This window comes from Brevibacillus agri, assembly GCF_004117055.1.
GTDB lineage: Bacteria > Bacillota > Bacilli > Brevibacillales > Brevibacillaceae > Brevibacillus > Brevibacillus agri.
The window spans coordinates 1,842,844-1,958,186 of sequence record NZ_CP026363.1 but is presented as its reverse complement, the minus strand read 5'-3'; the positions used below and the strand labels follow the sequence as shown (position 1 = coordinate 1,958,186).

Genomic DNA, 115,343 nt, shown 5'->3' with positions numbered 1-115,343 from the left:
TCATCGCTCCAGGCTGTCTGCATTCGTTCATCGTGGCTGGCTCTACAAACGCCAGACAACGATGTCAGACGGGCATGTTTTTTGATTCAGCACGCTTTTCACATCCGCGATCACGCCGCACCTTCCGTGCAGCAAAGACGACAGTTCCTCCCAGCCAAGATGCGCGTACTTCGCGTGCGGAACGGCCAGAACCAGTGCGTCGGCGGGCTGCAAATCGTCCCAATCCCGAAGCCTGATGCCGTACTCCGCCCACGTCTTCGCCGAGTCCGCCAGATCGTCCGTCACCTGCACCTCGACCCCGAACTCCCGCAGCTCGTGGACGATATCAATGACCCGGCTGTTGCGAATATCCGGGACATTTTCCTTGAAGGTCATCCCCAAAATCGTCACCCGCGAGCCTTGAATCGGGATATGGCGCCAGATCATCTGCTTGACCAGGGAAGTGGCGACGAATTTTCCCATGCCATCGTTAATGCGGCGTCCCGCCAGGATGACCTGCGGATGATAGCCGACGCTCTCGGCCTTATAGGTCAAATAGTACGGATCGACTCCGATGCAATGGCCGCCGACCAGCCCTGGCGTAAACCGAAGGAAGTTCCACTTCGTTCCGGCCGCTTCCAGCACGTCCGCTGTCGCGATGCCCAATCGGTCAAAAATGATTGCCAGCTCGTTAATCAGGGCGATATTCAGATCGCGTTGCGTGTTTTCGATGACTTTGGCAGCTTCTGCGACCTGGATGGAGGACGCTTTATGAATGCCTGCCTCTACTACCAGCGCGTACATGTCGGCAATCTCGTCGCAAGTCGCCCTGTCCTGGCCGGAGACGACCTTGACGATCCGGGCGAGCCTGCGCTCCCTGTCCCCGGGATTGATCCGCTCGGGAGAATAGCCGACAAAAAAGTCTTCGCCTGCGCGCTTCCCGGACGAGCGCTCCAGCGCTGGCACGCACACTTCCTCTGTCGCGCCAGGGTAAACCGTCGATTCATAGACGACAATCGTCCCAGGCTGCATATGCTTCCCGACCGTTTCCGAGGCGAAGAGCAGCGCGCGCAAATCGGGACGTTTGGCCTCATCGACTGGCGTAGGCACGGTGACGATAATAAAGTCGCACTCCGCAAGCCTGGCGGGATCATCGGTGTAAGTGACGCTCGTGCGCGCCAGCTCCTCCGCCGTATGTTCCCCCGTCTCGTCCCGGCCCGTCTGCAACGCAGCGATTCGTCTCGCGTCCACATCGTACCCGATCACAGGCAGCTTTTCCCCAAATGCGACCGCAACAGGCAATCCGACGTACCCGAGTCCTACGACTCCTACTTTTTTACGCATGGGCGTCACCGTAATAGTGGAGGTACCAATCGACAAAGCGGGAAATTCCTACCTCGATTGGCGTCTGGGGGCGGAAGCCTGTTTCCGCATAAAGGGCATCAACGGAGGCAAATGTAGCCGGAACGTCGCCCGGCTGGATGGGCATATAGTGGCGGTTTGCGGGTTTGTTCAGCTTTTGCTCCAAAATCGCCAGGAACTGTAGCAGTTCTACAGGCTGATGGTTCCCGATATTCAAAACCTGGTGCGGCGGCTTGCCGTGCGGCGGCTTGCCGTCCTGCGGCTCTGGCTGCCGTCCCATGAGCCGGTGGATTCCCTCCACTACATCGTCAATGTACGTAAAATCTCTTATCATTTTTCCGTGGTTGAACACGCGGACAGGCTCTCCCGCCAGGATGGCCCTGGTGAATGTGTACAGCGCCATATCGGGGCGTCCCCACGGTCCGTACACGGTGAAAAAACGCAGTCCTGTCGCAGGAATGCCGTACAGGTGGCTGTACGTGTACGCCATCAGCTCGTTCGCTTTTTTCGTCGCGGCGTACAGGCTGTTCGGCTCATCGACCGGGTCTGTCTCGCAGAAAGGCAGCTTTTTGTTGCCTCCGTACACAGAGCTTGACGAGGCGTAGAGCAAATGCTTGACTCCCGTCTGTCGGCAGCCTTCCAATATGTGCAGGAAGCCCGCGATGTTGGAGGTTGTGTAGGCATGCGGATTTTCCAGGCTGTAGCGGACGCCAGCCTGCGCCGCCAGATGGATGACCCGTTCCGGTCGTATTTTGCGAAACAACCCGTCCATTGTCGTCTGATCGGCAATATCTGCTTTATAGAAGTGGAACTGTTCGAACGCGTGGAGCATTTCCAGCCTTTTCGCCTTCAAGCGGGGATCGTAGTAGTCGTTGCAATTATCCACCCCCCATACGACTTCCCCTCCTTCCAAAAGTCTTTTCGCTACGTGAAATCCAATGAAGCCAGCAGTGCCTGTCACTAAAATCGACATACTTTCCACCTCTTTGCTTATTCATACGGAGGTTCTAGGACAAATATGCCAGCAGGATGAAAGAGGTCGCAGGACGACTTGCACACGCCCTGGGCAAACGGTCACCTTTTTTGCAAAATGGTTGTCAACATTTTTTCGTTTTTGAATGAAATGAAAGAAAGACAATCTTGTGTTGTCGATTTGACGAGATGGAGGGAATGGGTGCATGATGCTTGATGTGAAGACGTATGGCGCAAGGGGAGACGGGGTGAGCGATGATACGCAAGCGCTTTCGGCCGCTCTGGCAGCCGCGGTCCAGCAGCAACTTCCGTTGTATTTACCGCCCGGGACCTACGTCATTGAACCTACGAAACTGGCCGTCACGCTAGGAAAAGGCAAAAGCCTGGTGATGCAGGGCGCCGGTCCTTTTTCCGTTTTGAAGCGAAAGGCCAATTCTACTGCGGCAGACTGGCGGTGGCTGTTTTCGATCACCTCTGCGGGCGGGGACGCTGATTCGTTCGTCGTGTCCAATCTGAAAATCGACTCCAATGCGCGCGAAAATCCTGTGCCGCAAGACCCGTACGCCTACGAGCACTCCGCCGACTTTTACATTCGCGGCGACGGGCCTGGCAGCTATCTCAACTACGTGCTGCTGCAAAACATCTGGTGCACGGACGGGGTCGCCGACCATTTTTACTTCGCCGGGGAGGCGAACTGCTACGTCCGCTCGGTTTCCATCAGCGATTTTTACAGCGACAGCCGGACGCGCACCCGCTCGGACATTACCGTAACGGGCGGCCTGGAACGGCTGAACGCCGCCAATGTACTATGCGACCGCTTTGAAGTCGAACTGAACGAAGCCTACGACGGCAGCCGTCCGATGCTGGTGAACCTGAGCAATGTCCACTGTCGGCAGCAGCTTGATCTGGAGGGACATACGTCCGCGCCGATTGTCGTGCAGGCGAGCCAGCTCGTTTCCATGGCGAGCTTCAGCCTGAGCTGTTTGACGGGCACGATCAGCGCCTCCACCTTTTACACCGCTGCCGATCAAAAAAACCGCGTCAATTTCATGCGGAACATGACGTTCGCCCACTGCAAATGGGTCCTGCACACGACCGCGCAAGAAGCGGCCAGGACGGTTGGCAGCGGCCTTTCCGTCGACTACGACAACGTCGGCCTCGTGTTCGACGGTTGCAGCTTTGAGGCAGCCGATACCGCCGCTGTCATTGACGGCTACGCGCTCAGCGTCGATCCGTGGGATGTCCCGTCCGAGAGAGTTATTACCGTCCGCAACTGTTCGTTCGATACGCGGCTCAGGCAAAACCTGTTTTTGAACCGCTGCGGGCATGTTTATTTGGAAAACAACCGCTACTCCGGCTCCAATCATGTCATCTCCCTGTATGGCTCCGGCTCCTATCCGCTTTTTCTCACCGTAGACGGCGGAGACTTCAGCCAGGTCAGCGGAAAGATGTTCTACCACAAAACCGCAGACAAAATTACGCTCTCTATGAAAAACGTGCCTGTCCCCATCAGTCTGACGAGCGGCTACAGCTCTGACAACTCTTCCTATCTCCCCAGCGTGGCGATGAACGAGCGAATCGTCTACGCCAGCACGCCTCCCAGCTCATCGGTGAAATACGGCGGGATCAAAGGCGACACACTCCGGCTGATAACGCCTGTCAACGGGCAGCCGTGCGAGTGGATCGCGACCACGACAAACAAGACCGCCTGCACGTGGCTGGCGACCAAGACCGCGAAAAGCTAACCCCGACTTTCTGACTTTCCCTTGCAAAACGTGCCGGCGCCAAGCCATTTGGCGGAGCCTTCGTTGTACGCCTACTGGTTAAGAAGCTGTTGCATGCTTATCTGCACAAAAAAACATCCCTCCTCCCTGCTTGCGCACAGGGCAGAAGAGATGTTTTTTACTAGGCGATCCGCTCCAAATCCGGATTGTACCGCTTCACGTATTCGTAGATTTCGTCGTTTTGCAGACGTACCTGACCGAGTGCTCCCACCCGTCCCGCCAGATGCTGGGCAAGCTGCTCCGCGCCTTGCCCGATGCGCCTTTTCGCCGCTTCGGGCAACGTCAACACGTGCGGCACGAGCAATTGCAGGTACCAAACTCCTTTATCTTCCTCGGACACGTCGATTTCCAGCTCCATATCGCTGCTGTCGAAATCGTAGAGGTGGTTGAACAACGCTTCCCTCGTTTCTTGTGTCAGGGAGGAAATGTCGAGTTTCTCCACGCTCAAGTAATACTCCTCGTTGAACAACACGATCTGGTCATCGATTTGCTGATACTTTTTTGCAAGCGGATTCATTGTCTTGGTCCCCTTCCAGCTATCGCCACAATCTATCCTATAGCATATATGCTGCCGAATATTTCGGCAACGAATTTGACAGAAAATGTTGAATATTCCTCCTGCTCCCCCGCACGATATCCGCGTGACAGCGGGATGGCACGCGTGCCCCTTCATGTCACGGACTGCTTTGAACTGTCCAAAGCGACGCGCTCCCTCCTATGTTTTGGGATGAAGCTGATCCACAATAGAGACACCGTATTTTCATGAACACGGCAGCCGTTGGTTATGATGAACTGCCATCGTTCCCGGACGGAGGCAATTTTCTACGTTCGAATTGCTGGAAAGTGTTGTTTTTTTGATAGTTTTAGTAAACAATAAAGCTCTTCACCATTAAACGTGCTTGATCTTCCTCTAGCGTAGTTTTTCACTTTTTTATATGGCTGGTTTACACTCCAGCCGAATTCGAATCTTGAACCGCTCGATGTTGCGATACCCATAGGCTCGTCGCTTGATGACTTTCACTTTGTTGTGTGTCCCTTCAATCGGAGCATTTGTAACTCGAAACGAAAAATAATTCTGAACCGACTGTCGCCATTGAACGATTGTTTTTGCAATCGAACGGACGGCAGAGGTGGGAGATGTGAGGTGCTCGGTTATCCATTGTTGGAGTGCTTCTTTTCCCGACTCTTCTGTCTGAGCTGCATATACCGTTCTCATGTGCTGAAGAGCGTTGTAAAGGCGTTCCAAATGGGGATCTTGAGCGAACCAGGCTTTCAATTCCTCCTGTTCCTCAGGTTTCAGTTTATCAGGAGGTGTGTGGAGCAGACGTTGTTCATGTCTACCCCGGCGATGAGTTCCCCGCGAACGGGTACGTTTACGAGCAGCTTCTAACGATTTGGAGAAGAGCTGAATGACGTGGAACTTGTCCGCTACTACCGTGGCATCCTTCCAAACACCGCGAACCGTCTCAGCCATTCCAGGAGCCAAGTCTGTCACAACAACCTGTGGAGGCGTAGCAAAGGGCCAGTTCATGAGAGCCTGACGAACCTGCTCACGTGAACGCCCTTCTGTAACCTGCCAGATATGCCCGCTTTGTGCATCCATGAGGTTGACACCGTACTTGTGTCCTTTTTGGAGAGCAAACTCGTCCAGACAGACCATAGTAGGCGTAAGATGATCTTGGGGCTTAGCGAGAAGCTGAGGAGCCAGTTGGTAATACCACCGTTCCAATGTCGTATAGCAGATTCCGAGTTGTTTGGAAACGCTAAGCAAATCCCTCTTCTGACACAACTCAACGGCCATTTGACGAAACGCAAAAGTAGCCGTTCCTCGATAGGGAATTCCATCCCATTCGAGAGTCCAGGTGATCTGGCAATCGTGGCAACGTTGTCGATATACAGGAACACGTACCCAGACAGTACCCCATGAAGGAATAAAGCGGTGACGAAGAAGACGGTACCCTGGGCGAGCATGATTGGTGCTCTCTTTCAGGCAGAGAGGACACAGATGAGAGGCTGGATTGGGAGTGAGAGTCACTACCCAATCGGTTTCAGTCGTTTTGTCCCAATGGGAAAGTTGAAACGATGGAAGGCCGATTAAGTCTGTGGTAAACTGGTTAGACAACGTAGATTTCCTCCTATCTTGTGATGGTCAGGACAACTTTCACGATAGAGGAACATCTACGTTTTTTCAATGTCTAGCACGGGTTATGGTGATGAATCAACAATAAACATAATTGTAAATATTTTCTTAATAGAATCCGATAACTATACCACACGATTGAAAACGTTTTTTGAAAATAACGAAAATAAAATCAATAGGTGTCGGGATACAAACGGACAATGCTGAAGGGATTCGATATGGATGGGTCCAAATAACGTCTTCCACCTTTTCAGAAACGCAAACTATTTGAAACTTTTTCTCGCAGAATTTACTTCGCAACTGGGAAATGTCATCGGGATTATGGCGATCACATTTTATTTGCTTGATAAATTTAGCCAACAACCGTACTACACTACCATGAAAGACATGATGCATGCCGCACCCGCATTGGTCGTTTTTCTGTTTATCGGCGTTTTTGCGGATCGCTTTGACCGTCAGAAAATAGCGGTCCATTGCGATCTGATTCGCGCATTTCTCACTGTATGTCTAATGATTTGCATTTGGTACGATTCGCTTGCCTTGATTTTTTTAGCCATTTTTCTCCGAAGTGCTGTAGGGAAATTTTTTCCTCCCGCCCAAAGTGCAATCATTCAAGGCGTACTATCAAAAGAAGAATATCCCCTTGCCGCTGGATTAAACTCTATGCTCGGAAGTGTATTTTTGCTTTTCGGGAGTGGGATCGGCGCGGTAGTCTATTGGAATTTGGGAGTCCAAGGTGCATTTTTGCTGGACTTCATCTGCTTGTTGATTTCAGCCATGCTCATTTATTCGTGCAAAATCGAGCTATCTGTTCGGAAACCGAACGGGAGCACCGATTGGAAAGGACTACATACAATTAAAGCACTGTTCACGGATTTTATTGAGGGGGTAAAATACATTGTTTACGATCGGGTGTTGCTGCTGCTAACGCTTGGTTCTGCCATACTGGGAGTAGTCAATGGAGGAATAGGAATCATTCCTATTTTTATCATGAAATACAAACTGTCTCCCCATTTCTACGAGGAAATGTCCGTAATCGAAACGATCGTTTTCGGAATCGGCATCTTGCTGGGAAGTGCGCTAAGCCCCAAAGTTACGAAGAGAATCAAACTGTACATGGTATTGACTTTCAGCCTGATTTTCTCGGGAATCTTCGTCATCCTCGCAGGCTTGTCCCCTACGATTGTTCTATTCTTGATTTTTCACTTTTTCTTTTCCGTTGCTGTGGCGTTTATTAACATTTCTTTTTATGGATGGATACCGCAAATGGTGAATCCGAACATGATGGGAAGATTTCGGGGGATTCTTGACCCCGTATCGAGTTTGTTTCAGTCACTGTCTCTGGCCTTTATTGCTTGGACTTTCCCGTCTATGCTTCGCATTGAAATGCTCTTTGGCGTCGTTGGCGGAGCAATGCTGCTTTTAGGGATGCTATATCTTTTTACAATCCCTTCATTCGTACAAACGAAAGAAGAAAAGTACGAAGTTCCATCCTAACGGTAAAATACGATCCGGCTATTGGAAAACTTGGCTGCCCCAAGCCGTGGGTCCAGCCAAGTTGGCCTTATACTGGATGAGTTGGATCAGAATCTTATCCATTCTTAAACTTATGGACAAAAAAGCTTGCCGCCCTGGGCAAGCTTTTTTGCTTCCTTGACCTTTCTTCTTTACAGCAAAGTCGAGCCGTCCACCACTGCTTGCGCGTCCTCGCGCGTGATGAGCACCGCCCGCGCCTTGCCTCCGCTCTGTCCGGCGACGTAGCCGTCTGCCTCCATCATTTCGATCAGGCGCGCTGCGCGGTTGTAGCCGACCCGGAAGCGGCGCTGCAGTCCCGATGCCGAAGCCTGGCCTTGTTCCGCCACAAACAGGAGCGCCTCCATGTACAGCGGATCGTCGCCCACATCGTAGGATTGCACCTGCTGCTCCAGGTCTTCCTTGCTGAAAAGGTACGCCGGCTTTCGCTGCTTCTTGATCGTCTGCGTAATTCTTTCGATCTCGTCGTCGGAAACAAAGTTGCCCTGCAAGCGCACAGGCGTCGTGCCGCTCTCCAGAAACAGCATGTCCCCTCTGCCCAGCAATCGTTCTGCCCCGGACTGGTCGAGAATCGTGCGCGAGTCGACCTGGGAGAATACGGCAAACGCCAGGCGCGTCGGCACGTTTGCCTTGATATTGCCCGTGATGACGTCCACGGACGGGCGCTGGGTCGCGAGCAACAAGTGAATGCCGCAGGCGCGTGCCTTTTGCGCGATCCGGATGATGCAGTCCTCCACGTCTTGCGGAGAAACCATCATCAGGTCTGCCAGCTCGTCGATGATGATGACGATATACGGCAACTGGTCGTCTGTCGTCTGGTTGTAGCGGTCAATATCCCGCACACCTGCGTCGACGAACAAAGCGTAGCGCTTTTCCATTTCCTCGACGGCCCATTTCAGCGCCGCTGTCGCCTGCTTGGCCTCCGTCACCACAGGCGTCACGAGATGCGGCAAATGGTTGTACGGTGCCAGCTCGACCATTTTCGGGTCGATCAACAGCAGTCTGACTTGCTCCGGCGTCGCCTTGTACAGCAGGCTGACAATGATCGAGTTGATGCAGACGCTTTTCCCCGATCCGGTCGAGCCTGCGATCAGGCCGTGCGGCATTTTTTTGATATCGGCAATAATCGGCTCGCCGCCGATGTCCATGCCAAGCGCCACGGCCAATGGCGATGGATGCTGCTGAAATTTTTCCGAGCCGATGATTTTCTCGATCAGCACGGGCCGGCTCGCCAAGTTCGGCACCTCGATCCCGATGGCGTTGCGGCCTGGAATCGGCGCCTCGATGCGAATGTCCTTGGCTGCCAGATTCAGCTTGATGTCGTCGATCAGACTGGTAATTTTGTTCACCTTCACCCCTGGGGCCGGCTGCAACTCGAAGCGCGTGACAGACGGGCCTTTGACGATGCCGACGACGCTCGCGCTGACGTTGAAGTTGGATAAAGTCTCTTCCAAAAGCAGCTTTTGCAGTTGCGTATGCTCATCGTCGTCATCGCTTATCGGCGGGCTCGGATTGAGCAGCGCAAGCGTCGGCAGGCAATACGGCGGCTCCTGGCTATCCGCTGCGGCTGGTGGCTGCGGCTGAGAGTGAGGGCCGGGGGATGGTGTGGTTGCCGCACCTGGGGCGCTTGGAGTACTTGCTGTACCTGGCGCACTTGGCGTCACCAATCCAGGCGCTGGCTGCGCTGTGCCCTCATCTTTTTGCCCGGCGCTTGGCAGTTCGGTCACTGGCGGTAACGGCCTTGCGATCTGTGCCTGCAAAGCGTCTGGGGCAGCAGCCTCGGAAACCGAACTCGCCGCCTGCGCCGCAGCAGAAGCTTCCACCTCGGCATCCGGCATGGCCCGCGCCAGCAGGCGATTGACGTCGTATGTGTAGGCTGGCGCCTGCTTTTCTTCTTCAGCGGAAACGGGCACATTGTCGCTGTTGATTGGCCGGACCGTGTCGCTGCCGCCGGACGGAACAGCAGGTTGGGCGGCTTCGCCTTCCTGAATGCGCTCGTAGGCAGCCGTTATGCCTTGCTCGATCCCAGTGCGCACAACGTCGCCAAGCGCTGCGACCAGCATTTGCTGTGTTGCGGTTTGGCTCGGTTGCTCCGGATAGGTTGGTCGCTCCGAATCGTTTGGTTGCTCTGCTTGCTGCTCTGGCCGCGATGGGAGTGCCGCTTCTCGGCGTGCCCCCAGCGGGGACTCGGGTGCTATGAGAGGGGAAGTCTCCCCACTTGCTTCCGCTTCGTGCAGCTCAGGGACCATTTCCACAGTCGCTTCGGGTTCTTTCGCTGTTTCTGCCGCTGCTTCAACTGCTTCCGTTATTTCGGATGCTCCAACCGTTTCGGTCGATCTGGCTATTTGCGCTGCCCCGGTTGTTTCCGGTTCGCCAACGTCGTCCGCTGCGCCAACTGTTTCTGTTGCACCAGCAGTTCCCGTTGCGCCAACTGTTCCGGCAGCTCCAGCAGTCTCCGCAGCTCCAGCAGTTTCCACTGCTCCCACTGCCTCCATCGCTCCACCAGTTGCCGCGGCTCCCGTCACACCTCTCACTCCGGCCGCTGCCATTGCTTCTCCTTCCAGCAACTCGGCCCCATTTTCCAAACCACCCACTACTTCGCCACACTGCTCACTCGCGCTGCCAAAATCGGCCGCGGCCCTCGCTCCACTTGTTGCGCCTGCCACACTGCCACCTTGAAGCGCTGGTTCCTCACCCTTGGCTGACACGGCTTCACCCGTTTTCACTTCTTCTACCTCTACGCGCTCTGCGCGCCCATACAGCTTTTCCGTAACAGCCCTATCCTGCACAAAGACACGACTTTCTCCTTCCACAACTCCTGTCTCCCCAACCGCAAGCGACTCCGCTTCTTGCCGCAGGCGGACACGCTCCTGCTCTGCGCCCCCCAACTCCCGGAACTGCACCGCAGGCTTGTCCAACGCATCTTGCTCTGATTCCACAACTGCCGCAGCGGCCGCTTGCGCTTCGGCTTCCGCCACCACGTCCGCTTGCCGCTCAAACGACCGGGCGGTACGATCCGCCTGCCCGTTGCCGCTCTCCGCTTTTCCATCCATCTCAATGACGGATTTGCCGCCGCTGGCATTTCCGTCAGTCTCCCTATCCTGCGCCACCGTTTTCTGCTCAGGAAAATACCGCTCGCTAATTTCCTGTTCCCACTGCTTGATCTGCTGCAGATGCTCTTCCTGCTCCAGTCGCGGATACACCACTCCCCCTGTTGTGTGGATGCGGTGCTCCGCCTCGCGTGTAGACGGGGTGATCTTGCCGTAAACAGGCGAGACGATCTCCGACGGGCGGTACGCCTTCTTTTCCTGCGGCGTCAGCGAAGTGCGCTGCGCGCTTTCCGTCTGTCTGGCTGGCTGCCAACGATGGCTGTCGCGCTTGTGCTCGGCAGAGACAGCCGGCTTTCTGTCTGCGAATGTCTCCGCCTGCTTTTCCGGCACCTGTTCATCGCGCGGACGAAGCGTGTCCCGCGCACTCGCTCCCCGCTCGCGCGCAGCCGACTGGGCGCGCACGGCGTCGTCTGCTGCCTGCTGGTTCCTTCTTTCTTTTCGCCTGTTCTCCAAATAGTCGTCCGGCACGACAGGAAAGCGAAACTGGCGCTCCCTGCGCGGACGCACATCGTCTATATTGCGATTATTCACCCGTTCTTTCGGGTAAATGCTTTTTGTCTTCGCCTGGGGCTGACGGGGTGCGGGGCTTGCAGGGGGACTTGCCGCTGGACGCCCTTCCACTGTCTCTTCATGCTCTTCTTCGCCCTGAAAAAATTTCATCAGCTTTTGAAGCCACAACCACATGCTGCAACGTCCTTTCTTTGCTAACCATCTATTCCCTCTCATCTTACCATGAAACAAGCGGCGATTTAGGCCGATTGTGATTTTTTTCCGTATTTGCGAAACCTTTTCTTTCTTTGGACGTAATAGATAGAGGGAACAAAAACAAATACATAGGGGAGGAACACACATGTGGAAAAAGGGGAGCGCCCTGCTGCTCGCGGGGATGCTGGTACTGACAGGATGTGCTGGTGAAGCTTCACTGGTGCGCGATTCTATCGTGGCATCCATTGATAAACCAAACTACGATTTCCAAGGAACCTTGAAGCTGACAGGCGACGTAGACAAATTGCCGGAAGCTTTCGGGGAAGCGACACCGGACAAACAGGGACAAGCGATCTTGTCTGCCATGAAAGCGGGCGTGACTGTAAAAGGATCCCAGCTCGATCTGAAAAATGCGAAGGTTCAGTTTGAAGTGAACGACGACAAGGTACTGCGCGACAACAAGCTCTGGACTGGCGACAAAAAAGCGTCCGTCGAGCTGGTAGTCAGCGATGACAAAGTATTCGTAAAATCTCCGCTCGACAGCAAATACTTGCTGATCGACGCGAACGCTTCCGGCGCTCTCACTGGCGTGAACGGAAACGACAAGGTGAACCCTGCCAAGCTGAAAGAATACCAGGACAAAATGAACCAGTTGACGCTGGACTTCATCAAAAAATACGTGGGCAAGTACGGCTACAAGCTGGCTGACGCGAAAAACCTCGGCATCGAAACCGTCACGCTGCCTAACGGCGAAAAAGTAGAAGCGACTCACGTAACGGTGAAGATCGACGCCAAAGAACTGGTGAAAATGTTCTTCTTCACAGCCAACGACGCGGTAGCGAGCCAGGACGTAAAAGCGTTCGCAATCGACATGATGGTTCTGACCAACTCCCTGACCGAAGAAATGTATCCGGAAATGGGCAAAACGACCGAGGCAGAAAAACGCGCCAACGCCGAAGCAACCATCACCGAAGGCTTGAAAGAAGCAAAAGCATGGCTGGACGAAACAGGCAAAGTGTACACGCCTGAAAAAATCGTAGAAGAAATGAAAAAAGAAGGCTTCCACAACCTCGCTTGGAACCTCGACTTCTACGTAGACAAAAACAAAATGCCTGTGCACCAAAAGAGCGACCTGAGCGTAACCTTCCAGGCGCCTGAAATGAAACAACCGCTGACAATCGGTCTGTTCGCCGATCAATACGCATACAACTTCGGAAAAGCGACCAAGTACGACGTTCCGGCAAAAGACGCTGGCCTGACAGCAGAAGACTTGTACAAAGACGAAAAAGCGATCAACAACTTCAGCGACAAAGGCTTCATGCGCCTCTTCGCGCAAAGCATGCTGGACGATCTCAAATGGCAAAAAGAACTGGAAGCCGAGTGGGCGGAAGAATTGGAAACAACCACCCCTTAATTCCATCCACAGCCAAAACAAAAAGCACGGCGCATTTACGCGTCGTGCTTTTTCTCATAGGTGAGGATTCCCGCCTGTTCCAGATAGGCCAGAACGGCAGCAACCGACTCTTCAATCGTCTGTTCACTGCTCTCCACCACAATCTCCGGCTGCAGCGGCTCCTCATACGGAGCGGAGATTCCCGTAAACTGCCCGATCTCCCCGCGCCGCGCCTTTTCGTACAGTCCCTTCACGTCCCGGCGCTCGCACTCTTCCAGCGGGCATTTGACGTACACCTCGATAAACTCTCCCGCCTCTACCAGACTGCGCGCCAGCTCGCGATCCGAACGATAGGGCGAAATGAATGCCGTCAACACAATCACGCCTGCATCCACGAACAGTTTGGCTACCTCGCCGATGCGGCGAATGTTCTCTTTGCGGTCTTCTTCTCCGAAGCCAAGCCCTTTGTTCAAGCCGTGGCGGATGTTGTCGCCGTCGAGCACGTAGCTGGCCAGGCCCCGCTGATGCAGCTCCTGCTCAACCGCATTGGCCAACGTCGATTTTCCGGCGCCAGACAGCCCCGTAAACCACAGGACGCAGCTTTTGTGCCCTGCCCGCCTCTGCCGATCTGCTTTCGTCACCGTCGTCGGATGCCAAACGATGTGGGCAACTCCTTCCTTTGCCATGAGCGTCCCCCTTTCTCTTTTCCTGAAAAAAACTCCATCCTTCTCGGTTACACCGAGATCGGCCGCAGTCCTTCGATCAGCACGCGCGCTACTTCCGGACGGCTGAACTCAGGAGGCGGCGCTTCGCCGCGCGCCAGCATTTCCCGCACCTTCGTACCCGACAGCGCCACATGATGTTCTGAACCGTGCGGGCACGTTTTCGCTGATGCCATATTGCCGCAGGTCGAGCAGTAAAAGCTGTTCTCAAAAAACAGCGGCGTGATCCCCAGTTCTTCGGGCTGGAACTGGCGGAAAATGTGCTGCGCGTCGTATGTACCGTAATAGTTGCCGACGCCCGCGTGATCTCTGCCGACGATAAAGTGGGTGCAGCCGTAGTTTTTGCGCACCAAGGCGTGGAAAATCGCTTCGCGCGGCCCGGCGTAGCGCATGGCGGCAGGGAAGACGGCCAGCTTGACCCGATCAGCCGGGTAGTATTTTTCCAGAAGCACCTGATAGCTGTTCATCCGCACATCGGCCGGGATGTCATCTGCCTTCGTCTCACCGACGAGCGGATTCAAAAACAGGCCGTCGACGATCTCCAGCGCCGATTTCTGGATGTATTCATGGGCGCGATGCACAGGATTGCGCGTCTGGAAGCCGACGATCGTCTTCCAGCCTTTTTCGGCGAATGCGGCTCTCGTCTCGGCAGGGTCGAAGTGGTAGTCGGCAAACGGCCCTTTGTCAGCCCGTTTGACCAAAGTAATCGGCCCGCCGAGGTAAATATCGGGGCGGCTCAGCAGCTTTTTCACCCCAGGGTGATTTTCGTCATCCGTGCCATACACGAGCCGGGCTTCCTGCCGTTTGTCCGGCGAGTAAATGTCGGAAATCTCCAGCAAGCCGTACACCTCTTTCTGATAGACCAGACGCACGGTATCTCCTGGCTGAAGCGCGCCTGCCACGGTCGCCGGAACAGGGAGCGTAATCGGAATGCTCCAGACGGTGCCGTCCGCGAGTCTCATCCGCTCGACGACGGATGTGTAGTCATGGCGATCCAAAAAGCCGCGAATCGGGCTGTACCCTCCAATGGCGATCAGCTCCAGGTCTGACAGCGCAAAAGCGTCCAGCTCGACATCGCCCGTCGCGCGCGACAGGTCGGCAGTCGGATCAAAACGGTTTACCAGTACGTTTCCATGCGGGATGCTACCACTCACATTCAAGCCCTCCTCATCCATATCCGTTGTTCTCTTTTCCCACGCTTACTTGGCGAGATGCAGCCCGCACTCGGTCTTGCCCAAATGCGCCCAGCGGCCCGCTCGCTCGTCCTCGCCCGCTTTGACCGGACGCGTGCACGGCGCGCAGCCGATGCTCGGATAGCTTTGATCGTGCAAGGCATTATACGGCAATTCAAACACGCGGATGTACTGCCACACCTCATCAGCCTTCCAGTGGATCAGCGGACAAATTTTCAGCGACTGAAACTTCTCGTCGCGATTGACAAACTGGACGTCCGCCCTCGTCGCGGACTGCTCCCTGCGCAGCCCTGACATCCAGGCTACCGTCCCTTTCAGCACGCTTTCCATCGGCTGTACTTTGCGCAGATGGCAACACAGATCGGGCTGGGTTGTCCACAGCTCGTCGCCGTATTCCGCTGCCTGCTCGGCGAGCGAAAGCTGTGGCTCCTTGATCGTCAATTGCAAGTCGGGGTAGCGCGCACGCACTTTCTCGATCAATTCGTACGTCTCGGGAAAATGCAGATGGGTGTCCAGAAAAGTGACGCGAGCGTCTTTTTTTACATCGCTTATCATGTCGATGAGCACCATCGCTTCTGCCCCAAAGCTGCACGAATAGACCAAATCGTCGGCAAACGTCTCGTAGGCCCACTTGATGACATCCACGGTATCTCCCTTGGCGAGACTTTTGTTGATCGCAGCGAGCTGCTCGGCTGTCGCCGTGTCGTAGTGTAGACGGCTCATATGCCCCCTCCTTGATCGTTGATGGAACTGCTTTCCCTGCGAATCAGCCGGATCAGCCCCACGAAGCCGAGCGTCGCCACGAAAACACTGGCGAGCACGACCAGCGTGTACAAATCCGAACGCAGGAACAGATGGACAAAGGCGAACGAAACGACCAGCGAAGAAACTGGCGAGACGATCCAGACCATGATGATCTGCTTGATAATTCCTTTTTGCCACAAGACGAAGCCTCGCTCCGACGTGCCTACGCCTAAAATGGCGCAAGTCGTGGCTTGAGTCAGCGGCACGGGAATCCCGAACAGCGAAGCGATGATGACGAGCGTACCGCCTGTAGCCGATACCGCGCTTCCTTGCAAAAGCGACAGGGTGGTAATTTTCTTGCCGTTCGTTTCCAGCACTCTTCCTCCCAAGAGCAGACAGCCGACAGCGACGGCCAGTCCGCCGAGCCACACGCCGTTTTCGGTCGACATCAGTCCGGCTCCCACGAGCGGGCCGACAGCGTTGGCTACGTTGTTCATCCCCGCTGAAAAAGCTTCATACACACCGCAGGCGACGAGCAAAAAGGTCAGCCAGCGCTCTCCTTTGGAGCCTGGCTTTTGCAAGGACGGCCAGCGCCGCTCCACGCGGCGAATCAGCTTGCCTGCCCCGTAGGCCCCGATAAAGGCCGCCACCGGGACCACGACCCAAAAAAACAGGATGACGAGGATGTGCCCGACAAACAAAGACTGATAGGCTAGGCCCACGCCCACGATCGCCCCCACTGTCACCTCGCTGGTCGAGAGCGGAATCCCGAGCAGATTCGCCCCAAAAAGCGTCAGCGTGGCCGAAGCGAGAACGATCACAACGGCTTCGATCGTCAGCAGATTCGCAGGGATAATCCCCCCGCTGATCGTCTTGACGACCTCGCCGCCGCCCAGCACTGCCCCGAGCAAGGCCGCTACGGCTACGAGCAGCATGGCGAGCAGCTTGTTTTTGACTGCCCCGCTGCCGTACGCGGCCCCCATCGAGGCTGCGGTCCCGCTGGCTCCAATATTCATGGCGAAAAACAAGGCGATGGCGATGGCGACGTAACTCCAATCCACGAAGAGCACTACCTCCTTTCATGCCAATCTGTTGTTACGTAAGAAAAGAAGGGGTGCCGTACAGCTTGCATGCTGCGCTGGCGACCTGCTCTCGCGAATGGATTCCTCGGGCCAAGCTCTCCACGTCTTCGTCGATGACGACGCGCCACCCCATTTGTCTCGCCACCTCCTGCGTCTTCGCATCGGCGCAAAAAAGCGGCACACTCTCCCAACCCGCTCCTGCAAAATCCGCCAGGGCAGGCAAAACTTCCCCGTCAGCGGCAGCAAACCAGTCAAACGCCAGCTTTTTCATCCAAGGAACGACCGGGTGTGTCTCCTCCCACTCCAGGACGCCTCCCGCTGGCAGATGGAGGAACTCTGCTGCTGACTGGGCAGGAGTACTCCCGCATTTGGCGCGCACATGCAAAATCCGCTCCCCGCCGTTTCGCGCAAGCTCCCTGCTCATAGCCGCAGGAGTGGCCGCGTGATCGAAAACGCGCTCCGGGTACAGTCCTCTGCTCTCCAGAAACAAAGCCGCCTGCTTCCCGCGCACAGCGAGCTTGCTCGTCAGCCGCCGCAGGTCAAACCGCCGTCTGCCCAGCTCTGCCAAAAAAGCCTCCGCCTGCTGCGCATCGTCGAGCACGATCCAGCCATATGCCGTGAGGTCCTCGGGAAATTCAGCAGCATCCACAGCGAGCAAAGGGCGCTTCACGAGCGGAATCGCGATGACTTCTGCACCGAGCTGCTCCAGCCTGCCCGCCAGTGCGTCGCTGCCGCCTGCTCCGGGAATGGCCGCAAGCGCCACCCGTTGTCCGAACAGCGGCCGCGATTCGTACCAGTTCAGTTGCTCGCGCAGCCGGACGACCTCGCCCACGACGATGATGGCCGGCGCGGAAAAGCCCGCTTTGGCGACATCGCGGTCAATCGTCGCAAGCGACCCGACCAATGTCTGCTGCTCTCCTACCGTGCCCCATCTGACGAGCGCGACAGGGGTATCCCCGCTTTTTCCGCAGGCCAAAAGCTGCGCCTGGATGTGCGGCAAGTTTTTCACGCCCATGTAAATGACGAGCGTCTCCATCCGCGCCAGTGCTGCCCAGTCCGGCTCCTTGCCGGCATTTTTGTCGCACAGATGCCCGGTGACAAAGGCAACGGAGGAATTGTAGTCGCGGTGGGTTAAAGGAATCCCTGCATACAGCGGGGCCGCCATGCCGGAGGTGATCCCCGGCACGATCTCGTACGGCACGCCATGCTGTACGCACATTTGCGCTTCCTCGCCTACCCGCCCGAACATGCTCGGGTCCCCGCCTTTTAAGCGAACCACGGTTTTTCCTCGCTTGGCTTCCCGAATCAACAGGAGGTTGATCTCTTCCTGTGGCAGTGTGTGGCGGTCCCTTTCCTTGCCGCAGTAAACAAGCCGGGCGTCCCTTTTGACGTGGGAGAGAAGCAGCGGGCTAGCCAGTCGGTCGTACACGACGACGTCGGCTTTTTGCAGCGCCTCCATCCCGCGAATGGTGAGCAGTTTCGGATCGCCAGGGCCAGCCCCTACAAATAAGACTCTGCCAGCGTTCATTTTCGATCAGTCCTCCTTGCTGCCTTCCCTAACGCGAAAAGCTGTTTCGTCTTACTGGCTGAAGCGGGAGGTTTCGACGACGTAGCCGACTCCCTGCCGACCGAGCGGTTTCTTTTCCACCAGGCTCAGCTCCTTGATTTTCGGCGGAGCGATGGTGTGCCGCAGTAGATTGTTTTCCGCGGACGAAAAAGCGCGCTCGTCCGTTTTGGCAATCACGACCACGGTCAAGAGTCGGCCTTCTTCGAGCACGGCCTCCAGTTTGTACAAGTAGCTCTCGGTTTGTTCCTCTGCCATGGTAGTCCCTCATTTCCTTGGATCGGGTGTGATCGGTTATTGTCCGGCTTTGGCTTCTTTACGCCGTTTGCAAAATGCTGTCGACCTGCTCCTGGATGCGTGCCAGTCCGACCCGCTCGACGTAGCGCCAGTACTCTTCGCCCTCCAACCGCTCTTCCTTGTAGAACGTAATCAACTGCGCCAGGAAGGCTCCCAGCCTGTCGACGGACACTCGCGCGTTCAGCTTGCGGTTGAATTGCGGTTCTTCGAGCGTGCCGCCAACGTGGATGTCAAACGCTTCGACCATCCCGGCCGGCGTCTTGACTTTTGCCCCTTGCAGGCCGATATCGGCAATCTGCCGCTGTCCGCACGAGTTCGGGCAGCCGATCATGTGAATGCGCAGCGGCGTATCCAGTTCAACGGTGTCGTCCAAATATTGGGCGAGCGAGCGCATCCGTTCTTTCGTCTCCACGATCGCCAGGTTGCAATACTCAGTCCCTGTGCAGGAGACGGCATAGCCGACAAACGTATTCGGTTTTAGCTTGAAGCGGTTCACAATCAGCGGCTCTTCGCGGAATGCCGCCACCTTTTCCTTGGCGATGTTGCGAATGAGGACGTTTTGCGTGTTGCAGGCTCCGATCGTGCCGTCCCCGTATTCATCGGCCAGGCGCGCCAGCTCGATCAGCTCGGCAGCGTTCATCCGGCCGACGGGAACGGACAGTCCCGCATAGTAGTAGCCGGGCTGGCGCTGCTCGTGCAAGCCGTAAAAATAGCCGCCGTTCCAGCCTTTCGTCAAATCCTCTCCGCTCGTTTCCAGCTCGCCGATCAGCTTGACCAGTTCTTCCTTGAACTTTTCCGGTCCCCAGTCCGCCACCAAAAATTTCAGGCGGGCATGCGTCCGCTTCTGCCGATAGCCGAAGTCGCGGAACAAGGTCGTGACGCCTGCTGCCACCTTGACGACCTCTTCCGGCCGGACGAACACGTCAAGCTGCTTCGCCAAGTACGGCTTCGCCGACAGGCCGCCGCCTACCCAGACGTGGAACCCGATTACATCCTCGCCCGCGATGCGCTTTTTGGCGGGCGTAAAGGCGAGGTCGTTGATTTGCGCGTGGGCTGCGTTGTAGACGTTGGCGGAGATGGACATCTTGTATTTGCGCGGCAGGTTGGAAAAGTCGCGGTTGAGCAGGAAAAACTTTTCCAGCTCGGCCACAATCGGACGTGTATCCAGCACTTCATGCGGATCGATTCCGGCCAGCGGATTGCCCATGATCTGCCGCGGACAGTCGCCGCACGCTTCGAACGAAGAAAGCCCGGCCGCAGCGAGCCGATCAAAAATATCGGCCAGCGTCTCCACCGTCAGCCAGTGAAACTGGACAGCCTGGCGCGTCGTCACGTCCACGAGATCGCGGCCGTAGTCCTGGGCGATTTTCGCCAGCACTCTCGCCTGCTCGCTGGTCATGATTCCGCCGGGGATGCGCACCCGCATCATGAAGTGGCCGTCTTTCGGACGCTGCTGGTAGACTCCCGCCCACTTGAAGCGGTCCATATCAGAAGATTCAATCGATTCAAAGCCCTCTTTGGAGTAGGTATTGATGATTGTTTCGATGACGTCCAGGCCGTCTTTTTCCAGCTTGGTCAGCTCCATTTTGTTCAGGGACGGATCATCTGCCCATTTCCACTGTTTTCTCTCTGCCATGCTCATACACGCTCCTTTTTGTGAAGAGGTCTGTTACAAGTGCCGTGCGAATGGATTGGCCAATCCAGTCTGCAATCAGCGGGTGAGGCAAGTACGCGCTGCCGTTGTAGCGGTACGGCAGCTCCGCCAGCCGTGCCGGAATCGCCTTGCGGGTGAAGTACCCCTGGCTGACGAACAGAGGCAGCACGAGGACATCTCCTTTTTCTGCAAGCAGCAGGGCTTGTTCCCGCAACGTGTCCGGCCGCAGTGTCGCATATCCGGCTGCGGGGAAGGCGTAGCGGTTTTGCAGGCGAAACGTCATCCGGCGCAACAGCTTTTCCCACCGCTCCTGGCCTCCCGGCAAATCGCTGCCGTGGCCGACGAGCAACAGCGCTTCCTTGCGCGGATCGCTCGACAGCTCCTGAATGCGCTGGCTTACGATTTGCTCCACCAGCGGATGATCTTCCAGCGGCGGACACCAGAGCAGCCGCGCGCGAACCGGAATGCGCACCTGCTCCGTCTCCCAGGCGGGCCACGGCTCCAGTCCGAGCATCGCGCGTATTTCTGTCACGTGGTTGCTCCCCGCCGAAGCAAACAGGGGAACTACGACGATCCGCTTCGCGCCGGACGCCTCCAGACGCTTCCATTCGTCACTGATGCTTCGCCCCTCTACTCCCCCCAGATACGCTACCCGGGTCGGCAGCTCGCTCTGGCACTGCCTGACGGCTGACTCTACGAGACTCAGCCAGTCGGGATCGGGTGAACCGTGAGCGATTACCAAAGCCGCTGTTTTTGCCATCGGATAAACCCCTTATCCAAACCTAATTTGTAAATCATATATGTTTACTCGGAATTATAAAGGGGATGTTTTTCGCCGTCAATAATCAATTCCTATTTCTTGAAAAAAATCTTGATGAAAATATATTTGCACATCTTTTCGTTTTGCTGGATAAGAAAACCTCTATCGAATCCTGCTCAATGATGAGCGACCACGTCTTAGCGAAAGGTTGTTCTTGCCGAATCGGTTGTTTGCTCTTGCAAGTTTACGCTATCCGATTCAGTCAAACAAGCTGCCGGCAGCACCGACAGCTTGTTTCTTCGTTATTCCCATTTTTTCCTAGTAGCTGATGAGCGCAGCCATCAGCAAGCCTGCCGCAATGCTCAATCTGGAGGCGAAAATGCCTACAGACACGTTGCCGTTCGGGATTTCAGACACGACCTTGAACGGCGTCACCCACTCGAACAAATAAAAAATGATGACTTGAAACACCATGCCGACCAGGCCCCATACAACCAAATCCCACAGGTTGACCGAATGGTAGACAGCAGATGCGAGCACGATTGCCAGCCCGATAATTTTTCCGCCCAGGTCGTGTGCTGCCGCCTTGGCCGCCGCCATTTTTTTCGGGTCGTCTGTCTGCGCCCCGTCCTTGATGAGAGCGAACTCCTTATACGGAGTCGTAAACGTAAACACGAAAATACCTACTGCCAATATCGGAATTGTCACGGCCATATAGGCCAAAAAATTGAGTATGTAGCTCCATTGCGTAATCATGCCGCGCCCCTCTCCTTTTCGCTATCCTTTCATGCCGACTGGCAAGTAATACGACAGGTTGTTTGTAATCGGACCTCCGACCCGGGCCACGATTGCGGATGCTTCCCCGCCAATCCAGAAGGAGCCCCACAACAGCCGTCCGGCGTAGGGACCCGCCACGGTCTGCACCGTGATTTCGGGCAGCTCCACCCGCTTTTGGTAGATCATCGGCTGCTCCCAGTAAAATTCCTCCTGGTCTTTCTCCACCAAAGTGCCGTCTGCCGCAAACAGGGCCACTCCGCCCCCTTCTCTGCCGAAAATGGGCTTGGTTACATAGTCTTCTGTCCCTGCAAAACGGTTTTCAAAATAGGTCGGAAGCATGTAGGCGTCGATGGTCGCATGCTCTTCTGCGGTAAAAAACTCGCCCGCCTCGTGCAAGTTCCAGATGAGCGCCTGCAGCGCCTTTGTCTGGATCAAAAACGCGGACGGCGGATTGATGATCGCAAGCTTTCTGTCCGCAATCAGCGCCAGGACGTGCTCGCCTGTCGGGTAGCCGTCTTCGTCCCGCTCGTCTGCGAGCTTTTCCAGCGCATGCAAACGGTACAGCACATCGACGGGAAGCAGGCTGTCGCCGTCCTGCACGTACAGTCCGTCCTCCCAGACGCGCAGCTTTTCCAGCGGCGCAAACCGGGCAGCGATCTCCGTCTTTTCCATTAAATAAAGCGTGGTGCCCTTGTCTTCCTCGTGCCAGTCCAGCGAGCTGAACCAGACGTGCTCTACCGGATAGCCCATGTCCCTGTACGCTTGCAGTAGCTTGGCAAAAGCGTGGCGCAACTGGACGTCCATGCCGGCATTCGGATTGTTCACCCCGAAAAAGCGGCAGGCGTGCTCGTTGACGTAAAAAGCTTCGACGATCCCGGTCGGCGTGTCGCTGTTGCACTCCAGCATTTTCAGCCCCGCTTGCGTCTCGGCAAAATCAAAGCGCCCGATCGCCGTAGGCAGCTTGGGCAAAACGGCGGTTCTGACCGTTTGCAGCGCTTGCTGCGGGACTCCCAGTTCGAGCAGGAGCGCGTCGTCTGCCTGCTGCAGCACAGGCGTCACTTTGGTGAAAATCCGGCCCAGCGCAGCCGTTGCCGTCGCAAGCTCGTCTCGAAACGATGCCGGGATGAGGTGCAGATCGGCCAGCGCGTACTCTTCGCCGTACATCCAATCCCATGTAAAAATGCCTTCTTCACGCAAAGGGGCGTACAGCGCTTCTCTACGGTTCCGCACGTCCACTGGCCTCACCCCGAGCTGGACACGCCGGAGCTGCCGATACCGCCCTTGGAGCTGCTCGGGCTAATGCCGCTTGATACGCCTTGCGACTTGCTTTTCGACGAGCCGCCTCCGTAGTAGGTGGACGACCCGCCGCGCGAGCTGCTTCCTCCGTCGTCGCAATAGCCGTCATTGTCTCTGTCGTAGCAATCGTCATCATAGTCTGACGAACAGCCGCTGATGGCCATCGTAGCAGCCACGAACAGGCCGACGACCTTGGCCGATTTTGTCAGTGCCATCCTCTTCCCTCCTACCCTGCCGGCCGCGCGTAGAAAATGTACACCTGGCGATCTTCGTCCACTTCCGCCGATGTTTTTTCCCACTCGCGTCCATTCAGGTACAAATAGTCGCTTTGCAAGTGCAAGAGAGCATCGTCGTCGTCCTTGAACGAAAACGTGTGCACGAGCGGGTAAAGCCGTGTGTTCTCGCGGTACTCCCGCATCTCGATCTGGATGCTCCCCCAGCGCACGGACGGCCTCTCCGCGTAGTCCACAGCCGTCTCCTCCGTCGAATGCCGGACGTAGATCACGTACGTCCCCTGCTCAATCGCGCAGGAAGTCTTCTCGTAGACGACATGCCCTTTCACCAGGTAGTCGCAGGCAAAGCGCAAGGACACTTCGTCCTTGTCGATCCGGTCGTAGTAAAACAAGACCGGGTAACCGTTCGCCTCATCCAGCAGCCGATATTCCAATCTGGCCATTTTTTCACCCCGTTTGTACGAAAATGCTGCTTCTTTCACGACACGCAACATTTTATACGCGCTACGAAACATTTGGTTGCCAAAAAATTAAAAAAATCGGATGAACAGGAAAAAGCTGGTGCGAGAGTCCCGACCCAAGCCCCAGCCGCGATGTTTCCTGTGAAAAAGGTCGCGCTACCGGCAGTCCGGCAAAGCCTTAGCGCAGACAATCCGCCATGCTCTGCTCCAGCAGCAGGCCGCGAATCGGCTCGTGCAAATGCCCGTTCGTCGCCAAAAGCGAGCGCACCTGATCTTGGGCAAACGGCTCGTGCCGGTACGGTTTCCCTTGCCAGTCGGTGATGGTCGCTCCCGCCTCGCTCGCGATGACGATCCCCGCAGCGACGTCCATGATGCCCGAGCGCTGCATGACGATATAGTCCAGCCAGCCGTTGGCGAGCAGACACCAGTCGAGCGCCGGAGCGACGTTGCGCAAAATCCGCTTCGTGTTCAGCACAAACGGCTCCGTAAAGGCCAGCTCCTCCTGCTTGGTCACCGTATTGCGCCCGCGGATGTAGGTCCCGACTGCGCGCGTCAAGTCTGTCCGGTTGTTGATCGACATGCGCCTGCCGTTCAAAAACGCGCCCTTCCCTTTTTCCGCCCAGAACATTTGCCCTGCCACCGGGTTGTAGACGACGCCGAGGACGAGATCGCCCTTGTGCTGCAAGGCAATCGAAATACTGAAGTACGGATGGCCGATAAAGTAGTTGTTCGTGCCGTCCAGCGGATCGACAATCCACAAATATTCTTCGTCGCGGCTGACCATTCCGACTTCCTCGGAAAAAATCGTATGCGTCGGGAAATGGCGGTGCAGTACCTCGATAATGCGCTGCTCGCTGCCTTTGTCCTCCGGCAGCTTCACGTCGTTATGCAGTTCCTCATCCGGCGTAAGCTGTTCGAGAAAACGCTCCTTTAAAAATGCTCCTGCTGCACTTGCTGCTTCTTTGGCTATTTCCAGCATCGGCTTTTCGCCCCTTCCTATGGTCTGTCATTGTTTTCCCTTGCATTCCGGCTCCTGACTTCACTATGATAGAGTGACACCCATCTCGCGAAAGACAGATACGCAGCGCGGTCCCGAGCCACAAGCCAGCCTTTTCCCATCGGTGCCCGACGCTTTTAGGAGGGGAAAACATGAACAGCGATTTCATTCGCCTGAAAAATATGGAGGGTGAGCTTAAATTCACCCAAATGAACAATAGCTACGGCTTCTCGGTCACGACGAAGGAGCTTGTCTTTTTCAAGCCGCACCTGACCTACCACCTGTTTTTGCACGACATCGTCAGCATGGTGCCGCATAAGCTCGACAACGCGCCCGTGTCCTTTCGCCTGAACCGCGAAACCGTCCACACCACGTTTGGCTCCCAATACTACAAGATCGGCGTCAAGTGGGCCAGAATCGTCTCCCGCTCCGGCATCGTGGAGAAGGAAAACATGGAGTTTATCGTCCCTCTCTCCGCCAAAATGCTCACTTACATTACACAATACAGCGGGCTTGTTGTGATCCGGTAAAGCCTGGGTAAAAAAACAGCTCTGGGGTGTGCGTATTTCGCACGCCTTTTTGCTATTTTCTGTTCAGGACGATAAACGTCCCGGTGCCGTGGGCGACCCGCTTGTTGCGCTCGTCGTACACAGTGCCCTCCATGACGACCAACGTGTGCCCCCGGTGCAAAAACGTCGCTTCGGCGCGAAGCCGCTTCCCTACTCCGGGCCGCAAGTAGTTGATTTTCAATTCGGTCGTGACCGCGTACTGCTCCGGCGGCAGCGAGCGGTTGATTAGCGAACCCATGGCCGAGTCGATCAAGGTGGCGAGAATCCCCCCGTGCACCGCTCCCCCGGAGTTGTGCATGAACACGGTGAGAGGCAGCTCGAAGCGATACGACTGCTTCGTTTCGTCGATAAACTCTCCCTTCAGGCCAAGAAAGCCGGATAAATAGGCGCTTTTGCGCTCGCGCTTCTGGCGGATTGCCTGCAAAGCCAGCTCCAGTATTTTCCGTTCCTCGTCATTTCCTTCCGCCCAGACATTTTTTAGCTCTTCTATCATTTTGTTCACTCCAACAAAAATAGACTCAATCCTTTTATTGTAGCCCATAAAGCTGGTTTCCGCCATGTCTCCAAAAGCCGGTCACAGCCGCTCACAGGCAGCAGACTGAGCAAATGTTCAGACTTTTACAGTTGTTTCTATTAATAAAAATTGATAAGATAGTGCAAAACATAAGACAGGTAACTTTCACGTGTAGGAAGGGAGAGTTTCACATTGGCTAGACAACGAAGTGACATGATTAAAAAAGGTTTTGACCGCGCTCCGCACCGCAGCTTGCTTCGTGCGGCAGGAGTAAAGGACGAGGATTTCGACAAACCGTTTATCGCCATTTGCAACTCTTACATCGACATTATCCCGGGCCACGTGCACTTGCAGGAATTTGGCAAGCTGGTCAAGGAAGCTGTTCGTGCCGCTGGCATGGTTCCTTTTGAGTTCAATACGATCGGGGTTGACGACGGCATCGCCATGGGCCACATCGGCATGCGCTACTCGCTCCCGAGCCGCGAGATCATCGCAGACAGCCTGGAAACGGTCGTAGCCGCGCACTGGTTCGACGGCATGATCTGCATTCCGAACTGTGACAAGATCACCCCGGGCATGATTATGGGCGCCCTGCGCGTCAACATCCCGACTGTATTCGTGACAGGCGGCCCGATGAAAGCAGGCAAAACGAGTGACGGCCGTTCCATCTCGCTTTCTTCTGTATTCGAAGGCGTCGGGGCTTACCAGGCTGGCCTGATCGACAACAAGCAACTGGAAGAACTGGAACAATACGGATGCCCAACCTGCGGTTCCTGTTCCGGTATGTTTACCGCCAACTCGATGAACTGTCTGCTCGAAGCGATCGGTCTGGCGCTGCCAGGCAACGGCACTGTTCTCGCCGTCTCTCCGGAGCGCCGCGAGCTGGTAAAATCCTCCGCAGAAAAGCTCAAGCACCTGATCGAGCAAGACATCAAGCCGCGCGACATCGTTACGCTGGAAGCGATCGACGACGCCTTCGCGCTCGACATGGCGATGGGCGGCTCTACGAATACCGTTTTGCACACGCTGGCAATCGCCCAGGAAGCGGGAATCGAATACCCGATCGAGCGCATCAACGAAGTGGCGAAGCGCATCCCGCACATTTGCAAGCTGGCGCCATCCTCTGACTACCACATCGAGGACTGCCACGAAGCGGGCGGCGTGTCCGCTGTGCTCAAGGAGATCGCGCGCAAAGAAGGCGCGATTCATCCGAACCGGATTACCGTGACAGGCAAGACGCTGGCAGAAAACATCGCCAACGCCGAAATCAAAAACGACCAGGTGATTCGTCGTCTGGAAAATCCGTACAGTGCCTCCGGCGGTCTGGCCGTCCTGTTCGGCAACCTGGCCGAGCAAGGCTCGATCATCAAAACCGGCGGTGTCGATCCTTCTATTAAAAGACACGAAGGTCCGGCGATCTGCTTTGACTCGCAGGAGGAAGCACTGGCGGGCATCGCCGCTGGCAAGATCAAATCCGGGCACGTCGTCATCATTCGCTACGAAGGACCAAAAGGCGGCCCCGGCATGCCGGAAATGCTCGCTCCTACCTCGCAAATCGTCGGGATGGGACTCGGCAAGGAAGTCGCGCTCGTCACAGACGGACGCTTCTCCGGCGCTTCCCGCGGAATCAGTATCGGCCACGTCTCGCCGGAAGCGGCGGAAGGCGGCCCGATCGCTTTCGTCCAGGACGGAGACATCATCTCCATCGACCTCGAAGAGCGCTCGATCCACCTGCACGTGGACGAGGCTGAGCTGGCCCGCCGCCGCGAAGGCTGGCAGGAATTCCAGCCGAAAGTCAAAACAGGCTACCTGGCCCGCTACTCCAAGCTGGTGACGAATGCGAGCATGGGCGGCGTTATGAAAATCTAGTCGCGTTTCTTTATAAAAGACAACCCCCTGCCTTTGGACAAGCTGTCCGCTCAGGCAGGGGGTTTTTCCTATGCAAAAGCAAAAGCCGCTTGTTACTGATCCATGAAGCGCACGCTTTTGTCAGCTCCAGCGCCTGCTGCTCCGTGAGCGCGGTCACCTCGCCTGTCTCCGCCCAATCAAACCCGCCAGCCGGAATACGCATTCCTGAACAGGTTTGTCTCCTTGCCCGGCTCGCCAGCGGCCGGCGCAACCACGCTCACATCCGTAAAAACGGCATCGTATATGTCGTCTTTTTGGTTTTGCTCGCTATACCGCGATTCCAGGGCGATACCGCCGCTGTCTTGCGCCGTCTCCTGGCTGTCGATCACGACCTGCTTGTCCACAGACACCGTCAGTCGCTTCCCGCTGAGCGCGATCTCCCGCAGCCGCATATGCGAAATATTGACCGGATAGCCCGGGTCTTCTTTTGCCGCCCCTGCCTCTGTCTGGGCTTTGCTGTACACTGTCGCCTTGTCGTAGGCGAGGTCTTCCGGCTTCCAGTGGATCTCGCTCAATGTTGCCTTGGACAGCTCGACCAGCGGACGGCCTGCCTGCTTCTCTTCCAGCTTGAGCTCATTGTTTTCCAAAAGCAAGCGGACAAACGACTCTTTTTGGCGATCGTAGCGCAAGTAAATGGTTTGTCTGCCGACGACATTGCCCTCCAGCTTGGCTGACACGCGCACATCCCGGTACTTCTCGCTGTCGCGCAAATACAGCATGCCGCTTTCACCGGGCGGCGAAGTCAGCACGATGCTGTTGTCCCCAAATTCCTCCGCACCGCCCATTCGCTCCCACTTTGCCGCCTGCTGTTCGTCGCCCTGCACGAATTTGACCTTTTGCTGCGTATCCTTCTGAATTTTCATCAGCAAATGGTTCGTGTACCAGTAAAGAGCAGCCTGGACGCGCGTCAGGTTGTACAGGCTGTCCTCGGCGGTATTGCAGGCGTTGCCCTCCCTGTTGAAATGCATCACAAACAGTTGCCGGATGTTGGCGTCATTCACATCGGACACGAGCCGGTTCATCCCCTGGTAGAGCGCGTTGGCGTGCATTATCATGTCCGCGCGCGACGATTTCTTTTGCCAGCTCCGGCTCTTCTGCGCCCCGCATGCCAGGCAAAAAGAAAGTAGCCTTCAGATGATGCTTGTCCAGTTCATCCAAAAGCTTCTTCATCGTGTCGCTGTCTGTCATTCCATTGAAGGTGAGCGATAGCTCCCGCCTGGTGGTGTACACAAACGGAATCGCCTTGCTCTTTTCTCCTGTGGAGCGAATGATGGTTGGGGCGACTTTGGATTTTGGTGTACCGTCGTCGGCTTTTCGTTCTTCCCCGAAAAAAGCGGCGCATCCGGTCAACAAAATCAGCACCATCATCAACGCGATCATGGCAAACGAGAAGTTTTTGCTTTTTTTGCCTCCACCTGTCTGCATCGGATTGCTCCTTTTTTCCGTTCTCCATCAAGGTTTTCTCCTAGCTTATCCGTCATCCATACTACTCCTTGTACACGCAAACTGCTATTGATAAATCAAGGCAATTGCCCATGCTTCTGCTGTTGCGCGAAGCGAATCGGGCATGCTAAAAAAGAGGCGTTCCCCCGGCGCTTGGACAGCAAAAAGGACGATCCGACTGGACCGCCCTCCTGTTTGCCTGCTTCGCTTTTTCCAAGATTTTCTTGCTCCTATCTCGCAACGAACGGCGCTGTGAGACGTATGAATAAGTAGAGAGATTCGAAATAACGCTACAGGACGCGGCGCGCCGAGACAAAGCGCTTCTCCCAGGATGTGCCTTTAAAACCTGTAAAAGTCACACCGGGTTGCCCGTAGGTATGTAGTAGCTTGTTGTTGCCAGCGTAAATCGCTACGTGGGTAATCCGCTTGGACTTCGTCGTTGTGCTCGCCTTGAAGAAGACCAGATCCCCTTTTTTCAGGTTGGCTTTGGACACACTGATTCCTTTTTTCGCCTGGTCGCGCGACGTTCGCGGCAAGCTCTTGCCTACTGCCACACGAAAAACGCGTTGCGTGAAAGAAGAGCAGTCAAAGACGGCTGTCGTATTTTTGCTTGCCCCGAATTTATAAGGTGTACCCAAATATTTTTTCCCAGTGGCAATAACCTTGTCCGCTTTTGCTTGCGACCAAGCAGCATGAGCTACATTTTCTCCAGGCATCGGCATGGCAATCGCCGTTACGCCAAGTGTCAAGCCCATTACAATTCCGATGAGGGTTTTTCGCAGTTTCATGTTGTTCATCCTCCCTTTTGACAGAACACGCTTCTACGAAATCGTTTCGGTAGAAGCTTACTTTATGCAAAGTTTGGCTGACCTCTCACTTGTTCTCTACTTTACCAAAGCTGTTGCCCAGTGAAATTACCAAAAACTTGGCAAAAACCGCTTGGGCAAATGGATACGATTACCGCTTGACGCGCTCAAGCCCGATATCATGGGCATTCCTCAAATTTTCAGTTTATTTTCTTGCCAAAATGTTCCTCGCAATTTGACCAATTATATCCAGTGCCAAGCGTCTACTTCCCGCATAACATGCGACTTATGGCCTAGTTCCTCTTGCAAAAAGTTCCTGTTCTCGCGATTTTCGCTGGGGAAGAAACTGGATTCTCTCTACTCTTCCTTCTCTATGCTTGCAACCTGCAGGGAGTCAGCGTAAAGTAGAAAAGAGTTCGTTTTAAGGAGGCACATCATGCGACTGCGTAACATTCCAGGTGCCGAAGCGGCCCTGCGAGAATATCCGACGTTTGTGGACAATCCCCTTTCCTATAAAGGAAGCTGGAAAGAACGCTTCGGAAATGACAATCCGATCCACGTGGAGATCGGCTGTGGAAAAGGACGCTTCATTAATACATTGGCACAGCGTCACCCTGATATTAATTTCATTGCTGTCGAGCTGAAAGCGGAGGTCGTGTTGCGCGCCTTGCAGCGGACAGAGTACAAGCCGATTCCGAATCTGGCCTTTGTCCAGTTTGACGCTTCCAAGCTGACCGAGCTGTTTGCCGATCACGAGATTGTCCGCATCTATCTGAACTTCAGCGATCCGTGGCCCAAGACACGCCACGCCAAACGCCGTCTCACCCATCCTCGCTTCCTGAACAACTATCGTCAGGTGCTTGCCGAGGACGGAGAGATTCATCTGAAGACAGACAATGAAAAGCTCTTTGAGTTTTCGCTCAATCAGTTCGCTGCCGAGCGCTTCCAGATGCGCAACATCACTTTTGACCTGCACCAGTCGAAGCTCGCAGAGGAGAACGTCATGACGGAGTACGAAGAGCGCTTTTCGTCCCGCGGACAGCGTATTTATCGGGTAGAGGCAAGCTGCATCATTAAATAGAAGAAACGCGCCTTTTGGACAAGGCACATGCCTCCACGTGAACACGCTATCGGAATCGTTCGTGCTTACGTGGAGTTTTTTCGACCTTCCAGCAAAGGATTGAGATCAACAGATGAATAGCATGATGAAGCCTTTCATGAATGGAACACCAACTTGTTATTCACCCGGTTGCGCATGACCTCGCTGTTTCTGCTCATGTGCTATCCTTTTTTTCTGTATGCCGATCTAGTCTTGCTCAAAGACGTCGGCGATCCTCTCTTTTGCTATACGTTGACGGGCATACACACCACCAGCTTTCTTCTATCAATCGTCTTCCTGTTGATTTACAAAAGGGTTCGGCAGCAGGAAACGTTTATGCGCTCCTTTTGGCCGACTTTCTTGTCCTTGTGTACGTCGCTTGTTATATCGGCGGGGGTGCCCTGTCTTCCCTGAACAGCCATGATGCAGTCGCACACGGGAAACTCTTCCTTCATCACCGACAAAAAATCAAGCCCGTCCATGTCCGGAAAATAAATGTCCAAAAGCACCAGGTCCGGCTGCAATAGCTCCAACTGGTCCCGCGCCTCCTGTCCATTGGTGGCAATGCCTACAACCTCGTAGCCCTCCACTTTTTCCACAAATCGTCGGTTCACCTCGGCGATTCTGAGGTCGTCCTCGACAATCAGTACCCGTATGTTGCTCCCCGCCATGCTTTTCAACGCTGCTCTCCCTCCTTCATGTCTGCGACGTGCGAGCTTCTTTTCGGAAGCGTCACGGTAAAAATCGTTCCGCCCGACGGATTGCCTGTATGCGTAATATTGCCGTGCAGCTCCGCGACCGCCTGTTGCACCAGATGCAGGCCGTAGCCGTGATTCGGTTTCGCTTTGGTCGAAAACCCCAGCTCGAATACCCGTTCGGCGTTTTCGCGCGAGATGCCTGGCCCGCGATCTTCCACCTCGATCAGCAGCACTTCCTCCATGTCCAACAAAAAAATCGTAACCTCCTGCGCAAACGCCCCCGGCGACAAAACGGCGTCCATCGCATTATCGAGCAAATTGCCCAAAATGACAATCAGTTGCGCCCGGTCAATCGCGGCGGGAATGTCGCGGAAGTTGCTGTCCGGGTCGATTTTCAGCTCGATTTTGCGTTCGTTGGCCTGGTTCAGCTTGCCGAGCAAGCAAGCAGCATCGTGCAAGCAACGCCCAACAGCAGTGTAACGATCCCCACCACGACAATCCGGTCGCGGTACGATTCGATCGTCTCGTCAATATCTGCCAGCAAAAAGCCGACAGACACGACTCCCATCACTTGCCCTGCGTCATTATAGATCGGCGTCTGTCCCCGCAGCCCCGGTCCGAGCGAACCGACTGTCTCGGAGATGATCGAGTTTCCCGCGAACACCGCCTCGTTATCGCCGCCCACCATCTGCTTCCCGATTTCCTCCTTGGAAGAATGCGCTTTCATTTTGCGCTGCCATTATAGCAATCTTCGTAAAAGTCCGAATAGAATTTGCGCATAAACAGTTTTACCCGCATTGTTTTCATTAACGTCATAAAATTCACGAACATCGTGTCCACTCGTCCCGTTGCATGTTACAATAAGACAACCTATATTTTCCTAAACTGGAGGTTTTCATGCTTAACGTCGGTGTTTCTGCCATCCCGCTCTTGATAATGTTGCTGTTTTACGGTCTAATCATTTATTTGATTTTCAGCCTGATCCGCTTCATGAAAAACAAGACCTCGCTGGACCGCGAACGAAATGAAAAGCTGGACCAATTGATCCAGCTTCTGCAACAACAAGAACAAAAAACGGTCCAGGCCCGCTCGGAGACAGACCGCAACTAACTCCAGCGCCAGGCTGCCTTTGCCCGAGCTGTCCGGCTCGGGCTGTTCCCGTTACACATCGCGCTTTCCGAACAAGCGGACAGCCAGCGCCAACATCACCGCTCCGTAAATAACAGTGTAAAAAAGCATGGCGTCGCTCGGCGGAGACATGGTGCCGAATATGCCTTGGGTCGCAAAGGACAGCGGATCGTCTGCCGTGTCAAACAGCACAACAGTCGCTTGCCTGAACAGCGAGTCGGTCGGAAACAGCAGACTGGAAATAATGCCGATGTTGATGAGCGCGTCTTGTCCGATGATCGACCCGATCTGCTCGACAAACCCGCCGATAAAGCTGATCCCGTACAAAATAATCAGGACGATTCCGCCTGTCACCGTCGTCGTCACACTGCTGAGCAAAAGAGACACGCAGACCAGAATGACGGGCATCAGGACAAAATAGCCCAGGGAGGACAACACTTGCTGGGCGCTCACGTCTGCGGCCAGTACGCCTCCGCCCACCCACTGATTGATCCCGAGGATGCCCAAAAACATCAGGATGGCGTAGAGGATGAGCATGCTCGAAAGCCCGCCGAATTTGCCGAGCACGTATTTGTGCCGCGGCAGCGCCCGGGCGAGCCACGTATCAATCTGGTGGCTCTCCACTTCAGACGCAATGCTGCCGACGCTGCTTAAAATCGCGAGCAGCGCGGTAATGAAGGAGCCGAAGTACAAGCCCATGCCGAGCAGTTGGGTGGAGAAAAAGTTTTTTTGCATCAGCACGTCGGTCGCGCTGCCTCCCAGCTCACGGCCCAGCTCCCGCGCCGCAAACCAGGTCGCCACGCCAAACAGCAGCAGGAAGGCAAGCGACATCATCATCGTAATCGTAAAAATCCGCTTGGAGAGCATCTCCCTATACGTGATTTTCATGATCGGCCACATGCGCTTCCCCCTCCTTCTTTTGCACCCAGTACAAAAATACTTCCTCCAGCGACTGCTGCTTTTGCACAACCCCATGCACCGCGACGCCTCTGGCGATCAACGCCTGCAAAAGCTCCGGCACCCGATTGTCCCGATCCAGCGTCAGCAGCCACGTAGAGCGGTCAGCGTCTTGTCTGTGCAGCCGCCGGTCAGTGACGAAGGCCGGCAGTTCTTCGCTCGCGGCAAAGCTCGCCGCCTCTACGGTCAGCTCAATCTGAGGAGCGACGCTGCTCAGCTTGCGCCATTCCCCATGCACGACCAGCTCGCTGCGATGGATGATGCCGACGTAGTTGCAGACGCTCTCCATCTCGCTGAGCAGATGGCTGTTGAGAAAAATCGTTTTGCCTTGATCGCGCAGCCTGGCAATCAGCTCGCGCACTTCTTTTCGCCCAATCGGATCAAGCGCTGAAGTCGGCTCGTCCAAAAAAATCAGCTCGGGATCGGACAGTAAAGCGCAGGCGATCCCGATGCGCTGCTGCATGCCTTTGGAGTAGCCGCGAATCCGCTCGCGCTCGCGGCCAGCCATGCCCACCAGCTCCAGCACATGGCGGATGACGGCCTTGCTCTCCGTCCGGGACAGGCCGCACAGCTCGGCATGATGTTCCAGGAGCTGCTGTCCGGTCAGCCAATCCGGATAACGAAACAGCTCGGGCAAATACCCGACTTTTTGGCGCGACGCGACGCTGCCGATCGGGTGGCCGAGCATGACCGCCCTGCCTTTTGTCGGGTGCAACAGCCCCAGCATCGTTCGGACAAAGGTGCTTTTTCCGGCGCCGTTTTGCCCGAGAAAGCCAAACACCGACCCGCGCGGCACTTGCAGCGTAATGTTTTTGCATCCTGCCTTGCCGTCGTACTGCTTGGATAGCTCCCAGGTCTCGATGACGTAATCAGACATCTGTTGCCTCCTCTTTCTGACGATAAACGGGACAAAGCAGAGCCTCCCCTTTCAGGAAAACTCTGCCAATCCGCTCGCGCGATTTGCCTGCCCTATTTCAACTGCTTCGCCAAAGCCAGCAGCGCTTCTCCACTCTTGTCACTGCCTTCGAGCATGTGAATTTTTCCGTCCTGCTGCCAGACGAGATGCGTATCGTACCTGCCGGTGACCAGCATGCCGTCCTCGCCGTTTACCTTGACTTCCTTCATGTCGCTCTTGCCGTCAGCCATGTACGGCACCGGAATCGTATGCTTCCAGTCTTTGATGTCGAGCATTTGCTTTTTCACCTGATCCGGAATGAACGGCAGCGCCAGCACTGTCTCGCGCAACTGGAGCAAATCTACGCCCTCTGGCGCTTTCAGCTCAGGCGCGTCCACCACGGAGTAGGAATAGCTGTCTTTGCCAGTGGCGATCCACGTCTTTTGCATCTTCGGAATTTCCAACGAGATGCGCTGGCCGTCCAGCTTCTCATCGAATTTCGCCTCTACCTGCAGTTGGGCCAGCAGCTTGTTCGCCCGCTCGGTGTTGATTTCCAGGTGCACGCGATACGGGGAAGTCACCTCTACGCCGTCCACGATCAGCCCATCCGGCAGCTTCGGCAGCTTGACGCCCGCTTTCTCGGCGGCCTCTCTGCTGTTGTAGTATTGGTTTCGGTTTTCCTGCTTGTCTTTATCCACGCCGTCGATCCAGATTTTCCCGATTCCTTGCAAATCCATCTCGCCGACATTGCCGTTTGCAATCCAGCTTTCCACTTGCTGCAAGTCCTTCGGCGTCACTTTGACAAATTCGACCTTGCTCATGCGGAAAATGGACAGAAAATCATTGGCGGCCGCCTGCACTTGCGGAAAAGAAAGGGATACCGCCACTACGGCTGCTGCTGACGCTGCCGTCATCCAGCGTTTTGTCGTTTTGTTCATCTGTTTCCAGCTCCTTTTCGCGCTGCGCTGCTCGTGGCTGTCCCACTCGCGCAGATCGCTCTTTTTCGTTGTTCCTGCGGTTTGCGAGAAACGCTGCCACGCGGCGTCGGTATCGATCTTCGCCTGGTCCGCCTGGGCAAAAACGTGCGCTTCGATTTTTTCGCGCGTCCAGACATCGAGAGCCGTCAGCTCTTCCAGGCGAGCCTGACACTGTTCGCACTCAGCCAGGTGAGCGCGAAACGTTTCGCTTTGCTGCGCGTCGCATTCCCCGTCCAAAAACGTCTGAATCAAGCCTGTGTCGGCACATTTCATCCTTCTTCCCCCCTGACCCGCTCATATAGCCTGCGAAACTTGCTCTTCGCTCGCGCCAGAACCGTCCCGACGGAGCTGGCCTGCATTCCCGTCGCTTTTGCCAGCTCGGCATAAGGAAAGCCGGAGTATTTCATAAGCAGCAAGGTACGTTCCCGCTCATCCAGCTCATCGAGCACCTCGCGGACGTGGCTGAGCGCTTCCTGCTCCAGCCATACTTCTTCGGACGAAGGCATGACACAAGCCTGATCCGCTGTCCCGCGCTCTTGCCTGTCCTGCCTGCGCTTTTCGGAGCGCAGATGGTTGTAGGCCGCATAGAGAGCCGCTTTGGCCAGCCATGCCGGAATATTTTCGATGGCGGAGCGATCTGTATGGTAAAAGGAGAGAAACACTTCCTGGGCGATATCCTCCGCTGTTTGCTGTTCACGCACAATCCGCATGATCTGTCGGACAACGAACGGGTAGTAGGCCGTAAACAGCTCCTGAAACGAGTCCGTTTCCGCTCTGGCCCGCATCTGGTTCACCGCCAGCTTTGCCTGCATCTCCATCAATCCTCCTCCTTCCTGCACAGCCACTGTCTTGACGCTCCCTCTTGCGTTCTACACCTTATAGAAACCGCCGACGCCTTTTTTGTGACAGCAGGAAAAAAATTAATCGCGAAAAAAAGCATCCGGCTTCTCCAGAAACCTCCGGGTCAACTGGTAATGCTCCGTATCCTGATAGCGGATCGGTTGCGCGGGAGATTCGTCAAACGTATAGATGTCCGCGCCGGGGTAGCCCAGCAAGATCGGGGAGTGCGTGGCGATCAGAAACTGCGCCCCTTCCTCGACGAGTTCGCGCATGAGGTACAAAAACGCCAGTTGCCGCTTCGGCGACAAAGCCGCCTCCGGCTCGTCCAGCAGGTAGATTCCTTTTCCGTTAAAGCGGTTGGTGAACAAAGCCATAAACGCTTCCCCGTGCGATTGCGAATGCAACGATCTCCCGCCATAGCTGGCTGTGCCGCCAATCTCGTCGATATGGCTGGCAAACTGGTAGAAGCTTTCCGCCCGCAGAAAAAATCCGTTGGTCTGCTTGGGCATCCACGACAGCCGGATGTAGTCGCCGAGGCTCGCTTCCGCCTTGTCTACGCTGTAGTAGTTGTGGCGGGAACCGCCTGCCGTGTGAAAGCCGCACTGATAGGCGATCGCCTCGAGCAAGGTCGACTTGCCGGAGCCGTTTTCCCCGACAAAAAACGTCACGCTGGCCGCAAGCTCGATCGCTTCGAGCGCGCGCAACGACGGCAGGTCAAACGGGTACCGCCTGGCATCGGGAAACTGCTCGCGCAGCAGCTTGATCGTCCGTAAATAAACCAATATTTTCCCCTCCACCCTCACTTTTTTGCCGAGCCACGCCGATACAACCATATAGGGGGGAGTATCGGTGGACAAGGTTTCCTTTCTTCAGGAAAAAAGCGCCTTTCATATGAAATATCCAGAACAGAGCGATCTCTCCTTTTACCGGTGGTTCACACAGCAACACCCGGATGAAGCGATCGGCTGGTATCATCTCGGCCAGGCCCGCGAGGCACAAGGAGACACGCGACAGGCGCTGGCCGCTTACAGACAAAGTCTTTTTGCCAAACAAGGCCCCTATTACGACGAGGCGCGAGACGCCTATCAAAAATTGCTGCGCGAGCAAAGCCGCCAAGGCTGGCGCAACCGGGCACGCCTGCTTCTCGCTTCGCTCGCTTTTTTGTACGCCCAATTTGTGTTTTCACCCGGACCTTTGCAGGATGGGGCGCCTGCTGCCAGCGCGCAGCCACAGGCAGTCCCCGCCAGCGCGCCTGCTCCTGTGCAGCCGCACGTCGAGGTGATTGCCGTTCCCGCGACGCTCAGCCCCAAGGAGTTGCAAAGCCAGGTGCGTCGCTATGTAGAGGCGCGGCGCCCGGCGCTCGCACAGCCTTACACCGTACTCGTTGTTCCAGAGGTTCCCGGCTCGCCGCTGTTTACGCCGTTGTTGTTTTATCAGCCCAAACAGGTGCTGGGCGTTCTGCAGTACAATCCAGTCAGCCGGACGGTCATCAGCCAGCGCTGGTTCGGTTCTCCTGCCAGCTTTGATGCGGGGGCGACGCTGGCAGCCGCGAGAGGCGATCTGGCAGTCGAGCAGCAAACGTTGCAGCATGTGCTGACATTGCGCAACTCTCTCTATCGCTACTACCAGCAAAAAGGGACTCTCCCTGCCAGTCTGGCGGATTTGGCGGGCAGCTATCCCGGCAACTATTTGCCGCAGGTTCCGCTCCCGCCAAAGCGGCTGCTGCTGAAAAGCTACCCGTACCATCCGCACGCTTTTCAGAGCGGATCGGCATGGGCGAGCCTGCGCGACGTCCTGCCGCTGCCAGGCTATCCGGAGCCGCTGTCGCCGCTCGCCCCTCTCCAGGTCCGGCTTTCGCAAAAGTCGCATACGCTGCAACTGGTCAGCGGTACGCATCTCGTCCGCAGCTATCCGGCAGCGATCGGCAAAAACGACTCGACACCCGAGGGCTACTACACGATTTTGCAAAAGATCAACCAACCGCGCGGCCACGACAACATTTACGGAACACGCGGTCTGGTGTTTCAAGGCAACGGCTACGCCATCCACGGAACCAACCACCCCGAGAGCATCGGAACGTCCGTCTCGCTCGGCTGTGTCCGGCTGTTCAATGCCGCCGTGGAGGAGCTGTACACCTTTGTCTCGCTGGGCACGGAATTTATCATCTCGAATGCCCCCGTACCCGCCCAGCCGTGGAGCAACCCGGCTCTCTTCATCCTTCCGGCGGGACCCGAGGAAGAGACGCCCAACGTCATATACACCTGGCTGCATTAATCTCCCTATGAAAAGACGAACCAGTATCATCGCTGGTTACGTGGCGATTCCATCCAAAAAAACGCGATGACCGCTTTGCTCGCGGCAAGCGGTCATCGCCATGTTTTTGCCCGGCGGCAAACCTCGTTTTCCACTGAAAAAAGCGCGCCCCGCCATCGGGAACGCGCCTTATTTTTTATGGCCTTATTTTTCTTCTTCCAACTGACTGATCGTTTCTTCCTGTTCTTCTTCCGGATTCCAGTAATCGAGCACTTTTCCTTGCAGAACTTTGCCTTTGACAAATTCCACCTGCTGCTCGCTAAAATCCTCTGTCCAATCGACGCCCAATTCCTCAGCCAGCCGCACGACAGTCAGCAGCTCTGACCAGGCGACGTAACGTTTGTACCAGAAAAACTGTGGCTGCTCGTTCATATATGGGTAAAGGTCGTCAAAATCGGTATGTTTACAGTCGAGAGCTCGCTCAAAATTCACTTTGGCTCGGCGTAATTGGTCCTTGAAAAAAGTGGGCAAATCTCTTTGTGCGAAGTCAGACATGGACTGTCCCCCCTGTCTCCCGATTTACTGGTATTGTACCACGCGAAAGAAGATGTGCAAATAGTTGAATCTGTCGAGTTGTCTATCCTATGCTACTCAACCGCCATTCGTTCCATTGGGATCAGTCTGTTGCTGAGCGCCATCTACAGGCTGTGCCGGCTGCTGATTGCCGCCTGTAGAACCGCCTGATTGCCCGTTGTCCGGATTGGCGATGTCTGGCGGGATTTCGCCAGCATTTCCCGGGTTTCCTGGATTGCCTTGATTTCCCTGGCCTCCGTTCGGATCTTGGCCGCCTGGTTGGCCGCCGTTGCCCGGATTGTTGTTGCCGCCAAAGTTCGGCGGGAACTGGATCGTGCCGTCGCCGTTGTCGGTTCCTGTTCCGTCCGGGTTTTGCTCCTGGCTGTTGCCGTCCTCGTGATGGCTATCTCCTGCATTAATCAAGTTTTCCAGGTTTTGCGAGTTAATGCTCGTAATCGGCGAAGGCGTCTGCTCCTCGCCCTGGGCGTTGCGCGGAACGACGACATAGCGGTACTCGTTCGGATTATCCAGCGCATCGACGAACGTCGTGTCCTTCAATCCCGCCGCGATCAGCTCGCGCTCGCCATTTTGCTTGACGCGGTACACATCGTATGTGTAATCAGGCGCTCCGCCAATCCAGCTCAAGACGACTTTCAACTGGTTGTTGTCGAGTGTCAGGTCTGCCGCCAGTTGCAGCGGTTGAGCTGCTTCTTCCTCCGGCTGTTCCTCCACTGCGCCATCCGGCCGCACGAAGTCTGTCGCCTTCACGCCCTTCAAGCCTGCTGCGAGCACCTTGGAGAACATTTGCGCGGTCAAGCTGCTGCCCTGGCGCATCAAGTGCTGTTTGTCCTCGGGGTCGAAGCCCATCCAGACGGCGCCGACGTATTCCGGCGTATAGCCGACGAACCAGGCATCCTTGTTCACGCTGCTGTCCCCGGCGATCGACTGGGTCGTACCCGTTTTTCCGGCAACGTGGCGACCGGAGATGCGGGCCGCTTTCCCCGTCCCTTCCTGAACCGCTCTTTCCAACATGGTGTGAACAGCCCAAGCCGCTTTCGGCTTCAGTACTTCGGTCTGTTTGCCTTCGTACTCCCGGACGACACCTTCGCTCTTGTTTTCGATTTTCGTGATCGTGTGCGCCTCGGACATGACCCCGCCGTTGACAAAAGCGGTATAGGCTTGCGCCATTTTCAGCGGAGACGTCCCTTTGCTGAGACCTCCGAGCGCAATCGCCAGGTTACGGTCCTCCGGCGCCAGCTCGATGCCGAATTTTTGCAAGTAATCGATGCCTGTTTGGACGCCGATCTCATTCAACAGCCAAACCGCCGGCACGTTGAGGGAATCGATCAACGCGCGGTTCATGCTTACGGAATCGCTGTATTTGTTGTTGTAGTTGCGAGGCTCGTAGCCGTTAAAGCTCTGCTTTTTGTTGCTGAGCGAAGAATTTGGCCCCCACTTGCTGTCTGAGTCAATCGCTGGCGCGTACACAGCCAGCGGCTTGAAGCTGGAGCCCGGCTGACGCTTCATGTCTGTCGCGTAGTTGAAGCCTTTTGCCGCGTAGTTGCGGCCGCCCATCATCCCGGCGATGCCGCCGTTTTTCGCATCCACGACGATCATGGCCGATTCGACGCCGCGCTTCGCCCCGTCTTTCGGGAAGTTTTTCGCGTTGGCATACTCGGCGATCATGGCATCCTGCACTTTCGGATCAAACGTCGTGTACACTTGCCAGCCGCCGCGGTACAGCTCTTCCTCTGTCACGCCGTACTTGGCGTCCGCTTCCTCTACCATATGGTCGAAAAAGGCGCGGTAGCCTTTTTTCAGGCTGGCTCCGGCTACTTCCGTCGGTTCGGTTGGCAGCGGCTCTGCCTGCGCTTCGTTTTTTTGCGCTTCGGTAATGATGCCCTGCTCATACATCAGGCGAATGACGGTATCCCGGCGCAGCTTCGCCTTTTCCGGGTCGTTGAACGGCGAATAAGTCGTCGGCGCTTTCGGAATCGCCGCCAGCATCGCTGCTTTGGCAATGGTGAATTCGTCATCGCTGACAGAGTGTCCGAAGTAGTAGTTGGACGCATCCTCGACGCCGAACTCCCCTTCGCCCAAATAGACGCGGTTTAAGTACATTTCCAAAATCTGATCCTTCGAATATCGGCGCTCCAGTCCGATCGCGATACTCATCTCTTTCGTCTTGCGCCAAAACGTTTGGTCCAGGGTGAGAAATACGTTGCGGGCTAGCTGTTGGGTAATCGTGCTTCCCCCTTCAGCCAGTGAACCTTTTTTAATGTCATTGATAATGGCTCCGCCGATCCGGATCATGTCGACGCCCTTGTGCTCGAAAAAGCGTTTGTCCTCGACGGCGAGGAACGCGTTAATCAAAATTTTCGGCATCTCGTTGATCGGCTTGTATTCACGGTTTTTTTGACGAATCAGGCTCGTCATCTCTTCGCCGTTTTTGTCGTATATGACGGTTGGTTCTGTTTTCAAATCTTTCAGCTTCTGTTCGTTTTCCGCAATCATCCGGTCTCCCGCATACAACAGGGAGAAGTATCCCCCAATGACGCTCAAGATGAGAAAGACTGCGAATCCTACGGCAATCATCAGCAAGTTGTTTTTCTTCTTCCTGACTTTCTTCTTGGCCTTTGTTGCCATTTCTTACCTCCTGGTTTTCTCTCTCCCCCGCATCTTATATAGACGGATGCTTTTGAAAAAAGTTTCTTCCTTTTGGTTTTGGCACGTGTCTATCATTCCATACTGATTCCCATTTGTCACTGGAAAAGCCTATCTCCCGAGAGAGATAGGCTTTTTTTACGGAGCAAAAACCATTTATTTGAGCAGCTCTTCTGCTGTTGCGACCACATTTTCCACCGTAAAGCCGTACTCGCGCATAATGCGCTCGCCTGGTGCGGATGCGCCGAACTGGTTGATCGCGATGACTTTGCCGCCATCCCCGGCGTAACGCTCCCAGCCCATCGGAGAGCCCATTTCCACGGCTACCCGTGCTTTTACCGTTGGCGGAATGACCGCATCGCGGTATTCTTTCGGCTGGCGCTCGAACAGGTTCCAGCTCGGCATGGACACGACGCGCGCTTCGATTCCGCGGGAGAGCAGCTCTTCGCGGGCTTGCATCACCAGAGACACCTCGGAGCCGGTAGCCAGCAGGATGAGCTGCGGGTTGCCGCTTGGCGCATCCGCCAGTACGTAAGCGCCTTTGGTCACGCCTTCTGCCGCTTTTTCGATCGTCTCAGGCAGGACTGGCAAGTTTTGGCGAGTCAGCACCAGAACGACTGGCTCGTCTGTGCGGGATACCGCGTATTTCCACGCTTCGTTCGTCTCCACCGCATCTGCCGGACGCAAAATGGTCAGTCCCGGCATCGCGCGCAAGGAAGCGAGCTGTTCAATCGGCTCGTGCGTCGGACCGTCTTCGCCGACCGCGATGGAGTCGTGCGTGAACACGTACACCACTGGCTGCTTCATCAGCGCAGAGAGACGGATCGCCGGACGCAGGTAGTCGGAGAAGACGAAGAACGTACCGCCGTACACTTTCACGCCGCCGTGCAAAGCCATCCCGTTGAGGGCTGCCCCCATGGCGAACTCGCGAACGCCGAACCAGATGTTGCGGCCCTCGTAGGAGCCTGGCAGGAAGTTGCCCGCTTCTTTGATGACGGTGTTGTTGGAATGAGCCAGGTCAGCGGAACCGCCGAGGAAAAACGGAACGGTTTTCGCCAGCGCGTTGATCGCGTTGCCGGAAGCTACGCGAGTCGCCAGTTTGGCTCCTGCTTCGTACACAGGCATGTTCGCATCCCAGCCTGCCGGCAGGTGGCCTTCCTGTGCTGTCGTGAATTGCGCAGCCAGCTCTGGGTACGCCTTGGCGTAAGCCGCAAACTTGTCGCGCCACGCGGCTTCCGCTTTTTCGCCCGCTTCTGCCAGGCTTGCGTAGAAGTCGGCTACTTCCTGCGGCACGTGGAATTCGTTTTCATGCGTCCACGCGTAGTTCGCTTTTGTCAGCTTCACTTCGTCCTTGCCGAGCGGTGCGCCGTGGGAAGCGCTGGAGCCGCCTTTGTTCGGGCTGCCGTAGCCGATGACGGTTTTGACTTCGATCAAGGTAGGACGGTCGAGATCTGTTTTCGCTTCTGCAATTGCAGCTTCGATCGCTGCCAGATCGTTTCCGTCTTCTACGCGCAAGTATTGCCAGCCGTATGCCTGGTAGCGTGCCGCCACGTTTTCCGAGAAGGAACGGGACAGCTCGCCGTCCAGGGAGATATCGTTCGAATCGTAGAGCACGATCATTTTGCCGAGCTTCAGGTGAGCCGCCAGGGAGGAAGCCTCGCTGGACACGCCTTCCATCAGGTCGCCGTCGCCGCAAATGACGTAGGTGTAGTGGTTGACGATGTCAAAGTTGTCGCGGTTGTAAACAGCCGCCATATGTTTTTCCGCCATGGCCATCCCGACAGCCATCGCGATTCCTTGTCCCAGCGGTCCGGTCGTCGCATCAACACCAGCCGTATGCCCAAACTCCGGGTGGCCTGGCGTCTTGCTGCCCCACTGGCGGAAGTTATGTAGGTCTTCCAGCGAAACATCGTATTTCATCAAATGCAACATCGAGTATAATAGCATAGAGCCATGTCCTGCAGACAGGACAAAACGGTCGCGGTCCATCCACTGCGGATTGCTAGGGTTGACCTTCATGAAACGGCTCCACAGAACATGAGCCATAGGGGCAGCGCCCATCGGCATTCCCGGGTGGCCGGAATTGGCCTTTTCGATGGCATCAATCGCCAACGTGCGGATGGTGTTAATGGATAGCTGATCGACAGACGTATGCTGAGTCATCTCGCGAAATCCTCCCTGTGCTTTTCTATAAGTCAATACGTAGTATCGGGTAAAACACACTGTGCCATTATAGCACAGTTCAAAGTCAGATTCATGCTTGCTTTCATAGAATAAGGAGGTCTTTTTCGAATGTCTTCTACCATCTACCTCATCATTGGCATCGTGCTGGCAATCGCCGGGTTCGGCATGCTGTTTGCCGCCATGAGCAGCTCGCCCGTCCTGAAAAAGAACAGGGAAAAACGGCGCAGACAAGCTGCGGAAAATCATCGTCCAGAGGAAGGCTGAGAAAAGGAGCTGCGCTATGCGAACCCATTTTACCATGCCGGTTGCCGTGCATCTTTTTCTCGTGAGAGGCAACGAGATTTTGCTGCTGCGCCGCTACAATACAGGCTATGAGGACGGAAATTACAGCGTCCCGGCCGGACATCTGGATGGAAACGAGGAAGTCAAGACAGCGGCCATCCGCGAAGCCCGGGAAGAGTGCGGCATCGAGATTGCTCCCTCTGCCCTCTCGCTCGTCGGCGTCATGCACAGGCGCTCCACCGACGAGCGAATCGACTTTTTTGTCGCCGCCACAAGCTGGCAGGGCGAGATCGTGAACGCCGAACCGGACAAATGCGACGAGCTGGTCTGGGCGGACCTCGACCAGTTGCCGGACAACGTCATTCCGTATGTCAGACAGGCGATTGCCAATTACAGGCGGAACAAGTGGTTTGACAGCTTCGGCTGGGAGCTGCCCGCGGCGCCTTCCCCAACATGAAAAAGAGCCGGCTGTCCTGGGCGTTTTCCCTCTCAGGCAGTCGGCTCCTTTTGCAATTCTCCCCTGTGCTTCGCGCTTGTGGCTCCCATCCAAAGCTTCATTCGCATGTACTGGCGAATCGTGATGTAGGAGACGGCGGCCACAACTGCCGTCACCAACGTAATTTTCCTGTACTGGTACACTCCTGCCAACAGCGCGTCCAACTCGTCCGGGAACCAGTAGCCCATGAGAAAATAATGAAGGGTCCAGACGAACGTGCTGGGCAAAAAAAACAGCAAAAGCTGGCGCAGCGGCAACCGATACAAGCCCGCAGCAAAAGGAACGAGGTAGCGAACCACCGGGATAAAAACGCTGATCGCCAGTACCCAGCCTACATATTCCCGCTCCCTTTGCCCAAGTCCCCATCCCGGGCGCAGGCGGGCAGCCCAGCGGCGGCCGAACAGCCGGGCCAGAGCAGGTGCGCCCATCCATGCTCCGGCGATGTAGCTCGCCGCCACTCCGATGAGCGCCGCCAAAAAAACGGCTGCGTACACAACGGAAAAAGCCGCATCCTCATGCGCGATCTTTGCGCCCAGGCTCATCACCGAAACTTCATCGGGAACGAGCTGCCGTAAAAGTTCTTTCCATAATTCCCGCAAAAACGTTGCGTAGTCTGTCATCGCCACCGCCGCTCCTTCTCTCCATCCTGCTCTCTATGCTACAGGGTAAACCTTTCTAAAATGGAGAGAATGCCTTACGTTTTTGGAAAGGATTTATGAAGAATTTCTTAAGAAAGCGGTCGCGGCTGCGTCCAGCCATTGGCGAAGCCTGATCTGCACAAAAAAACGCGCTTATCACCGCCGCATCCTAAGAGCGGCAGATAAACACGCCTCGTTCCGGTTTTTCTTTTTTTCGGTTAGCGGCCGTCCAGCGCCTTGCGCTTGCTGCGCACGGCTGACATGGCCTCCATAAACTCTTCTTTTTCAATGACATTCAATTCGTACAGCTCGCGAATCTCGTCCTCTATCAAGAGCAGATCCCCCTCCGGGTCTCCCGTGTAGATGAACAAACCGAAGCGGTGCAGAAACGCCTTTAAATCGAACTCATTGGGGTTCGCTTTCAATGGGCTCCCTCCAGATCGATTTCCATCCTCGCGAGGACGGCATCGTAGTCAAACTCGACAGCAAAGCCGGTAATGACGATGATCTTCGCATGCGGATACGCTTCCTGCCACGCCTCCTCCTCTTCAGGCTTCAATCCGACAATGTACAGCGGATCTTTGGAAAGCTGGGGATGTCCCTGGCACAGACGCAAAAATTCGCGGCATCTGTCCTGCTCCTGTGCCGCATTCAAGACGAGGACCGCGCGCGTCACCTCATTCGACTCCCGTTGCCCGGCGATCAGCTCAAACGTTTTCGCTGTAGGCACGATCGCATTCACCTCAGGAAAGCGGTCGAGAACTTCATCCAGCCAGTCATCTTCATGCCAGGCCAGGTAGTACAGCATTGCAGTAGACATGTGACAAACACCTCATGGATATATACTAGACAACTTGCAAAACGATTCTTGTTTCTTTTCCATTATAGCACGCTATCGGCAATGCTGCCCACGCCGCTCGCTTGACTTCGACACTTCGTTCACGTAAGGTGGAAAATGCAAGCAAATAGTAGCTGATATTTGTGTGAAACGAGGTAAATGTTGTGAATAAGAAGTACCTGGCCCTCTTGTTCTTCATCGCCTTTTTGACCATGCTCGGGTTTGGCATCATCATTCCCATTCTCCCTTTCTTTGCAGAAAAACTGGGTGCGTCTTCCTTTCAAATCGGCGTTTTGTTCGCCAGCTACAACATCATGCAGCTATTGTTCGCACCTGTATGGGGAAGCCTCTCCGACCGGATCGGGCGAAAGCCGCTCGTCTCTTTTGGCCTTCTCGGCTTTGCCGTCACGTTTATCCTGTTTGGGATGGCGGACAGCTATGCGGAAATGCTCATGTACCGCATCCTGGGCGGCATCGTCTCCGCAGCGGCTCTGCCTACGGTAACAGCCATGGTCGCAGACCTGTTTCCGTCTGAAGAGCGGGCAAAAGGAATGGGCGTAGTCGGTGCCGGAATCGGGCTCAGCTTTGTGTTCGGCCCCGTCATTGGCGGCCTGCTCAGCGGGTACGGGTTTGCGATTCCGTTTTACGCTTCGGGAATCGTCGCGTTCGTTACGTTCCTCTTCATTCTTGTCGCCTTGCCGGAGAGCTTGCCCAAGGAAAAGCGGACGAGCCTGCAAAAAGAAGCAAGGGAAAACCCGTTCACTTCTCTGTTCGGTTCCCTGTCTTTGCTCTATGCGATCCTGTTTGTCGTCTCGTTCGCCTTTTCCGGGCTGGAGACGACCTTTGCGCTGTTCATCAGCGATCTGTACGGCTTTACGTCCAAAGACCTCGGCTACATGTTCCTCGTCATGGGCATTATCGCGGCCTTGGTGCAGGGCGGCCTGATCGGCAGACTGGTCAAGCAGTTCGGGGAAGCCTCTGTGCTTGCGCTGGGGATGATCTTTTACGGCATCGGCTTTTTCGCGATTCCGCTGTCCGGCAACTTTTGGGCGCTGGCCTTGATTTTGTCCTTGTTCGGGGCTGGACAAGGCATGATCCGGGCAACCGCTACCGCGATGATTACGCAGCGCACTACGCAAGGGCAAGGCGTGACCAGCGGGGCGATCAGCTCGATGGACAGCCTCGGACGGATTTTGGGTCCACTGGCAGGCGGCGCGGTCTACCAATTTTCCCACAGCGGACCGTTTTTTCTCGGCGGCGTCCTGATGGTGCTGATTCTGCTCTGGTTTTTCGGCAGCTATCGGCGGCTGCCCGACCCGGAGCCGACCATGCAAACCTCGAATTAAGCAAAAGCCCGTATGCGCGGCAAACGCCAAAGGCAGCGGAAGTCCCGGACTGTTTTCTCGTCCGCGGCCTCCGCTGCCTTTTGGTTTGCTCAAGCTCCAGGCAAAAGCGAGTTGCGCCTATGCTTCCTGCATTTGCATCCAGGCGAAGTACGACTCATCCAGTTCGGCTTGCACCTGCTCGATTTGCTTTTGCCACTCCGCCAGTTGCTGGTAGTCCGCCCCTGTCTCCAGAAGCAGCCTGTTCAAGCGCTCTTTTTGCTCCTCCAGTCTGGCAATGCGCGCTTCCAGCTCGGACAGCTTGTAGGCATTGGGGCGTTTTGTCTGTGCGCAAGCGGGCGCGCCTGCCGAAGACGGTTTGCTTTCTGCCGCTGGCCGCTCTGGCTTGGTCCCTTTGCCGCACGATTCCTCCGCGAGCCTGTCAGCCCGCGCTGCGCTGCGCCGCTTCTGCTTTTCGCGCGCTTCCTCGTAGCTGCCGACGTCGTGCACAAGCTGTCGGTCCTCCACCCAAAAGACGCCGTCGACCATTTTTTGCAAAAAATAGCGGTCGTGGGAGACGATGAACAAGGAGCCGTGAAAATCAGCGAGCGCTTCCTCAAGCGTTTCCCGCGCTTCGATATCGAGATGGTTGGTCGGTTCGTCCAGGATGAGCAGGTTGATGTCCTGGTGCATGAGCTGGGCCAGGCGCAGCCGCATGCGCTCGCCGCCGCTCAACTGGCTGATCCGCTTGAAGACGTGCTCGCCGTAAAACAGAAACCGCGCCAGCAAATGCCTCGCTTCTGCCTCCGTCACCTTCGCCACGTCGCGGAACGCGTCGATCAGCCGCTGGTTTTGGTCCCCTTCCAGCGCTTGCTGCGAAAGATAACCGACCTTGACGCTGCTGCCCAGTTTGAGCGTGCCCGCATCCGGCTCGATCTCGCCCAACAGCATGCGGATCAGCGTCGATTTTCCGCAGCCGTTCGGCCCGAGCAACGCCTTTCGCTCCCCGAAGCGCAAAAGCAGGCTGGCGTCGGAAAACAACGGCTTGCCCCCGTACGCTTTGTGCACGCCTTTTACGATCAGCACATCCTGGCCGCTCCGGTCGGTCTTTTTGAACTGCAAGCCCATCCGGTCGGCTTCCATTTTCGGCCGCTCGATCCGCTCGATCCGCGCCAGCGCCTTTTCCATGCTCTTCGCCCGGCGGTGAAACGCTTCGTTCGGCGGGTTGGAGCGGTTGCCCCACTCTTTGAGCCGCTTGATCGTCTCCTTCATCTTTTTGATTTTTTTCTGCTGCTCCTGATAGGCGGCAAACTGCCGCAGCAAGCGCTCCTCCCGTTCGGCGGCAAAAGCGCTGTAGTTGCCGATGTAGTACTCCGCTTCCCCGCCGTCGACATGGTAGATCGACGTCACGACGGCATCCAGGAAGTAGCGGTCGTGGGAAATAATCAACACCGTTCCCGGATAGCTCTGCAAAAATTGCTCCAGCCACTCCATCGCTTCCACATCGAGGTGGTTGGTCGGCTCGTCGAGCAGCAGGACGTCGCTTTTTTGGCACAAAAGCTTGGCCAGCCCCGCCTTCGTCTTTTCGCCCCCGCTAAGCTGGGCAAAAGGCGTCGCCAAAAGCTCCGCGCTGACGCCTAAGCCTTGCGTCACCTGCGCCATGCGCGTCTCCCACTGGTAGCCTTCCAACTGCTCAAACTCGTCCTGCAGCTTCTGGTAGCGCTGCATCAGCCGATTCAACTCGGCCTCGTTTTCGTAGAGCAGGGCCATCTGCCCTTCCAGCTCGCGCATCTGCTCTTGAATGTGACGCACATCGGCAAACGCGCTTGCCACCACATCCTCGCCCGTCCAGTCTGCCGGGTAGTGCGGAGACTGCGGCAAGTATGCCCATACCGTTCCTTTGGCGCGGTACAACTCGCCCGCATCCGGGCTTTCGATTCCGGCCAGCAGCTTGAACAAGGTCGTTTTCCCCGCTCCGTTCGGCCCGACGATCCCTACCCGCTCGCCCGCCTTTATTTCCAGTGTAACGCCTTGCAGAACCGGATCGGCTCCGTACGATTTTTCCAATTGTGTAGTCGCGACGATAATCATGAGTTCATTTCCTCCCTGGTTAGTGATAACGGTTTAAAATAATGGACTTCCTTGGCTGGCCCCGGCCGACTTTTGCCCCCGCGCTTGCCCGCGAACAGGCAAAAATGGACGCAAAAAAGCCGCAGGCCATTACCTGCGGCATCGTAAGGGGAGCCACTCGCCAGCGCAAAACGCCGCGCGAGTCAGTCACCCATTATGAACAAGAACAAACCGTCCCTGGTCGATGCATGGTACGCCTGTGGAAACTCCGTTCAGTTGTATGCGCAAAAATGGGCAGACTGGTCCCGTTGAAAGAAAAATCATGCGTCATACTGGAAGTTTCTACCACAAACCATGCCTGAACAGTTCCGAACACGTACATACACCTCCATTCCCAAGGATTAGGTAAATCTTATCCACCATCATATACCAGCTTCACGCGAAAAACAAGCGCCAAAACGCTGCTTGGGAAAACGCCTACTGCCCTTGCGCCTGACCCTCGAACAGCGGCTTGTTCGTATCCGCGTCTATAAACGAGATCGTCGTGTACGGTGGGAGCTTCACTTTTGCCGTCAAATACGGGTAGGCGATCACTTGCGGATACATCATCCCCGGCGCAGGCTCTGACTGCTTGACGTACACAAAAAGCTGCTCCCATTTTTGCTCGACCTTTGTAACTTGCAAGCCATAGCCGGGATGGGGAGCCTGGCCGCGGGCAATGACGTACAAGTCTCCCCGCTGATGGACGCCCCGCTTTCCTTTGACCGACTCGATGAAGTCCTGCTCTTCTTTGCTCAACTGTTTTTCGTCCACGAGGACAAATGCATCGTTTTGCGCTTTCGACACGATTTCCACCGCCTTTTTCTCCTCATTCCAGGCAATCTCATGCCCTGCCTGCTCCACGAGCCAGCGCAGCGGCACGTACACCTCTTTGCCGCGGACGAGCGCAGCCTCGCCGCCTGCTACCGTCTTGCCGTCCACCGTCACTGTTCCCGCGTCCAACTGGAACACAATCGTCCGCTCGCCCAGCTTCAACTGCCCTTTTTGTCCGTCGAGCGTCCAGGCCGCTTGCAGCAAGCTGGCTGCGTCCGCGGCAGACACGTATGTTTTCTGCTGCTGGAGAATCGCCTGCTTTTGCAGAGCCGCAGCTTTTCCATCTACCAAAACCGTCGCCGTTTGCGTACCGCCCGTTGCCGCGAGCGCCGGGGCCACGGCAAGAAGTTGGAGGCTCAGCGCAACGGCCATCCATGTCTTTCCTCTCATCTTTGTTCCTCCATTCCATTGCTGTCGGATTGTTTCTATCTTGTTAGACTTTCGGTTGTTCTTATTCGTTTCAGTGCTTGCGCCTAAAAAAAAGCGGCCTGCCATCTGCGGCAGGACCGGAGCTTTTCCTGGCGCAAGCACGCTTTAGTGCAACAGCCAGTTTCCCATCAGCACGACGGCTGGAATCGTCAATAGCGCCAGCAGTGTGGAAAACACCGTCGTCATCGCGCCCATTTCCTCGTCGGCCTTGTACCGCCCGAACAGAATCGAGGCGAGCGTCAACGTAGGCATCGCCACCTGCACGAGCGTGACGCTGACGATATCGCTGTCCAGCGAAAAGGTCGACAGCAGCAAGGCCGTCAGCAGCGGAAAGACGAACAGCTTGAAGGCCAGCGGCATCCCGAGCAGCGGGAGGGACACTTGCGGCTTGTTGCGCAAAAACAGCGGAAGCAGCATCCCGATGTACATCATGGCGAGCGGCGAAGCCAGCTTCGCGAGCGTGCCGAACAGATGCTTGACCGGCTCTGGCGGGGCAAAGCCGACCAGGGCGGAGCCAAGTCCGAATACAATCGCAATCATCGGAATGTTGACAAGCGTCTTCAGCCCTTTCAGCGAAAACGAGCCTTTTTCCTGCAGCATCATGACGCCAACCGTCCAGAGCACGACGTCTACGCCAGCGTCAAAGATCGCCGCCAGCAAGGCGCCTTTTGGCCCGAACAAGGCGGCGCACAGCGGAAGCCCGATGAAGCCGGTGTTGCCAAGCCCGGACAAAATCGCGATTTCCCGCCGCTTTTTCGCAGGCAACGGCAGCGTCCTGGCCCCCGCCCAACCGAGAAAAATGCCCAGACAGTTCAGGACGATCGAAATGACGAATATTGCAAAAATTTGAATCAAAAGCTGATGGTCGATTTGCGTCTGAAAAATTCCGTCCAAAATGATACACGGCATCGCCACGTTGATAATGATCGTAATGACAAGCTGACGGGAATCGGCCGTCAGCGGCTGGCGGTAACCGATCAGGCTACCGATGCCGATAATGACGGCCATGATGAGAACGGATTGCTGCAACGTTTGAAATTCCATCGCCCGCTTCCCCCGCCTACATTTCTACTGGCAGCCATTGCAGTTCTTGTGGCTCGCCTTTGTCGCAAGTTCGGAGCACATCGCCGCACAGCGGGACAGCCTTCTCCAGCGGGATGCACCAGGAGAGCGGAAACACCGCCTCGCCGCCTTCAATGACGAGCGACGCCATCACCGCGCTCTGCTCGCCCGTGGTCAACACAAAATGCTGCTCGCCCGGCTCGTGTTCCTTCCATTGAACCAGCACCTTGCCTTTGTTTCCGCCAGCCACCACCAGATCCACATGGTCGCCGTAAGCCGCATGCACGAGCGTCCGGTTCACGCCGTCCAACTGCGCAATTTCCCGCAATACTTCATGCCAGGCTACGTGTTTTTGCTCCGTTCCGCTTGCATCCGTGTACATACGCCAGTCGTTTAACATGCTGATTGACTCCTTTTATCGGTTCGTTGTTGTCCCATCTATTTCACCGCTTTTTCTCCATAAAAAAGCAGGCAAACTCCCAAGGTCGTACTCATTGTACGCTATGTGCGCCCACAACCTCAACCACTACTTGCACAATAAGCGGCTCTCATTCGCACATAGCCCCGGGGCAATTGGAGAATCCTGAAAAGGAACCGTTTGCGCAAAAACCAATTCATAGTAACCAAATCGGATTTAGCATTTTTATGATTGACAAAGCCCGATGAGCCTACTACTATGAATCCATGAAATTCGATCAACATAAAGGGGATTATCATCATGAAAAAAGTCATTTTCTCTACTCTGCTCTCTTGCCTGTTGTTGGGACTCGTTGGCTGCAGCAGCTCCGGCGCGCCTTCCCAATCCGATAATGCAACGCCGCCAGCAGCGTCGCAAAACCTGCTGGAAAAAGTCAAAGCGGAGAAAAAGCTCGTCATCGGAACGGAAGGTACATACTCGCCGTTTACGTACCATGACCAGTCCGGCAAACTGACCGGATACGATGTCGAGGTCGTGACCGAAGTCGCCAAGCGCCTTGGCGTCGAGCCGGTGTTTCAGGAAACCCAGTGGGATGCCATGTTCGCCGGACTGGATTCCAAACGCTTTGACGTGATTGCCAACCAGGTAGGGATTCGCCCAGACCGCCAGGAAAAATACGATTTTTCCAAGCCGTACACGATCTCCCGCGCCGTTCTCGTCACCCATAAGGACAATACGGCTGTAAAAGGCTTCGCTGACATCAAAGGCTTGAAGGCCGGCCAGTCCATGACCAGCAACTACGCCGACCTCGCCCGTTCGCACGGAGCGGAGATCGTCGCCGTCGACAACTTCAACCAGGCGATTGACCTGATCGCACAAAAACGCGTCGACGTCGTCATCAACGACAACCTGTCCGTGCTCGACTTCCTGAAGCAAAAGCCGGACACGCCAATTCAGATCGTGACCAAAAACGAAGAAGGCCAGCCGACCGCGTTCATGTTCCGCAAGGGCAGCACAGAGCTGGTGGACGCGATCAACAAGGTGCTCGATGACATGCACCAGGACGGCACGCTGAAATCCATCTCCGAAAAATGGTTCGGCGAAGACATCACCAAGTAAACGTTCGTTGACAAAATTGTCCGTCCCTTTTAGCATGTTCCTATCAAAAAAACATATCGGTTTAGTGGGGGTTCCTTTATGAAAAAACTATTGTTTTCCGTTCTCGCATCTACCTTACTGGTCGCTTTGACAGGCTGCGGCTCCTCTTCTTCCCAAGCGCCACAAAACAACGCAGCACCAGCAGCGAGCGAAGAGAAAAAAGAGCAAAACTTGCTGGAAAAAGTAAAAGCGGACGGAAAAATCTTGATCGGGACCGAGGGCACTTACGCTCCGTTCACCTTCCACGACCAATCTGGCAAGCTGACCGGCTATGACGTAGAAGTCGTAACGGAAGTCGCCAAGCGCATCGGCGTCGAGCCTGTGTTCCAGGAAACCCAGTGGGACGCCATGTTCGCCGGACTCGATTCCAAGCGCTTTGACGTCGTGGCGAACCAGGTGGGAATCCGCCCGGACCGTCAGGAAAAATACGATTTCTCCAATGCGTACACCGTTTCGACGGCCGTTCTTGTGACCCACAAGGACAACACGACCGTCAAAGGCTTTGAAGATATCAAAGGCTTGAAAGCGGCACAGACGCTGACGAGCAACCTCACGGACATCGCGAAGAAAAACGGCGCAGAAATCGTCGGGGTAGAAGGCTTCAACCAGGCGATCGACCTGCTCACTTCCAAGCGTGTCGACATCACGATCAACGACGGCCTGTCGCTGTTGGACTTCCTCAAGCAAAAGCCGGATACGCCGATCAAAATTGTCGCCAAAGATCCGAACGTCGCGAAAAACGGGTTCCTCTTCCGCAAAGGCAGCACAGAGCTGGTTGACGCGTTCAACAAAGCGCTGGATGATATGACGAAAGACGGTACCCTCGCAAAAATTTCCGAGAAATGGTTTGGTGCAGATGTTTCTAAGTAACTTCTTTGACAACCCGGAACGCCTGAACCGATGGATGGATATTGCGCAAAGCTCCTTTCTGCCTCTTTTGAAAGGAGCCTTGCTCTATTCTTTGACGCTTGCCATCGTTTCTTTTTTCTTCGGCCTGATTATCGCTGTTTTAACCGCTTTGGCCCGCCTGTCCGGCATCAAGCCACTGGTGGGCATCGCCCGTTTTTATGTATCGCTCATTCGCGGGACGCCGCTCTTGGTGCAACTGTTCATCATTTTCTTCGGCTTGCCGAGCGTCGGCATCATGATCGACCCGTTCCCTTCTGCGATCATCGGCTTTTCGCTCAGCGTCGGCGCCTATTCTTCCGAAGTCGTGCGGGCTGCCATCCTGTCCATTCACAAAGGACAGTGGGAAGCGGCGTACTCGCTCGGGATGACCTACTGGCAGGCGCTGCGCCGGGTCGTGCTTCCCCAGGCAGCACGCGTCTCTGTTCCGCCCCTGTCCAACTCGTTCATCAGCCTGGTCAAAGATACGTCGCTGGCGGCGGCGATTCTCGTTCCCGAGATGTTTCGCAAGGCACAGGAGATCGTCGCCGCGACCTATGAGCCGCTGCTCGTCTATTCGGAGGCGGCGCTCATTTACTGGATGATTTGCTTCGTCCTCTCTTTCATCCAGGACCGGATTGAAAACAAGCTGGACCGCTACGTCTAAAAAGCAGGTGAACCCAGATGATTACCATCACGGATTTGCATAAACAGTTTCACAACTTGCACGTGTTAAAAGGCATCTCCCTGACCGTGGAAAAAGGAAAGGTCGTCGTCATCATCGGCCCTTCCGGCTCCGGGAAAACGACGCTGTTGCGCTGCCTGAACGCGCTGGAAGTGCCGACCAGCGGCAGCGTGCAGATCGGCGAGGTCAAGCTGGACTTTTCGCAAAAGCTTGAACGCGCAAGCATCCCGCGGCTGCGCAAACAGACAGGGATGGTGTTTCAAAGCTACAACCTGTTTCCGCACATGACCGCCGTGGAAAACGTCATGGAAGGCCCTGTGACCGTCAAAAAGGAAAGCAAAGAGAGCGCGCGGGCCAAAGCGGCCAAGCTGTTGTCCAAAGTAGGGCTAGGCGACAAGCTCGACCATTACCCGGCACAGCTCTCCGGCGGCCAGCAGCAGCGTGTCGGGATTGCCCGCGCGCTGGCGATGGACCCGCAAGTCATGCTGTTCGACGAGCCGACCTCTGCGCTCGACCCCGAGCTGGTCGGCGAAGTGCTGAAAGTCATGAAGGAGCTGGCCCAGGAAGGGATGACGATGGTCGTCGTCACGCACGAAATGGGCTTTGCCCGCGAAGTGGCCGACGAGGTCATTTTTATGGACCAGGGCGTCATCGTCGAGCGCGATACCCCGGCCAAGCTGTTCTCGTCGCCGCGCGAGGAGCGCACCCGCCAGTTTTTGCAGCATTTGAAGGCGTAAAGCTTCTGGCTTTGTTCCAACAGTTTGTTCCAACAGTTCGAAAACTTGGTCGCGCCAAACCATTGGCGCTGCCTTAGTTCCGCTTTTACGGATAAGAATCTTTTCTCTGTACAAAAAAGACTCTGCCGGCTCGGCTCGCAAGCCGCGTGCAGAGTCTTTTTTGCTTATGCTGCCAATCAGAGCTTAATCATCCCAGAAAGAAGTGACCAGAAGAATGATGAGGATGATCCAGAAAAACCCGCCACCTCCGAAGCCAAAACCGCCGCCGCGCCTGCATCCCATGACTTTCCTCTCCTCTCTTCTCACGTCGTAGAGCAGAGCTGACCTTGCAAAGGACCAGCACTTCTTTTCAGCTTATGACAGCCGACTGCTGTCCGTATGGATGCCTGTCTAGTTGATCGGCAAAATAAAAAAAACAGGTGCTTGCCCTCCTCGCTTGCACTACGCCCAAAATTAACAAATGCTTCATGCTGCCTCTACTCTCCCTTAACATGTCCGCACTATGATGAAATTGTCAGACCCTACGATGGACATTACGTCCTCCATTGCCGCCCGAATAGCCCCCTTCTAGATCGGGCGGGCTTTTTTTCATGGTCTGGTACGCGATCAGGAAATCCTTTACAATACAAAAAAGAAGCCGTATTTTCTGAATTTTGTCGGGGAGGTCATGTTCGCCTTGGGTTATCAGCAAGCATTGGAGCAATACATCGCCGCTACGAACACGCACGACTTTTCGAACGTGGAAAAGGTGCTGCACCCGCAGGCCGTCTACTGGTTTTCAGACAAGACCTGCACCTCGCTGCCTGAAATCCGCAGCTACTTCGAAAACGCCTGGAACGTCATCAAGGAAGAAGTGTACGCCGCGACTGACGTGCAGTGGATCAGCGCCGACCAGCACTCCGCGACCTGTCTGTACACGTACCGGTACGAAGGCTATTCCAATGGCAAATTCGTCTCCGGGAGCGGCCGGGCCACGAATGTGTTTGTCAAAACGGAGGCAGGCGAGTGGAAGCTGATTCATGAGCATTTGAGCAGTGGGCCGAGGTAATGGGGAGTAGCAGGTCCAAAAGCGTGATTGGCAAACATTTGTTGATAAAAAAGCGAGACCCTGTGGGCCTCGCTTTTCACGTACAGATAAGAATGGATAAGATTCTTGTCCAGTATAAGGGCAACGAAGGCTTCGCCAGTGGCTTGGCGCAGCCTAGTTTTCTAATCTGCCTAGCCGATGTCTTTGCTAGAACAGCCCTTATTCAAACCGCGTAAACTTCTCTTCCGCCCGCGTCCGTGGGCGAGCTTCCGGCACGTCTTCCTGGTCGAAAAAGCCGAGGTGCAAAAAGCCGACGATCTTCTCGCCTGGCGCCACGCCCAGAAGCTGATGCGCTTTTGGGTCCCAGTTGTGCTGGTTTGTCTTCCAGACGACGCCGAGATTGCGCTCCCAGGCCAGGAGCTGGAAGTTTTGAATCAGCGCGCAAACGGCGCTGAAGTCTTCTTCCCACTGCTTTTGCCGCGGGTCTTCCGGCATGATGACGATCAGGTAAGCGGCTGGCTGGTTGTACATCTCGCGGCGCGCCGGGTGCGTTTCCGCCGGATAGACAGTAATCAGCTTCTCTACAAACGCTTCCTTTTTCTCGGACGGCACAAACAAAAAGCGCCATGGCTCACGCAAACCGTGGTTCGGTGCGTACACCGCATCATTCAGCAGTTCCAGTACGAGTTCTTCCGGCACGGCATCCGGTTTATAGCCCTTTTTAATCGAGCGGCGCTCGCGAATGACTTTGGCAATGGACATATGGTTCACCTTCTTTGGATGGACATCAGCATTTCGTGATAATGGTTATCAGTATCATATGTTAGCGCTTGCTTGGCGGAAAAGCAAGAAAAAGATGGCCGCACCTGCCCTTTGCACTAACAGCCAAATTTTCCTATCCATACACCTTCTCTAAAATATTACTACTTTTGCTTTTAAGGAAGAAACAACAAAAACCCTACGGAACCGGGGCTTTAATTTAAATGAATTTATTACCCATTAAAAGGTTCAGCATTTTCACCTTTCACGTTTAGCCAAATTACTTTATCCTCTAGTCCATACAAAATAACTGATTGTACGATGAAGTATGTCTGTGGCAATTTTTATGACTCACAGTACTTCTAAAATAGAGTATCCATTAAACCTTTAGAGAGGTGATTAAAAAAGCATTACAAGCTTTGATTAAAATTTATGAAATAATTGTTTTTATGAAAACAAATAGTAATAACATAAAAATAACAATTAATCCAATCTTTTCATTTTTACTTTTGTATTTTTTCTTAATGAAAATATATACAAATAATAACAGAACTAAAATACTTAATACCACGGATACATTCAAATTAAATCCCTCCTCGATAATGACGAGTTTTAACTTAATTACAGCCGTAGAAACCATAAAGTCTCTTGAGAAAGTGCCGATAGTTTACAAGCGTAACTAGAGAAGGATAACTCCTTCTCTAGTTACTCCAAAGTTAATATTAGTAAGCATTTTCCAAGATCGAGTACGCATTAGCCATTGCTTCATGAGCAGTAGTACTTTGACTGTATATTTCGCGAGCAGTAATTGCAGCAGCACCACCAGCAGAAATTGTTCCGATTACTGTTTCTACAGTAAGAACAGCTACACCTAGTTCAGCAAGTAATGTTGAACCAAGTGTAATTAGAGATGATCTACAACTGCTAACAGTGTTTGCATATGCCTTAAAGTCGGAAACCTTATAATTTCCTTTTGTGTACCATGTAAGTTGTTTACCAATTCCTTTGTCAAGCCAGAAATCAGCATCGGGATACGATCGTAAAACATAATAGTCTTTATTTATTTCATTATAAGATGTAAGCCAAGATAGCCCGCCAGATTGCGCCTTTGAGCTTACTTTATTTATGAGCGGTTTACTCAATTCTTCTTTAGATAATTTTTTTCCATTAATAAAATATTCACCATTAGGAGTTATTTTAATAGTATCGACACTCTTCTTTGTTTTGTTATTTTGATTATTACCACTGATAGTAACAGTTTTACTTAGAGTAACTATTTTAGTTCCATCAGAAAGTTCTTTAGTATTGCTAGAAACACTAGTTTTTATCTCCCCAACAGGAAACCCTGTATCAATGTCATAAATTTTCTGAGAAAAAGTGTGATTATTTGTTGCGGCAGAAGCTGCTATCACATTGTTATTTGGAAGTGAAATCACTCCTAAAGATAGCAGAGTGGCTAGAGCTGTTGTTAAGATTCTTTTTTTCATTTGTAAATATCCACCTTTCATGTAAATAACTTCATTTACATGAGGTATAATATACCTAAAATAATTACTTGTCAACATTTTCCTTTTATTTTACAAATGAGAAATATTATTCAATTAAAACTAAGCCCCCCAGTAAAGGTAGACTTTACCTCAATTCAAAGAAATCCTGCAGTGAGTTGGCCGCGACATGAGCTTCCGCTTATACCTGCTTGTCCGAGCCATATATACTGCCCCCAAGTCATCGATTCCCTTTCATCAATTTGGTTATTAACAGACTTTTCAGCCCTCTGTAGATTAGCATCCTGGCGTCATTCGTTTCCGAGCCCGTCATTAATGTTAACCGAATGACCAGCAAGCTCCTGCCTGTTCTTGTATGGCGAAGTCATCGCATACAGTATTAGAGTCTAACAAAATACAACTTTGGTTTTAGATACGTTGAATCATTGCCTGTAATGACGAACTGCATTTTGCACAGAAATTAAGGCTTCGTTTATACATCTAATGCGTATCAACAAGCCGTAAAGTAAAAGGGCATTACCATGAGCATTTCCCGTAAAGGTACACCTGCTGATAATGCCTTGATCGAATCGTCTCATTCCACGCTAAAGTCTGAAACATTTTATCTCAAAGATATTCCTGTTACGAAGTCGGCCATCGTTGCACAGATTGTCCAAGACTACATTCATGACTATAACTCATTTGGCATTTTTTTATAGGAAAGGAAACAACACAACCAGTCACCGTTTCCATATCGGCAACTGGCTGCTTCATGACAAAGTGGCTACTGCTGCACACCAAGCTCCGCTGCCAAAACCAGAAACATCGCATGCGACCAGAGAAGCGGCACGGCTGGTTTGCCTTCTTTTTCGACCCACGACTCGTAATGCCCAGGCGACAGCAAATGCTCCTGCACTTGCTCCGGAAAGCCGCCCGGCTGGCGTTGGGAAGCGATCCATCCGAGCATCTTCTCTGCTTCCTCGCGCCTACCCGTCTGCACGTAATACCAGCCCAACCAGGCCGTTAACAGCAGCCACTGTCCCCCGCCGTAATACGTATCAGTCGGGTACCGATGCACGCCATAGCCTGCGCGCAGCTCTTTTTCGATAGCTTGCACCGTTTTTTGCATGAGCGGATCATTCGCCGCGACCACCCCGTACGGCAAAGCCAGCCAGAGCAGACTGGCATCCACCGCCTGATCGCCCACTGATTTGATAAATCGCCCGTGGGCTGTGCCATGCTCCCGTATGAACTGGCGAATCGTCTCGCCTAGCCGCGCCAGCTCGGAAGCACGGTTGGGCAAACAAGGCTCCATCGCTTTGATTCCGGCATAAATCGCGCCCAGCGTTACCGGATGGATTCGCTCTCCGCCCTCTTCCCAGCAATCAAAGTTAGGGAGCTGCCAGCACGCTGTGACATAATCAATGGTCAGCTCAATCGAAGGCTTCAGTTGTTGGATCAAATCATGCTCCCCGCTCATCCGCACATGCTCCGCCAGCCCCCACAGCCATGTCCCGTAGCCATCGAGCTGAAAGTTGCCCCATTCGCCTGCCACTTCTTCTCCGTCTGCTGTAAAGCGCGTATGCAAAAAGCGGTCCTTGCCCGCATCTGCTCCTGTTTTCGCTGCTGCAATGGCCGCTCTTGCCTTTGCCTCATGCTTTCGGATCACAAAATCGCACCATCGGTAAAACTGGCGGGCGCTCTCATGCTCGCCGATCCGATTCATCGCGTATGCCGTAAACGTTCCATCCCGCAACCACGCATATTGATAGTGAGCAAAACCGGGCGAAGCGAGATACGCTCCGGTGCTCGCCTGGTGCTGCAAGATCAACTGGACACTTTCCCCGATCAGCGTCATGTTTATCCCTCCTTCTGGGACAAGCCGACTTCGTGCCAAACGCAGTTGCTCTTCGTCGTCTGGCTATGCTGTGATAGCATATGCGCCTGGCAACCATCCTGCCCCATTTTGCCCTGCCTAAAAGGAAAACCCGCCGGATGCCCATATCCAGCAGGTTTTTGTCTGTGTGCCTGTTCGTTTTATGACGGTACATCCGTATTTTCGGATTTCAGGTAATGTTGCAGTTCCTCATAAAAGGTCGGGTTGCAGGCCATCACGCTGCTTTTTTGGTCGTAGGGCAACGGTGTGCCCGTCATTGTCGTCACCCGGCCGCCTGCTTCTTCCACGATGATTCGCCCGGCCCCAAAATCCCACGCGTTGAGCGAAAGGCTCACGTACCCATCCAGTCTTCCGGCCGCAACGTACGCCATCTCCAGCGCGGCACTGCCCAGAAGACGCATTCCGCGCACTTTTCCGGCGAGCTTTTTCACGATCAAATCAATGCCCATCTGCTCAGCGCGCTTGTTCCAAAAAACGCTCGTGCACAACAGCGCTTCTTCCAGGCTGACTGCGCGGTCCAGACGAAGCGGGCGGTCGTTCAAATACGCTCCCTCGCCTTTTACGGCGTAAAACAGCTCGTCGCGCGAAGGATCGTAAACCACGCCGACAAGGCCCTCTCCCTTATGATAAACGGCAATGGAAACGGAAAAATTGATCTGCTGATGCACAAAGTTGGTCGTACCATCAATCGGGTCAATGACCCACAGCGTCTCGTACTTGGCAGGGTCTTCCGCAAAGGTGCGCTCTTCCCCCAAAATCCCGTGATCCGGAAACCGCTGCAAAATCATGTTGACGACATGCTTCTCCACTTCTTTATCTACGGCCGTGACAAGATCGGAGGCAGACGTCTTATATTCGACGGTAAAAGGCTCCTTCATTCGTTTCAGACTCAGCTCACCCGCTGAACGGGCGCATTGCAGAGCCAGCTCTTTTAGCGCCGCCAGAGTTGATGCTTGCACGCATATCGCCACCTAAAACTTGACTTTCTTTTTAGTGTACCATACTTTACCTGCGGTTACACCACACGCAAAGCAAGCGGATTGCCTGAATTGCCATCTGGAAAATACTGTAACGCTTTTGCCGAAAATTCGTCCCAGAAATAACACCGTCAAGAGGGATTTTCCGAGGAAACGAGTCATGCTCCGGCTGCCCGTGCCTTTTCTCGTTTTGCTTTTTCTGGAAAAAACACCTGTCCAGGCAGAAACTGTGCAGCTTGCTACCGCCTACAGCGATATGGAACAGCCGATGCGGCGCAATAGCCTGGCTGCCCGAACGCGCCCTCTGCGCCTTGCTCCCCCGTGAAAAAGGGTGCCCGCCCGTCAGCTAATGACAGTCGAGGCACCCTTTGTTGTTGAGCGAACTAGCAGCAGCGCGTCACTCCGCCTTTTTCAAACCGTTCGCGCAGGGCGTACATGTAATACTCGCGCTCGGTCATCGGAAAAATGCCTGGAGCGCCGTGCGTTTCGTACCAATGCTGGAGGTAGCGATCGTAGTCCGGCATGCCGAAAACCGTTTTGATCGCCGAGCTGACCCGCCGCAGCGCCTTACGCATCTCTCTCAGCTTTCGTTTCATGCGACATAGTGTCCTTTTCCGTCAATCACAGGCCCTTTGGACTGGATGTACGGCGACTCGTACAGCGGATACTGCTTGCCGCGCAGGATGTTGATCCACACGCGCGCCCCGTCGAGGATAATGCCGATCGTGATGACCATGAAGATCGCGCACACCGCTGCGTCAATCTGGTCGTTCAGAATCATTTTTTGCGCGGCCTCAATCGTTTTTACGCCGTTCGGCAGCGTTCCGGCATCCAGTGCCTTTTGGAATGCTTCCGCATGGGCGAGGAAGCCGATTTTCGGATCAGCATGGAACAGCTTTTGCCAGCCTGCTGTCAGCGTAGCCGTTGTCAGCCAAGCCATCGGAACGAGCGTGACCCACGAATAGGCCGCCTTGCCCATTTTGAAAATCAAGGTCGTGCCGACCGTAAAGGCAATCGCAGCAAGCATCTGGTTGGCGATTCCGAACAGCGGCCACAAGGTGTAGATGCCGCCGAGCGGGTCCATCACGCCTTGCAGCAGGAAGTAGCCCCACCCGAACGTGATGATCGCCGAGCCGATCAGGTTCCCTGGCAGCCAGTTGACCTGCTTCATTTTCGGGATGACGTTGCCGAGCATGTCTTGCACCATGAAGCGCCCTACGCGGGTTCCCGCATCAATCGTGGTCAAGATGAAAACAGCTTCAAACAAAATCGCGAAGTGGTACCAGAACGCCATCAGCGCTTTTCCGCCCAAAATGCCGGAGAAGATCGTCGCCATCCCGATCGCCAGCGACGGAGCGCCGCCTGTCCGGGAGAGAACGGTCTTTTCCTGGATGTCGTTGGCGAGCGTCGTCAACTGGTCAGGCGTGACGGTAAAGCCCCAGCCGGTAATGGTCGAAGCGGCTGCCGCAGCGTCCACGCCGATAACGGCCGCCGGAGAGTTGATCGCAAAGTAAACGCCAGGCGTCAGAACACACGCTGCAATCATCGCCATGATCGCCACGCCGGACTCCATCAGCATCCCGCCGTAGCCGATCAGCGGCGCATGCGATTCTTTGGCGATCATCTTCGGCGTCGTACCGGACGAGACGAGCGCGTGGAAACCGGATACCGCCCCGCAGGCAATCGTAATGAACAAGAACGGGAACAAGTTGCCCGCAAACACAGGACCCGTCCCATCAATGAACTTGGTCAGAGCAGGCATGTGCAGCGGTGGCAGCGTCAGCACGATTCCTACGGCCAGCACGGCAATCGTTCCGACCTTCAAAAACGAACTGAGGTAATCGCGCGGCGCCAAAAGCAGCCAGACAGGCAAAACCGAAGCGATAAAGCCGTAAATGATAATCATCCACGCGAGTTGCACCTTGCTGAACGTAAAAGCAGGGCCCCACGTTGGCGAAGCCGCGACAAGCTGTCCCAGCCAGAGGGAGAAGAACAAGAGCGCCAGACCGATCAGCGAACCTTCCATTACCCGGCCTGGGCGAATGTAGCGCATGTACAGCCCCATCAACACAGCGATCGGCAGCGTCATGAAAATCGTAAAGGTAGCCCACGGAGACTCCGCGAGAGCGTTTACAACGACCATCGCCAAAACAGCAATCAAAATGACCATAATCGCAATGATTCCGACCAAGGCGAGCACGCCGCCAACCGGACCGATCTCTTCTTTGGCGATCTGTCCCAGCGTTTTCCCGTTGCGGCGCATGGAGCCGAACAAAATGACGAAATCCTGCACCGCTCCGCCGATCACGACCCCGACGATAATCCAGATCGTCCCCGGCAAATACCCCATCTGGGCCGCCAAGGTCGGGCCTACCAGCGGCCCCGCTCCGGCAATCGCGGCGAAGTGATGCCCGAACAAAATCCATTTGTTCGTCGGTACAAAGTCTTTTCCGTCGTTGTTTACTTCTGCAGGTGTGGCCCGATTGTCATCAAGCCCCATAATTTTTCTGGCAATAAAACGGCTGTAAAAACGGTAAGCAACGGCATAAGTGCAAAATGCAGCAGTCAGCAACCAGAACGAGTTGACTGACTCTCCGCGGCTGAGTGCGATGATCCCAAAGCCAACCGCACCCAAAGCGGCAATCCCGCCCCAAATCAGGAGGGAGAGAAGCCATTTTTTCATTCGATCCGCCTCCTTTTCTCTTTCTTTTAATAATTAAAAATTCAGGCAATTCATCTTACCACAAGGTATCACGAAGGAGGGCATGGCCTAAACAAAAAATGGCTGAACGGTACAAAAACAAGCACGAGATGCAACATAACTGCTTGAGTGAAAACGCATACAATTACGGAAACCTTTCTCCCTCTGATTCGTAATAAAGGTAGGAAAGAGATTTAGCCGGATCGAGACGTTGATCGGGCTATTCGCGTTGGCTATATCGGGACTAATTTTCTACAAAATCCTTATTTAAAAAGAACAATTATCCAATTATCGCGGAATTTTGTTGAATTTTTTACAATTTGTGCTAAAATCAACAGTAAATATATTGCAATAGAGGTAGTAAAATGGTTATTAACAAAAAAACGATAACTATTTTGGCTACTGCATTTACAACTGTCACAATACTTGCAGTTCCAGTTTATGCAGCTTGGTCAAGTGTCACTGCAGATGCACTAGTTAGCTTTTCAAACTTCTCCAATTACTACAAAGTTAATATAACCTCAAAGATAACCGCTTCTGGTTCAAGAGCCAGTGATGAAGCCATTTATCATCAAATGTGGGTAACGTTAGATGGAGGAAGTTACCTCACTGATGATGCATATGAAGCAAAAAGTCCTTCTGAACTAAAATGGACAAGTGGTAAAGAAGGAGATCCAGCTACTTGGGGAGTAAGCAATGCTGGTGAAATATTCATAGGTGGGGCTCCTAGTGGCATCAAAGATAGAGACAGCCACTCTAAAACCCATCCTGGAATGTAAATTTAAGGAAGAATCTTGAAATGAAAAAAGTAATGGTTACCCTTGCTGTAACAATGTGTGCCGCTTCACTCTTTTATGGATACACAAACATTTACGCAAAAGACTCGTTAAAAATAGAGCAGGAATATGAAATTTATGCCAAAAATGAAGTACAAAAAAAATTATCAGAAACATATGATGATGCAATTAAAACATTTAAAATCAACCAATCCGACTACACATACTACAGCCTTCATGAAACAGACTATGGATTAGGAAAAGATGAATCCACTACACTTTTTATGATAATATTTAATGACGTCTTAAAGAAACAAAAACAGGGAGACTTTGAGCCGGGGCTATTCCTGAAAAAAGACTTGTCTGAGGCTATTGTTCTTTATAAATCACTAGACAGTGGAACTAACCACCTTTACGTGTATAAACGAGATAAGGATCAATGGATACTGGTAAAAGAGGACAACCAAAAGGGCAAGAAAGCTGAAAAAGTACAGTATAAGAGTCTTAAGGAATTTGAAGCGGATACAACATCTAAATAGGTCCCGATAATGTGCATTATGTAACAATATAGATATAATAAAGCCCCGAGTCAATCGGGGCTTTGTTATTGTCCAGATGTTTTTGTTCTGTTGAAGAATTGCGGCTAACTCATTGTATTTTTCAATAAGCGAGAAAAATTCATGCGGTTCACAATCAACGCTGTTCAGATAATTATTTGCATCGTTATCGGACCATTCTGTGTCATCCTCGTCCTGGGGTTCAATTGTTTTCGTTGAGAAAACGAGAAAACTCTAGTCAAGGAATGCTCTGTCCAGATCAGCAATAGCAGCCTTAAGGATTCTTTGGCAAAGTGTATAATCTTCGATCTTTACGGCCTCCTCAATAGACTACAGTATTAAACCAAAGTTTCCACAAGAATGATGAACCTGAAGGGAGATTCGCGACGCTATGAAATACAGCCAAAAAGAAATCGAAATGATCGAGAGAACGGTCAAAAGCATCAAAGTTTTTTCCATCTGCACTGTGTTCGTGGTGATTGGTCTGTTCGCCTTGAAATACTTTATCGGGTAGCGTGATTGCTTTTCAACTGCCTCTCTTCCATTTTTGCGAAGAGAGGCAGTTGCGGACCACCACTCCTGTAACCGCTCCCAAAGCCAAAAGCCCGTCAACCAGCACGTATCCTAGTGCGGGAGACGGGTTTTTGGCATCGGCAAAAAGCTTCCGGCTGGGACTGTGGCAACGCATGCTCGGCGCAAACGGGAAAATATCCGCCCCGGCTAAAAGCCCAGCCGCTTTTTCAACTCCTTCACCACGTTGCGGCTGACGGGCACCTCTGTCTTGCGGCTGTCCTGCATGACCAGGTGAATCGAGCCTTTGAACCACGGAACCAGCTCAGCCGTTTTTGCCAAATTGACGATAAACGCCCGGTGCGTCCGGAAAAACTGCTGGCGCGACAGGCGGCTCTCCAGCTCCTGCAGCGTAAAGCTGGTGGCGTACTGCTCGCAGTCGGTGTAAATGCTTGCGTAACGTCCTTCCAAGGTGGCGAAGACGATTTCGTTCGGGTCGATCAGTATGATTTTTCCGTTTTTTTCCACAGGTACACGCCGCGGCTGCTGATCGGCCAGGACGGTTTGCAGCAGGCTTTGCAGTTGTTCCTCGGAAAAGCGCGCTGGCTCGGCCCGCGTTTTTTGCGCGTGCAGCATCTTACGGACGCGATTCATCGTCTTTTCCAGCCGCGTCTCGCTAAACGGCTTGACGATGTAATCGACGGCTTCTGTTTCAAAAGCGCGAACCGCATGGATTTCATAGGCGCTCGCGAAAATGATGACCGGCGGACGCACCATCGACTCCAGAAGCTCCTGACCCACGTCGACGCCATCCCGATCTTGCAGGTGGATGTCCAAGAAGACCGCATCCGGCTCCAACTGCATGACGGCTTCGATCGCCTCTTCCCCGCTGGCCGCTTCCCCGATTACCGACACATCGGGAAACTGCGCAAGCAAATAGCGCAGTTCCTCCCGCGCCGGTGCCTCGTCATCCACGATGAACACTTTTAGCACTGCTACTCACTCCTATTGGCAATTGTATCGTACACGTCGTCCCTTTCCCCGCGCTGCTTTCGATGACGATTCCATAAGGCTCGCCGTAGATCGAGGCGAGCCTGTTTTTCACGTTGGACAGGCCGATTCCCGACAGACGGCGCCGATCGCTTTTTTGCGTCTGGGCGAGCAAAAACGGGTCTGTGTCCATCCCGACCCCGTCGTCCGCCACGGTCAGTTCGAGCGTATCGTGCTGGACTCTTCTCGCCCGAATCTTGACCGTGCCTCCCTCGCGCTTAGGGAGCAGCCCGTGCTTGACCGCGTTTTCCACAAGCGGCTGAAGAATCAGACCAGGTACCGTGTACCGTTCCACCCCGGCCTCAATGTCGTATTCCACATGCAGCTTTTCGCCAAAGCGCGCCCGTTCGATCGCCAAATACGCCTCGATGTGCTCCAGCTCTCCGGCCAGGCTGACATAGCCGCTGGAGTCGTGTAAGTTGCGGCGAAAATACTCGCCGAGATGAATCAGCAGCTCGCGCGCCTGCTCCGGCCGGAAGCGGATGAAAGACACAATCGTATTGAGCGCATTGAACAAAAAATGCGGGTTGATCTGCGCGTGCAGCGCTTTGATCTCCGCGTCCGCGAGCAGCCGCGACTGCTTTTCCAGCTCGGCCAGCTCCAGTTGGGTAGAAATCAGGTTGCCCAAGCCGCGCACCAGCTCCAGATCGACCGCCGAGAGCATGCGCGAGCGATCCTGGTACAGTTTGAGCACGCCCGCGACCTCCCGCCTGCGCATCAGCGGGACGATAATCGCATAGCGCAAGGAGCAGCTCGTCTCCATGCAACCGATCTCCTCTTTTGTCCGGGCGATCATCAGCTTTTTGCTTTCCAGCACTTCCTTGGTCGCCTTGGTAGAGATGCCTTCTCCCACCACGTGGTGCGACGAGCCTGCGCCGACATGGGCAAGCACGCAGCGCGTATCGGTAATCGCGACGGCGGCTACCCGCGTCGTGCGCAAAATTTCCTCCGCCACCTTTTTCGCCGATTCATAGGTCAAGCCTTCGCGCAAATAGGACAGCGTTTTATCCGCGACCTGCATAGTCCGCTGCGCCTGGAGTGCGCCGATCCGGTCTTCTTCTTTTTTCACCAGGTCAATAATGATAATCAGGATGGCGATGCCGAGCGAGTTGACGACAGACATCGGGATGCTGATCGATTGCACGAGTGCAAGCGCGTCCTCGTACGGCCGGGCCACGAGCAAAATAATCCCCATCTGCATCCATTCCGCCAAAAAGCCTACGACCAGCGCGGTAGTCCAGCCGATCTCCTGATTGCGGTTGCGGCGAAACTGGTAAATCAGTCCGGCCATGACCCCTTCGCTGATCGTGGAGATCGTGCAGGCCAGGTCGGTGAAGCCGCCAAGCGAATAGCGGTGTATGCCAGCGACAAGGCCCGTCATCAGCCCGACCCATGGGCCTGCGAGCAATCCGGCTACTACCGTGCCGATGACGCGGGAATTGGCGATCGCGTCCTGGTACCAGATGCCGTTGTACGTCCCGAGAATCGAAATCGCGGAAAAGATGAGCACCATCACGGCCTTTTCCCGCCAGGTCGCCTGCTGGTTCAAGATGCTGCGGAAAGCCCGCACCCGCGTAAACAGCAAAGCGGCTACGATCAAAACAGCCGTCCGCTCCGCCAGTGGTATCATCAAAGACATGTTCATCGGCTCACCCTCTTCGCACACTTCCAGGCCCGCTCGAAAATCCGGCAAGCGGCTGCCCTTTGCTCCATTATCTCCAGCGGGCGAAGAAGCGGTCAAGCGAATTGTCAGAGTAGGCAGAACAGGAAAATTTGTCTGAGGGCACGCAAGCCTCCCTGTCGCGAAAAGCAACCGTCCCAAAAGCCGAGCATCGCGGGCGCAAACGCACAGATTTTCCGGCGGCATGCACGCTTGCTTCTGCTTGTTCGCCCTCCCTCACGCAAAAAAGCCGCCTGTTGCACGTTCGGCGCACAACAGACGGCTTTTCCAGTTTCCAGATGATGCGTGTAAACGAAGCGTTACAGGTTGCCGCGGCGCTCCTGCTCGCGCTCCAGCGCCTCGAACAGCGCCTTGAAGTTGCCGTTGCCGAAGCCGCGTGCCCCTTTGCGCTGGATGATTTCGATAAACAGCGTCGGACGGTCCACAATCGGCTTGCTGAACAGTTGCAGCAGGTAGCCTTCATCGTCGCGGTCTACCAGGACACCCAGCTTTTTCAGCGCTTCGATATCCTCGTCGATTTCGCCTACGCGCTCCTTCAAGTCTTCGTAGTACGTGTCCGGCACGGTGAGGAAGTCTACGCCGTTTTCACGCAGCTTCGAGACGGTTTGGATGATATCGTTGGTCAAGATCGCGATGTGCTGCACGCCTGGACCTTTGTAAAACTCCAGAAACTCCTGGATTTGCGACTTGCGGCGGCCTTCCGCCGGCTCGTTGATCGGGAACTTGATGCGGCCTGTACCGTTTTGCATCACTTTGGACATGAGCGCCGAATACTCGGTGGAAATGTCGTCCTCGCTGAAGTTTTGCACCGCCGTGAAGCCCATGACCCGCTGGTAATAACCTACCCATTCGTCCATGACTTCCACGTTTCCGACGACGTGGTCGATTCCGATCAGTCCGGTGCTCTCGGCTTTTACCGAAGACTCGAAGGCGGTATAGCCGGGCAGGAACGGGCCGTTGTAGTTTTTCCGTTCGATGAAGGAGTGAATGTTTTCGCCGTATGTGCCGATTACCGCTTTTTTCACGGTACCAAATTCGTCCGTGTATTCGGTCGGCTCCATGATCGGGATCGCGCCGCGGGATACAGCCTCGCGGTACGCTTGCTCACAGTCGTCCACGCGCAGGGCGACGTCTTTCACTCCATCACCGTGCTTTTTCACAAATTCGGCGATAGGGTGGTCAGGCGTCAGAGCGCCGCTGATGACAAAAGTCATGTGCTTTTGCTTCAACACGTAGGAGACTTTTTCGCGCGAGCCTGTTTCCAGCCCGGCATACGCGACTGGCTCAAAGCCGAACGCCTTGGTGAAGTAATGCATCGCCTGCTTGGCGTTTCCTACGTAAAACTCCAGATAGTCCCAGTCCTGAATCGGAAAAAAATCGGTGTTGCTCATTTGCCTACCCCTCCGCTTTCTTTCTTTTTCAATTATTATTACTTTTTGGTTTATTGGGATTATTTTGTCGTTATTTTGAGATTACATTGGAAGCGCTTCCTCGCGCAAGAACACGGAATAACGCGAAAACGCTCAAACGCTTTCACCGATTAAAGTACGCATTCGAGCGCCCGCTTGGTACAATAAAGGCAGCGCAAATCCGAGCAGGAGGTGGGAAGGTTGTCAAGTCAATGGAGTCAAGAAGCAGCCAGGCAGTGGGATTCGTTTGCCGCCGACTGGCACAAACGCAGTGAGCAGATGTGGGAAAAAGGCAGCCGCAGCACGATCCTCCCGTTTTTCATGCGGCACGTCGCCCCCGGACGGGGACCGATTCTGGACGCTGGCTGCGGGGATGGCTATGCAAGCTGCAAGCTGGCCGGGCACGGCTATACAGTGGAGGGGGTCGACATTGCCGGGGAAATGATTCGTCTCGCCGAGGAACGGAAAAAGCATTTCCCGGAAAATGTTCAGTTTCAGACAGCAGATATCAGCAAGCTGCCGTTTGCAGATGGTACGTTTGCAGGTGTGATGTCCATTAACGTGGTGGAATTTACGCCCGCCCCCTTGAAAGCTTTGCTGGAGCTGCGCCGCGTACTCGCGCCGGGAGGCATTCTCGTCATCGGCATTTTGGGTCCGACAGCAGGACCTCGCGCCCACAGCTATCGGCGGCTGTACGAGGAAAACACGATTCAAAACACGATGATGCCTTGGGAGGCGAAGCAGCTTGCCGCAGAAAACGGCTTCGCGCTGCTCGCGGAGGAGCCGGTGTACAAGGAAGGCATCACACCGGATATCGCGGGGCGCTTGAGCGTGGAGCTGCGGGAGGCGGTCAGCTTTTTGACCTTGTTCGCCCTGCAAAAGCCAAAGCAAAGCGACTGATCCCCTCCACGTATCAGTGTACCATCCAAGCCAATATGCTTGGGCTTTTTTCACTGTCTACTCAAAGGGGATAATATCAGACCGAGCGATCCAGCAGCCTTTTCTTTTTATCTGTAAGCGACGTTGTTTTTTTGCATCCAGGCCAGCTTGCTCGCTGTAAGCCGGGCAATCGTCGGCTCCTCTGTTCCGTGGAGCAGACGGTACAGCCGCTGGGTTTCGACCAGATCGTTGTAGGTCAGGTACGGGTAGTCCGCTCTCCCGAATGTGCCGTCGGGAAAATAGGCGTAGTGCAAATCGCCGTTTGCCAACAGCCAGCGGGTGCCCAGATTGACAACTCCCGCGAGCATCAGGTCTGCCAGGTCTTTGTCGGTCGGATCGCCAAATTGCAGGTAGCTGCTGTACAGAAAATTGATTTCAGCCAACTGGTGGTTGAGCGAGACATGCGTCTGGGCGGCGGGATTTTTCGCAGAAGCGTAATCGGCAACGAGCCAGCCCGACTGAATCCCATTCACGACATAATGGTTGCTCGCCGCATGCCTTTGAAAATACGTCCCGTATTTTTGCGCCGCCTGGCAAAACGACTCTTCCGCGTACTGGACGCATCCGCGCAGCATCAAGTCCGCTGCTCCCGTGTTAAAGCGCGTATCGTAAAAGCCGTCCGGAATCCCGTAGTCCTCGCTCAGCCACAGCGAACGGGGAAGCGTCTTCCAGTACCCCTCCGGCTCCTGCTGGAGCAAGCTTGTTTTCAACATCACATATCCCATGTTGCGCGCTGCCCTGCTGCCTCCCGTGTACAAAAAGGAGCGCAAGACGTAATTTTCGGGAATCCGCCAATAGGCGTTCGCGGAAGTAGGCTCGTAGGTCGAAGGACTTTTGTAGTAGTAGCCGTCATACAGCCACTTTGCGTTTTGCGTGACATCGAGCGCAAGCCAGATTTGGTCAATCGCTTGCTCGCCCCACGGCACGAGCGGTTCCCTCGATTCCAGCGCCCACATCTCGCTCATATAGCCCGCCTTGATCGGCAGCCTGATTTCCAGCACGACGCCGTTTGCGCTTTGTTTGACCTGGATCGGCAGCGCCAGCTCGGGATGCTCTTCAATCGTGCCTCGGCCCTTGTCGACGTAGACGATCGGCATGCCGAGCCAAATGTATCGTCCCTCTGTTTCGACGAACCCGGCAGCAAGCGGGAGCATCTTGACCTGATCCAGCGTCACGGCTTGCCAAAATGGCTGCTTCGATTCGTTGTACGCCCTGTAGCGGAACATCATGTTTTGGCTGTTGCCCTGAATCGGTACGGTGATAACGTATGGCTTCGCATTTTTCTTGCCGCTAATTTGCTGGCTCCAGTACACATCTCCGTCGCCAAACACAAACTCTCGCTTTTTGTGCGTGGCGCCGTTTGGCTTGCTGGTCGTTTCTTTTTCGGCGGGCTTTTGCCAGAGCGGCACAGTAGCGGAAGCTGAGACAGAAGCCGGGCCGGGAATAAAGGTGCATACGGCGATGGCCGTCATCAAAAGGAGCAAAACGCTGATTTTTCTGACCATGTCATCCCCCTGTCCTGAAGAAAAATTCCTCCATTTCACTTGTTTGAATACAGTAAACTTTTGTATCAATATGAAAATGATACCATATTATTCATGGCGAATCACACGGAAGTCCCGCTTTCTCTCCTGTGAAAATGAATAAAGAGGGCGATTATTATTTTTTAAATTATCTGATATTTTAAGAATGTACAACCATTCTCTGTTGATCCGTGGAGGGAACCTATGACCAAGAAGGTACGTTGCATCACATCTGCTGCCCTTGCCGTGTCGCTTTTGTCAAGCGGTTTTGCACTCCCCTGGGCGCCGCCGACCGCCCACGCTGCCCAGACGGACGCTCCTGTTCCGTACTATGGCCTCGGCCCAAGCTATGTACAGCCTGCAGAGGTCAAAAGTCTGTTCCCCGACCCGCAGCTCGATTTCGGCACCCCTGGCTTTGCCAAAGGAAAGGTCGCCTTCACTACCCAGGAAGAAATGCTGGCATACATAAGCAAGTTGGCAGAAACCAGCAAGCACGCCAAGCTGGTTTCGATCGGAACCTCGCTGGAGGGACGGGACATCCCGCTCCTTTTGTTCAGCAAAGACATGACGACCGTCAAGCAAAACCAGACAAAGCCGCTCGTCTGGCTGCAAGCGCAAATTCACGGAAACGAGCCTGCCGCCGGAGAATCCGCCCTCGTCATCGCCAAATGGCTGGCTGAAGACGCGCTCGGCGCCGATTTGCTCGACAAGGTCAACGTCGCCATCGTCCCCCGGCTCAACCCGGACGGCTCCTACCAGTTCAAGCGCTACATCGCTACCGATCTGGATGCCAACCGCGACTACATGAAGGTCGAGTATCCCGAGGTGCAAGCCGTACATCAGGCGATCAATGAGTTTCAGCCAGACGTGATCCTCGACGCGCACGAATACGGCGTCAACTACAACCAGTTTGCCCACGTCGGGGAAAAGTTATACCGCTCCTGCAACGGTCGCGTAGGCAACAGGTCAACTACAACCAGTTTGCCCACGTCGGGGAAAAGGGCGCAATCTCCTCCTATGACGTCCTGATCTCGTCCGCCAAAAACTTGAATATTCCCGAGTCGCTGCGCAAGCTGTCCGACTCGCTCCTGTTGGCCGATGCGCAAAAAGCGCTGGACAAGGAGCAGCTTTCCCACCACGCCTACTTCACGCTCGCCAAAGGCAAGGACGGCAAGGTGACCGCCACGGAAGGCAGCACGGAGACGCGCATCGGGCGCAATGCGCTCGGTTTGAAAAATACGTTGACCTTCCTCGTGGAAACGCGCGGCATCGGCATCGGACGGGCCGATTTTGAGCGTCGCGTCTACAGCCAGGCCGTCACGCACGCCGCCATCATCCAGTCCACCGCCGCCCATGCCGATGCGATCAAGGCAGCCGTCGCCCGCGCCCGCGAGGAAGTCACCGAAAAAGGCAGAAAAGCAAACGACGACGACAAACTCGTCATCACGAGCGAAAACAAACTCATCCCGAATCAGTCGCTGGTCGTCGTCGACGTGGCACAGGCCAAAAAAGTGTCGGTCCCCATCGACTGGGTCAGCTCGACTGACGCCTACCCCGTGCTGGAGCGCGAACGCCCTACCGCCTACATCATGCCTGCTGCCTATCACGACGTGGCAGCCAAGCTGAAAAAGCTCGGCGTGGAGGTAAGCAAGCTGTCCGAAGAGACAACCGTGCCTGTCGAGCGCTACACCGTCAGCGAAAACAAAGTAAACACGACGTACGAAAACGGGCATTTTACAAACGAAGTCACGACCAATGTGACCAAGACGACCAAGACTTTCCCGGCCGGCAGCTATGTATTCAGCATGGCCCAGCCAAACGCCAACTTCATTGCACTCGCCCTGGAGCCGGAATCGGTCGACAGCTATGTCACCTTCAACTTCATTCCGGTCGAAGCCGGAGATGAGGTGCCTGTGTATCGCTACATGCTGGAGCAGCCATTGCCTGTAGTAGACCCGTACTAGAACGGGTGGGCTAGCCGCTCTCTCCCGGCGAAGCTCTCGCCTCGGCTAAAAAACTCGGCTGTGCCAAGCGATTAACCTAGCCTTAGCTGCACAAAAAAGTCCCTCACCCATTAAGACTGCGGGGAGGGACTTTCCGTTTCACTTTGTCGAGGAATAATTTTATTAGGACAATACTTTTTTGACTTCTTTCAGGCTGCTCTGCAAAAGCTGGTCGACGACGCCCGCTTCTTTTACGTGGCCGATCAAATCTTCGTTCAGGTCGTCCAACAGGCCGCGCGCTGCATTGACCTGGCTGGACACCTCGTCGGCAAAGCGCTTTTGCTGCTGGATAATCTGCATGACGCCTGCCACTTCTTCGTTGACTTCGTGGAAAGCGCGCACGATTCCGTCCATTTTTTCGGACGCTTCCTTGCTGATCGCCAGTCCGTTTTTGATCGCGTTGCCGCTCTTCTCGCTGTTGGCGAGCGCTTCTTTTGTTTCCTCCTGGATTTTGCCGATCAGCTCGGCAATCGTTTTCGTCGAGTTCGCCGTCATTTCTGCCAGCTTGCGCACCTCGTCCGCCACGACTGCGAAGCCTCGTCCCTGCTCGCCTGCGCGCGCCGCCTCAATCGCGGCATTCAGCGCGAGCAAATTCGTCTGGTTGGCGATATCGCTAATGACCTTGACGATGCTCGTGATCTCCGAGGAGCGTTCTTCCAGCCGGCTCATCGAGCGGGACGTGTTCGTCGATTCTTTTTCTAGCTGGCTCATCACATCGACCACTTCGGTCATCGCCTTTTTGCCCGCCTCCGAGCGCTCGACCGAATCTTTGCAGATGACGGTCAGCCGCTCTCCGCGCACGGAGAGCTGGTTGGCAGACTCGTCGTCTTTTTCGTTGATGGCCTGGATTTTCTCCACGACGTTTTTCATTTGGGTGGCCAGACGGGCAAGCCCGTCGTGTTGAGCATTTACCTCATTGTGCTGGGAAATGATCGCCCCTATCTGTTCGTACAGTCCGCGCAGTTCCTTTTTCCACGCGTCTTGCTGCTGTGCTTCGCTCTCTGTTGCCAAGGGTGTCACTGCTGCCGCTGCTGTCTCTTTTTCCGCAAGTCCTTTGTCCTTTTTCCAAAACATTTGCTTCCCTCTCCTTTTTGCTTTACTTGTCTGCGCGGTGCGAATACGCGCGAGATTCGATGATCCCCGGGTGCTGCTTCGCGAGACTCAGCAAATTTTCCAAGAAATAGTAGTGCCCCTCCAACAGCTCCACGTCCTTGCGCTCGAAGTTTTTCACCTGCAAATACTGCTGCATCTCCAGGGCGTAGCGCTCCAATCTATCGTGAAAGTCGTTGGCGCGAAGCATCTGGTCCACTTCCGGATACTCTGTTTTTAACCGGTTGATTTCGCTGTACACCTTGCCGCCCTCCAGAATCATCTGGTAAGCCGTGCGCTCCAGCGAAGCAGCCGTGGCCGCTTCCTGCTCCTCACGCTCCTCGCGCAAAGCGGACAAGTACGTGATAAAATGGTAGACAGTTAAAAACAAAGGCCCTAAAAATAAAATGATCCCTGCTTTGTACACATGTTGATTGGACAAATTGCTGATGAGCAGGAAAAGGTGAAACAAGATCGCTCCCAACCATACATAGATGATGATCTGGTGATTGATCTTCCCTGCCTGTTGGTGGCGGGAAAAGGCAAAGGTAAGCCCGAGCAGGTAAAAAGCGAGCAACGTAAAGCTGGCCGAGAACAAGGCCATCTCCATATCGACAAGCCACTCTGCATCGGCGGGAATTTCGATGAAGAATTCAAAAGCGAGCACCAGCAGTGAGAAAAGCAACCCCATGATCCAAAATCGGCTGACTTCCGAGTCGTTCCTCCGCCGGGAACGGTAGCGTTCTGCACGGGATCCCTTCATAACAAGCTCTCACCTCATTTTCTATGATTCGCCATGATTCTAGCTTTTCCTTTTACATGCGGCCAAAATCTGACAACGGAGGCGTTTATGACACAAAATCTACCCGGACTTTTCACCGAACGAATGAAAAACCTGCTCGAACAGGAATACGAAGCGTTCATCGCTTCCTACGACCAGCCCGTCACGCACGGCTTGCGAGTCAATCCGCTCAAGGTCGCGCGCGAGCGTTTTCTCTCGCTCTCCCCGTTTGCGCTGGAGCCGGTTGCCTGGTGCGCAAACGGGTTTCGCTACCGCGAGCAAGACCGCCCCGGCAAGCATCCGTTTCACGCGGCGGGCTTGTACTACCTGCAAGAGCCAAGCGCCATGTCCGCCGCCGAGGCGCTCGACGCACAGCCGGGCGAGCGCATCCTCGACCTGTGCGCGGCTCCCGGCGGCAAGTCTACTCAGCTCGCTGCGGGACTGAACGGCGAAGGCTTGCTCGTTGCCAACGAAATTCACCCGGTTCGCGTGAAAGCGTTGGCGGAAAACCTGGAGCGCTGCGGCGTCAAAAACGCCGTCGTGACCAACGAGACGCCGGAGCGACTGCAGGAGCGTTTTCCGCAGTTTTTTGACAAAATTCTCGTCGATGCCCCGTGCTCCGGCGAAGGGATGTTCCGCAAGCTGCCAGAAGCGGTGGAAGACTGGTCGCCGGACAAAGTGACGGAATGCCACCTCATGCAGCAAGACATTCTCGACGCCGCCAGCGCCATGCTCAAGCCGGGCGGAACGCTCGTCTACTCCACTTGCACGTTCGCTCCGCTGGAAAACGAGCAGTCTCTCGTCGATTTTCTCGCCCGCCATCCGGAATTTACAATCGTCCCGCTGCCGCAGCCGGAATGGTTCGCTCCCGGTCAGCCAAGCTGGGCCAATCCCGCCTGCGAAGCGCTCAGCGATACTGCGCGCCTGTGGCCGCATCGCTTGCAAGGCGAAGGCCACTACCTCGCCAAGCTGCAAAAAAGCGCCGATGCAAACGCAGCCCCAATCGCAGCGTCTGGCAAGCGCAAGGACAAGCGGGCCGCCAAAACCGCCGCTCCCGCCGGACGCAAGGAAGCGCTGGCTGCCTGGCGCGCTTTTGCCAAGGAAGCGATGCCGCAGCTCGCAGACGCATTTGCCGACGAATCCGCCTTTGTCCTGTTTGGCGAGCAACTGTACTACTCGCCCATCCCGGAAATGGACTGGGACAAGCTCAAGGTCGCGCGCGTCGGCCTGCATCTCGGTACGGTGAAAAAAAATCGGCTGGAGCCTGCCCATGCGCTCGCGCTCGCCATCACGCCCGCTGAGGCTGCCCGCGTCGCCGCTTACAGCGCGGACGATCCCGACCTGCTGCGCTATTTGAAAGGCGAAGCGCTCGCCCGGGACGGAGCGAACGGCTGGACACTCGTCGCCGTAGACGGCTTTTCCATCGGCTGGGGAAAGCAATCGGAGGGCCTGTTGAAAAATCACTATCCGAAAGGGTTGCGCTGGGTGTAAAAAGCATAAAAAAGCTCACTCACATGTATGCGGTCAGGCCCCAATCCTACTAATCAACTGGAAAAACTCATCCGTCCGTTAGGCCAATAGCTGAAGCCAATGAGTACCGGACGTCAGCTTGCAGTCCAAAGCTTTTTAGTGTTCAACGAAATGGGGGCTTGCTCATACCGGCACTCTCTTCAACAATCTGCGCATAAAAATGACACCAATCATAACCAAATGATTGGTGTCAGATCTTTTCTTCTTCCACTGTCTACTTGACGTTGGGCAAACGTTACCCTTAAATCTGAAAATAAAATCCTGGGTGCCTTTATTCATAATATGGAGCTTTGCTATTTTTACGAGCTTGGATCGTGTTCTAAAAAGAAATGGGCTGGATAATAACTGTTTCGATCTGCTTTTCGTGTGTATTCAGCGATTTACTATATGCTTTGGAGAAAGCATCGACGTTTGCTATTACTCTATGCTTATCGTAGATAAAGAAGTAAATTTACTTTTCTTGATAGTGAAAAGCATCAGATCCGATTTGCTCGGTGAGTTCACGTTCCTGCATGGATGGACGGGAGCATTTGACTTCGATAACCGTTTCATAATCATCAAAAAAATATCATAGCGATAGCTTTTATATCCCCCGTCCTCATAAATTTCAACTCTTGCTTCAGGGAAAATAGGACGGATTAACGAATAAAGCATGCGCTGCACATCATACTCATTCCCGAGAACAATTTTCTGTCGATCTGCCTTCGCTAATGTCCCTTTGCGATGTACGGGCTTTTGGTACATTTCCTGAATATGCTTGTAAAATAAAAACAGCCCATTTTCGGGGGCACATTTAGGTCAAACACGGTGACATATTTTAAGCTGCTCACTACTTATAGCATGTTCTTACAATTTTAGATGAAGCTCCACTTTTTCAATCGCAACAAAGCCGCACGCTCACATGCTTGGCGCATGTTGCAGCTTGCGGGCTGTTCGTCCATTTCCTCGTCATTCAAAACGCCGTCCTCTGCGGGATTGGTTGTCGACCACGGTCAAGGAGCCGTTTTTGATGTAGCGCAATATTTTGGACACGGAGATACCTGTCGCATTGGCAATTTGCATCGCATTCGAATTCGGGTAGCTTCGCACGTAGTTGCGAATCATCCGGTAGTCTTCCATTTCGTTTTCGCCGCAGACGTGGCAACTGTATTCATTCGGCTTCATTTTGCTTCCGCATTTGAAACACGTATCCATCATCATTCGTTCTCCTCACACCCTGTACTCTCATGCAACGTTCTCGCATAGGGTTCTATCTACCTATATATTACCCGCATTTTTCCAGGAGGAAAACACTATTTCACAACATCGTCGTTTTTCGCCGCAAAATCGCCCAGACAGCAAGGAGCCTCCCGCAAGCAAGCAGGAGGCTCCTTTAATCAATCTTGTCTTGCAGGCGCGGCGGGCGCGCTTATTCCGCCACCTTTTTCGCCCAGCGGAAGTCCGGCTCTGTCGTCACGCTGTAGCGAATGCCTTCGATCTTTTTGTTGTTCAAGTAGTTTTGTGTGTAAAAGTAGACCGGAATAATCGGCATTTCCGCCATCAACACATCCTCCGCTTCATGCAAGAGCTTGGTCCGTTTTTCCTGATCTTGCTCCACCCGCGCTTGCTCGATCAGCTCGTCGAACTTCGCATTTTCCCACTTGGTGAAGTTGCTCGACGACTTGCTCGTGTACAGCTCCAGGACGGCCAGCGGGTCCAGGTACGCTCCGGTCCAGCCCATGCGCGCGATCTGGAAGTTCATTTGCTTGTACGTGTCGATGTACGTTTTCCACTCCTGATGCTCCAACTTGATTTCTACGCCCAAGTTTTTGCGGAACATCTCTTGCAGCGCTTCCGCTACTTTTTTATGCGACTCGCCTGTGCTGTACTTCAAGGTGACGGCAGGCAGCGTCGACCAGCCTTGTTCCTGCATGCCTTCTTCCAGCAGCTTTTTCGCTGCGGCCGGATCGTAGCTGTAGTACGGTGCCGCCTCGTCGCGGAAGTCTTTGCCGGACGGTGTGGTCACGCCGTAGGCGACGTAGCCGTAGGCCGCTTTTTGATCGCCCTTCGTAATGTTTTGCGTGATCGCTTCCCGGTCGATCGCCAGCGCAAAAGCTCGCCGGATTTTCGCGTTGTTGAACGGCTCTGCCTCTGTGTTGAACGTGTAGGTGTACACGCCGAAGTCAGCCGTTGTCTTGTACTCTTCCTTGCCTTTTTCCTGCTCGATAACATCGGTCGGCAACGAGTCGATCAGGTCGAGCTTGCCTGTCTTGTACATCTGGTAGGAGGTAGTGGCGTCGTTGACCATTTTGAAATGAACCGTTTCCATCGTCACGGCGTCTTTGTCCCAGTACTGGTCGTTTTTGGTCAGCGTCAGCTCGTTGTTGTGCTCCCAGCCGCTGACTTTGTAAGCGCCGTTCGTCACGATGCTTTTCGCTTCCGCTGCCCAGTTTTTGTCCGCCTGCACCACTTTCGGATTCACAGGCAAGTACGGACGGCCGATCGCGACTTTCGGGAAGAAGCTGGTCGGGTTTTTCAGCCCGACGACGAGCGTGTAGTCGTCTGGCGTGGCGATTTTCACGTTTTCCAGCGGGCCTTTGCCTGTGTTGTACTCCTCCGCTCCCTCGATGTAGTACAGGGCAGACGGTTCATAGGCGGCCGTTTTCGGGTCCAGCACCCGCTTCCAGGCAAATTCGAAGTCTTTGGCGGTCAACGCATCGCCGTTAGACCATTTCAGCCCTTTGCGGATGTGATAAGTGTACGTCTTCCCGTCCGGGGAAATCTCGATTTTTTCCGCTGCGCCCTCGACCAGCTCGCCGTTTTGGTCATAGCGGTACAGCCCTTCGTACAGGTGGTCGATGACCCAATACGAAGTCGAGTCCGAGGCGAATGCCGGATCGAGCGTGTACGGCTCGCCCTTCAGGTTCGCCGTCACCTCTTGCTTGATGGCGGCTGCAGAAGCAGCCTGTCCTTGATTCGTATCCGAAGCTGCCGGCGTATCCTTGCTGCACGCGGCCAATCCCGGAACAACCAGCAGCAGCAGGGCAGCAGCCGTAATCAGTTTTTTCTTCATGTCTCTTTCCTCCGTATGTTTCTCCCCGATTTATTCGTATAAAAAGCAGGCTACCCAGTGCTTGGCTTCCACCTCCTTCCAGGCCGGGGCCATTTGCCTGCAAATGCTCATCGCTTTCGGGCATCTCGTCTGGAACGGGCAGCCTGGCGGCGGATGGATCGGGCTCGGCGGCTCGCCGATGACAATTCGCTCGCGAGCGGCGCGGTGCTTCGGGTGGGACACGGGCATGGTCGACAGCAGCACCTGCGTGTACGGATGCAGCGGACTGGCAAACAGCGCGTCGCTGTCGGCCAGCTCCATCATCCGGCCGAGGTACATGACGCCGATGCGGTCGCTGATGTATTTGACCATAGCCAGATCGTGCGCGATGAACAAATACGTCAACTGGCTTTCCTGCTGCAAGTCAGCCAGCAGATTGACCACCTGCGCCTGAATCGACACGTCCAGCGCCGAAATCGGCTCATCGGCCACGATAAAGCTTGGCTGTACCGCCAACGCCCGGGCAATCCCGATCCGCTGCCGCTGTCCGCCGCTAAATTCATGCGGATAACGCCGTGCATGATCGGGGTGCAGACCGACTTTTTCCAAAAGCTGCCGCACCTGCTCTGTTTTCTCGCGCCCTTTTGCCAAGCCGTGCGCCTCGATTCCTTCCGCGATAATGTCCCCTACTCTCATGCGCGGGTTGAGCGAAGATTGCGGGTCTTGGAAAATGAGCTGCATCCGCCGATTGATCTCGCGCCTTTTCCCGCCTTTTGCCTCGGCCAGATCGGTTCCATCAAAAACGACCGAGCCGCTCGTCGGAGGATACAGCCCGACAATCGTTCTGCCGAGCGTCGATTTGCCGCTGCCGCTCTCGCCGACCAGTCCGAGCGTCTTCCCTTTGCGGATTGAAAAGGAGATGTCATCGACCGATTTGACCTGTTTGCCGTTGCCGATCGGGTAATATTTGCGCAACTCTTTTACTTCTAGCAAAATGTCAGACATGCCGCTCCCTCCCTGCACTCACCAGTTCCTCCACACGCCGCGCGCGCGAATCGTGCAGCCAGCATTTCGCCTGATGCTGCAAGGAAAAGGCCGTGCTCTGCGGCATGTGTTCCGCGCACACCTCCATGGCGTAGTCGCACCTCGCGGCAAACGGGCAGCCTGCGGGCGGCGCAAACAAATCCGGCGGAGCGCCCTGAATCGGGATGAGCCGCTCCTCGCTCGGCTGATCCAGACGGGGAACGGATTGCAGCAGTCCGCGCGTGTACGGATGCTGCGGGTTGTCGAAAACTTCTGCCACCGGACCTTGCTCGACGATGACGCCTGCGTACATCACCGCCATCTGATCGGCCACCTCCGCCACGACGCCCAAATCGTGGGTAATCATGATGATCGACGTCCCTTTTGCCTGCTGCAAATCTTGGAGCAACGCCAAAATTTGCGCCTGAATCGTCACATCGAGCGCCGTCGTCGGCTCGTCGGCGATAATCAACTGCGGGTCGCAGGCGAGCGCAATGGCGATGACGATCCGCTGCCTCATCCCGCCGCTGCATTCGTGCGGATATTGGTCGCACCTTCTTTCCGGCTCTGGTATGCCGACTGCCGCCAACAGCTCAATCGCCTTTTCCCGCGCTTTTTTGGCGGACAGCTTCTGATGTTTGACGAGCACCTCGGCGATTTGCGTCCCGAGCTTCATCGTCGGATTGAGCGACGTCATCGGGTCTTGAAAAATCATCCCGATCTGCGCGCCGCGAATTTGCTGCCACTCTTTTTTTCCGAGACAGGAAAGCTCTCTGCCGTGCAAGCGGACGCTCCCCTTTTTCACGCGGCCCCGCGGCGCTTTCACCATGCCCATGATCGCCCGGGCCGTCACGCTTTTTCCGCAGCCGCTCTCGCCGACGATCGCCAGCGTCTCCCCTGGCCGCACGGAAAAGCTCACACCGCGCACCGCCTGGACTTCCCCGCCATAAGCCCGGAAGGAGACGTGCAAATCTTCCACTTCCAGCACATTGGTCATTTGTCATTCCTCCTTCAAGCTTTGCTGCTTCGCGGATGGAAAGCGTCCTGCAAGCCGTCTCCGATCGCGTTAAAGGCAAACATGACAAGCGAGATCATCACGCCCGGGAAAAACAGCCTCCACCATTGCCCGCTCAAAATGACGGCCAGCGCATCGTTCGCCATCGTGCCCCAGCTCGCCGTCGGAGCCTGTACGCCCAGCCCGAGAAAGCTCAGAAACGACTCGGCAAAGATCGCCTGGGGGATGGTAAAAGTCAGGTTGACGATGATGATTCCCGCCACGTTCGGAAGCAAGTGCCGCCAAATGATTTTCGCGTGCGGTGTCCCCAGCTTTTCGGCCGCGAGCACGTACTCCTGGCCTTTTACCTGCAAAATTTGCCCGCGCACGAGCCTAGCCATTCCTACCCAGCCGGTAATCGACAAAGCCGTAATGATCGTGGTCAGCCCCGGCTCCATAATGACCATCAACAAAATCACGACGAGCAAGTACGGAATCCCGTACAAAATCTCCACCAGCCTCATCAGCACATTGTCGATGCGGTCGCCCCACTTGCCGCGCCCGGCCATATAGCCCGCCAGCCCGCCGACCACCACGCCCAGCACGAGGTCAATCAGCGCAGCGACCACTCCGATAAACAAGGAGATGCGTCCGCCTTCCCAGGTGCGCACCCACATGTCGCGGCCCAGATCGTCCGTTCCAAACCAGTGCTCCGACGACAGCGGCAAATTTCCCGAGACGAGAGATTGCTCGCTGGCTGAATACGGGACCATGCTCGGGCCAAAAGCCGACAGGAAGACGATCGCTCCCAGCAAGCAAAAGCCGAATACCGCCAGCTTGTTGCGAAACATTTTCCGCACGCTCTCCCATCCGTAGCTCGCACTCGGCCGCATCGCGCTGTGCTGGTCGAAGCGGCTGCGATCAAGCGGCCGGAACAGCTCGTCACGCACTTGTGACACTTCTGCCATCGCCTCATTCCCCCCCGTTGGCTAACTTGATTCGCGGATCGACGAATCGGTATAAAATGTCGGTGAAAAACAGTGTCAAAATGAGGACGGCACTGTAAAATACGGAAGTGCCGAGAATGACCGGATAGTCCCGATTGAAGATGCTCTCCACGAAATACTTGCCGATGCCCGGTATGGCGAAAATTTTTTCGATCACAAACGTGCCCGTAATCAGGTTGGCAAAGAGCGGGCCGATAAACGTAATCACCGGCAAAATCGCGTTGCGGATGCCGTGCCGGACCGCGATGTGAAAAGTGGACAGCCCCTTCGCCTCCGCCGTGCTCATGTAGTCCTGGTCGAACACCTCGATCATGCTGGTGCGGACGAAGCGGGCAATAATCGCCAGCGCCACGGACGGAAGCAGCGAATACTCCCAGCCGTCCCAGGAAGCGACCGGGAGCAGCTCCCACTTCACGGCAAAATACTTGATGAGCAAAGGAGCCAAAATGAAACTCGGAACCGAAATGCCGAGAATCGCAAAAAACATCGCGGCGTAGTCCGGCAAACGGTTGTGAAACAGGGCGGCGACCACTCCGAGCGCAATGCCTCCGACCAAAGCCATAACCAGCGACTGCAAGCCGAGCACGGCCGAGGCGGGAAAGCCCTGTTGGATCAGCGTCGCCACATCCTGCGACTTTTGCTGGATCGAAGGCCCCAGGTCGAGGTGGATCAGGCCGTTCATATACCGGACATACTGCTCCATCAACGGTTTATCGAGGTGGTACCGCTCCCGCATGTTTTGCACCACCTCTTCCGGCAGCATGCGGGCCTCTGTCGCAAACGGATCGCCCGGGATCAAATGCATGATGACGAACGTCAACGTGGCGATGAGCCAGAGCGTAATCACCATCGACAGCGACCGCTTGAGCAAGTATTTCCCCATCATCGCTTCCTCCTTGTTACATACTAATCAGATGAGAATACTATGATTTATTCCAAACTTAGGTTTGAGTCTACTGGATGAGAAATATATAATCAACATAATTCCGATATGTTTTATCAGAATTAATTTTTCTTCACTTTCCTTTATGATTCAAATAATTCTCATAACACCCACCTTCCCCTAAACGCAAAAAGGTCCAGACCGCACGAAGCGAATCTGGACCTCTTTTTCGTTTTCTCTTCTGTTGATTATCCGCGCGACTTGCCCGAATCTTGGCGGAACGGCCTTGCCCCTTTGGCAGAGCGGCTTGCTCCGCCTCTGCCCGCTTTTTTGGCGTCGGCGGGCTTCACGGTTTTGCCTGCTTTGCGGGCCGCGATCGCTTCCGCCTTTTTGCGGTTTTTCTCGTATCGCGCCTGAAGCTCATCCAGCTCGCGCGCCAGCTTCTTTTTGTAGCCCGGCTTCACCTTGGCTTTTTTCTTCAATGCTTCGCGAACAGGAGCGAACTCTTTGTCTTTTTCTTTTTGCTGCTCTTTTGCCTGTTGGGCGCGCAGCTCGATGAAGTGCGCCTCGCGCTCCTGGGCGCGCTGGCGACGGCCTGCATCCAGGTGGCGGCCAGGCTCCAGAATCCGCTCTTCAATCGACGCCTTCGTCGCTTTGGCGAAGCGGCCCATCAAGTTTTTCTGGCGCGGGGAAATGAGCGAGATCGCTTTTCCGCTCTGTCCGGCGCGCCCTGTCCGGCCCACGCGGTGAATGTAGCTCTCCACGTCATTCGGCAAATCGTAGTTGATGACGTGCGTGACGCCCTCGACGTCCAGCCCGCGCGCCGCGATATCCGTCGCCACCAGGTACTGGAAGCGCATTTCGCGGAACTGTCGCATCAGTTGCTCGCGCTTGCTCTGCGACAAGTCCCCGTACAGCGCTTGCGCCGTAAGTCCGTTTTCCTGCAGGCGAGCCGTGAGCTGCTGCACGCGCACTTGCGTATTGGCGAAAACGATGGTCAAAAACGGCTGCTCCTGCTCCAATACGTCCACGAGCGCATCCGTCTTGTCGCTTTGGTTGACTACGTAGTAAAACTGCTCGATTTTCTCCACAGTCTTTTGCTTGCCCTCGATCTTGATGTGCGGCGGCTGCTTCATGAAGCGATGCGCCAGCCGCTTTACCAAATCCGGCATGGTCGCAGAAAACAGCAGCACTTGACGCTGGGAAGGCGTATGGACGATCACTTGCTCCACGTCCTCCAAAAAGCCCATCTCCATCATCTTGTCCGCCTCGTCCAGCACGAGCGTGGAAATCCGCCCGAAGTGCAGCGAGCCGCGCTTCATGTGATCCAGCACGCGTCCCGGTGTTCCCACGACGATGTGTACAGTCGATTTCAGCTTGCTCAACTGTCTGTCGATATCCGTTCCGCCGTGCAGAGACAGCACGTTCACATCGAGGTGCTTGCCCAGCTTTTCCACTTCTTTGGCGATCTGAATGGACAGCTCGCGCGTCGGGGTGAGAATCAGCGCTTGAATGTCGCGTTTGCCCGCATCCAGACGGTTCAGGATCGGCAGCATGAACGCCGCTGTTTTCCCCGTTCCGGTCTGCGCTTGTCCAATCACGTCTTTCCCTTCCAGAATCAGCGGAATCGCTTCCTCCTGGATCGGGGTCGGATCTTTATAGTACAGGTCTTGAATCCCTTGCATCAGCTCCGGTCGAAAGCCAAAAGACGCAAACGATTTTGCCATCATATCCACTTCCTTTCACACGCGGTCTTCCGTTTTCGCGCACCCTGGCCTGCATGGACAGCGGGTGGAAAAAATCGGGCACCGTCACTTGCGGTATCAACCCGGTCAGGTTGCAGCCCTTGCGAAATCCTATCCTACCTATACTAAAGGAGTCGAATCAAAAATACAACCAAACCGTTTGATCCTGTTTCTATTTTTCCCGGGATCAGGCAACTGACACGGTGAGCCATCCGGGGAAAAAGCGGGCGGCGGCCCTTTCCTGACCGCCACCAGCTAGCTCTAAGCTCCGGTCTGAATCGGAGCCGCCGGAGAACCCGTTTCCTTCGCGAGTTGCTTCGTAACCCCCGCAAACAGGTAAAGGCTGACCGCGCCCATGCAGGCAAATGCGACTGGGAAGAACGCGAACGGCACCCAGGAGCTTGCGAAAATAAACACGCCGGCGCTGCCGATTCCAACGATGTTGAGCAGCGAGTACACCGCCATGTACGTGCTGCGGGCGTGATCTGGCACCATGTTCGCGAGCATCGTCTGCTTGGCTGGCATGTGCACCAGCTCCCCGACCGTTGCGACAAGCATCGCGAAGAGCAGCAGGCCCGGAGAAGCGCTGTAGCTGATGACGAGATAGCCCGCGAAAAAAAGCGCCAGGCCCCACAGCAGGGCAAAGCGATCGCTGTATTTTTTCATCACGCTGGCGACAAGCCCGGTCAGGCAAACAACAAGCAAAGTATTTTCCGACCGCAGCATTCCGAGAATGTTCAGGCCGTCTACTTGCAGCGACAGAAACGGCAGGAGCGGAACCGGCTTTGGTATTTCCGCCACCAGGCGAATGCCGATGACATTCGTCAATTGTTCCTCGATGGACAAAATGAGCAGGCTGGCGAGGGCGAAGCGCATAAACCACTTTTGCCGGAAAACGCTTCGGTACGCCCCGAGCATCTGGCCGAACCGTTGCTTTTTGCCTGACGGGGCTGCCGCTTGCTCTTTGCCTCCGTGCGTTGCCGGGATGTACGTTTCCTGGATGAACAACATCGTGATCGCCAACGCGATGGCCGTGCTGCCCGCCACACCGACGAATAGCCAAAAATGATGCTCCTTGAACAAAAAGACTCCGATCATGCAGCCAGCAGCCCCGGCCAAGTTATTGATCCAGTACATCGCGGTAAAAATCGAGCGCCGGCTCGCAGGCTCGCTGACGTCGATAATAAGCGCCTGATAAACCGGCCCTGCCGCACCCGTACAAAGCTGAATGAGCACAAACAGGGCAAACGTCGCATACGGAAGCTGGAGCCACGGCGAGTTCACGAGCGCGACTGCGCTGAAGCCAACCATAATGAGCGCTTCGCAGACGACAATCACCTTTTTTCGCCCGATCCTGTCCGCCACGTACCCGCCGACAAACGAGCCGATGATGCTCGCTGTCATGACTGCGACGAACATCAGTCCGGTTACGACCGTTCCCAGTTGGCCGGAAAAAAAGATAATCAAGTACGGCGTAACAGACATGACCGCCAGATTCGTCAAAAACTGCAAGACCATCCGGATTTGGATCGTTCGATCAAACGCCAAAATTTTCACGGAAAGCTCCCCTTTACATTTATGATTGATTAATCAATCGTTTTTTGAACAAAAAGAACGCAGCTTTACTCGCCTTTCGGTCCAAAAAGCTGCATCGCAAACGGCACGAACTTTTCCCACATCTGGCTGTCCGGCGAATCGGTGAGATTGACCCGCAAACCGATCAGCAAGCTGGTGTAAGCAGTCGCCGCGTAATTGGCGTCCCGGACTTGCAGTTGGCCCTGCTCCTGGCCCTTTTTCACCAGCTCGCCGATTTTTCCCCGAAACGTGTTGTGAAACGCATCCAGCTCCGCAAACGGCTCGGCAAAGCGGTTATGGTAGCCGATGACTTGCACGACGAGCCGCAAATACGTCTCGAAGCTGGAAAAGATTTTGATGTGCGCCGTCACCATCTTTCGCAGCTCCGCGACAGTGTCCTCCGCATTCGAGTCAAAGTCGAGCAGCTCTTTTGCATACACTCGCAGCGGCTCCACGACCGCCGCGTAAAAAAGCTGGTCTTTGTTTTCAAAATACGTAAACACGCTGCCAAAGCTGACACCGGACGCCTTTGCGACTTTGGCGATCGTCGTGTCATTGTAGCCGTGCTCGGCAAACATCTGGATCGCTTGTTCCAGAATCGTTTCCCGCTTTTGCTTCATTTTTTGCACCTGTGCATCAGAAAGCGGCATGTAGCAAAGCTCCTTTTTCCATGAATGATTAACCGATCAATCGTTATTCGGATTATAGCGTCTGCTCCCACAAATTGTAAAGCGTTTTGTTTTGCAAAATGAGAAAAACAGGCTGCGCCAAGCCATTGGCGAAGCCTTCGCTGCCGTCATACTGAGCAGAACCTTGTCCATTCCGATCCGCACAAAAAAAAGCAGAGGACACAAGCCTTACGCCGCATCCTCTGCCTACCTGTGCTGTTTATTTGGCCAACTCGTAAATCGCCTGCGCGTAAATCGCGGTCGCCTTGACGAGATCGTCGACCAAAATGTACTCGTCCCGCTGATGGGCACTGTCCGGACGCCCCGGGAACAGCGGCCCGAACGCCACGCCCACATCCAGCGAACGGCCGTAGGTGGCGCCGCCGATGGCGATGATGCCTGCCTCTTCGCCTGTCTGCTCGGTGTACACCCGTTGCAGCGTAGTCACCAGCGGATGGTTCGGATCGACGCGATGCGGCGTCAGATGCTCCACGACTTCCAGTTCGAACGCGGCCTCGCCAAAGCGCTCAGCGAGGATCGCCGACCATTTTGCAAACGAAATGGAGTGCGGGTAGCGAATGTTCAGGCGGAACAGCGCGTCCCCTTCCGCTGCGTATTCCAGTACGCCCGTGTTCAGCGTAAGCGCGCCCATCTCCTCGTCGTCATGCGCGATTCCGAGCGCTTCCCCGCCGTGCTGCTTGTGCAGGTAGCGGTCTGCCGCCTCTGCGTACACGGCTGCGCGCGCGTCGAGAGCGAGCGTCCGCAGGAAGTGAATCAGCTCCGTGCCCGCGTTGACGCCTTTTTTCGGGTCCATTCCGTGTACGGAGACGCCCTCCATGTGCAAGACGACCGAACCGTCCTTTTCTTCCGCCAGCCCTTTCAAGCCTGTCTGCTCCAGGTGCTTGCGGTAGCGGTCGATAATCGTCTGGCTGTCCACGGAAAGCGGCGTGAGTGTCGCCACCGCTTTGTCCGGCACCATGTTCATCCGCAAGCCCGCCTGCAATGACACAAGCTTGGCTTCCGCCTGCTCCGCTACAGGCTTGCCGAGCTGTTGGAACGCGGCGTACGTCTGGTGCAAGGTCAGGTCGGTCAGACCTTTTTCCGCATAAATCAGCGGGAAATCGGCGTCAGGCGTAAAGCCCATCGTCGGCATTTCCTCGGTTTCAAAGTACGTCTTGACGCATTGCCAGCTCGACTCTTCGTCCGTTCCGAAAATAAAGCGCACGCGCTTGGAGAGCGGCAGTCCCAGGTTCATGACCACTTTGGCTGCAAAAATCGCCGCCATCGTCGGCCCTTTGTCGTCAATCGCTCCGCGCGCCACCAGCTTGCCGTCCACGATCTCGGCCGCGTACGGCGGCGTGCTCCAGCCGTCTCCCTCCGGCACGACGTCGACGTGGCTCAAAATGCCGACCAGCTCTTTTCCTTGCCCGAACTCGGCATGAGCGGCATAGCCGCGCACATCTTTTGTCGTCATCCCGGCCTTTTCGCAGACGTTCAAGGCAAAGTCCAGCGCGGCGCGGATGCCTTCGCCAAACGGCGCTCCCTCGCGAGCGGTAGCCGGATCGAGCACGCTTTTGATCCGCAAAAACTCCTGGGTGGTGGCAATCAGCTCGTCCTTGAGCTTGTTTGTTTCCTCTAGCCAATTAATGGTCGTCATCTTCGTTTTCGTTCCTTTCGTTATGGCTGCCGTCCATCAGTCCTGCGTCGACGTCCAAATCCAGCTCTACCAGGGAAAGCAGCGATTCCATCGGCACTTCTTTTTTCGTGAACTCGGCCTGTGCTTCCTTGATCTCGTCGCGGATGTTGTTCATTTCGCTGTCCAGCTTGTACGATGCCTTGGCGGCTTCGAACAGGCGCTGGCGAATGTTCGACGGAATGATTCCTTCGTATTTGTAATTCAGCGAGTGTTCAATCGTCGCCCAAAAGTTCATGCCGAGTGTACGAATCTGGATTTCCACCGGAATCGTCACCTGACCGCCCGCCATCATGATCGGGTATTCGACAGCCAGGTGATAGCCGCGGTAGCCGCTCTCTTTTGGCGTGGAAACGTAGTCTTTTTCCAAATAGACGCGCATGTCGCCGCGCTTGCGGATCATCTCCACTACGGCGGGTATATCGTCAATAAACTGGCAGATGACGCGAACACCCGCGATGTCTCTGATCTCCCAGCATATATTTTCATCAATCGGAAATTGCAGGCGGTTCGCCTTGTTGTAGATGCTCGGTATTGATTTCACCCGTCCGACGGCAAACTCAATGGGAGAATGCTCCTTGCGCTTGCGCAGCTCGTTGCGGATATTTTTGATTTTGACTTTGATCTCTTCTACAGCTTGCTCGAACGGCAGCAAATAAAGTTCCCAATCTAGTTTGTGCACGCTTACGTCCCTCCGGCCCGAAACTCTCCATCGTCCTTATCATTCAACATTTTGTGTGAGATATCCTTCCAAAATGCAAAAAGAGCCGGGAAAACGAACATTTCCCGGCCCCTCCCACTCGCTATGTCTGACCCGCTTACTTGAGCACAAAGGCGGCGAGCGACCCGCGCAACTCGTCAGCCAGCTTCGCCAGTTGATCGGCGGATTGGGCGATCAGCTCCATGGCTGCGCTCTGCTCTTCTACCGCTGCGGAAATGCTCTGCACGCCAGCCGTCGCCTGAACAGACGCTGCCGAAACTTCCTTGGCCACGACTACGACCTGCTGGGCATCTGGCGCCATCCGTGCAAAAGCTTCGCTGACCCGGTTGATCTCGGCCGAGACGCGCAAAATATTTTGCTCGATCCGCTGGAACATTTCCCCCGATTGGCGGGCCGTTTTCATCCCGTGAGCGGTCGTCTCGGCCCCCTCTGCCATTTTCGCTACGACGATCATCGTGTCGTTTTGCACGTCGTTAATCATCCGCACAATTTGCTGCGCCGCTTCATTCGTGCCTTCTGACAGCTTGCGCACCTCCCCGGCCACGACCGCGAAGCCTTTTCCATGCTCCCCGGCGCGCGCCGCCTCGATCGCCGCATTCAGCGCGAGCAGATTGGTCTGTCTGGCAATCTCGGTAATGACGGAAATAATCCGCGAAATATCTTGCGACCGCTGCTCCAGCACGTGAATCACCTCAGTGGCAGCCGCTACGGAGCGATTGATTTCCTCCATGCTGATTATGACCGCCGTCACGGCCTCCCTGCCTTCCTCTGCGTGCTGCTTCATCTCGGTTGAGGACAGGCTGACCTGCCGCACATTTTCGGTGACGCCAGCGACATCGTTCGTCAGATCTACCGCCAGATTGAGCGTCTGGCCCATTTTTTCCATCTGGCTTTCGCTCGACGCCGCCACCTGATCGACGACCTGGACAATTTGCTGGCTGGACGCGGCGATTTCATTCGTGTTGCCGTGAATTTCCCGCACCGCATGCGCCACGGAAGCGGCGGCTTGCCCGACCTGCACGAGAATGCCGTGCAGTTGCTTTTGCATCGTGGACAGCGAGCGGGCCAGCTCGCCCAGCTCGTCCTTGCGCTTCAGCAGCTTGTCGGGAACGGCGGTGGTGAAGTCGCCATGTCCGATCCGTTCCGCCACGTGCAGCATCCCGCTAAAGGAGCGCCGCAGCCACCCCGCGGTGTAGAGCGAGATCGCAACGATCAGAAGCAGGACGACGCCGTTAAAGACGATCATCGCGGTTTGAATCCGGTTGGGCCCGGCCAAAATTTCCGTCATGTCGATCTCGGCCAGGATCGCCCACGTATGCTTCGCGACTTTTATCTGGTCAAACGAGACGAGCACAGGCTGCCCGCGAAAATCGACGCTCTGCTCTGTCCCTGCAAACCCTTCGGCCTGGAAAACTCGCTCGATGATCGGCGTGTCGACTGCTTGCTGCAAAATCGTCTCCTGGCCGCTGCCCAGTTGCGAACGCATCAGCTTGTCCGGCCCGACGAGATATATTTTTCCCGTCTCGCCCAGCCCCTCGCGCTGATTCAGCAGGCGGGAAATGTAATCGAGCGGCACTTCGACGGCGAGTTGCCCCATCATGAAGCCTTTTTCATAAATCGGAGCCGCAATGTACACACCCGGCACATTTCCTGACGGCTCGTACCTGCCGAGGTCAGACACTTCCGCACTCTGGCCCTTCACGACCTGCTGGACGGTTTGCCCCAGCACAGAGTTGGCGTGCGGCCCCGTCAGCAAATTGGTGCCGAAGTCAGACTGCGGCTTCGTCTCGTAGACGATTTCGCCTGTTTCATTGAGCAAGTAGGCGTTGGAAAAGCCGTAGCGCGCGGCCTCCATCTTCAGTTCCTTGGCGTAGGTCATCTCTGCCTCTTTGTAGGCAGCGGATTCCCTTCCCTCCTGCCACAGTTCCTGAAAGACAGAAAGGGCAGAGATCACTGTTCCCGAGGCGGCCAGCGTATCGACGTTTCTGGTGCGCTCGCGAAAGTAATTCTCCACCTGCTCCTTGTTGCTGAGCCGCAATGCCTCCAGCTTGGCCGCACTGCCGTCCAGCAATTCCTGTTTAGTCTCCTGATAAGCAAACACACCTGCCGCCGTTAACGGTACAATACTCGCGACTAAGAGCACAATCAATACGCGCGCGCCCAGCTTCATGGAAAGCCCCCCAATTTTGAACGTTCATTTCTGATTCAATATTCTCTATATTTTTATTATTGTTACGAATATAGTACCAGAAATGAAAAAAGGAAGGCTATACCAAATGTATCAAAATATCAGGCTGTCTCAAAAATCATCGCGATCTCGTCGCACATCGGCAGTTTGGAACAGTTGATGCAGTCTTTCCACACCTTTTGCGGCAACGTTTCCTTCGCGACGATCCAGAATCCGCATTTTTCAAAAAAAGCTTTTTGATAAGTCAACGCAAGCACCCGCTTGATTCCCAGGTTGCGGCACTGCTCTACCAGATGGAGAACGAGATGCTTGCCCACGCCCATGCCCTTTGCTTTTTCCGCAATCGCCAGCGAGCGAATTTCGGCCAAATCCTCCCACAAAATATGCAGTCCGGCAACTCCCACCACTGTATCTCCATCATGAGCGACGATAAATGACTGCAAATTTTCACAGACAGAAAGTTTCGTACGCGGCAGCATCAATCCCTGTTGTGCATATTCATTAATGATCTCCAACATGGCATCGACGTCCTTCATCATTGCCTGACGTACTGTCAGCGCTTTTACAACGCTCATTTTACACTCCTCCACCCCATGCTCTTACGGCTCGGTATGATTTAATATTTATTCATTATAGTATATAAATATACATTCGACGTCCCGAGAAGTCTATCCCTTTTTTTGCCCTTTTTCACGGGAAATGTACGGAAAATTCTTTTGTAAGTAACTGTTATGTTATAATCAAGCAAACGAAGCAGAGGAGGTACTACCTTTTTGACGACGAGACGGGAGCGAAAAAAGCGGGAAACTCGCGAAAAAATATTCAATGCCGCGATCAAGCTGTTCAAGCTGCACGGCTTTGAAGCCACGACCATCGACATGATCTCGGAAGAAGCAGACGTCGCGCGCGGCACCATTTTTCTGCATTTCACGTCAAAGGAAGCGATCCTCGCGAACTGGGGATACGAGCGGCTTCATGAAATCGAAGAGCGCCGCCAGGAATGGGATTACGGGGACGATTGCAAGTCCAAGGTCTTGCGAATTTACAAGATCATGAACGAGGTGACGATCACGAACTTCGACTTCATCAAGGTCGTCGTGGAATCGTCAATGAAGCATCGCAAAGTGCTGGAAAACGAAAAGAACATGTACTTCGAGCTGCGGCAACTGTTCGCCGATCTGATCGAGGAAGCGCAGGAAAAACAGCAGCTCAAGACCAAGTTCAATCCGCTCGTAGCGGCGAACATGCTGGAAAACATTTACTACAACGCTCTGTACGACTGGGTGCGCAGCGAAGGCGCATGGGCGTTGGAAGAGATTATGGAAGAGAAGGTTTCGATCGTATTCGAAGGGCTGGTCGTGGATTAATCCAAGCGACCAGCCCTTCGAGTTTGTTTTCCCGCCTATTCAAAGTACGCCCATTTGTATTGGGCATGGCCCAGGCCGGAAATGACGACGTCCTTCAGGCGCGGATTTTTGGCGTACACCGTCGATTTGAAGTAGAACGGGATCACCGGCATTTCGTCGACCAACAGCTTTTCAGCCTCTTGCAAGATCGCCTTGCGCTTGGCGGCGTCCTTTTCCTTGGAGGACTGGGCGAGCAGGTCGGCGTATGCCTTGCTCTCCCATCTCGTATGGTTGTTGCCTTCTTTCGTGCGGAAAATTTCCAGGAAGTTGATCGGGTCGTTGAAGTCGCCCGTCCAGCCCATGCGCGCTACCTGGAACTTGCCGTTTTTCACGTTTTCGTAGTACACGTTCCACTCCTGGTTTTCCAGCTTCACCTGTACCCCGAGATTTTTTTGCCACATGTCCTGCACGGCTTGCGCGATCTTCGCCTGCGCTTCCTCTGTATTGCAGGAAAGCGTGATCGGCGGCAGCTTGTCGACGCTGGCATAACCTTCTTCCTTCATGCCTTCTGCCAGAAGCTGCTTCGCTTTTTCCACATCGTTGTCCTTGAACAAGCCTTGTCCGTTCTCCGCAAACATGGTCGGCGGCACGACCGCCGTCGCCACCAGCTCTCCGCCCTGTGTCACGTTGTCCACGATGTCCTGGCGGCTGATCGCATACGCGAACGCTTGGCGAATTTGCTTATTATTGAACGGTTTTTGCTCTGTGTTAAATTCGTACCAGTACGTTCCGGCTTTCGGGGTAATTTCCAGCAGGCCCTTTTCTTTCAGCGTCTGCATCGCGTCGAGCGGCAAGTTTCCGGTCGGGGCGCCCGCCCAGTCCAGATCGCCGTTTTCCAGCATCGACAGCTCCGTGTTGGCATCGTTGATGATGTTCATTTCGATTTTCGTCAGCTTGACTGTGTCCGCATCCCAGTAATGCTCGTTTTTTTCCAGCACGAGCTTGTTTTTATGCTCCCAGGCAGCGAGCTTGAACGGCCCGTTCGAGGTGTAGTTCGGCCCCGCATCCTTGGCCCAGTCGGGGTGCGCGGCCGCGACCTTCGCGTTGACCGGGAAATAGCTGTAGAAAGCCGTCAACTCCAGGAAAAAGGGAGTCGGATTTTCCAATTGGACAACCAGCGTCTTGTCATCCGTCGCCTTCACGCCGATCTCCTCCGGCTTCGCTTTGCCGCTGAAGTTCTTACATAACACCATCATATTCACACTTTCTGGAAGCGACAATTTTCAACATTTGGAGAAGTGGAGGTTTTTGTTGCGGGAGCAAAGACATTTCCCTATGATGAAGAAGAGCTTGTTTTATAGACCTTGGAGGTAATGACATTCACATGCGAAATGGAATAAAGCGAGAAGATATTGAGCTGTTGGCTCCTGCCGGCAACTGGGACTGTTTGAAGGCCGCTGTCGCGAATGGTGCCAACGCCGTCTTTTTCGGGGTGGAAAAGTTCAACGCCCGCGCACGCGCGGAGAACTTCCACATGGCTGAACTGCCTGAGATAATGGCTTATTTGCATATGTACGGTGTAAAAGGGTTTCTTACCTTTAATATTCTTGTGTTCGAGAACGAGCTGGAGGATGCGCGCGAGCTGATTGACGCCTGTATTCACGCCGGGGTGGACGCGGTCATCGTCCAGGACCTCGGTCTGGTGAAGCTGATTCGCGAAATCTCCCCTGACTTCCCGATTCACGGCTCCACGCAGATGACGATCACTTCGCCGGAAGCGGTCGAATTTACGAAGCCATTCAACATCGAGCGCGTCGTACTGGGACGGGAAAACTCGCTCAAGGAAATCAAGAAGATCGGGGAAAAAGCGAAGCTGCCGATGGAAGTATTCGTCCACGGCGCGCTGTGCGTGTCCTACTCCGGCCAATGCCTGACTTCGGAAATGTGGGGCGGACGCTCGGCCAACCGAGGCGAATGCGCCCAGGCTTGCCGCCTGCCGTACGATCTGATGGTCGACGGCGTGCAAAAGGACATGGGCAACATCGCGTACGTCCTCTCGCCAAAAGACCTGGCTGCCATTGACCTCGTTCCTGAGCTGATCGAGGCGGGCGTGACTTCGTTCAAAATCGAAGGCCGCCTGAAATCGCCGGAGTACGTCGCCAACGTGGTCAGCAAGTACAACGCGGCCATCGAGCGCTACTTTGCCGGAGAGGATACGGGTCCGACCGAAGTCGAGGTTCGCGAGCTGCAGCAAAGCTTTTCCCGCGGCTTTACCCATGGATTTTTGGAAGGAACGAACAACAAGCAACTCGTGGACGGCTCGTTCCCGAAAAGCCGCGGCGTGTTTTTGGGCACAGTGAAAAAGCTGCTCGGCACAAGCGTGCTCGTCGAAATTGCCGCTCCCGTCAAGCGCGGTGACGGCATCGTGTTCGACGCGGGCGATCCGACGCAAAAGGAAGAAGGCGGACGCGTCTACGATATTCTCTCCCGCGGCAAAAAGGTCGAGGGCGAAGTCGAAAAAGGCTTGTACGAGATCGTCATGGGCCGCAACGACGTCAACCTGAAGCGGCTCCACGTGGGCGACCGCGTATGGAAAACGAGCGACCCTGAGCTGGATCGCCGCCTGCGCAAAACGTTTGAAACGGAAAAGCCGTACCGCACTTTCCCGCTCGCCGTGCACGTCAGCGGCAAACTGGGCGAGATGCTCAGCATCACCTGGGTGGACAAACAGGCGAACCACGCTGTGACCGTACCGTCGGAAAAGCCGCTTGAGGCTGCCGTGAAGCGCCCGTTGACGCATGAGCTGCTGCACGACCAGTTAAGCCGTCTGGGCGGAACGATTTTCCATCTGGACGCTCGCGACCTGACTGTCGATCTGGACGGAGACTTGATCGTGCCTGTCAGCGAGCTGAACCGGATGCGCCGGGAGGCCGTGGAGCAGCTCGTCTATTTGCGCTCCAAGCCGCCTGTCTACCGCCATCGCGACGTAGACGTGTACGCGGACGTGCCTCGCACACAGCCAGTGGAAAAGCCGATGCTGACTGCGCTGTGCCGCTCGCTTGAGCAACTGGAGGCGGCGGCGCAGACGGACGTCGATTTCCTTTACGCGGACTTCGAATTCGTCAAGCAGTACCCGGAAGGCGTCAAGCTGGCGCACAAGTACGGGAAAAAAATCGGGATCGCGACGATGCGCATTCACATGCCGGACGAAAACGGCGTGCTCGCCCTGATCGCCAAAAGCAAGCCGGACGCGATTCTCGTGCGCAACACCGGGGCACTCTACTACTACCTGTCCCGCAAGGACGAAATCGACATCCCGCTGATCGGCGATTTCTCCCTGAACGTAGCCAACCATAAAGCTGTCGAGCTGTTTCTCGAAGCGGGCCTGACACGGGTCACGCCTTCGTACGATTTGAACATCCAGCAGATGGTGGACCTGCTCGGCCGCTCCAACGCCGCCAAAATGGAGCTGGTCATCCATCAGCACATGCCGATGTTCCATACCGAGCATTGCGTGTACTGCACGTTCATGAGTGAGGGAACCGACCACACCAACTGCGGAACCCCGTGCGAAACCTCTCGCATCTCGCTCAAGGATCGCGTCGGCTTCTCGCACCCGGTGCGGGTGGACACCGGCTGCCGCAACACGGTGTACAACGCCATCGACCAGTCGGGCGCAGAGTATTTGAACGAGTTTCGCTCCCTGCACGTCGGCAGCTACCGCATCGAGTTTTTGGAGGAAGAACCGGAGCGTGTGCGCGAAGTCATCAGCCTGTACCGTCAGGCTCTGCGCGGAGAAGTTAGCGGCACACACGTATGGCGCACACTGAAGGCAACCAACCAGCTTGGCGTCACGCGTGGGCAGCTTACCAAATAACTAGCAGCGTTTTTGGAGAGGAGACCAACCATGGCAGATTTGAAAGAGGCGACCCAGGAAAATTTGGCGGTGCTGATCGAAGGCATCAAAGCGAAGCTGAACATGGCGAACACGGCCGTCATGCGCGCGGAAGATTTTGACCTTGTTCATTACGAGGACCTGTTGTACTTGTACAACATGGTGCAGAAAAAAACGGCGTTCGGCATCAATGAGATGACGGCGATCGTGGAAGAATTGGGTGCAATGCGAAAGCAGTCCTAGCGAACATATCGGATGAAGTAGGTTGAAGCGTCGCCTCCCGTTTGGGAAGCGGCGCTTTTTTGCTGGGTGTGTCCGGTTCGCATCTTGGTAGCTGCTTGTTTGGTCGGGATCGCACTGTTGTACTCGCTCGTACTCACTCTCGCTTACTCTCACTCGCTCACCCTCGCCCCTTCACCCTCACCCGCTCGCCAAGGCTATCGTCGCAGCCTTTCAGCAGAAGAATCGCGTTAGTTACGAGAGCTGGGGCACTCGCTTTTTCGCGGTTACCTTTTCCGGACGTGGCGTGTTGTTGCGCAAAAACAGCGCCAAAATCAGGGCGATGACGGTAAACAGCGTGGCGATCCAGAAGGCGTCGTTCGTCCCCATGGCGATTCCTTGCTTCGTCGCCAGCTCCATCTGTGCCAGATCGGTCGGATTGAGGTGCTGGCTTCGTACAATGTCTGCCATGTGGGCGGCGCTTTTCGTCGTCATGATCGTGACAAACAGCGCCGTGCCAAGCGCTCCCCCGATGGCGTTGACCGTGTTGGACATGGCGGTCCCGTGCGGGTTCAGCCGCAGCGGCAGCGCATTCAGTCCGGACGTCATTACCGGCATCATCAGCATGGACAGCCCGAACATGCGCACCGTGTACAACGTGACCAGGTAGCTGTAGCTAGTAGACAGGCTCAGCTTCGTAAAGCCGTAGGTCGTGACGATGGTGATGACAAGCCCGATCCAGGCGAGCCATTTGGCGCCAAACTTGTCAAACAGCTTGCCCGTAATCGGCGACATGATGCCTATAAGAATGCTCCCCGGCAAAAGCAGCAGACCTGACTGCACAGGAGTAAAGTGCAGGATGTTTTGCACGTAGACCGGAAGCAAGATCATGCCCGAGTAGAGCGACATGTTGACCAATAGGCTGATGAGCACGGCCAGCGTATAGGCCGGGGTCTGGAAAATGCGAAACTCGAGCATGGCATGGTCGATGGACAACTGCCGCCAGACAAAGGCGGCCAGGCTGATACAGCCGATGAGCAGCATGAGGATGACCTCGGTACTTCTCCACCCCGCTCCGCCAGCCGTGCTGAAGCCGTACAGCAGCCCGCCGAAGCCGACTGTCGACAGCACGACTCCCCAGAAGTCCAGCTTCGGATTGGCTGTCGCGGTCACGTTTTTCAGGATGAAAAACGAAACGAGCAAAACGATCAGGGCGATCGGCAACACGACGAAAAACAGCAGGCGCCAGAAGTAATGCTCGACGATCCAGCCGGATAAGGTCGGGCCAATCGCCGGGGCAAATACCATGGTGATGCCGACGATCCCCATAGCCGAGCCGCGGCGCTCTGCGGGGAACAGGTTGAAAATGACGTTGGTCATGAGCGGCATGAGGATGCCTGCCCCCGCTGCCTGCACGACTCGTCCGAGCAGCATGATGGCGAAGCTGGGCGCGATGCCGCAGACGAGGGTTCCCGCGGCAAAGAGGCTCATCGCGGAAATGAACAACTGCCTGGTCGTGTATTTTTCCATCAAAAAAGCGGTGGTAGGGATCAGGACGCCGTTGACCAGCATGTAGATGGTGATGACCCATTGCGCGGTCGAGGTGGTGATGTGGAACTGCTCCATCAGCTTGGGCAGAGCGACGTTGAGAAGCGTCTGGTTGAGCAGGGCCGCAATCGCGCCAGCAATGATGACACCGAGAATCGGTGCCCGGTGGATGTTTGTTTCTTTGACTCGCTGCTCGCTTGCCATGCATGATTCCCCTTTTTCGGTTCTGGTTTGATCGTCTACGTTTTCGTGGATTGGGTTTCTTCGTTAATCTGCAGACTTTTTCCAGATGGCATTCCGGGTGAGGGGATGGAAGCAGTCACTCTTTGTACATCGGCAGCTTTCGGGTGTGTGCTCGGTTTTGGGGCTTTCCCGATTAGCAGGCTGGCTCTATAATCTTTCTCTCATTTTCCGCACATCAAGATTCCTGCCAATCACTAAACCAATTCGCAAGTCGATACGAATCACTCCTTGAAGTTCAAAAAACGGGGCAATCGGTTCCTTGCTATTTTGAAACCGGATTAAGATTTCTTTGTTTAAATTTGCCACGACACAAAAAAGAACCTCCCCAAACAACTTGGAAAGGTTCCGAAAAACTCCATCTTACCCCTCGTACTTCCGCAAAACAATCACCGCATTATGGCCGCCAAAGCCAAAGGAGTTGGACATCCCGATGTTCAGCGGCATCTGGCGGGCTGTGTTCGGTACGTAGTCGAGATCGCAGACCGGGTCGCGCTCCTCTTGGTTGATCGTCGGCGGCACGATTCCCTCCTGGAGGCTTTTGACCAGGGCGATGGCTTCTGCGCCTCCGGCTGCGCCAAACATATGCCCCGTCATCGACTTGTTTGCCGTGATCGGGATGCGCTTTGCGTGCTCGCCGAACAAACGCTTGATCGCCAACGTCTCCGAGCGGTCCCCGATTTCGGTGCTGGTGGCGTGGGCGCTGATGACGTCTACCTCGCCCGGCTGGATGCCTGCTTCTTCCAGCGCCCACTTCATCGCCCGGTACGGCCCGATGCCTTCCGGATGGGTCGCGACCATGTGGTAGGCGTCCGAGCTGGCGCCGTAGCCGATGACCTCTGCGTAAATGCGAGCGTCGCGTCTCAGCGCATGCGAAAGCGATTCCAGAATGAGGATGCCTGCGCCTTCTGCCATGACGAAGCCATCCCGCTTCGCGTCGAACGGCCGGCTCGCGGCTGTCGGATCGTCGTTTCGCGTGGACAAGGCCGTGGCGTTGCTGAAGCTTGCCAGCGACACCTCGTTGATCGCGGCCTCGGTTCCTCCGGCAATGACGACATCTGCCCGGCCGGAGCGAATGAGGCGAAACGCTTCGCCAATCGCCGTGTTGCCGATCGAGCAGGCTGTGACAGGCGACATGGTCGGGCCGTAGATGCCGTACTTGATGCTAATCATGGCTGGCGCAATGTTGGAAATCAGCATCGGCACGAGCGTCGGGCTGATCCGCTCCGGTCCTCGGTTGCGCAGCATGTCGTGCTGCTCCAGAAGCGTCTGCACGCCGCCGATGCCGGAGCCGACGTAGACGCCCACCCGCTCGCGGTCGCACTCTTCCAGCCTAAGCCCCGCGTCTTCCAGCGCTTCATCCGTAGCCGCGATGGCGAACTGGCAAAAGCGGTCCATGCGCCGCGCCTCTTTGCGCCCGAAGCGAGCCTCCGGATCGAAGTCGCGGACGAGTCCGGCGATTTTCGTTTTGAACCGCGATGTATCGAATCTATCAATTTGCGAAATGCCTGATTTTCCTTGCGTCAAGCTGCTCCAAAACTGCTGTACGTCGCTGCCGACAGGCGAAATGACGCCCATCCCTGTAACCACTACTTTTTCCATGGTTATCCTCCTTTGCAAGTCCTTATGGAAACCATCTTGTCGCACGTGTTATCCTATTACAAGTTTTTGTTTATCCTAGTATAACAAGTAACAGCTTGGGCTAAAAGACCAGGATAGGAGGCGGCTATGAACAATCAGACACGCCTGCAGGCTCTCTCGTCGTTTTTAAAAGCGCAGCGCGCCAAAATTCTCCCGCAATCAGTCGGCCTCGCCCCTGGCACCCGCCGCCGGACACCCGGGTTGCGCCGCGAGGAAGTGGCGCAGTTGGCGGGCGTCAGCTCCACCTGGTACACGTGGCTGGAGCAAGGCAGGGACATCAAAGTCTCTCCTTCTGTGCTGGACGCCGTATCCAAAGCGCTGCAACTGACGGTCGACGAGCGCAAATATTTGTACGCGCTGGCGCTGGAAAGCGGGACGGGCATTGGCACGAGCCTGCAAAAAGAAGAACCGCCGCAGATCAGCCCCGCGCTGGAAAGAATTTTGCACGAGCTGCGCTCCTGTCCGACGATCATCTCCGACAGGCGACTGCACATCGTCGGCTGGAACAACGCCGCGGCGCACGTCTTTCTCGACTTCGAGCAAATTCCTTTTGAAGAGCGCAACCTGATCCGGCTGCTGTTCACGCGAAAAGAGCTGCGGCGGCTCGCCGTCAACTGGGAGCATTTCGTCAGTGGTTTTCTCGCGATTTTCCGGGCGTACTACGGGCAGTACGTCGAGGACGAATGGTACGCGCATTTTTTGACTGAAATGAAAAAAGTTCACCCCGATTTCCAAACGCTCTGGGAGCAGAGCCACGTCAGCTCCGCCCCCGAGGTGTTGCTTGAATTTCGCCACGCCAAGGCCGGAAAAATGCAGTTCCATCTGACCTCCCTGCAAGTGCAGGGCAGCGCTGACCTGCGTTGCAGCATCTACACGCCAGATCCCCAGTCCTCGACGGAAACGAAGCTGCGCCAACTGATTGATCGGCCTGCTTCGGAGACAGCCGACTGAGCAGGCAAACGCCAAACAAAAAGACCAGCTCGCTCTCACCCGAGCCGCTCTCCCCCTGTCAGATGTAGCTGACAAAAAGAGAGCAGCTCCCCGGAGCTTTGCTGGTCTTTTTTTAACGAGTAAACGGGGGGAACGCGTTAAACGCGCTTAACGTGCTACCGCTCGCGCGCGGTCAACAAGGCTTTCCATCCCGTAGGACGGTCAATGATTGACGATCCCAACCCGCGCTTCCGCAGAAGCCAGATGGCCCGCTTCCTCGCAGCCTTCCTTCCACAAGAAGTAGCGAATACTGTCCGCAAGTGCCTCCCAGCTCGCTTCGATCACGTTGGTCGAGACGCCGACCGTGCTCCACTTTTCGCCGTTGCTCGCCGATTCGATCAGGACGCGGACCTTGGCTGCCGTCGCCCCGTTTTCATCCAGGACACGCACCTTGTAATCGGCGAGGTGCATGTTGGCGATACAGGGGTAGTAGCTCTCCAGCGCTTTGCGCATGGCGTTGTCCAGCGCATTGACAGGGCCGTTTCCGTCCGCTGCCGTATGGACGCTCTCGCCATTTACGCGCAGCTTGACGGTCGCCTCGGACGTGATCGACTGGACGGCTGCCTTTTCCATCAAAATTTTGAAAGAATCGAGCGTGAACAAATTTTTCAGCTTGCCCGCCGCCGCAAGCAGCATGAGCGTGAGCGAAGCCTCCGCGCCCTCGTACTGGTAGCCCTGGAACTCGCGCTCTTTGATGCGCGTGATGATCTCGCGGGTCTTTTCCCGATCCAGCGACAAATCAATCTCCAGCTCTTCCATTTTGGCGAGCAGATTGCTTTGGCCGGCCAGCTCGGAGACGAGCACGCGGCGCTTGTTGCCGATGTTTTCCGGCTCGATGTGCTCATACGTCTTCGGATCGCGCAGAACCGCGCTGACGTGGATGCCGCCCTTGTGCGCAAAGGCGCTGTGCCCGACAAACGGCTGATTGTTAGGCAGCGTCATGTTGGCGATCTCCGCCACGTAGCGCGACAGTTGCGTCAGCTCCTGAAGCTGCTCGCTGCTCACGCATTCGTACCCGAGCTTGAGCTGCAGATTGGGCACGACAGAAATCAGGTTGACGTTTCCACAGCGTTCCCCGATGCCGTTGATCGTCCCTTGTACTTGCTTGGCTCCGGCTTGCACCGCCGCCAGCGCGTTCGCTACCGCTACGCCGCTGTCGTTGTGCGGGTGGATGCCGAGCGGCGTGTGCAGATGACCGACAGCCGCCTTGACGATCTCGTACACTTCATGCGGCAGGCTTCCGCCATTTGTATCGCAGAGGACGATCCAGTCCGCTCCGGCTTCCTCGGCGGCTTCCAGCACGCGCAGGGCATAGCGCGGGTTTGCTTTGTAGCCGTCGAAAAAATGCTCCGCCAAAAACAGCGTCGTCAAGCCTTTATGTTTCAGAAAAGCCACCGAATCGGCGACCATGCGCAAGTTTTCTTCCAGTGTCGTTTTCAAAGCGTCTGTGACGTGCAAGTCCCAGGACTTCCCGAAGATCGCCGCCGCCTGCACGCCGCTTGCGATCAGGGCTTGCAGGTTGTCGTCCGCGGATGCCGCCACATTCGGTCGACAGGTGCTGCCGAAAGCGGTCACCTTGGCATGCTGGAGCGGAACCTCGCGGATGCGTTCAAAAAACGCCATGTCCTTTGGATTGCTCCCCGGCCAGCCGCCTTCGATAAAATCAATGCCGAACTGATCCAGCCGCAGTGCGATCTTTATCTTGTCTTCCACCGACAGGCTGATCCCCTCTCCCTGCGTCCCATCTCGCAGGGTTGTATCATACAGATACACCTTGCTGTTCATGTTTCTTCTCCACCTATTCCTGATTTTTTTCTGAATAATCACATCATTTTAATCTTTAGACGTTACCCAGTATATCATAGCCTAAATGGATTGAAAACGCAGGAAAATCGCGGCTTTTTCTATGTCCGCGGGGCGAGGACAAAAGCTGCCGTCTGCTTGATCGCTTCCTCTAACGGAGCCGAAGTGCCCGCAAATGGATGACGCGCGTTAAATGTATGGTCGCCGCCTTCGATCCAGTGCAGCTCGCTGTTTTTCGCAGCCTGGTGGATTCTTTTGGCAGCCTCTACCAGACGGACAAAATCTTTTTCTCCGCTAATGATGCACAGCGGCTTTTCCATAGTCGCTACTTTGGCCAAAATGTCATACTCGTCCCGGTTCTGGTCGACATCGTCAATGACGACGCGCGTAATCGGCATGTTTTGTCCGGTGCGCGCATTCGCTATGTACCCGACGCCATTTTCCTCGATTTGTTTGCGCAGCGCTGCGTCGAACAGGTTGACGTCGCCGATGCCGTTCCACGTCACGATGCCTGTCACATGCGGATTGTTCGCGCCAAACAGGATGGCATCTCCGCCGCCTTTGCTGTGTCCAAGCACGTACAGCTTCGTTTTGTCCACGCAGGCGGGCAAAGAAAGCTCGCCAGACACGATCCGCTCGACCAGTGCGTGCAGGTCGGCAAGCTCGCGGGCATACGTGTTGCGCCCGAATTTTTCCAGCTCATCAAACTCGGTCAGGCTCTCCCCGACGCCGTTGCAACTGAAATTGAAGCGAATCGTCGCAATGCCTCGTTTCGCCAACTCATCCGCTACGTACGGAAAGCTGCCCCAGTCCTTGAAGCCTTTGAAGCCGTGGCAAAACAAAAGCAGCGGCTGCGCAGACCCGGCTGCTTCCTCCGTATGTATGTTTCCTCGCAGTGTCAATCCTTCTCCCAGATCAATGGAAAACGCTTCCTGTCTCATGCTCGTTCTCCTTCCTCGTTACGTGATGATCGCCGCTCTCGGGGCTGAAATGGTGCTCGCTGCCCGCCCGCGGCGACAGTTACTTTTATTATGCCGCATCCCTTGGGCAAATGGGGGGTTTTTTGCAATACATGTATACAATCGTGGCTCGAGTAGTGCCCAGGATCTCCGAAACTTTCAGAGGTTCCTTTATTTCCTGCATCATAACTTCTCTTCTTATTTACCATAAATAACCTTTTATTTACTTTTACTGGATATCGCAGTAATATAATATATAGTTTAAGTACATAACGTTTTCTATCGAGCAAAGAAATTGGCAGAAGGAAATCAGTAATTCATGTATTTGAGGAGTGTTACTTATGGGGGTAATGGTCCAGCCGTCATTGCGATCAGAGATCGAAAGGAATTTGAAACTGACAGGGTTTACAATTAGTAAGCTCAGCGAATTAACCGGCATTAATTCAGGGACGCTCAGCACGATTCTCAATGGTAATCCTCCTCGTCCCATGACGATATGCCAACTGGATCAACTGGCCATTGCGTTTGGGCACGAGCCAGGATGGTTATACGAACTGTATCCGGAAGAATGTATAACAGAGGACAAATTTTCCCGTCCACGTGTTATCCCGTATCTGGCTCGCTGTGCTGAACTCGGCCGACAGGATTGTATTAGCGAGACTGCCTCAAAGCTGCTGGAGAATCCTAAAAATATCAGAATCCTTTTTTCAGTAGCCGAGCAGCTTTCTGAAAAAGGGAAACTGAAGGAGTCAATCCCTTTTTATCTGCTCGTAATCGATAACGAAAAGGATAGCTATGCTAATCACTTTGTGATGAGCCAGTATCGACTGTTCCGAGCTGCCGAAGGGATGAACTCTGAAGAAAAGTTTAAGGCTGTTATCCGCTTTGAACCATATAGAAGGCGGTTGCCTGAAAACCATCAGCTTGATGCGCTATTGCACCTGGCAAAGATTTGTTACACCCTGCGCAGGTGGGAAGACGTCGGGAAATACGCTGATGAATTAAGGGAATTAGCAACAATTGTCTATGAAGATGAGCTTCGTAGACGAAAAAACAACAAGCCTAGTGAATTACCAAAAACAGAGCGTCCTTTGATTCTGTACTATGGACAGGGTTATCTTTTAAAAGCTGTAGCACTGAAAAATATGGGCAAGTATGAAGAATCAAAGATTTACACGAATGGCTATGCTGATTTAAGCTGGTTTGAAATTCGCGATCAAGAAAGCGAAGCAGAAGTTGATAAGCTTCGATTATGGGCTTTAGCTAACTCATACACTTTGTCTATGTCTATGGGAAACACGGAGGTTCTGTCAGATTACCTTGAGTTCCTTTCCGAAAATCCAAAGGAGATACTTCCCGGTCTGGTAACGATAATCAAGTCTGCCAATGAGTTTGGTTTTCCAGTTGAATCAGTATTAGAGCGATTTTCAGAAGATATAGAAGGATTTAGAAATGCTAAGGGGGTTATTGATAAAATTCATCATCTTCACTTCAGATACCATTTAGCGGTATACTTGTTTAAAAAAGGGAAGTATTCAGAGGGCTTGGATGAAACTTTACGGTGCCTTATTTTAACTACTGCATCCAAGGACTTTGATTATTTCAAAAGCTGTATTGGTATGTTTTGGTCACATCTTCAACATGCATCGGATGAACAGAAAAAGATCTTTCAAAGTGTTGTAGACGAAAGGAGCGAGAAAACATGAAGAAATTTGTAAAAGGGTTTGTATTATCATTATGCTTGGTATTGGGTTTAGGATTCGGTATTAACGTCCATATTGCAGATGGAAAAGTAATCACAATAAAACCTCCAATCATTCAATACGATCATGGTGTGGGCGGCTGATAAATTCTCCGAATCTACTACCTAACCAACAAAAAATCGCCGGGTGGGTCAGTTCTAAACCAGCGATGGTGGGTCAAAATAAAGTCGGCGTTGACACATACCGCATGGTTTGCAACGTTGGTATATTTCTTCGACCAGAGGTTTCAATAATCGCAGGTACGGTGCTATGGCTTCCTGCTCTTGTTCATTGAACTCTTGTGGTGCTGTAAGCTGTATAAGCGTGGATCTGAGCAAAGTTCATCAAGAAGGGGATAGGATCTGACCCTGGCTTATTGCTGTAGAGATAAACCGAATAATCGGCATTACCCCCAACATCGCTAGACCAAGAAGCGAGATACCTCTCTGGCTTTTGGTTGCTGCCCTTTACCTTGACTTTTACCCCATCAGTGCTATCAAAATCTACCGGATGTGCTGCGAAACAAGCTCGTATCTGCTTAAAATACCTGTCATCTGGTACAGGCTTGTTAAAGATGGAGTTGTCACCTTTTAACAGATGCTCAAGATCGAATACCTGAAGCAGCTTCTTTACTGACTCGACAACTATGTCGTAAGTCATTATTAACTGTGCGACATTTAGTGAACGAACGTCATCAATTTCATGGTTCAAGTCGATGTACGGTAAACCATTAACGCTGACGCTAAGCCAATCTTTTGCAGAACAGATCAGGTTCCAGCGGTTTTCTCCGTTGAAGTCACAGTAGGCGTTAATCAAAAAATCATCATGGTCGAAGACAGCTTGTTTGAATTGCTGTAGTAATGAATCATCTAATGTGTACGGGTTCATAGTTCACCTTACTTCGAGTTGATAGCTTTCCATCAATTTTATCTGAAATAACCATGCGAACTTCATCAGAAAACTAACAGCGGCAACCTGAATAATTTAGGTTGCCGCTGTTAGTCACAATCATATAACATTAATCAATGAGACCCCAATTGACCGCTTCTCACACTAAGCTTGGTTTGATGTTCTATCCGCAACAGATGACTCCAGAGACAGTAACATTAAGTGAGCAAAACTCTCGAAGAAAAACGTGCTAAAAATATCATAATCGACTTGATTAACATCGATCTTTTTATCGCTGTCTTGTAACTTATGGATCACTAAGTTCCTGACATTTTTACATCTCTCAATTTTATCACTCATATAATTATACTTAAGTTCAGTAGCTTTCCTCGGTCCTTTAAGTAGAGCCTTAAGTTGATCCCTTAGCAATCTGCCAGTATTTTTCTCGTCTCCATTGGGGAATTTTGCCTGGTCAGGGTGTACAACCTTTATCATTCCAGCTAAGAAGTCCACTCGATCCGATATGATATCATTCTTCGCCTTATGTTCATATGGTCGCATTACTTTTTCCATACTTTCAAGAAAAGCATGTTGTGGATTCTTTAGAAAGAAACTCGTCCAGACCCCCAAAGCTGTACGAATTTTCAAATCGTTCTCAGCCTCTCCCTGAAGATGTGGAGCCAGTAAACGAAAAATTTCTTCCCGATGAGGAACGCTTAGTTGCTTAAAATTAGGTTTGGGGTAGATATGCAAAACGTTTTGTGAATCCTCCGTTTGAAAGATCACCGAGTCTACATCAAGAATCGTAGCGTGTATAAACTCCAGAAAACGCCGTATGATGTTCACGAACCTGTCAGTCTCTGGGTAACTTTTCGACTCTCCAAATTCAATTAGCCAATCCTTACTGATCTTTGTTCCATTATAGCAGAGTCAAACAACATAGTGAGATGGAGAGGTAGGTGCTACTCAAGCAGTCGAGTTGACCTTCACTATCCGTTGGCAAACGAGCCTATCATGCCCGCCCCTCCATGTAAAGCCGTTGACGGAACCCTCCATCTGTTAAAAACCCATTTACCCCCAAAAAATTTACATTCCCTGACGGATTCAAAATATAAGTGTCTTATTTTATCCTCTTGATTTTCTGAACTTAGCTTTTTAAACGAATCTTCTAGCATTCCTCTTTGATCTCCATAAAGAGAGCCCTAATGACGGAAAAAAATACGTATAGCCATCAGATTGATTTCGATCATATTCTGCAATTTCATCAATTTTCTCTACAAGATCTTCAGCTTTCGTGTTGAATACATCAATGCCCATCAATAAGCAGTTAAATGTTTCCTTTAAAACCTCAGGAATTTCTATAAAATCAACCTTACCTTCAGAATCATATTCCAACATGAAGAGCCCTTGAAATAGTCCTGAATATGATATTCTTTCTGATACTTTTCAGTATAACTTTGAATGCATTTTTCAACTTCATCTTTGCTCATGCCAAATTTTATTAAACCGATGCCCTCCCCAGATTCGATGATTAAATTGTCCATTTCCAAACTCCTATACAATTTTTCCTGTCAAATACCAGAGACCGATTTCAAAATAATATCTTCTCGGTTTCATTCTTCCGACATCATCCACAGGAAACGGCACCCCATCTTCTATTACAACAAGCATATATTCCAGGTAATCAGAGACTGCATTTCTGCTTTCGGACCATGTTTTTACATTTTATTACAAATTATATCTTGTCGCGACAAAAAAATCCATATTTTCCCCTCCCCCCTATCGTTGGTTATGTTAATCTTCATATCTATGCAATATTCCCCAACTGCTTGTTTTTGGCAGAATAACATATAGTTATATGTACCCTTATATTGAAAAAATAGGGAGCTGATGATTGTAGATACGGGGAAAAAAATAAGCGTTCCCTCTACTGATCTGACAGAGAATAATCGAAAAAAAGAGAACATATCAGAAATCATAGAGGAAATGCGAGAACAATTAGTGAAACTGGTCCAAGAAAAGGGGATTTCCGACAGCGAAGTTATAGTGTTAAGCCAATGTCTGGACGAATATATTGTGCAATTTCAAATCATCATGAATAGACAATCTAGTAAATGAGAGATTCATACTGGATACAACATACGGAGGAACTGGTACGATTGAGTGCGTCCAGTTTTTTTCTTTTAGACAATTACTAAATCGCCCCACGATTGTTCGACATATCTGCTCCCGCCATCACGTTAATATAGCAATAGCACTGAAATGCATTCCTTCCTCCAGACCTTTTTTACAGTTTCTTCTTTTTGAAATATGTTCGAAAGTGGCTTACGACGGTCAAACAGCGTCTCAGGGTTTAAAAAAGACCCTTCAAGCTGCGGAAGGGTCGTGTCAACCGAATGACTGGTCTTTTCGCTGCGCGTCCTGTTCGATCAGGTACAAAGCGTATTCCAAAGGGCGGCGCACCGCCTGAAGGTAGCGGCGAAGCTCTCCCAACTGCCTGAATATTTCCCGGCCCGGCTTCGGATTGATTTCGATAATCCACACCCTGCCGTGCACATCAATGCCGAGATCAAAGCCAAACTCCATCATCTGCCCGAAGTGCTGCTCGATGCGCGCCACCGTTTGCACGACGAGCTCTTTGCATTCCAGCACGATGCGCCTCGCTTCTTCTTGCCCGAAGCGATTGACCAAAAAAGGGATCGCCGCCATCGCCGTGCCTCCGCCGTGCAAATTCGAGGTCGAGGATCGCGTCGAGCCGATGCGGATTCCCATGCCCGTCAGCCCCCAGATGCCTTTTCCGTCTTTTTGCACCAGCACTCGCGCATCGACGGTTCGCCCCGGCACCAGCGACAACTGTAGCCCTTGTTGCAGAAAAAAGTCTTCTCTGCCGTTTTTCTCGCGCTCCATCCACGCCTCCAGCCGCTCGCATACTTTGGCGATGGACGGGAGCTTTTCGCTGCTTTTCGCCTGTTGCTTGGTTCGGCCGTGCAGCAAGTAGCCCTCTTCGGTTTTTTCCACGCGCAGGATGCTCCGCCCGCCTGAGCCGTTTGTCGGCTTGAGATAGACCAGGCGATGGCGTGCCAGCATGGAAACGAGCGTGCTTCTGGAGTAGGCGAACGTTTCCGGCAGCCACCTCGTCAAAAGCGGATCTACCTGCAAAATTTGATGCAGATTAAATTTATTCGTGAAACGGCTGTTGGCATAGCGGAACCAGTTTTGCTTGCGAAACGGCAGGTAGCGGCTGTGTTTCGCCAACGGGTAATACCGATAGCGGTCGATGACAATGTCCGGCCAGTCGAACCATTCACTCTTCCAGCCTTTTTCGGCGGGGATGAAGCCTTTGATCCTGCGCTTGGAAAACTGGACATCCTGCGGCCCGAATACAAAAACATCCGCCCCCATGCCGTTGCCTTCTTTGACCAGACGGCGCAAAAATCCTGGTTCGACAAATCCGGCTTCTCCCCGGTAGGTCAGTATGCCGATCCGTTTTCTCACTGAGGCCGTCCCTCCTTTGTTCACCCGTATGCCGTGTGCGGTGTGTGACGCCTCATTTCATCAGTTTATGGTAGCAGGCAAAAAAAAGCGCCTTTGCCATCGCTAGGCAAAAGCGCATCTTTGCAAGTCTTCTTGTTTACGCCTGATGCTTTTCCAAGTAGAGCAGGGCTGTTCGTCCCAACAGCTCTCCGGCAATGAGCATCGAATCCTCGTCGATGTCAAAGCGCGGATGGTGGTGCGGGTAGTTCGCCAGCTTTTCCGGATTGCCCGCCCCGACAAACAGGTAGGCGCCAGGAACCTTTTCCAGGTAGTATGAGAAATCTTCTCCGCCCATCAGCGGCTTCATCGGCTCCACGCGCTCAGGGCCAAACGCCGCCACTGCCGCCTCGCGGGCGAGCTGCGCTTCCTCTTCGTGATTGATGACAGCCGGGTAGCCGCGCTCGTACGATACTTTCGCCTCGCCGCCCATCATCTTCGCCGTGCCGATGGCGATTTCGCCGAGGCGCTGCTCCGCGCGATCCCGCACGTCCGGCAAAAACGTACGCACGGTTCCCGTCAGGCGACAGCTATCTGCAATAATGTTGTTGTTGTCGCCGCCATTGAACGTACCGACCGTCACGACGACGCTCTCCAGCGGGCTGACGTTGCGGCTGGCGATCGTCTGCAAATTCCCGACGATTTGCGAGCCGATCACGATGGAGTCGACCGTTTCCTCCGGAACAGCGCCGTGGCCGCCCCGCCCTTTGATCTCGATCACGAAGTCATCCGTGTTCGCCATGATCGGGCCGCCGCTGATGAACACTTTGCCTACTGGCAGCATGGACCAGAGATGGACGCCAAACACTGCATCGACGCCGTCGACTGCCCCGTCCTCCGTCATTTGAATCGCGCCGCCCGGAGATTCTTCCTCCGCATGCTGGAACAAAAAGCGAATCTCTCCGGCGAACTGGTCGCGGTGCGAAGCGAGTACGCTTGCCAGCCCCAGCAACTGGGAGGTATGGGCGTCGTGGCCGCATGCGTGCATGACCCCAGGAACAGTTGACTTGTACGGAACGTCTTTTTGATCCTGAATCGGCAACGCGTCAAAATCGGCGCGCAACGCGACGACCTTGCCCGGACGGCTGCCCTTGAGCACTCCGATCACCCCGCGGCCGCCTACTCCTGTCCGCACTTCGTCAAAATTCAGATTTCTCAAGATTTCCGCAATCATCGCCGGCGTCTTTTCCTCCTGAAAGGAAAGCTCCGGATATTGGTGAAGATGGCGGCGCCACGAAATGATTTGCGGCTCCACCTCTTTGAGCAACGATTTCAGTTGTTCCTGCAAGGACATCTGTTTTTCTCCTCCCACTGGGTGCACTTTTTTATGCCTGTCTTTATCATAGCAAAAATGCGCCCACAATGGGGGAGCTCCCTCAGCCAATCGCAAGCTCGCTCCTTTTTCTGTCGGCAAAAACGGCGACAGCGGCAAAGCCTGCCCGCTTCAACTGCGCCCGCGCCTCGGCCAGATGCTGCCCCACCTGATCGGGAGCGGTCGCATGCGAAGACAGCGTGATCGGCACCTCGTGCTGCGCGAGAATTTGCAAAAAGCGAAAGCTCGGGGAAAACTCGCGCAGCGACTGGCCGCGCACGTACCCGGCGTTCAGCTCGGCGGCCATGTCTTTGCGCCGCAGCGCCCGGGCGACCCGCTGGTAATAAGGCAAGAGCGCCGTCTCGTCCGGCTTCGGCCCGAATGCTTTGATCCCGTCGAGGTGCACCATGACATCGAACAGGCCGCTTTCGATCGCCTGCTCCAGCACATCGAAATAGCTGCTGTACAAGCCCGCTGGCGCCACCCTTTCCCAATGCTCCTGGACGTCCCGAACCGGAAAGCCCCATCCCCCGGGAAAATGGACCGCTCCCATGCACACGTCCCACGGATACTGCCCGCTCACTTCACGCAGCACGTCTTCCCCGCCCGGAAAATAATCTAGCTCAATCCCGATGCGCAGCGCAAGTCCGTCCTCCGCCCATCGCTCGCGCTCTTCCGCCAGAAACGCGACGTAGGCCGGAAGCGAATCGTTGGCCATCTGCGCAAGCCAGCGCCGCTGCGCCCTGCCCAGGCGGTCGTCGCCTACGCGAACATGCCGCTCGTAGTAGGGGCGGTACTCCGCAAAACGGTACAGATGCTCCGCTACACACACTTGCACGATTCCTGCCT

105 protein-coding genes and 4 pseudogenes (1 of these 109 running past the window's edge) are annotated in these 115,343 nt (G+C 54.5%); 32 read left to right on the top strand and 77 right to left on the bottom strand.

Annotated features, from left to right (window positions below; genetic code table 11):
- Nucleotides 1-42: 42 nt before the first annotated feature.
- Complete coding sequence (locus tag BA6348_RS09720) at nt 43-1,323, bottom strand: nucleotide sugar dehydrogenase (RefSeq protein ID WP_005828416.1); 1,281 nt, start codon at nt 1,321-1,323, stop codon at nt 43-45.
- Nucleotides 1,316-2,314 (bottom strand): NAD-dependent epimerase, encoded by a 999-nt coding sequence (locus tag BA6348_RS09715; RefSeq protein WP_122952536.1) that lies wholly within the window; start codon nt 2,312-2,314, stop codon nt 1,316-1,318. Before BA6348_RS09715 ends, BA6348_RS09720 begins: the two co-directional genes overlap by 8 nt.
- A 205-nt stretch (nt 2,315-2,519) precedes the next feature.
- Between BA6348_RS09715 and BA6348_RS09710 the strand changes: the two genes are divergently transcribed.
- Nucleotides 2,520-4,058, top strand: a complete 1,539-nt coding sequence (locus BA6348_RS09710; protein WP_005828413.1) for a glycosyl hydrolase family 28-related protein — start codon at nt 2,520-2,522, stop codon at nt 4,056-4,058.
- A gap of 160 nt (nt 4,059-4,218) precedes the next feature.
- Here BA6348_RS09710 and BA6348_RS09705 read toward each other — a convergent pair whose 3' ends face one another.
- Nucleotides 4,219-4,614, bottom strand: a complete 396-nt coding sequence (locus BA6348_RS09705; protein WP_005828411.1) for a hypothetical protein — start codon at nt 4,612-4,614, stop codon at nt 4,219-4,221.
- Between the two features lie 414 nt (nt 4,615-5,028).
- On the bottom strand, nt 5,029-6,219 hold the full coding sequence (locus BA6348_RS09700; RefSeq protein WP_081592107.1) for an ISL3 family transposase: 1,191 nt from the start codon (nt 6,217-6,219) through the stop codon (nt 5,029-5,031).
- A gap of 240 nt (nt 6,220-6,459) precedes the next feature.
- Between BA6348_RS09700 and BA6348_RS09695 the strand changes: the two genes are divergently transcribed.
- Nucleotides 6,460-7,734, top strand: a complete 1,275-nt coding sequence (locus BA6348_RS09695; protein ID WP_007778864.1) for an MFS transporter — start codon at nt 6,460-6,462, stop codon at nt 7,732-7,734.
- A 170-nt stretch (nt 7,735-7,904) separates the two neighbouring features.
- Here BA6348_RS09695 and BA6348_RS09690 read toward each other — a convergent pair whose 3' ends face one another.
- Nucleotides 7,905-11,564, bottom strand: coding sequence for a DNA translocase FtsK (locus tag BA6348_RS09690; protein WP_122953283.1), 3,660 nt, complete (start codon nt 11,562-11,564; stop codon nt 7,905-7,907).
- A gap of 166 nt (nt 11,565-11,730) precedes the next feature.
- On the opposite strand from BA6348_RS09690, the gene BA6348_RS09685 reads away from it, so the two are divergent.
- Entirely contained in the window at nt 11,731-12,999 is a 1,269-nt protein-coding gene (locus tag BA6348_RS09685; RefSeq protein WP_007778871.1) for a hypothetical protein, read from the top strand.
- 35 nt (nt 13,000-13,034) lie between these two features.
- Here the strand turns inward: BA6348_RS09685 and cysC are convergent, their stop codons facing one another.
- From cysC to BA6348_RS09620, 13 genes are all read right to left on the bottom strand, one after another.
- On the bottom strand, nt 13,035-13,664 hold the full coding sequence (gene cysC, locus BA6348_RS09680; protein ID WP_005828405.1) for an adenylyl-sulfate kinase: 630 nt from the start codon (nt 13,662-13,664) through the stop codon (nt 13,035-13,037).
- 47 nt (nt 13,665-13,711) lie between these two features.
- On the bottom strand, nt 13,712-14,854 hold the full coding sequence (gene sat / locus BA6348_RS09675; protein WP_026557852.1) for a sulfate adenylyltransferase: 1,143 nt from the start codon (nt 14,852-14,854) through the stop codon (nt 13,712-13,714).
- Nucleotides 14,855-14,899: 45 nt separating this feature from the next.
- Nucleotides 14,900-15,616 carry a phosphoadenylyl-sulfate reductase gene (locus BA6348_RS09670; protein WP_005828403.1) on the bottom strand — a complete coding sequence of 239 codons (717 nt, stop codon included), beginning with the start codon at nt 15,614-15,616 and terminating at the stop codon, nt 14,900-14,902.
- Nucleotides 15,613-16,698: a sulfate permease gene (locus BA6348_RS09665; RefSeq protein ID WP_005828402.1), complete on the bottom strand. Its 1,086-nt coding sequence runs from the start codon at nt 16,696-16,698 to the stop codon at nt 15,613-15,615. The genes BA6348_RS09670 and BA6348_RS09665 overlap by 4 nt, the downstream gene beginning before the upstream one ends.
- A gap of 34 nt (nt 16,699-16,732) precedes the next feature.
- A complete protein-coding gene (cobA, locus tag BA6348_RS09660) occupies nt 16,733-18,247 on the bottom strand; it encodes a uroporphyrinogen-III C-methyltransferase (protein WP_122953284.1) in 1,515 nt (504 codons plus the stop codon).
- Between the two features lie 51 nt (nt 18,248-18,298).
- Nucleotides 18,299-18,541, bottom strand: coding sequence for a DUF3906 family protein (locus BA6348_RS09655; protein ID WP_005828400.1), 243 nt, complete (start codon nt 18,539-18,541; stop codon nt 18,299-18,301).
- Nucleotides 18,542-18,599: 58 nt separating this feature from the next.
- Nucleotides 18,600-20,216 carry a nitrite/sulfite reductase gene (locus tag BA6348_RS09650; RefSeq protein ID WP_122953285.1) on the bottom strand — a complete coding sequence of 539 codons (1,617 nt, stop codon included), beginning with the start codon at nt 20,214-20,216 and terminating at the stop codon, nt 18,600-18,602.
- Nucleotides 20,182-20,994, bottom strand: a complete 813-nt coding sequence (locus BA6348_RS09645; protein ID WP_005828398.1) for a sirohydrochlorin chelatase — start codon at nt 20,992-20,994, stop codon at nt 20,182-20,184. The genes BA6348_RS09650 and BA6348_RS09645 overlap by 35 nt, the downstream gene beginning before the upstream one ends.
- Nucleotides 20,995-21,312: 318 nt before the next feature.
- On the bottom strand, nt 21,313-21,750 hold the full coding sequence (locus BA6348_RS09640; protein WP_005828397.1) for a DUF350 domain-containing protein: 438 nt from the start codon (nt 21,748-21,750) through the stop codon (nt 21,313-21,315).
- 21 nt (nt 21,751-21,771) lie between these two features.
- Nucleotides 21,772-23,001: a glutathionylspermidine synthase family protein gene (locus BA6348_RS09635; protein ID WP_005828396.1), complete on the bottom strand. Its 1,230-nt coding sequence runs from the start codon at nt 22,999-23,001 to the stop codon at nt 21,772-21,774.
- A gap of 11 nt (nt 23,002-23,012) precedes the next feature.
- Nucleotides 23,013-23,282, bottom strand: coding sequence for a hypothetical protein (locus BA6348_RS09630; protein ID WP_005828395.1), 270 nt, complete (start codon nt 23,280-23,282; stop codon nt 23,013-23,015).
- A gap of 11 nt (nt 23,283-23,293) precedes the next feature.
- Nucleotides 23,294-23,743, bottom strand: coding sequence for a hypothetical protein (locus BA6348_RS09625; RefSeq protein WP_025843876.1), 450 nt, complete (start codon nt 23,741-23,743; stop codon nt 23,294-23,296).
- A gap of 196 nt (nt 23,744-23,939) precedes the next feature.
- Entirely contained in the window at nt 23,940-24,740 is an 801-nt protein-coding gene (locus BA6348_RS09620) for an inositol monophosphatase family protein (RefSeq protein ID WP_005828393.1), read from the bottom strand.
- A gap of 170 nt (nt 24,741-24,910) precedes the next feature.
- Here BA6348_RS09620 and BA6348_RS09615 point away from each other — a divergent pair, with 170 nt between their 5' ends.
- Nucleotides 24,911-25,288, top strand: a complete 378-nt coding sequence (locus BA6348_RS09615) for a hypothetical protein (protein ID WP_005828392.1) — start codon at nt 24,911-24,913, stop codon at nt 25,286-25,288.
- Between the two features lie 52 nt (nt 25,289-25,340).
- Here BA6348_RS09615 and BA6348_RS09610 read toward each other — a convergent pair whose 3' ends face one another.
- Nucleotides 25,341-25,820 (bottom strand): PaaI family thioesterase, encoded by a 480-nt coding sequence (locus tag BA6348_RS09610; protein ID WP_007787272.1) that lies wholly within the window; start codon nt 25,818-25,820, stop codon nt 25,341-25,343.
- Between the two features lie 213 nt (nt 25,821-26,033).
- Between BA6348_RS09610 and ilvD the strand changes: the two genes are divergently transcribed.
- Complete coding sequence (ilvD, locus tag BA6348_RS09605; protein WP_005828390.1) at nt 26,034-27,710, top strand: dihydroxy-acid dehydratase; 1,677 nt, start codon at nt 26,034-26,036, stop codon at nt 27,708-27,710.
- A gap of 176 nt (nt 27,711-27,886) precedes the next feature.
- Here ilvD and BA6348_RS09600 read toward each other — a convergent pair whose 3' ends face one another.
- From BA6348_RS09600 to BA6348_RS09590, 3 genes are all read right to left on the bottom strand, one after another.
- The gene (locus BA6348_RS09600) at nt 27,887-28,759 is read right to left on the bottom strand and encodes a hypothetical protein (RefSeq protein WP_122953286.1); all 873 of its coding nucleotides are present in this window, start codon (nt 28,757-28,759) and stop codon (nt 27,887-27,889) included.
- The gene (locus BA6348_RS09595; RefSeq protein WP_122953287.1) at nt 28,743-29,174 is read right to left on the bottom strand and encodes a polysaccharide deacetylase family protein; all 432 of its coding nucleotides are present in this window, start codon (nt 29,172-29,174) and stop codon (nt 28,743-28,745) included. The genes BA6348_RS09600 and BA6348_RS09595 overlap by 17 nt, the downstream gene beginning before the upstream one ends.
- A 308-nt stretch (nt 29,175-29,482) precedes the next feature.
- Nucleotides 29,483-29,980 (bottom strand): C40 family peptidase, encoded by a 498-nt coding sequence (locus BA6348_RS09590; protein ID WP_005828388.1) that lies wholly within the window; start codon nt 29,978-29,980, stop codon nt 29,483-29,485.
- 454 nt (nt 29,981-30,434) lie between these two features.
- On the opposite strand from BA6348_RS09590, the gene trmB reads away from it, so the two are divergent.
- On the top strand, nt 30,435-31,079 hold the full coding sequence (trmB, locus tag BA6348_RS09580; protein ID WP_122953288.1) for a tRNA (guanosine(46)-N7)-methyltransferase TrmB: 645 nt from the start codon (nt 30,435-30,437) through the stop codon (nt 31,077-31,079).
- A gap of 419 nt (nt 31,080-31,498) precedes the next feature.
- Here the strand turns inward: trmB and BA6348_RS27295 are convergent.
- The 3 genes and pseudogenes from BA6348_RS27295 to BA6348_RS27285 form a co-directional block, all read right to left on the bottom strand.
- Nucleotides 31,499-31,768: pseudogene (locus BA6348_RS27295) on the bottom strand (response regulator); the annotation flags it as partial.
- A gap of 5 nt (nt 31,769-31,773) precedes the next feature.
- Complete coding sequence (locus BA6348_RS27290; RefSeq protein WP_242507470.1) at nt 31,774-32,235, bottom strand: sensor histidine kinase; 462 nt, start codon at nt 32,233-32,235, stop codon at nt 31,774-31,776.
- On the bottom strand, nt 32,220-32,522 hold the full coding sequence (locus BA6348_RS27285) for a hypothetical protein (protein WP_026557846.1): 303 nt from the start codon (nt 32,520-32,522) through the stop codon (nt 32,220-32,222). The genes BA6348_RS27290 and BA6348_RS27285 overlap by 16 nt, the downstream gene beginning before the upstream one ends.
- Nucleotides 32,523-32,692: 170 nt before the next feature.
- On the opposite strand from BA6348_RS27285, the gene BA6348_RS09565 reads away from it, so the two are divergent.
- Nucleotides 32,693-32,905 carry a hypothetical protein gene (locus tag BA6348_RS09565; RefSeq protein ID WP_005828385.1) on the top strand — a complete coding sequence of 71 codons (213 nt, stop codon included), beginning with the start codon at nt 32,693-32,695 and terminating at the stop codon, nt 32,903-32,905.
- A 51-nt stretch (nt 32,906-32,956) separates the two neighbouring features.
- Here the strand turns inward: BA6348_RS09565 and BA6348_RS09560 are convergent, their stop codons facing one another.
- The 5 genes from BA6348_RS09560 to BA6348_RS09540 form a co-directional block, all read right to left on the bottom strand.
- On the bottom strand, nt 32,957-33,823 hold the full coding sequence (locus tag BA6348_RS09560) for an ABC transporter permease (protein ID WP_007787288.1): 867 nt from the start codon (nt 33,821-33,823) through the stop codon (nt 32,957-32,959).
- Entirely contained in the window at nt 33,795-34,757 is a 963-nt protein-coding gene (locus tag BA6348_RS09555; protein ID WP_122953289.1) for an ABC transporter ATP-binding protein, read from the bottom strand. The genes BA6348_RS09560 and BA6348_RS09555 overlap by 29 nt, the downstream gene beginning before the upstream one ends.
- Nucleotides 34,758-34,849: 92 nt before the next feature.
- A complete protein-coding gene (locus BA6348_RS09550) occupies nt 34,850-36,025 on the bottom strand; it encodes an anti-sigma factor family protein (RefSeq protein WP_025843868.1) in 1,176 nt (391 codons plus the stop codon).
- The gene (locus BA6348_RS09545) at nt 36,022-36,570 is read right to left on the bottom strand and encodes an RNA polymerase sigma factor SigX (RefSeq protein ID WP_007778996.1); all 549 of its coding nucleotides are present in this window, start codon (nt 36,568-36,570) and stop codon (nt 36,022-36,024) included. Before BA6348_RS09545 ends, BA6348_RS09550 begins: the two co-directional genes overlap by 4 nt.
- Before the next feature lie 102 nt (nt 36,571-36,672).
- On the bottom strand, nt 36,673-37,374 hold the full coding sequence (locus BA6348_RS09540) for an AAA family ATPase (protein WP_007778994.1): 702 nt from the start codon (nt 37,372-37,374) through the stop codon (nt 36,673-36,675).
- A gap of 67 nt (nt 37,375-37,441) precedes the next feature.
- On the opposite strand from BA6348_RS09540, the gene BA6348_RS09535 reads away from it, so the two are divergent.
- Nucleotides 37,442-38,866, top strand: coding sequence for a L,D-transpeptidase (locus tag BA6348_RS09535; protein ID WP_007778989.1), 1,425 nt, complete (start codon nt 37,442-37,444; stop codon nt 38,864-38,866).
- A gap of 183 nt (nt 38,867-39,049) precedes the next feature.
- Here the strand turns inward: BA6348_RS09535 and BA6348_RS09530 are convergent, their stop codons facing one another.
- The 3 genes from BA6348_RS09530 to tkt all read right to left on the bottom strand — a co-directional run bounded on the left by BA6348_RS09530 (nt 39,050) and on the right by tkt (nt 44,245).
- Nucleotides 39,050-39,400 (bottom strand): hypothetical protein, encoded by a 351-nt coding sequence (locus tag BA6348_RS09530; protein WP_005836536.1) that lies wholly within the window; start codon nt 39,398-39,400, stop codon nt 39,050-39,052.
- Nucleotides 39,401-39,496: 96 nt separating this feature from the next.
- Nucleotides 39,497-42,064 (bottom strand): transglycosylase domain-containing protein, encoded by a 2,568-nt coding sequence (locus BA6348_RS09525; protein ID WP_025843866.1) that lies wholly within the window; start codon nt 42,062-42,064, stop codon nt 39,497-39,499.
- Between the two features lie 174 nt (nt 42,065-42,238).
- Entirely contained in the window at nt 42,239-44,245 is a 2,007-nt protein-coding gene (tkt, locus tag BA6348_RS09520; RefSeq protein WP_005836539.1) for a transketolase, read from the bottom strand.
- A gap of 129 nt (nt 44,246-44,374) precedes the next feature.
- On the opposite strand from tkt, the gene BA6348_RS26600 reads away from it, so the two are divergent.
- Nucleotides 44,375-44,530, top strand: coding sequence for a hypothetical protein (locus BA6348_RS26600; protein ID WP_005836541.1), 156 nt, complete (start codon nt 44,375-44,377; stop codon nt 44,528-44,530).
- Between the two features lie 16 nt (nt 44,531-44,546).
- On the top strand, nt 44,547-45,005 hold the full coding sequence (locus BA6348_RS09515; protein WP_005836543.1) for an NUDIX hydrolase: 459 nt from the start codon (nt 44,547-44,549) through the stop codon (nt 45,003-45,005).
- Nucleotides 45,006-45,037: 32 nt separating this feature from the next.
- On the opposite strand, the gene BA6348_RS09510 is transcribed toward BA6348_RS09515, so the two are convergent.
- From BA6348_RS09510 to BA6348_RS09500, 3 genes are all read right to left on the bottom strand, one after another.
- Nucleotides 45,038-45,664 carry a DedA family protein gene (locus BA6348_RS09510; RefSeq protein ID WP_005836546.1) on the bottom strand — a complete coding sequence of 209 codons (627 nt, stop codon included), beginning with the start codon at nt 45,662-45,664 and terminating at the stop codon, nt 45,038-45,040.
- Nucleotides 45,665-45,900: 236 nt separating this feature from the next.
- Nucleotides 45,901-46,107 carry a YqgQ family protein gene (locus BA6348_RS09505; RefSeq protein WP_005836548.1) on the bottom strand — a complete coding sequence of 69 codons (207 nt, stop codon included), beginning with the start codon at nt 46,105-46,107 and terminating at the stop codon, nt 45,901-45,903.
- Nucleotides 46,104-46,502 (bottom strand): hypothetical protein, encoded by a 399-nt coding sequence (locus tag BA6348_RS09500; protein ID WP_005836550.1) that lies wholly within the window; start codon nt 46,500-46,502, stop codon nt 46,104-46,106. Before BA6348_RS09500 ends, BA6348_RS09505 begins: the two co-directional genes overlap by 4 nt.
- 182 nt (nt 46,503-46,684) lie before the next feature.
- Here BA6348_RS09500 and BA6348_RS09495 point away from each other — a divergent pair, with 182 nt between their 5' ends.
- Nucleotides 46,685-47,866 (top strand): MFS transporter, encoded by a 1,182-nt coding sequence (locus tag BA6348_RS09495; protein ID WP_005836552.1) that lies wholly within the window; start codon nt 46,685-46,687, stop codon nt 47,864-47,866.
- Between the two features lie 117 nt (nt 47,867-47,983).
- On the opposite strand, the gene abc-f is transcribed toward BA6348_RS09495, so the two are convergent.
- The 4 genes from abc-f to BA6348_RS09475 all read right to left on the bottom strand — a co-directional run bounded on the left by abc-f (nt 47,984) and on the right by BA6348_RS09475 (nt 52,676).
- Entirely contained in the window at nt 47,984-49,933 is a 1,950-nt protein-coding gene (gene abc-f, locus BA6348_RS09490) for a ribosomal protection-like ABC-F family protein (RefSeq protein WP_122953290.1), read from the bottom strand.
- A gap of 456 nt (nt 49,934-50,389) precedes the next feature.
- Nucleotides 50,390-51,175, bottom strand: coding sequence for a stalk domain-containing protein (locus BA6348_RS09485; protein WP_122953291.1), 786 nt, complete (start codon nt 51,173-51,175; stop codon nt 50,390-50,392).
- 144 nt (nt 51,176-51,319) lie between these two features.
- A complete protein-coding gene (locus BA6348_RS09480) occupies nt 51,320-52,258 on the bottom strand; it encodes an AEC family transporter (RefSeq protein WP_005836557.1) in 939 nt (312 codons plus the stop codon).
- Between the two features lie 16 nt (nt 52,259-52,274).
- Entirely contained in the window at nt 52,275-52,676 is a 402-nt protein-coding gene (locus BA6348_RS09475) for a hypothetical protein (protein WP_005836559.1), read from the bottom strand.
- 318 nt (nt 52,677-52,994) lie between these two features.
- Between BA6348_RS09475 and BA6348_RS09470 the strand changes: the two genes are divergently transcribed.
- From BA6348_RS09470 to BA6348_RS09450, 5 genes are all read left to right on the top strand, one after another.
- On the top strand, nt 52,995-53,813 hold the full coding sequence (locus tag BA6348_RS09470; RefSeq protein ID WP_025843860.1) for an amino acid ABC transporter substrate-binding protein: 819 nt from the start codon (nt 52,995-52,997) through the stop codon (nt 53,811-53,813).
- A gap of 78 nt (nt 53,814-53,891) precedes the next feature.
- Nucleotides 53,892-54,722, top strand: coding sequence for an amino acid ABC transporter substrate-binding protein (locus tag BA6348_RS09465; RefSeq protein ID WP_005836563.1), 831 nt, complete (start codon nt 53,892-53,894; stop codon nt 54,720-54,722).
- Complete coding sequence (locus tag BA6348_RS09460) at nt 54,709-55,404, top strand: amino acid ABC transporter permease (protein ID WP_025843858.1); 696 nt, start codon at nt 54,709-54,711, stop codon at nt 55,402-55,404. Before BA6348_RS09465 ends, BA6348_RS09460 begins: the two co-directional genes overlap by 14 nt.
- Nucleotides 55,405-55,421: 17 nt before the next feature.
- Nucleotides 55,422-56,159 (top strand): amino acid ABC transporter ATP-binding protein, encoded by a 738-nt coding sequence (locus tag BA6348_RS09455; protein ID WP_005836569.1) that lies wholly within the window; start codon nt 55,422-55,424, stop codon nt 56,157-56,159.
- A 676-nt stretch (nt 56,160-56,835) separates the two neighbouring features.
- Nucleotides 56,836-57,207, top strand: a complete 372-nt coding sequence (locus BA6348_RS09450) for a YybH family protein (RefSeq protein WP_122953310.1) — start codon at nt 56,836-56,838, stop codon at nt 57,205-57,207.
- Nucleotides 57,208-57,405: 198 nt separating this feature from the next.
- Here BA6348_RS09450 and BA6348_RS09445 read toward each other — a convergent pair whose 3' ends face one another.
- A complete protein-coding gene (locus BA6348_RS09445) occupies nt 57,406-57,948 on the bottom strand; it encodes a nitroreductase family protein (RefSeq protein WP_005836576.1) in 543 nt (180 codons plus the stop codon).
- 719 nt (nt 57,949-58,667) lie between these two features.
- Nucleotides 58,668-59,432, bottom strand: a complete 765-nt coding sequence (locus tag BA6348_RS09440) for a hypothetical protein (protein WP_005830335.1) — start codon at nt 59,430-59,432, stop codon at nt 58,668-58,670.
- A gap of 354 nt (nt 59,433-59,786) precedes the next feature.
- On the opposite strand from BA6348_RS09440, the pseudogene BA6348_RS27280 reads away from it, so the two are divergent.
- Nucleotides 59,787-60,148 (top strand): annotated as a pseudogene (locus tag BA6348_RS27280) (integrase core domain-containing protein); the annotation flags it as partial.
- Nucleotides 60,149-60,213: 65 nt separating this feature from the next.
- Here BA6348_RS27280 and BA6348_RS09430 read toward each other — a convergent pair.
- The gene (locus tag BA6348_RS09430; protein ID WP_122953292.1) at nt 60,214-61,287 is read right to left on the bottom strand and encodes a glycoside hydrolase family 15 protein; all 1,074 of its coding nucleotides are present in this window, start codon (nt 61,285-61,287) and stop codon (nt 60,214-60,216) included.
- Between the two features lie 179 nt (nt 61,288-61,466).
- Nucleotides 61,467-62,285, bottom strand: coding sequence for an inositol monophosphatase family protein (locus BA6348_RS09425; RefSeq protein WP_007778946.1), 819 nt, complete (start codon nt 62,283-62,285; stop codon nt 61,467-61,469).
- A 178-nt stretch (nt 62,286-62,463) separates the two neighbouring features.
- Between BA6348_RS09425 and BA6348_RS26595 the strand changes: the two genes are divergently transcribed.
- Nucleotides 62,464-62,628: a hypothetical protein gene (locus BA6348_RS26595; RefSeq protein WP_007778940.1), complete on the top strand. Its 165-nt coding sequence runs from the start codon at nt 62,464-62,466 to the stop codon at nt 62,626-62,628.
- 58 nt (nt 62,629-62,686) lie between these two features.
- Here BA6348_RS26595 and BA6348_RS09420 read toward each other — a convergent pair whose 3' ends face one another.
- On the bottom strand, nt 62,687-62,899 hold the full coding sequence (locus BA6348_RS09420) for a CstA-like transporter-associated (seleno)protein (RefSeq protein WP_005830341.1): 213 nt from the start codon (nt 62,897-62,899) through the stop codon (nt 62,687-62,689).
- Nucleotides 62,896-64,986, bottom strand: coding sequence for a carbon starvation CstA family protein (locus BA6348_RS09415; protein ID WP_005830343.1), 2,091 nt, complete (start codon nt 64,984-64,986; stop codon nt 62,896-62,898). The genes BA6348_RS09420 and BA6348_RS09415 overlap by 4 nt, the downstream gene beginning before the upstream one ends.
- A 383-nt stretch (nt 64,987-65,369) precedes the next feature.
- On the opposite strand from BA6348_RS09415, the gene BA6348_RS09410 reads away from it, so the two are divergent.
- The 3 genes from BA6348_RS09410 to BA6348_RS27680 all read left to right on the top strand — a co-directional run bounded on the left by BA6348_RS09410 (nt 65,370) and on the right by BA6348_RS27680 (nt 66,851).
- Nucleotides 65,370-65,783, top strand: coding sequence for a hypothetical protein (locus BA6348_RS09410; RefSeq protein ID WP_129552186.1), 414 nt, complete (start codon nt 65,370-65,372; stop codon nt 65,781-65,783).
- Nucleotides 65,784-65,803: 20 nt separating this feature from the next.
- Nucleotides 65,804-66,319, top strand: coding sequence for a hypothetical protein (locus BA6348_RS09405; RefSeq protein WP_122953293.1), 516 nt, complete (start codon nt 65,804-65,806; stop codon nt 66,317-66,319).
- 409 nt (nt 66,320-66,728) lie between these two features.
- Complete coding sequence (locus BA6348_RS27680; RefSeq protein WP_007778933.1) at nt 66,729-66,851, top strand: hypothetical protein; 123 nt, start codon at nt 66,729-66,731, stop codon at nt 66,849-66,851.
- 206 nt (nt 66,852-67,057) lie between these two features.
- Here the strand turns inward: BA6348_RS27680 and BA6348_RS09400 are convergent, their stop codons facing one another.
- The 3 genes from BA6348_RS09400 to hppD all read right to left on the bottom strand — a co-directional run bounded on the left by BA6348_RS09400 (nt 67,058) and on the right by hppD (nt 70,969).
- Entirely contained in the window at nt 67,058-67,840 is a 783-nt protein-coding gene (locus BA6348_RS09400) for a LytR/AlgR family response regulator transcription factor (protein ID WP_005830346.1), read from the bottom strand.
- Complete coding sequence (locus tag BA6348_RS09395; RefSeq protein ID WP_007778928.1) at nt 67,815-69,542, bottom strand: sensor histidine kinase; 1,728 nt, start codon at nt 69,540-69,542, stop codon at nt 67,815-67,817. The genes BA6348_RS09400 and BA6348_RS09395 overlap by 26 nt, the downstream gene beginning before the upstream one ends.
- 335 nt (nt 69,543-69,877) lie before the next feature.
- On the bottom strand, nt 69,878-70,969 hold the full coding sequence (hppD, locus tag BA6348_RS09390; protein WP_007778924.1) for a 4-hydroxyphenylpyruvate dioxygenase: 1,092 nt from the start codon (nt 70,967-70,969) through the stop codon (nt 69,878-69,880).
- A gap of 219 nt (nt 70,970-71,188) precedes the next feature.
- Between hppD and BA6348_RS09385 the strand changes: the two genes are divergently transcribed.
- Nucleotides 71,189-71,887, top strand: a complete 699-nt coding sequence (locus BA6348_RS09385; protein ID WP_005835218.1) for a class I SAM-dependent methyltransferase — start codon at nt 71,189-71,191, stop codon at nt 71,885-71,887.
- Between the two features lie 107 nt (nt 71,888-71,994).
- Here BA6348_RS09385 and BA6348_RS09380 read toward each other — a convergent pair whose 3' ends face one another.
- Nucleotides 71,995-73,431, bottom strand: a complete 1,437-nt coding sequence (locus tag BA6348_RS09380) for a hypothetical protein (RefSeq protein ID WP_122953294.1) — start codon at nt 73,429-73,431, stop codon at nt 71,995-71,997.
- A 222-nt stretch (nt 73,432-73,653) separates the two neighbouring features.
- Here BA6348_RS09380 and BA6348_RS27275 point away from each other — a divergent pair, with 222 nt between their 5' ends.
- Entirely contained in the window at nt 73,654-74,478 is an 825-nt protein-coding gene (locus BA6348_RS27275) for a M14 family zinc carboxypeptidase (protein WP_242507469.1), read from the top strand.
- 17 nt (nt 74,479-74,495) lie between these two features.
- Entirely contained in the window at nt 74,496-75,413 is a 918-nt protein-coding gene (locus BA6348_RS27270) for a M14 family metallopeptidase (protein WP_242507468.1), read from the top strand.
- A gap of 162 nt (nt 75,414-75,575) precedes the next feature.
- Here BA6348_RS27270 and BA6348_RS27675 read toward each other — a convergent pair whose 3' ends face one another.
- Together BA6348_RS27675 and BA6348_RS09365 are read right to left on the bottom strand one after the other, a co-directional pair.
- Nucleotides 75,576-76,526, bottom strand: coding sequence for a methyl-accepting chemotaxis protein (locus tag BA6348_RS27675; protein WP_026557830.1), 951 nt, complete (start codon nt 76,524-76,526; stop codon nt 75,576-75,578).
- A gap of 22 nt (nt 76,527-76,548) precedes the next feature.
- A complete protein-coding gene (locus BA6348_RS09365; RefSeq protein ID WP_005831565.1) occupies nt 76,549-77,304 on the bottom strand; it encodes a hypothetical protein in 756 nt (251 codons plus the stop codon).
- A gap of 87 nt (nt 77,305-77,391) precedes the next feature.
- On the opposite strand from BA6348_RS09365, the gene BA6348_RS09360 reads away from it, so the two are divergent.
- On the top strand, nt 77,392-78,813 hold the full coding sequence (locus BA6348_RS09360; protein ID WP_007776769.1) for an RsmB/NOP family class I SAM-dependent RNA methyltransferase: 1,422 nt from the start codon (nt 77,392-77,394) through the stop codon (nt 78,811-78,813).
- A gap of 490 nt (nt 78,814-79,303) precedes the next feature.
- On the opposite strand, the pseudogene BA6348_RS26590 reads toward BA6348_RS09360, so the two are convergent.
- The 14 genes and pseudogenes from BA6348_RS26590 to BA6348_RS09295 form a co-directional block, all read right to left on the bottom strand.
- Nucleotides 79,304-79,596, bottom strand: a pseudogene (locus BA6348_RS26590) (PD-(D/E)XK nuclease domain-containing protein).
- 204 nt (nt 79,597-79,800) lie between these two features.
- A complete protein-coding gene (locus tag BA6348_RS09355) occupies nt 79,801-80,049 on the bottom strand; it encodes a hypothetical protein (RefSeq protein WP_005831571.1) in 249 nt (82 codons plus the stop codon).
- A gap of 211 nt (nt 80,050-80,260) precedes the next feature.
- On the bottom strand, nt 80,261-81,904 hold the full coding sequence (locus BA6348_RS09350; RefSeq protein ID WP_005831573.1) for a peptide ABC transporter substrate-binding protein: 1,644 nt from the start codon (nt 81,902-81,904) through the stop codon (nt 80,261-80,263).
- 30 nt (nt 81,905-81,934) lie between these two features.
- Nucleotides 81,935-82,888 carry an ABC transporter ATP-binding protein gene (locus BA6348_RS09345; RefSeq protein WP_005831575.1) on the bottom strand — a complete coding sequence of 318 codons (954 nt, stop codon included), beginning with the start codon at nt 82,886-82,888 and terminating at the stop codon, nt 81,935-81,937.
- Nucleotides 82,881-83,903, bottom strand: a complete 1,023-nt coding sequence (locus BA6348_RS09340) for an ABC transporter ATP-binding protein (RefSeq protein ID WP_026557825.1) — start codon at nt 83,901-83,903, stop codon at nt 82,881-82,883. Before BA6348_RS09340 ends, BA6348_RS09345 begins: the two co-directional genes overlap by 8 nt.
- Before the next feature lie 14 nt (nt 83,904-83,917).
- Nucleotides 83,918-84,868, bottom strand: a complete 951-nt coding sequence (locus BA6348_RS09335) for an ABC transporter permease (RefSeq protein ID WP_005831579.1) — start codon at nt 84,866-84,868, stop codon at nt 83,918-83,920.
- 4 nt (nt 84,869-84,872) lie between these two features.
- Nucleotides 84,873-85,790: an ABC transporter permease gene (locus tag BA6348_RS09330; protein WP_122953295.1), complete on the bottom strand. Its 918-nt coding sequence runs from the start codon at nt 85,788-85,790 to the stop codon at nt 84,873-84,875.
- Between the two features lie 248 nt (nt 85,791-86,038).
- The gene (locus BA6348_RS09325; RefSeq protein WP_122953296.1) at nt 86,039-87,517 is read right to left on the bottom strand and encodes a DEAD/DEAH box helicase; all 1,479 of its coding nucleotides are present in this window, start codon (nt 87,515-87,517) and stop codon (nt 86,039-86,041) included.
- Nucleotides 87,518-87,796: 279 nt separating this feature from the next.
- On the bottom strand, nt 87,797-89,092 hold the full coding sequence (locus BA6348_RS09320; protein ID WP_122953297.1) for an MFS transporter: 1,296 nt from the start codon (nt 89,090-89,092) through the stop codon (nt 87,797-87,799).
- Nucleotides 89,093-89,157: 65 nt separating this feature from the next.
- Complete coding sequence (locus tag BA6348_RS09315; protein ID WP_122953298.1) at nt 89,158-89,760, bottom strand: TetR/AcrR family transcriptional regulator; 603 nt, start codon at nt 89,758-89,760, stop codon at nt 89,158-89,160.
- Between the two features lie 238 nt (nt 89,761-89,998).
- Nucleotides 89,999-91,435 (bottom strand): dipeptidase PepV, encoded by a 1,437-nt coding sequence (gene pepV / locus BA6348_RS09310; protein ID WP_122953299.1) that lies wholly within the window; start codon nt 91,433-91,435, stop codon nt 89,999-90,001.
- On the bottom strand, nt 91,422-92,153 hold the full coding sequence (locus BA6348_RS09305) for a GTP pyrophosphokinase (protein ID WP_005831593.1): 732 nt from the start codon (nt 92,151-92,153) through the stop codon (nt 91,422-91,424). Before BA6348_RS09305 ends, pepV begins: the two co-directional genes overlap by 14 nt.
- A 136-nt stretch (nt 92,154-92,289) precedes the next feature.
- Complete coding sequence (locus BA6348_RS09300) at nt 92,290-94,362, bottom strand: methyl-accepting chemotaxis protein (RefSeq protein WP_005831595.1); 2,073 nt, start codon at nt 94,360-94,362, stop codon at nt 92,290-92,292.
- A 119-nt stretch (nt 94,363-94,481) separates the two neighbouring features.
- Nucleotides 94,482-94,955 carry an N-acetyltransferase gene (locus BA6348_RS09295; RefSeq protein ID WP_005831597.1) on the bottom strand — a complete coding sequence of 158 codons (474 nt, stop codon included), beginning with the start codon at nt 94,953-94,955 and terminating at the stop codon, nt 94,482-94,484.
- 198 nt (nt 94,956-95,153) lie between these two features.
- Between BA6348_RS09295 and BA6348_RS09290 the strand changes: the two genes are divergently transcribed.
- Nucleotides 95,154-95,747, top strand: coding sequence for a TetR/AcrR family transcriptional regulator (locus BA6348_RS09290; protein WP_005831599.1), 594 nt, complete (start codon nt 95,154-95,156; stop codon nt 95,745-95,747).
- A 35-nt stretch (nt 95,748-95,782) separates the two neighbouring features.
- On the opposite strand, the pseudogene BA6348_RS09285 reads toward BA6348_RS09290, so the two are convergent.
- A pseudogene (locus BA6348_RS09285) lies at nt 95,783-96,961 on the bottom strand (peptide ABC transporter substrate-binding protein); the annotation flags it as partial.
- Between the two features lie 149 nt (nt 96,962-97,110).
- Here BA6348_RS09285 and BA6348_RS09280 point away from each other — a divergent pair.
- Both BA6348_RS09280 and BA6348_RS09275 read left to right on the top strand, forming a co-directional pair.
- Nucleotides 97,111-99,603 (top strand): U32 family peptidase, encoded by a 2,493-nt coding sequence (locus BA6348_RS09280; RefSeq protein WP_005831603.1) that lies wholly within the window; start codon nt 97,111-97,113, stop codon nt 99,601-99,603.
- A gap of 30 nt (nt 99,604-99,633) precedes the next feature.
- The gene (locus BA6348_RS09275) at nt 99,634-99,864 is read left to right on the top strand and encodes a DUF1128 domain-containing protein (protein WP_005831605.1); all 231 of its coding nucleotides are present in this window, start codon (nt 99,634-99,636) and stop codon (nt 99,862-99,864) included.
- Between the two features lie 231 nt (nt 99,865-100,095).
- On the opposite strand, the gene BA6348_RS09270 is transcribed toward BA6348_RS09275, so the two are convergent.
- Nucleotides 100,096-101,592, bottom strand: coding sequence for a DHA2 family efflux MFS transporter permease subunit (locus BA6348_RS09270; RefSeq protein WP_122953300.1), 1,497 nt, complete (start codon nt 101,590-101,592; stop codon nt 100,096-100,098).
- 399 nt (nt 101,593-101,991) lie between these two features.
- Nucleotides 101,992-103,230, bottom strand: a complete 1,239-nt coding sequence (gene fabF / locus BA6348_RS09265) for a beta-ketoacyl-ACP synthase II (protein WP_007780944.1) — start codon at nt 103,228-103,230, stop codon at nt 101,992-101,994.
- A 126-nt stretch (nt 103,231-103,356) separates the two neighbouring features.
- Between fabF and BA6348_RS09260 the strand changes: the two genes are divergently transcribed.
- Nucleotides 103,357-104,220 carry a helix-turn-helix transcriptional regulator gene (locus BA6348_RS09260; RefSeq protein WP_005831609.1) on the top strand — a complete coding sequence of 288 codons (864 nt, stop codon included), beginning with the start codon at nt 103,357-103,359 and terminating at the stop codon, nt 104,218-104,220.
- A gap of 201 nt (nt 104,221-104,421) precedes the next feature.
- Here BA6348_RS09260 and cimA read toward each other — a convergent pair whose 3' ends face one another.
- Together cimA and BA6348_RS09250 are read right to left on the bottom strand one after the other, a co-directional pair.
- A complete protein-coding gene (cimA, locus tag BA6348_RS09255) occupies nt 104,422-106,044 on the bottom strand; it encodes a citramalate synthase (protein ID WP_005831611.1) in 1,623 nt (540 codons plus the stop codon).
- 119 nt (nt 106,045-106,163) lie between these two features.
- Nucleotides 106,164-107,003 (bottom strand): alpha/beta hydrolase, encoded by an 840-nt coding sequence (locus tag BA6348_RS09250; RefSeq protein WP_005831614.1) that lies wholly within the window; start codon nt 107,001-107,003, stop codon nt 106,164-106,166.
- Between the two features lie 359 nt (nt 107,004-107,362).
- Between BA6348_RS09250 and BA6348_RS09245 the strand changes: the two genes are divergently transcribed.
- Nucleotides 107,363-108,727: a helix-turn-helix domain-containing protein gene (locus BA6348_RS09245; protein ID WP_122953301.1), complete on the top strand. Its 1,365-nt coding sequence runs from the start codon at nt 107,363-107,365 to the stop codon at nt 108,725-108,727.
- Entirely contained in the window at nt 108,724-108,867 is a 144-nt protein-coding gene (locus BA6348_RS26585; RefSeq protein ID WP_155808637.1) for a hypothetical protein, read from the top strand. Before BA6348_RS09245 ends, BA6348_RS26585 begins: the two co-directional genes overlap by 4 nt.
- Nucleotides 108,868-109,051: 184 nt before the next feature.
- Here the strand turns inward: BA6348_RS26585 and BA6348_RS09240 are convergent, their stop codons facing one another.
- The 3 genes from BA6348_RS09240 to BA6348_RS26995 all read right to left on the bottom strand — a co-directional run bounded on the left by BA6348_RS09240 (nt 109,052) and on the right by BA6348_RS26995 (nt 111,049).
- Nucleotides 109,052-109,651, bottom strand: coding sequence for a hypothetical protein (locus BA6348_RS09240; protein WP_025847384.1), 600 nt, complete (start codon nt 109,649-109,651; stop codon nt 109,052-109,054).
- Between the two features lie 165 nt (nt 109,652-109,816).
- Nucleotides 109,817-110,497, bottom strand: a complete 681-nt coding sequence (locus tag BA6348_RS09235) for a hypothetical protein (RefSeq protein WP_122953302.1) — start codon at nt 110,495-110,497, stop codon at nt 109,817-109,819.
- Between the two features lie 309 nt (nt 110,498-110,806).
- Entirely contained in the window at nt 110,807-111,049 is a 243-nt protein-coding gene (locus BA6348_RS26995) for a hypothetical protein (RefSeq protein ID WP_174768813.1), read from the bottom strand.
- Between the two features lie 492 nt (nt 111,050-111,541).
- Between BA6348_RS26995 and BA6348_RS09225 the strand changes: the two genes are divergently transcribed.
- The gene (locus BA6348_RS09225) at nt 111,542-111,769 is read left to right on the top strand and encodes an aspartyl-phosphate phosphatase Spo0E family protein (protein WP_025847378.1); all 228 of its coding nucleotides are present in this window, start codon (nt 111,542-111,544) and stop codon (nt 111,767-111,769) included.
- A 270-nt stretch (nt 111,770-112,039) separates the two neighbouring features.
- Here the strand turns inward: BA6348_RS09225 and BA6348_RS09220 are convergent, their stop codons facing one another.
- From BA6348_RS09220 to BA6348_RS09210, 3 genes are all read right to left on the bottom strand, one after another.
- Entirely contained in the window at nt 112,040-113,146 is a 1,107-nt protein-coding gene (locus tag BA6348_RS09220; RefSeq protein WP_005831622.1) for a YheC/YheD family endospore coat-associated protein, read from the bottom strand.
- Nucleotides 113,147-113,282: 136 nt separating this feature from the next.
- On the bottom strand, nt 113,283-114,476 hold the full coding sequence (locus BA6348_RS09215; RefSeq protein WP_005831624.1) for a M20 metallopeptidase family protein: 1,194 nt from the start codon (nt 114,474-114,476) through the stop codon (nt 113,283-113,285).
- Nucleotides 114,477-114,558: 82 nt separating this feature from the next.
- Nucleotides 114,559-115,343, bottom strand: the 3' portion of a protein-coding gene (locus BA6348_RS09210) for a PHP domain-containing protein (RefSeq protein ID WP_122953303.1). Its footprint extends 214 nt past the window's final position; the window shows 785 of its 999 coding nt (coding positions 215-999); the start codon falls outside the window, past its right edge; the stop codon is at nt 114,559-114,561.

Bases quoted from the DNA above. Each gene is read 5' to 3' on its own strand.
- BA6348_RS09720 (WP_005828416.1), bottom strand. From the start codon at position 1,323: ATGCGTAAAAAAGTAGGAGTCGTAGGACTCGGGTACGTCGGATTGCCT.
- BA6348_RS09715 (WP_122952536.1), bottom strand. From the start codon at position 2,314: ATGTCGATTTTAGTGACAGGCACTGCTGGCTTCATTGGATTTCACGTA.
- BA6348_RS09710 (WP_005828413.1), top strand. From the start codon at position 2,520: ATGATGCTTGATGTGAAGACGTATGGCGCAAGGGGAGACGGGGTGAGC.
- BA6348_RS09705 (WP_005828411.1), bottom strand. From the start codon at position 4,614: ATGAATCCGCTTGCAAAAAAGTATCAGCAAATCGATGACCAGATCGTG.
- BA6348_RS09695 (WP_007778864.1), top strand. From the start codon at position 6,460: ATGGGTCCAAATAACGTCTTCCACCTTTTCAGAAACGCAAACTATTTG.
- BA6348_RS09690 (WP_122953283.1), bottom strand. From the start codon at position 11,564: ATGTGGTTGTGGCTTCAAAAGCTGATGAAATTTTTTCAGGGCGAAGAA.
- BA6348_RS09685 (WP_007778871.1), top strand. From the start codon at position 11,731: ATGTGGAAAAAGGGGAGCGCCCTGCTGCTCGCGGGGATGCTGGTACTG.
- cysC (WP_005828405.1), bottom strand. From the start codon at position 13,664: ATGGCAAAGGAAGGAGTTGCCCACATCGTTTGGCATCCGACGACGGTG.
- BA6348_RS09670 (WP_005828403.1), bottom strand. From the start codon at position 15,616: ATGAGCCGTCTACACTACGACACGGCGACAGCCGAGCAGCTCGCTGCG.
- cobA (WP_122953284.1), bottom strand. From the start codon at position 18,247: ATGAACGCTGGCAGAGTCTTATTTGTAGGGGCTGGCCCTGGCGATCCG.
- BA6348_RS09655 (WP_005828400.1), bottom strand. From the start codon at position 18,541: ATGGCAGAGGAACAAACCGAGAGCTACTTGTACAAACTGGAGGCCGTG.
- BA6348_RS09650 (WP_122953285.1), bottom strand. From the start codon at position 20,216: ATGGCAGAGAGAAAACAGTGGAAATGGGCAGATGATCCGTCCCTGAAC.
- BA6348_RS09645 (WP_005828398.1), bottom strand. From the start codon at position 20,994: ATGGCAAAAACAGCGGCTTTGGTAATCGCTCACGGTTCACCCGATCCC.
- BA6348_RS09640 (WP_005828397.1), bottom strand. From the start codon at position 21,750: ATGATTACGCAATGGAGCTACATACTCAATTTTTTGGCCTATATGGCC.
- BA6348_RS09630 (WP_005828395.1), bottom strand. From the start codon at position 23,282: ATGGCACTGACAAAATCGGCCAAGGTCGTCGGCCTGTTCGTGGCTGCT.
- BA6348_RS09625 (WP_025843876.1), bottom strand. From the start codon at position 23,743: ATGGCCAGATTGGAATATCGGCTGCTGGATGAGGCGAACGGTTACCCG.
- BA6348_RS09620 (WP_005828393.1), bottom strand. From the start codon at position 24,740: ATGCTGGAAATAGCCAAAGAAGCAGCAAGTGCAGCAGGAGCATTTTTA.
- BA6348_RS09615 (WP_005828392.1), top strand. From the start codon at position 24,911: ATGAACAGCGATTTCATTCGCCTGAAAAATATGGAGGGTGAGCTTAAA.
- BA6348_RS09610 (WP_007787272.1), bottom strand. From the start codon at position 25,820: ATGATAGAAGAGCTAAAAAATGTCTGGGCGGAAGGAAATGACGAGGAA.
- BA6348_RS09595 (WP_122953287.1), bottom strand. From the start codon at position 29,174: ATGCAGACAGGTGGAGGCAAAAAAAGCAAAAACTTCTCGTTTGCCATG.
- BA6348_RS09590 (WP_005828388.1), bottom strand. From the start codon at position 29,980: ATGAAACTGCGAAAAACCCTCATCGGAATTGTAATGGGCTTGACACTT.
- trmB (WP_122953288.1), top strand. From the start codon at position 30,435: ATGCGACTGCGTAACATTCCAGGTGCCGAAGCGGCCCTGCGAGAATAT.
- BA6348_RS27285 (WP_026557846.1), bottom strand. From the start codon at position 32,522: ATGAAAGCGCATTCTTCCAAGGAGGAAATCGGGAAGCAGATGGTGGGC.
- BA6348_RS09565 (WP_005828385.1), top strand. From the start codon at position 32,693: ATGCTTAACGTCGGTGTTTCTGCCATCCCGCTCTTGATAATGTTGCTG.
- BA6348_RS09560 (WP_007787288.1), bottom strand. From the start codon at position 33,823: ATGTGGCCGATCATGAAAATCACGTATAGGGAGATGCTCTCCAAGCGG.
- BA6348_RS09555 (WP_122953289.1), bottom strand. From the start codon at position 34,757: ATGTCTGATTACGTCATCGAGACCTGGGAGCTATCCAAGCAGTACGAC.
- BA6348_RS09550 (WP_025843868.1), bottom strand. From the start codon at position 36,025: ATGAAATGTGCCGACACAGGCTTGATTCAGACGTTTTTGGACGGGGAA.
- BA6348_RS09545 (WP_007778996.1), bottom strand. From the start codon at position 36,570: ATGGAGATGCAGGCAAAGCTGGCGGTGAACCAGATGCGGGCCAGAGCG.
- BA6348_RS09530 (WP_005836536.1), bottom strand. From the start codon at position 39,400: ATGTCTGACTTCGCACAAAGAGATTTGCCCACTTTTTTCAAGGACCAA.
- BA6348_RS09525 (WP_025843866.1), bottom strand. From the start codon at position 42,064: ATGGCAACAAAGGCCAAGAAGAAAGTCAGGAAGAAGAAAAACAACTTG.
- tkt (WP_005836539.1), bottom strand. From the start codon at position 44,245: ATGACTCAGCATACGTCTGTCGATCAGCTATCCATTAACACCATCCGC.
- BA6348_RS26600 (WP_005836541.1), top strand. From the start codon at position 44,375: ATGTCTTCTACCATCTACCTCATCATTGGCATCGTGCTGGCAATCGCC.
- BA6348_RS09515 (WP_005836543.1), top strand. From the start codon at position 44,547: ATGCGAACCCATTTTACCATGCCGGTTGCCGTGCATCTTTTTCTCGTG.
- BA6348_RS09510 (WP_005836546.1), bottom strand. From the start codon at position 45,664: ATGACAGACTACGCAACGTTTTTGCGGGAATTATGGAAAGAACTTTTA.
- BA6348_RS09500 (WP_005836550.1), bottom strand. From the start codon at position 46,502: ATGTCTACTGCAATGCTGTACTACCTGGCCTGGCATGAAGATGACTGG.
- abc-f (WP_122953290.1), bottom strand. From the start codon at position 49,933: ATGATTATCGTCGCGACTACACAATTGGAAAAATCGTACGGAGCCGAT.
- BA6348_RS09485 (WP_122953291.1), bottom strand. From the start codon at position 51,175: ATGAGAGGAAAGACATGGATGGCCGTTGCGCTGAGCCTCCAACTTCTT.
- BA6348_RS09480 (WP_005836557.1), bottom strand. From the start codon at position 52,258: ATGGAATTTCAAACGTTGCAGCAATCCGTTCTCATCATGGCCGTCATT.
- BA6348_RS09475 (WP_005836559.1), bottom strand. From the start codon at position 52,676: ATGTTAAACGACTGGCGTATGTACACGGATGCAAGCGGAACGGAGCAA.
- BA6348_RS09470 (WP_025843860.1), top strand. From the start codon at position 52,995: ATGAAAAAAGTCATTTTCTCTACTCTGCTCTCTTGCCTGTTGTTGGGA.
- BA6348_RS09465 (WP_005836563.1), top strand. From the start codon at position 53,892: ATGAAAAAACTATTGTTTTCCGTTCTCGCATCTACCTTACTGGTCGCT.
- BA6348_RS09460 (WP_025843858.1), top strand. From the start codon at position 54,709: ATGTTTCTAAGTAACTTCTTTGACAACCCGGAACGCCTGAACCGATGG.
- BA6348_RS09455 (WP_005836569.1), top strand. From the start codon at position 55,422: ATGATTACCATCACGGATTTGCATAAACAGTTTCACAACTTGCACGTG.
- BA6348_RS09445 (WP_005836576.1), bottom strand. From the start codon at position 57,948: ATGTCCATTGCCAAAGTCATTCGCGAGCGCCGCTCGATTAAAAAGGGC.
- BA6348_RS09440 (WP_005830335.1), bottom strand. From the start codon at position 59,432: ATGAAAAAAAGAATCTTAACAACAGCTCTAGCCACTCTGCTATCTTTA.
- BA6348_RS09430 (WP_122953292.1), bottom strand. From the start codon at position 61,287: ATGACGCTGATCGGGGAAAGTGTCCAGTTGATCTTGCAGCACCAGGCG.
- BA6348_RS26595 (WP_007778940.1), top strand. From the start codon at position 62,464: ATGCTCCGGCTGCCCGTGCCTTTTCTCGTTTTGCTTTTTCTGGAAAAA.
- BA6348_RS09420 (WP_005830341.1), bottom strand. From the start codon at position 62,899: ATGAAACGAAAGCTGAGAGAGATGCGTAAGGCGCTGCGGCGGGTCAGC.
- BA6348_RS09415 (WP_005830343.1), bottom strand. From the start codon at position 64,986: ATGAAAAAATGGCTTCTCTCCCTCCTGATTTGGGGCGGGATTGCCGCT.
- BA6348_RS09410 (WP_129552186.1), top strand. From the start codon at position 65,370: ATGGTTATTAACAAAAAAACGATAACTATTTTGGCTACTGCATTTACA.
- BA6348_RS09405 (WP_122953293.1), top strand. From the start codon at position 65,804: ATGAAAAAAGTAATGGTTACCCTTGCTGTAACAATGTGTGCCGCTTCA.
- BA6348_RS27680 (WP_007778933.1), top strand. From the start codon at position 66,729: ATGAAATACAGCCAAAAAGAAATCGAAATGATCGAGAGAACGGTCAAA.
- BA6348_RS09395 (WP_007778928.1), bottom strand. From the start codon at position 69,542: ATGAACATGTCTTTGATGATACCACTGGCGGAGCGGACGGCTGTTTTG.
- hppD (WP_007778924.1), bottom strand. From the start codon at position 70,969: ATGAGCAACACCGATTTTTTTCCGATTCAGGACTGGGACTATCTGGAG.
- BA6348_RS09380 (WP_122953294.1), bottom strand. From the start codon at position 73,431: ATGGTCAGAAAAATCAGCGTTTTGCTCCTTTTGATGACGGCCATCGCC.
- BA6348_RS27275 (WP_242507469.1), top strand. From the start codon at position 73,654: ATGACCAAGAAGGTACGTTGCATCACATCTGCTGCCCTTGCCGTGTCG.
- BA6348_RS27675 (WP_026557830.1), bottom strand. From the start codon at position 76,526: ATGTTTTGGAAAAAGGACAAAGGACTTGCGGAAAAAGAGACAGCAGCG.
- BA6348_RS09365 (WP_005831565.1), bottom strand. From the start codon at position 77,304: ATGAAGGGATCCCGTGCAGAACGCTACCGTTCCCGGCGGAGGAACGAC.
- BA6348_RS09360 (WP_007776769.1), top strand. From the start codon at position 77,392: ATGACACAAAATCTACCCGGACTTTTCACCGAACGAATGAAAAACCTG.
- BA6348_RS09355 (WP_005831571.1), bottom strand. From the start codon at position 80,049: ATGATGGATACGTGTTTCAAATGCGGAAGCAAAATGAAGCCGAATGAA.
- BA6348_RS09350 (WP_005831573.1), bottom strand. From the start codon at position 81,904: ATGAAGAAAAAACTGATTACGGCTGCTGCCCTGCTGCTGCTGGTTGTT.
- BA6348_RS09345 (WP_005831575.1), bottom strand. From the start codon at position 82,888: ATGTCTGACATTTTGCTAGAAGTAAAAGAGTTGCGCAAATATTACCCG.
- BA6348_RS09340 (WP_026557825.1), bottom strand. From the start codon at position 83,903: ATGACCAATGTGCTGGAAGTGGAAGATTTGCACGTCTCCTTCCGGGCT.
- BA6348_RS09335 (WP_005831579.1), bottom strand. From the start codon at position 84,868: ATGGCAGAAGTGTCACAAGTGCGTGACGAGCTGTTCCGGCCGCTTGAT.
- BA6348_RS09330 (WP_122953295.1), bottom strand. From the start codon at position 85,790: ATGGGGAAATACTTGCTCAAGCGGTCGCTGTCGATGGTGATTACGCTC.
- BA6348_RS09325 (WP_122953296.1), bottom strand. From the start codon at position 87,517: ATGGCAAAATCGTTTGCGTCTTTTGGCTTTCGACCGGAGCTGATGCAA.
- BA6348_RS09315 (WP_122953298.1), bottom strand. From the start codon at position 89,760: ATGCCGCTTTCTGATGCACAGGTGCAAAAAATGAAGCAAAAGCGGGAA.
- pepV (WP_122953299.1), bottom strand. From the start codon at position 91,435: ATGACGACCATTAATTGGCTAGAGGAAACAAACAAGCTCAAGGACGAG.
- BA6348_RS09300 (WP_005831595.1), bottom strand. From the start codon at position 94,362: ATGAAGCTGGGCGCGCGCGTATTGATTGTGCTCTTAGTCGCGAGTATT.
- BA6348_RS09295 (WP_005831597.1), bottom strand. From the start codon at position 94,955: ATGAGCGTTGTAAAAGCGCTGACAGTACGTCAGGCAATGATGAAGGAC.
- BA6348_RS09280 (WP_005831603.1), top strand. From the start codon at position 97,111: ATGCGAAATGGAATAAAGCGAGAAGATATTGAGCTGTTGGCTCCTGCC.
- BA6348_RS09275 (WP_005831605.1), top strand. From the start codon at position 99,634: ATGGCAGATTTGAAAGAGGCGACCCAGGAAAATTTGGCGGTGCTGATC.
- BA6348_RS09270 (WP_122953300.1), bottom strand. From the start codon at position 101,592: ATGGCAAGCGAGCAGCGAGTCAAAGAAACAAACATCCACCGGGCACCG.
- fabF (WP_007780944.1), bottom strand. From the start codon at position 103,230: ATGGAAAAAGTAGTGGTTACAGGGATGGGCGTCATTTCGCCTGTCGGC.
- BA6348_RS09260 (WP_005831609.1), top strand. From the start codon at position 103,357: ATGAACAATCAGACACGCCTGCAGGCTCTCTCGTCGTTTTTAAAAGCG.
- cimA (WP_005831611.1), bottom strand. From the start codon at position 106,044: ATGAACAGCAAGGTGTATCTGTATGATACAACCCTGCGAGATGGGACG.
- BA6348_RS09250 (WP_005831614.1), bottom strand. From the start codon at position 107,003: ATGAGACAGGAAGCGTTTTCCATTGATCTGGGAGAAGGATTGACACTG.
- BA6348_RS09245 (WP_122953301.1), top strand. From the start codon at position 107,363: ATGGGGGTAATGGTCCAGCCGTCATTGCGATCAGAGATCGAAAGGAAT.
- BA6348_RS26585 (WP_155808637.1), top strand. From the start codon at position 108,724: ATGAAGAAATTTGTAAAAGGGTTTGTATTATCATTATGCTTGGTATTG.
- BA6348_RS09240 (WP_025847384.1), bottom strand. From the start codon at position 109,651: ATGAACCCGTACACATTAGATGATTCATTACTACAGCAATTCAAACAA.
- BA6348_RS26995 (WP_174768813.1), bottom strand. From the start codon at position 111,049: ATGTTGGAATATGATTCTGAAGGTAAGGTTGATTTTATAGAAATTCCT.
- BA6348_RS09225 (WP_025847378.1), top strand. From the start codon at position 111,542: ATGATTGTAGATACGGGGAAAAAAATAAGCGTTCCCTCTACTGATCTG.
- BA6348_RS09215 (WP_005831624.1), bottom strand. From the start codon at position 114,476: ATGTCCTTGCAGGAACAACTGAAATCGTTGCTCAAAGAGGTGGAGCCG.